Origin of the sequence: Eubacterium coprostanoligenes (genome assembly GCF_900167205.1) — a bacterium.
In the GTDB taxonomy this organism is placed as follows: domain Bacteria; phylum Bacillota; class Clostridia; order Oscillospirales; family Acutalibacteraceae; genus Eubacterium_R; species Eubacterium_R coprostanoligenes.
In genome coordinates, this window is sequence record NZ_FUWW01000004.1 from 1 (window position 1) to 115,343 (window position 115,343).

Consider the following 115,343-nt stretch of genomic DNA (forward strand, 5'->3'; position numbering starts at 1 on the left):
TTTTTTAAAAGGTGATTCCCCCGTTAATCGGGGGAAATGTCTGCAACGCAGACAAAAGGGGGCGTCTACGCAGTAAAGGTGGCAACACGAAGTGTTGACGGTGGGGTTTAAAAAATGCTGTAAGTATCGAACTTACAGCATTTTTGGCGTTTTTCGTTTTTTGCTCAGTCGAGGTATTTATATACATCTTCCTTCGCAAGAAAACGAAATTCAGAACCTTTCTCAACAGCCTACAGCGTGTTGAAAATAATTATTTAAATACACTCAAAGGGACTGATTTTAGTCCCTTTTTCTTTTTGCTATTTGCCAAATAATGTTTGAAAAATGATAAATAATTATTGACAAACGATAATTTTCGTGGTATAACAATGAAAAAGATACCAACGGAGGTAGAATTATGTATAACGATAAAACCACAATAGCGTTAAAAGTGATAATTAAGATTTGTTATTTTGCTTTGGCTGTTGCCGCAATTATTTTGTATATGCTTCAATTTTTAGGAATGCACGGAACAAAAGCCATATATGGAGTAGAGGAAAAATATTTTGTAGTACTTTACACATTTTTGCTTTCGCTTCCGCCGGGATATGTGGCACTCGCATTTATTGATAAACTTTTGACTGTCGTTAGGAAAAACGAAGTGTTTGAAATTAAAACAACAAAGTATCTCGATAAAATAAGCTATTGCTGTTTGGCGGCAAGTGTTGTCAGCCTTGCGGCAGTTGTTGCGTCAGTTGTTTTGCGTATTGACACTTATGTTGTCTTGTTCGTAATGCTTTTGCTTGCTGAACTTTTTATGGCTTTGCTGTTGAAAGTCGTCAAAAAGATTTTTGCAAAAGCGATTGAACTTAAAGAAGAAAACGATTTGACAATATAGGAGGGCAAAATGATTGTAGTTAATTTGGATGTTATGCTTGCAAAACGCAAGATGTCCTCGCTTGAACTTGCCAACCGTGTGGGCATCACGCAGGCTAATTTGTCAATTCTCAAAACAGGCAAGGCAAAGGCAATTCGCTTTTCAACGCTCGATGCAATTTGCAAAGAACTCGATTGTCAGCCTGCCGATATTCTTGAATATCAGCCTGATTAAAACTGATTGTTTGTGAGGTGTTGTTATGACTGAAAAACAATATTCGCCACTTGATAAAAAGGACAAATTTTTGTTTCCCGTGGCGCTTGCATTGTGCTTTGTGTTTGTTGATTTTGTGCTTTTTGCCAAAGCAATAGATTTGGGATTTACACTTGCGTATGTGCTTTCTTTTGCATTTTCAACGGTGTATTTGCTTGGCAAAAATCAAAAGCCGTCACTGATAGGCGTTGTTTACGGAGTTCTGGGCGTGGCGTCCTCAATTCCCGTAACTCTCTATAACGACAGCATAACGCAGTTTTTGATGCCGATTTTGGCACTTGGACTTTATGTGCTCTATTGCGTGTCGTATACAGACGAAAAGCAAAAATTCGGCTCGTATAAAATAATGAGCGCTTCGCTCAAAGCCTTAACTTGTGGAGTGTTCAGGGCAATGCCCGATGTTGTCGGCTCGGTCAAAGCAGGGGAGAAAAAAGACAAAAAGTCGCTGTCCGCACTTGTCGGAGTGCTGCTTGCAATTCCTGTTTTGTGTGCCGTTGTTCCGCTTCTTGTAAAGTCGGATGCGGCGTTTGAAGGACTTGTCAGCGGTGTGGTTTCAAAATTTGCTTCATATATGGGCGAACTTGTTGTAACTTTGATTTTGATTCCGCTTTGCTATTCTTATTTGTTTTCTTTAAGACATAAGAATTCTGCGACCGAAAAAGGCAAGCTGAAAAAGCGTAAGAGTTTGCCGTACACGGTTTTCACTTCGTTTTTGTGCGTGATTTCTGCAACTTATCTTTTGTATCTATTTTCACAGCTTGCGTATTTCTTCAGTGCGTTTTCCTATATTTTGCCGGAGGGCTACAAAAATACCGCTTCGGAATTTGCCCGCCGTGGATTTTATGAGATGTGCACGGTTTGTGCAATCAATTTAGCTATTATCGGCATAATCTTTGCTTTTGTAAAAGGCAAAAACGGCAAATTGCTAAAGGCACTTTGTACCTTTGTGTCCGTATTTTCAGCACTGCTTGTAATCGTGGCAATGCAAAAAATGGTGATGAATGTCAGTGTTTACGGACTTTCAAAAAATCGCATTTTGGTGTTTGCTTTTATGCTTATGATGCTTGTTGTGATTGTGATGCTTATTGTCCACATCTTTGCACCGAAAGTGCCGTATATGCAAACGATTATCGTTTTTTGCTCCGCTCTTTTGATAGCGATTTCTTATTCAAATGTGGATGCAAGAATTGCAGATTACAACATCAAGGCATACAATAATCACACGCTTGAAAATCTTGATGTGGGCAACATTGCCGACCTTTCCGACAGTTCCGTGCCGTATCTCATCTCCCTTGCAAAAAGCGGAAATGCAGATGCCCAAGAAGAACTTTATAGGGTCGTCGGTAATAATTATCACGATGAACTTGTGCTTAACTTAAAAACGATAAAAATCAAAAGCAACGGTGACATTAGAAGGTTCAACTACTCTCACACCCTTGCCGCAAATGCAATTTATGATTACTATTTGAACCTTGATGAAAACGGTGCAAAAATATTTGCAAATAATTCTGCGATTGCCGATTATGATAAGTATTACTACGCAGACGAAGACACATATTGCAAAATGTCTGATGATTCCTGCAACGAAACGACTTACAAACTCAACAAGGCAACCGGTTTATACGAAAAACAGTAAATTTATACAGATAATCCTGTTTAGGGTTATCTGTATTTTTATATATTTATATATAATTAATATAAAATAGTTGTTGAAGTGGCAATATAACTGTGCTATAATATTAGCGTTAATATGGATTTTTATATCTATTCAGAATTTTCCATGAAAGGAATTATATTATGGCATACAGAACACATAACTGTAACGAGCTTACATTTGATAACCTCAACCAAAGAGTTCAGCTTGCAGGTTGGGTAGACACAATACGTGACCACGGCGGTGTTGCATTCATTGACCTCAGAGATGAGTACGGTGTAACACAGGTTGTTGTAAATGATGATGACCTTATCAACCATCTTCGCAAAGAGAGCGTCATCTCTGTTGAGGGTGTTGTTGTTAAGCGTGATGAAGAAACAATCAATCCAAAAATCGCAACAGGTGAACTTGAAGTAAAGGTTGACACTCTCAAGGTGCTCAATCCTTGCACAGAGAATTTGCCTTTTGAAATCAGCGAAAGCAGAGAAACCCGTGAGGATGTTCGTCTTTCTTATCGTTTTCTTGATTTGAGAAACAAAAAGGTTCACGACAACATTATTTTCAGAAGCCAGGTTGTTTCATATCTTCGTCAGAAGATGACCTCTCTCGGCTTTACCGAAATCACAACTCCAATCTTGACTTGTTCATCACCGGAGGGTGCTCGTGACTACATCATTCCATCTCGTAAGCACGAGGGCAAGTTCTACGCTTTGCCACAAGCACCACAGCAGTTTAAGCAACTCCTTATGACTTCGGGATTTGACAGATACTTCCAGATTGCACCTTGCTTCCGTGATGAGGACGCAAGAGCCGACCGTTCGCCCGGCGAATTCTATCAGCTTGACTTTGAGATGGCTTTTGCAACTCAAGAGGATGTATTTGAGGTTGCCGATGAAGTTCTCTATGATACTTTTGAAAAGTTTGGCGGAGGAAAGAAAATTTCTCCAAAGCCATTTGTAAAAATTCCTTATGAAGAGGCTATGCTTAAGTACGGTACAGACAAGCCTGACCTCCGTAACCCTCTTGAAATTGTTGACCTTACAGAGTTCTTCTCTGACGTAGAATTCAAGGCATTCAAGGGCAGACCTGTTCGTGGTATCAATGTACCGGGTTGTGCAAAGCAGTCAAAGGGCTGGTTCGAAAAGATGCTCAAGTACGCACTTGAAATCGGTATGAAGGGTCTTGGCTATATTGAAGTTCTTGAGGACGGCTCATATAAAGGTCCTATTGATAAGTTCCTTCCTGATGATAAGAAAGAGGAGCTTCGCTCAATCTTCAACTTCAAGACAGACGACACATTGTTCTTCATTTGCGACACACCAAAGGTTGTCAATGAACTTGCAGGTATGATCAGAACAGAGCTTGCAAACCGTCTTGACCTTATTGATAAGGACAGATTTGAATTCTGCTACATCACAGACTTCCCAATGTTTGAGCGTGACGAAAACGGTCAGCTCATCTTTACACATAACCCATTCTCAATGCCACAGGGCGAGATGGACGCACTTCTCAATGAAGAGCCAACAAAAATCAAGGCTTATCAGTACGACATTGTTTGTAACGGTGTTGAACTTTCATCGGGTGCTGTTCGTAACCACAGACCTGATGTTATGGTTAAGGCTTTTGAAATGGCAGGATACAGCGAGGATACTGTTAAGGAGAAGTTCGGCGCTCTTTATAACGCATTCCACTATGGTGCACCGCCTCACGCAGGTATGGCACCGGGTGTTGACCGTATGATTATGCTTCTTAAGGATGAAGAAAATATCCGTGAAATCATTGCTTTCCCTATGAACAGCAACGCACAGGATATGCTCCTCGGTGCACCAAACTATGTAACCGAACTTCAGCTTCGTGAAACTCACATTAAGCTTCGCAGACCGGTTGAAAAGGACAAATAATTTTTGGAGGCAAATATAATGCAAATTACTCCTGATTTAATTAAATATCTTGAAAAATTGGCTCGTATCACATTGACGGAAGACGAGGAAAAGAAAGTCGGCAACGAACTTCAAGACATTCTCACCTACATTGATATGCTCAACGAGCTTGATACAGACGGCGTTGAGGCTATGAGCCACTGCTTCCCTGTAACAAATGTTATGAGAGAAGACGAGGTTCAGCCGTCAATGTCGGCAGACGAAATTGTTGCCAATGCTCCTGAAAGTCAGGATGGCTGTTTCGTTGTGCCAAAGACTGTGGACTAAGGAGGGAATAGAATGGAAATTTATGAAATGACTGCCCTTCAGGTTGCAGAAAAAATTAAGAATAAAGAAATAACATCTATGGATGCAGTGGAAAGTGTTGCAAAGGCTATTGAACAAAATGACGGCACTTATAACTGCTATGTTTCACTCGATAAAGAGTCTGCTCTACAGAAGGCAGAGCGTGTTCAAAAGAAGATTGATTCGGGCGAAGCCACATCATTGTTTGCAGGTGTTCCGATTGCAATCAAGGACAATATCTGCGAAAAAGGTAAGCTGACTTCTTGCTCATCAAAAATTCTTTCAAACTTCAAGCCTCCGTATAACGCAACCGTTATCAACAAGCTCAATGATGCTGATATGGTTCCTTTCGGTAAGGTTAATATGGACGAGTTCGCAATGGGCTCAACAACCGAAACATCATTTTACGGTCCAACAAAAAATCCGTGGGATGTAACAAAAGTTCCGGGCGGTTCATCGGGCGGTGCGGCAGCTTCTGTTGCCGCTGACGAAAGCCTTATTGCTCTCGGTTCGGATACAGGCGGTTCAATTCGTCAGCCTGCATCATTCTGCGGCGTAACAGGTCTTAAGCCGACCTATGGCGCTGTATCCCGTTACGGTCTTATTGCATACGCATCATCACTTGACCAAATCGGACCTCTTGGCAAAGATGTTCTCGATGTTGCAGGTGTGTTCAATGTAATTAAGGGCAAGGATGTCAAGGACGGCACTTCAATGGAAAGCGAAGTTTTTGACCTTGCCGATATAAAACTTGATAACCTCAAGGGTAAGAAAATCGGTATTCCGAACGATTACTTTGGCGAGGGTATCAGTGCGGAAGTTGCAGCGAGCGTAAAAGCTGCCGCACAAACTCTCAAAGATCTCGGCGCAGATGTTGAAGAGTTTGATATGCCAATCGTAAAATATGCAATCCCTACCTATTATATTATAGCTTGTGCAGAGGCTTGCTCAAACCTTTCTCGTTTTGACGGCATCAAGTACGGCTATAAGTCAAAGGACGCTTTCAATCTTACTGATGTATACTTCAAGTCCCGTTCGGAGGGCTTTGGTATGGAAGTTAAAAAGCGTATTATGCTTGGCAACTTCGTGCTTTCATCAGGCTACTTTGATGCTTATTATAAGAAAGCACTTCAGGCAAAGGGTCTTATTTGTAAGGCGTTCAATGAAGCGTTCCAAAAGTATGATTTTCTCCTCGGTCCTGTTGCTCCGACAACAGCGCTTAAGATGGGCGAGGGACTTTCTGACCCGCTTGCAATGTACCTTGGCGATATTTACACAGTAATGATTAATATTGCAGGCTTGCCGTCACTTGCACTTCCTTGCGGTTTTGATACAAATTCAATGCCAATCGGTATGCAACTTATCGGTAAACCGTTTGACGAAAAAACAATTCTTTCAGCCGGCTATGCTTATCAAAATGTAACCGAATGGCATAAAAGAAAACCAAATCTTTAATAGGAGGCAGTAAATATGGATTATATTACCGTTTGTGGTCTTGAAGTTCATACAGAGCTTGCCACTAAAACAAAGATTTTTTGCAACTGCACAACGGAATTCGGCGGTGAGCCAAACACTCATGTTTGCGAGATTTGCTCCGGTATGCCGGGAACTCTCCCTGTTGTAAACAAGAGAGTTGTTGAATTTGCGGTTCGCACAGGTCTTGCACTCAATTGCGAGATTACACAGTATAATAAGTTTGACAGAAAAAACTATTTCTATCCTGATTTGCCAAAGGCTTATCAGATTTCACAGCTTTATCTTCCAATTTGCAGAAACGGCTGGGTTGAGATTAACGATAGCGTAAACGGCGGCAAAAAGAAGGTTAGAATTCATGAAATTCATATGGAAGAGGACGCAGGAAAGCTCGTTCACGATGAGTGGACAGACAGCACCCTTGTAAACTACAACCGTTGCGGTGTGCCTCTTTTGGAAATCGTGTCAGAGCCTGATATTGCAAGTGCCGATGAGGCAGTTGAATATGTTGAAAAGCTCCGTGCAATTCTTCAGTTCTGCGGTGTTTCGGACTGTAAGATGCAGGAAGGCTCGCTCCGTGCCGATGTAAATGTGTCTGTTATGGAAAAGGGCGCAACCGAATTCGGCACAAGAACAGAGATGAAGAATATCAACTCATTCAGAGGTATTCATAACGCTATCGAGGCTGAAACCGAACGCCAAATCGAGCTTATCGAGGACGGTGGCAAGGTTGTGCAGGAAACTCGCAGATGGGACGACAGCAAGGGCGTTTCCACTTCAATGAGAAGCAAGGAAGACGCACAGGACTACAAGTACTTCCCGGAGCCTGACCTTCCTCCGATTGAACTTTCGGATGAGTATATCGAGGGCATCAGAGCATCGCTCCCTGAACTCCCTGAAGCCAAGAAAGCAAGATATATCAGCGAATATTCTCTTACGGAATACGATGCAAACATTCTTTGCTCCGATAAGGCATATGCAAAATTGTTTGATAAAACAGTTGAGATTACAAAGAATCCAAAGGATTCGGCTCACTGGATTATGGGCGACCTTATGAAACTTATGAATGATACCCAGACTCTTCCTGAAAACATTTCTTTCAGAACAGAGAGCCTCGGTGAAATTATCAATCTTGTAAATTCAAACAAGGTTTCTCGTGAATCTGCAAAAAAGGTGCTCAAGGCAGTGTTTGATGATGATGTAATTCCTGAGGAATATGTCAAGGCAAACAATATGGAAATGGTATCCGACACAGGTGCAATTCAGTCTGTTATTGAAGAAATTATTGCAAACAACGAAAAAGCTGTTGCAGAATATAAAGAGGGCAAGGACAAGTCCTTCAACTTCCTTGTCGGTCAGTCAATGAGAGCACTCAAGGGCAAAGCTCCGTCAAGTGAAGTAACAAGAATTCTTAAAGAATTGCTTGGCTGATTATAAACCAAATAGAAACAATAAAAGCGTATCGAATTTCGATACGCTTTTTGTTATGCCGTTAAGTGTTATTATTCGTTAGTTTCTGCTTCGCTTGCACGCTTTGTAACGATGTGGTCGTGCACTTGGTCGGCAAGGTCGCCGTGGAGTTTAAATTTTGCAGTGAACACAATGAGCGAAATCAAGATGAGTACAGGAGGAACAGCAAAGCAGATGATGCCGATTCCTGTTTTTGTTGTGTCATTGATTTGCTTTGTTGCAGAGGTGATTTGTTCGTTGTAGTTCATCGCTGCCAAACCGCCAAACAAAACGAGAGTTTGAATGGTGTATGCCATTTTCTGTAAAAATCCCTTCATAGAAAATGTGATTGATTCGTTTCTTTCTGCGTTTTTGAACTCGCCGTAGTCAACAATGTCTGCAAGGAATACTGTCTGTCCAACAAACATTGCAGCAATACCTGTTGACGAAATAATGTATGCAATGTCGAGTGCGATAGTCATCTTGAGAACAGGACCAAAGATGTACATCAAAACGTAACCAACGATTGTGGCAATGAGTGAAATTTGATAGATAACCTTTTTGTTGAACCATTTTGAAAGAATCGGAATAACCAAAAGACCGAGAACAGAACCGACTGCACCGATTGTCTGGAACAATGATTGTGCCTTTGGATTTCCGAGTACATCTGTAAAGTAGTAAACAGCAGTTCCCGATGTCAAATACCAGCCGGCATTTGAAAGCATAGCGAATATCATAAATACAACAAGCTGGTCGTTGCTTTTGATAACAGAAAAGATTTTTTTGAATGAGAATTTTGTCTTTTCGCCGTAAACAACATTCTTTTCTTTTGTGTTGAATACGCAGATAGCAGAGAACAATACAAGCATAATTGCAAGAATTCCTGCCCATCTTGAAAATCCTGTTGCACTGTAACCCTTGTCGGTCTTAATACCTGTTGAGAGCAAAGGCAAAATGATAGGAGAAGCAACTGTTACAATACCTTGACCTAAGCCGGAGAAAGTTCTTGCAACTGTTGAAACAAGGTTTCTGTCTTTAGGGTCAGATGTGAAACTCGGAATCATACTCCAATACGGAATATCAGCCATTGTGTTGGTCATACCCCAAAGCACATACATAATACCGATGTAAACATAAAGTGCAGTTCCGCTCAATCCGAATTTTGTGAACAATAAGAACAAAACAACTGCGTTAGACATAGCGCCTATCAAAATCCACGGTCTGTATTTGCCGTGTTTTGTGCGGGTGTTGTCAACGATTGTGCCCATCATAGGGTCGTTGATACCGTCCCAAATTCTTGCAAGTGGGGTCAGAAGCAACAAGAATCCCTCTTTAAGCCCCAAAACACTTGACAAATAGTAACTTAGGAATGAATAAAACATACCGTAGCTTAGATCAAGACCTATTGCACCTACGCCAAAGCCGATTTTTTCACCCCAGGTGGTTTTTCTTTCTTCCATACAAATCACCATAGCTTTCTTTAATAGTAGAATAAAAACATTATAACATATAAAAGATGCTTTGGCAATTTGAAATATTGTAAAAAACTATTAAATTGTAAAAAAATATCTGCAAAATTATGGTTATTTTATCAGCAGAAAATAAATTTGGATTTATAGAAAAATACTCTTGACTTAGTCGTGAGATATTATTATAATGTAAATAAAGTGGGGTGCAACCCCATAAAGTGTATTTTCAAAACACTTTTATCCCTAATTTTAAAGAATTTGTGGGGAACACAACCGATTTTTCGAGAGGAGGAAGCAAAATGGATAACTATTTGTATGGCTATCGTGTGCATAAGCTTGATGCAAAAAGCCGTATTGCTATTCCTTCTCATATGCGTTCCCGCCTCGGCGAAGAATTTGTTGCATCTCTCGGACTCGGTGATTTCATTTCGCTTTATCCGCAAGATCAGTGGGAAGAACTTTTGAACAATGTTCAAAACAGCAAACTCCCGACTGAAAAGAAGAAAAAGATTTCTATGTATCTTGTATCATCGGCAGATAAGGTGAATCTTGATTCGCAGGGCAGACTTCTCATCAGCGAACGCCTTAAGGACAAGGTTGCTCTTGCGGGTGAAAAAGAAGCGGTTGTTTTCGGTAACATCAACCATATTGAAATTTGGAACAAAGCCAAATTTGAAGATCAGGTTGCTTCTATCAGCAAGGAAGAAGTTATCGACATTATGGACGAGCTCAACGGTATAGGTATCTGATATGGAATTTGTACACAAGAGCGTTTTGTTTGACGAATCTATTGATTCGCTCAATATTGACAGCACAAAAACAATAGTTGACGGTACGGCAGGCGGTGGCGGACATTCAAAAGCCATTGCACAAAAAGCCGGCAGACTCATTGCGATTGACCAAGATCCCGATGCGATCAAGGTCCTTCACGAGCGTCTGGATGATTTGGGGAATGTCACTATTGTTCAAAACAACTTTTCTAATGTGGATCAAGTTTTGAAGGAGCTAAATGTGGCATCTATTGATGGAATGCTGCTTGATTTGGGAGTAAGCTCCTTCCAGCTTGATACAGCAGACAGAGGATTTTCGTATCACAAGGATGCACCGCTTGATATGCGTATGAGCAAATCGGGTATGAGTGCCAAGGATGTGGTGAATACCTACGGAGAGGAAGAACTTGCCAACATTCTTTTTAGATACGGAGAAGAAAAGTTCTCTCGCAGAATCGCAAAAAACATTGTCCTTTTCAGACAGGACAAGCCGATTGAAACAACGGGCGAACTTGTGGATATTATCAAAGCATCGTATCCAAAAGCAAAAATGCGTGATTCTCATCCGGCAAGAAAGACATTTCAGGCATTGAGAATTGAGGTTAATGCCGAACTTGATGTCCTCGACAAAACGCTTGACAAAGCGCTTGATTGTTTGGCTCCGGGTGGCAGAATTTCGGTTATAACATTCCATTCGCTTGAGGACAGAATAGTTAAAGAAAAATTCAACAAATGGGTGAATCCTTGTACTTGCCCAAAAGAATTTCCTGTTTGTGTTTGTGGCAATAAACCGCTCGGCAAACTTGTGTTCAAGTCAAAAGCACCGACAGAGGCAGAACTTGAAGAAAATCCAAGAGCAAGGTCGTCAAGACTTCGTTGCTTTGAAAAGTATTAATTATAATTATTAATTACATTATATATTGTGGAGGTGAATATAGTGACAAATGCAAATGATTTTCGCAGATATTCGTATCAAAATGACACAGCTTATATGATTAGCGGATTCAATCTTTCTCGTTCTTCTACTGCTCCAAAGCATAGAGAAGAGGATTATCCTGAAGAACAAAGAGGACTTCGAGTTCGTGAAAACGATAGCGTAAAAGCATCAACTCAAATCAAGCACGAACAGGCTTTGTGCACAAAAAGAGCAATTGCACTTCTTGTTGTTGCTGCTATGATAATCGGCTTTGTTGGCTTAACTATATATTCATTTGCCGTAAAAAATGAATTGACACGAGAAATATCGTCTGTTAAAACAAATATTTCAAATGCTCAAAGCGAAAATATCAGCTTGCAGAGCGAACTTGACACTATGGTTTCAATCAGTATGATTGATGATTATGCAGTTAACAAACTTCATATGACAAAGATGAAATCCAATCAAATTCAATATATGGATGTAAAACAGTTTAAACAAAACTATATTAAAGAGATAAATCAAAACAAAACTCTTGCCGAGAGGCAGTTGAGTAATAAATAAAATTATACAGCGTACTATATAAGAGAGTCGGAAATTTTCCTACTCTCTAAAATGCTTTTTTATAGGCGTGCAAAAATGCACGAATTTTGATGACAACGAGGTGATGACAATGGCAACCGATTTTAAAAAGCAAGGTTTAAAGCGAATTACAATATTGGCTGTTGTTATCGCTTTCCTTTTTTCGCTTGACGCATTCAGGGTGTTTTATATTTCAACCGTTAAAGGTGACGAGTACTCTGCAAAGGCGGAAAGTCAGCAACTTTCAGACTCCGAAATTCCGGCAAAGCGTGGCTCGATTTATGACAGCGACGGCAATGTTCTTGCTCAATCTGCAACAACTTGGGACATTTTCCTTGATTCAAAGAACATAACCAATAAAAGCAGAGATAAGGTCGTAAACGGTCTTGCAAAAATCTTGAAACTTGATGATGAGGGCAAGGCGGAACTTTTGAAAAAAAGCAAAAAAGACACCCATTATGTTATAATTGCCGAGCAAGTTGAAAATGATATAAAGGAAGAAATTACTGCTTTCAAAATCAAAAACAAGTTTTCGAATATGATAGGCACGGAGCAAAACACAAAACGCTATTATCCGTATGGCGAATTTGCTTCAAATGTTCTTGGCTTTACAGGTGAAGATAATCAGGGGCTTTATGGATTGGAGTATTATTACGAAGATGAGCTTAGAGGAACAAACGGCAGAATTATTACCGTAAAAGACGCTCAAAAGCACAATCTTCCAACGGATTACGAAACTTCAATTGACGCAGTAGACGGCAATTCTCTTGTGCTTACTCTCAACCAAAATGTTCAGTACACACTTGAAAAAAATCTTTCCGCAACAATGAATGAGTATAAGGCAAAGGGTGCTTACGGTGTTGTTATGAATTGCAAAACAGGCGGTGTGCTTGCTATGGCTTCACTTCCTGATTATGACTGCAACGAGCCGTATAAACTTACATATTCAAAAAATATCAAGGCTATTGAAAAAATCACTGATGAAGATGAAAAAATCGCCGCAAAATCAGAGGCTATTCAAAATCAGTGGAACAATTTTGTAACATCAAGTACATATGAGCCGGGTTCGGTTTTCAAAACCTTTATTGCCGCAGCGGCACTTGAGGAAAATATAGTTAATCTCAACACAACTTATACCTGCACAGGCTCAATCCGTGTAAAGGATTATGTTATGAGATGTCACTATCATCCGGGACACGGCACAGAAACTTTTACTCAAGGACTTGAAAATTCGTGTAACCCGTTCTTCATCACAGTCGGTCAAAAACTCGGTGTGCACAATTATTTCAAATATTTTGAAGCATTTGGATTCACACAAAAAACAGGAATTGACCTTCCGGGTGAAGCCGGTTCACAGTATTATAAAGAAAATCAATACGGACTTGTTGAGCTTTCATCTGCTTCATTTGGTCAGTCAAACAGCTTGACACCTATCCAGCTTTGCACAGGTCTTTGTGCAATTGCAAACGGCGGAAAACTTTTGAAGCCGTATGTTGTTGACCATGTTGTTGACGCAAACGGTAATACGGTCAAGAAAACTCAACCGACCGAAATCAGACGAGTTATCAGCGAGGACACCTCAAAAAAAGTAAGAGGTATGATGAAATCTGTTGTTGACAACGGTACGGGTAAAAACGGTTATGTTGCCGGCTTTCGTGTCGGAGGCAAAACAGGTACATCAACAAAACTTGCAGAGTCAACAAACGACAAGACAAAGTACATTGTTTCGTTTGCTGCGATTGCTCCGTCGGACGATCCGCAAGTTGCAATGATTATCATTATGGATGAGCCGAATCAGGACTTGGGCGGTGGTGCTCTTTGTGCTCCGATTGCAGCACAGGTTGTAGAAACTTGTATGCAGGAGATGAACATTGAGCCTGAATATGACGAAAAGGAAAGCAAAAACCTTTCTGTCTATACACCTAATGTAATCGGCAAATCGGTTGGCGAAGCAAAGTCTGTACTTGGTTCAAAGAACCTAAAATGCAAGGTTATCGGTGACGGTAAAAAGGTTGTTCGTCAATCACCTGCATCATCGTCAACTATTCCGACAAACGGCACGGTTGTTCTTTATACAACAAAGGAAGAAAAGAAAACCGTAACTGTTCCTGATTTCTCGGGACTTACAATTAGCGAGGCAAACGCTCTTGCAAGTGAAAATAGTTTGAATATTGAAATAAGCGGTATTAACTTGTCGGCATCAAATGTTGTTGCTTATCGTCAATCGACCGAAAAGGGCGCAACCGTTTCTGCCGGAACAGTAATAACCGTATCGTTTAAGAATACAAATTCAGTTCTCGACTGATAATATATAGGAGTGGAAAAATGAAACTTTCACAGGTTTTAAAAGATGTAAAGGTAAAAAATGAATATAAAGATGTTGAGATTAAGGACATAACAGCCGATTCTCGTCAAGTAGAGGAAGGCTACCTCTTTGTCTGCATCAAGGGTGCTTCATTTGACGGCCATTCTGTTGCAGAAGAAATGCTCCAAAAGGGTGCGGCTGCCGTTGTGTGCGAGCACGATTTGGGACTTGAAAATCAAGTTATTGTTGAAGATACCCGTATGGCATATTCACCGATTTGTGCTGCATTTTTCGGTAATCCTGCCGATAGCCTCAAACTCATTGGTCTAACAGGCACAAACGGCAAAACCACAACAACATTTTTGATTAAGCAAATTCTTGAAAATGTCGGCAAAAAATGCGGACTTATCGGCACTGTTCAAAATATGGTCGGCAGTGAAATTTATCCTGCTCATTACACCACACCTGACCCATATGAACTTCAGTCACTTTTCAGAAAAATGGTTGATGCAAGCTGTGAATTTTGCATTATGGAAGTTTCGTCACAGGCTCTTGCACAGGGCAGAGTTGAGGGAATACACTTCTATATCGGTGCATTCACCAATCTCACACAAGACCATCTTGATTATCACAAAACTTGGGAAAACTATTTTGAAGCAAAGAAGCTTTTGTTCAAGGCTTGCGATATTGCCGTAACAAATGTTGATGATGAGTACGGACTCAAAATCGTTGACGGTTGCGGTTGCAAGGTTGTAACCTATGGCGTTGACAATATGAAGGCAGACTACACTGCAAGAAATGTTCGTTTTTCATCAGAGGGCGTAAAATATGACCTCATCGGTGAAAAAATCGGCAGAGTAAACTGTCCTATTCCGGGAAGATTCAGTGTGTATAACTCACTTTGTGCAACTTCTGTGGCACTCACACTCGGAGTTGATTTTACAGATGTGCTTGAAGCAATCAGCAAATCAAACGGAGTAAAGGGCAGAATTGAGGTTGTGCCAACTCCAAATCAGGATTATACTGTTATTATTGACTATGCTCATTCTCCCGACGGACTTGAAAATATCATTTCATCCTTAAAGGAAATTGCAAAGGGCAGGGTTGTCACAGTATTTGGCTGTGGCGGTGACAGAGATAAAACAAAGCGACCAAAGATGGGCAAAATCGCAGCTGATTTGTCTGATTTCTGCGTTGTAACTTCCGATAACCCAAGAAGCGAAAATCCAAGCGACATTATCAAGGATATTCTTGAGGGAATGAAGGACAGCAAAACTCCTTATAAGGTTGTTGAAAACAGAAAAGAAGCTATTGCGTGGGCAATGAAAAATGCAAAAAAGGACGATATTATTCTCCTTGCAGGCAAAGGACACGAAACCTATCAAATTCTCCCAACGGGCACAATTCATTTTGATGAGAGAGAAGCTGTTGCAGAGGTTTTAGAGGAACTTAATAAATAATGGAAAAATTAAAATTATCAGAAATTGCACCGTATTTGGGTGCAACATATAACGAAGATGCCGAGTTTGATTCGGTTTGCATAGACACAAGAAAAATCACAAAGGGATGCTTGTTCATTTGTATTAAGGGCGAACGCTTTGACGCTCATCAATTCGCAGACGAGGCACTTTCACTCGGAGCATCTGCCGTGATGATTCATTCCGACATTGAGCCAAACGGTGCATATATCAAGGTTGACGACACTGCAAAGGCTATGCTTCGTCTTTCAGGTTATTATCGTTCAAAGTTTGACATTCCTGTAATCGGTCTGACAGGCTCGGTTGGCAAAACAACAACAAAGGAGTTCACTCATCTTGTTGTGTCGGCAAAGTATAATGCAATCAAGACTCTTGGAAATCTCAATAACGAAATCGGTGTACCTCAAATGTTGTTTCAAATCGACAACAGCACAGAGGCAGCTGTTATTGAAATGGGTATGAACCACTTTGGCGAAATTTCTCGTCTTGTCAATGAGGTTAAGCCGACAATAGGTCTTATTACAAATATCGGTGTTTCGCATATTGAAAATCTCGGTTCTCGTGAGGGAATTCTCAAGGCAAAACTTGAGCTTTGCGAGGGACTTGCAGAGGGTGCGCCACTCATTTTGAACGGCGACAATGATATGCTCCAAACCGTTAAGGATGAACACCACAAGGTTGTTTTTTACGGAATTGAAAACGGTGAATTTAAGGCAGAAAACATTGTTGAAGCTGATAATTCCACCTCATTTGATGTTGCATATTATGGCAAAAAACAGCATATAACTATCCCGACAATCGGCATACACAATGTATACAATGCTCTTGCGGCGTTTGTTGTTGGCTATTTCTTGCATATTGACCCACAGTTGTCAGCAGATGCACTTGCAGATTATGTGCCTGCCGGTATGCGTCAAAAAGTAGTTGATGTTGACGGTATCACATCAATTGAGGATTGCTACAACGCTTCGCCTGATTCAATGCGTGCCGCACTTAAAACATTAAGCGACATTAAGGGCAACAAAAAAATTGCTGTTTTGGGCGATATGCTTGAACTCGGCGATTATGCAAAAACTGCCCACACAGAAGTTGGCAATGCAGTTGCAGAAAACAAAATTGAGTATCTTCTTGCTTACGGCAATGATGCAAAGTTTTATGTTGACGGCGCAAAGCAAGGCGGAGTGAAAAACGCATTTTTGTTTGATGACAAAGAAAAATTGTCCGAAATGCTTTTGAATATTGCGTCAAAAGGTGACGCAGTTTTGTTCAAAGGCTCACGAGGTATGAAACTCGAGGATGTTATAAATACTGTATATAAAGGATGGAGAAAACAATGAGCACTACTGTTGCATATATTATAACCGCAGTTATAGCTTTTGGTATCACAGCCGGTCTCGGATTTGTAATTATTCCGTGGCTTCGTAAATTGAAATTCGGTCAAACTATTTTGGAGATCGGTCCGTCTTGGCACAAGTCAAAGCAGGGCACTCCGAATATGGGTGGCTTGATGTTCATCATTGGTATTATCGTTGCGTTTGTTATTGGCGCTGTTTCGTTCACCCTTGCAGGCGGAAAACTTGAAAGCGACTATGCTTCTGTTCTTGTCGGCAGAGATAAGGTGCTTATCATTGCAGGTCTTTGCCTTGCATTCGGCTGTGGCGTTATCGGTTTTACTGATGACTTCATCAAAATTAAGCTCAAAAGAAACGAGGGCTTAACAGCAAAGCAAAAGTCGTTCGGTCAGCTTGTTATGGCGCTTGGCTATACAGCAACCCTTTGGCTTTCACACAATACAGTTTGGTATTTGCCTTTTATCGGCAATATAAATTTTGAAAAGAATTATATCACAGGCGTTGTATTTTGGCTTGTTTCAATTTTCATCATCGTTGGTTGTGTAAACAGCGTAAACCTCACTGACGGTATTGACGGTCTTTGCTCAAGCGTAACTTTCACAGTTGCAATCACATTTATTATTGCATCTGTAATGCTCAAATTTGCAGGACTTGGCATCCTTTCATCTGCACTTTTGGGTGGCGTGTTAGGCTTTCTTTGCTGGAACTGGAATCCGGCGAAAACCTTTATGGGCGATACAGGCTCGTTATTCCTCGGCGGTCTTGTAACTGCACTTGGTTTTGCAATCAAATGTCCGCTTTTGCTTGTACTCATCGGTCTTGTTTATGTTGGCGAAACTATGAGTGACATTATCCAAATCGGATATTTCAAAATGACTCACGGCAAGCGTATTTTCAAAATGGCACCTATTCATCACCATTTTGAGATGTGCGGATGGAAAGAAAAGAAAATCTGCGTTGTATTTTCAATCGTAAACGCAGTTGGCTGTGCAATCGCACTTGTGCTTATGTATTTTGGTCAATAATTATTAAAAAATCTACGAAAGGAGTCAGTTATGGCAGGAAGAGATTTAGAGCCTCCACGCCGTTCATCAAGGCAAAGTGAAGCTTATGAAGAACAGCCAAGGCGAAAGAAATCAAAAAAGCAACCAAAAAATCCTTTTGATAAAAATTCGGGATTGTCATTTTTTGTTGCAAACGGCGGTTTTGATTTGCCGTTTTTTGCCACAACACTTGCCCTTGTAACAATCGGACTTGTAATGTTGTTTTCGGCAACTTATCCATATGCACTTCAAAACGAAGGCGACTCCTATTATTATTTCAAGCGTCAACTCATTTTCGCTGTTGCAGGCGTAATTGTGATGTTGCTTGTGTCAAAGTTGAATTATAAATTCTTGAAAGTAATCGAAAGACCGCTTTTCGTAATTTCAATATGTTTGCTGATACTTGTTTTGTTTTATCATGTTGATGTTGTAAGAAACGGCGAGGAATTCAAGCGTTGGATTCCGTTCGGTCCAATAACGGTTCAGCCGTCAGATATTGCAAAATTTGCACTTATACTTGCGCTTGCCGCATATATCAGCAAAAATTACAGAAAAATGAAAAATTTTAAAGAGGGCGTTATTTTCCCGGCTCTCTTAGTTGGAACTTGTTGTGTTCTTATTTATCTTGAAAACCACCTTTCATGCACACTCCTTGTTTTTATGATCGGTCTTGCATTGATGTTCTGCGGTGGTACTCGATGGGAATACTATGTTGCGGGATTGTGCTTCGTTGCAGTTGTTGCAATTATTGTAATAAAAAATCCGGATGTCCTTCCCGGATATCAGGGAAACCGTATCAGAGCGTGGACAGACAAAGCGTTTGAACCTCGTGGCTTGAGATGGCAAACCAACAATTCGCTGTATGCTATTGGCTCAGGCGGATTTTGGGGGGTAGGCTTGGGCAATTCAAAGCAGAAGTATCTCTATGTTTCCGAGCCACAAAACGACTTTATTTTTGCAGTTGTGTGCGAAGAACTTGGCTTCGTTGGTGCAACTTTAATTATCGGACTTTTCGGAATTCTTTTTTGGAGAGGCGTCAAAATTGCTCAGAGATGCGAAGATAGATTTTCTTCACTTGTTGTAATCGGCATTGTTGCACAGGTTGCAATTCAAACAATTTTCAATATTCTTGTTGTAACCGATACAATTCCAAACACAGGTATTGCACTGCCGTTCTTCTCGTATGGCGGTACATCACTGCTTATGCTTTGCTTCGAAATGGGCGTTGTTTTGTCGATTTCTCGCAAAGTAAATACTAAAAATTATTGAGGTAGAAATTATGAAACTTTTATTTGCAACCGGAGGCACTGCAGGTCATATCAATCCTGCACTTGCCGTTGCATCATATATTAAGGAACAACATCCCGATTACAAAATTATGTTCATCGGCACAGCCGACCATATGGAGTCAAGACTTGTGCCAAACGCAGGTTTCGAGTTTAAAACAATTGATATTAACGGCTTTAAGCGTTCATTTTCGCCAAAGGCTATTATCGAAAATGTAAAAACTGTCGGCAAACTAATGAAGTCTGAAAAAGAATCAAAGAACATCATCAAGGAGTTTCAGCCTGATGTTGTTATCGGTTTTGGCGGTTATGTTTCGGGCCCTGTTCTTGATGAGGCTGCAAAACTTCATATTCCAACTTGCATTCACGAGCAAAATGCTTATCCGGGAATTACAAACAAACAGCTTGCTAAAAAAGTGGACAAGGTTATGCTCACTGTTGAGGATGCGGCAAATCATATGGAAGCAAAGTGTGATGTTGTAATCACAGGACTTCCTGTAAGAGGCGAACTGCTCAAAAAATCAAAGTTCAGCGCAAGAATTGAACTTGGTATTGCAGATGACAAACCACTTGTTTTGTCATTTGGCGGTTCACTCGGCGCAGCACCGCTTAATGAAGCAATGTTCGATATTATCCTTGAAGACGCAGAAAAGAATGATGTTTATCACATTCATTCGGTTGGAACAAACGGCAAGGAATATCTTGAAAAGTTCGAAGCAAACGGCTTTACCAAAAGAGCCGAAAATGTATATTATAAGGGCAACGCAGAGGTTAGACTTTATATTGACAATATGGACACTTGTATGGCTGCCGCTGATTTGGTAATCGGCAGAGCAGGTGCGTCCTCTTTGTCAGAAATTGAGGCAATGGGCAAGGCTTCAATCCTTATCCCTTCTCCGTATGTTGCCGAAAATCATCAGTTCCACAATGCTATGGCACTTGTAAATCGTAATGCGGCAAGAATTTTGCGTGAAAAGGATTTAACAACCGATTCACTCAAGGCTCTTATGAATGAGCTTATCAGTGATAAAGCAGAGCTTGCGAATATTGAAAAGAATGCAAAAGAAATGGCAATCCTTGATTCTCGTGAACGAATTGCCGATATAATTCTCTCTCTTGCAAAATAATTAACACTTTTATTGTATGTTTCATAAACTGCCATAGGTGGTTTTATGAAGTATTTGCAAATTAACGGTGGCAAAAAATTAGAGGGCAGTATTCGGGTGCACGGTGCAAAAAACGGAGTGCTTCCGCTTCTTTCGGCTTGTGTGCTTGTTGACGGAATTACTGTGTTACATAATTGCCCTCGTCTTTCAGATGTTGAAGTAACCGTAAATATATTGCGCTATCTCGGTGCAAAGGTCACAAGAAATGATGACACTTTGATTGTTGATGCGTCAAATATTCATCGCAATAACATCCTTGAGGAATATATGAAAGAGTTGCGCTCGTCAATTATATTTTTGGGCGCTCTTGCTTCAAGAACAGGCGAAGCGTGTTTGTATCTTCCGGGTGGTTGCGAAATCGGACTTCGTCCAATCGACCTGCATCTTAAAGGCTTGAAAACCCTGGGTTATCGTGTTTATGCAGACGGTCACAATGTTTGCGCAGTAAAAAATAATGTTAAGGGTGCAGAGATTGTTTTGCCGTTTCCAAGTGTCGGTGCAACGGAAAACATAATTCTTGCTTCGGTTTTAGCATCGGGAGTTACAACAATTGTCAATGCAGCAAGAGAACCTGAAATTGCCGATTTGGTTTTGTTTCTCAACAAGGCAGGCGCAAAAATTTCGGGAATTTCAACTCCGACGATAGTAATTGAGGGTGTAAAGTCGCTTCACAGCACAGAACACACCGTTATTCCCGACCGAATTTTGGCAACAACTCTTATGTCTGCGTGTGCGATTACCGGTGGAAATGTGGAACTTACGGATGTGTGTATTCCTCACATTATGCCAACAATTCCGGCATTTGAAGAAATGGGTTGCAGAATTAAGGCGGAAGAAAACACGATATTTATTAAAGCTCCGCCTCGACTTAAAAGAGTTAAAAAAATAGAAACTATGGCATATCCCGGATTTCCTACCGATTGTCAAGCACCTGTTATGTCTGCACTTTCGGTTGCAAAGGGAACTTCGATTGTCAAAGAAACGATATTTGAAAACAGATATAAGCACATCGAACAATTGAATTTGTTTGGTACGGATATTTGTGTAAATGATAGAATTGCCGTTGTAAACGGTGTAAAAAATATCCATTCGGCAGATGTAAGGTGCACTGATTTGCGTGGTGGTGCCGCAGTTGTTATTGCAGGACTTAAAGCAGAGGGAACTTCAAGTGTCAGGGATATTTATCATATTGACAGAGGATACGAGAGTATCGAAAATCAGCTTTCAATGCTTGGAGCTGATGTAAAGAGGATTTATGATGAAAAAGAACAGCAAACCAAAAAATCAAAATAATGACGCAATGAAGCCACTCAATGATGAGCTTGGCTTCTTTGACCTTGAGCCTCCGAAAATTTATCGTGAGGGTCAAACCCGTTCAACTCCGTCAAGACAGCAGTCGCCACAGAGCAAGCCGTCAAAAAAACGCAAACAGGCTTCTCCGCAGCGTAGAACTGCTCAAAAGTCGGAGCAGGGTGGCAATGTGAAGAAGAAACGCAGATTAAAAAAGAAGTTTAGAATTGCATTTACTGCAATAGGTCTTGTGTTGCTTATTGCGATTGTGATAACTATTTTGAGCTTTACTGTCTTTTTCAAAATAGATACCATCAAAGTGAACGGAGCAAAGAAATATACTCCACAGCAAATCACGGCTGTTTTGCCGATTGAAAAGGAAAAAAATCTTTTCACAATAGACAAAAATGGTGCAACGGAAAAACTTGAAGAAAATCTGCCTTATATTTATAGTGTAGAAATCACACGCAAGCTACCGTCAACAATTATAGTGAATGTTACAGAGCCTGAATATGTTTATTATGTAAAGAACAGTAACAACACATATACCTATTTTGATAATAATTTTAAAATCCTTGAAGCAAATGTTAAGTCTGCACCAAAAAAGGGGATTGAAGTAAAAAAGACAGCGTTTGAAAATGCAGTTCCCGGCAAAGTTGCAGAACTGACAAACAAAGAGCTTGTTGATGACCTTCAATCAATTATGCAAACAGTCAACGATTTGAAGCTCAAAAAGATTACAGCAATATATTCAGAAAGCCTTGTAAGTAATTATATTGTATATGATAATCGTATTACAATTAAATTAGGCGAAACAAACGGTATAAAAGACAAAATCTTTACTGCTTTAACAGCCATAGAAAAGCTAAATGACAGCAATCCGGATGCCGAAGGTACTTTGACAGCCACAAATGACAAGCAAATATACTTTACAGAGAAAAAATAACAAAATTAAATAATTCCTTCTGTAAAGCAAAATTCTTACATCAACACTTACAAATTGTATAATTTATGCACTTTGCACAACAAACAGGGGTATAAATTTATAAAGGTTGGAAAAAATATTTAGATTATTTTTTAAAAAGTATTGCAAACCGGTTACAAAACTGTTACAATAGCAATTGTGAAGCACTAAAAAGTGTTGTACCGAAAAAATAAAGATAAGGAGAATAAAAAAATGGGTAGATATGAAATCGATACTGACGACAGCAAAGTTGTTTCAATAAAAGTAATTGGCGTAGGTGGCGGCGGCGGAAACGCTGTTAACCGTATGGTTAAATGTGGAGTAAAGGATGTAGAGTTCGTTGCAGTAAACTCTGATAAGCCTGCTCTTGACCAGTCATCTGCTACACATAAAATTCTTATCGGCGAAAAGGCTACAAAGGGCCGTGGCGCAGGTGCAAGACCGGAAGTTGGTCTTAAGGCTGCAGAGGAATCAAAGGAAGCATTGACAGATGTTCTTTCAGGCTGTGAAATGGTATTCGTTACAGCCGGCATGGGCGGTGGAACAGGTACAGGTGCCGCTCCTGTTGTTGCAAAACTTGCAAAAGAAATGGGCATCCTCACCGTTGGTGTTGTTACAACTCCATTCGGTTTTGAGGGCAAGCGTCGTATGCAACAAGCTCAAGAGGGTATCAATGAGCTTGCTTCAAATGTTGACTCTTTGATGGTTATTCCAAACGAAAACCTTAAGCTCGTTTCAAAGGAAAAGATTACTCTTCTTAATGCTTTTGAAATTGCCAATGATGTTCTTCGCCAAGGTGTTCAGAGTATTTCAGACCTCGTAAATGCAACAGGTCTTGTAAACTGTGACTTTGCCGATGTAACAGAAATTATGAAGGATGCCGGCTATGCTCATATGGGCGTTGGTCACGGCAAGGGCAAGGACAAGGCAGAGATGGCTGCACAGCAAGCTATTTCTTCACCACTTCTTCAGACATCTATCGATGGTGCTCGTGGCGTTCTTCTTAACATCACATGTTCAACTGATATCGGACTTGAAGAAATTGATGCGGCATCTAATGTTGTTATGGAAGCAGTTCATCCTGATTGCGAAATCATCTGGGGTGCTAACTTCGATGAGGATCTTGAGGACGAAATGATTATCACTGTTATCGCTACTCGCTTCGGTGAGGACGGTCCCGGTGCTCCAATCAAGTCAACAACAGCTTCAAAGCCTGTTGCTCCTCCAACAGAAATTCCTGCTGCTCCTGCAAGCTTCACTTCAAATGACGACGATTCATTCAACGACATCGTTTCATTCTTTAAGAAGTAATTATTGAAATTAATAAAGGACTGTTCTTCGTTGAACGGTCCTTTTTTCTTGTGTAAAGTTTTTTTCTTTTAAATTTCATTTATTGAAAAGGGGATATTACTTTTTGAACAATTTGAAAATTTGAACTGTAAAAGTTAAAACTTTACGATTTTAACACTTTCCACCCACTTTTCCACATTTAAAAGGTGCTATAAACCGTTGTTTTAACTTTATTTCCACATAATTTTCCACATTTTCGCTAATATAATAGCATTTTGTAAAGCAAATTACATTACAAAGATAATAAAATAAAAAGCCGTCAAATAATGATTTTCTTTCATTACCTGACGGCTTTACATTTGTAGTTATTTCTTTGAAACGATAATTCTGATTTGTTCGACAAACGACTTAACCTTGTTTGCCTTTTCTTGCGGAGTTTCTTTCATACCTTTATCAACCCAGCTGATGATTACTCCGCCTAATCCAAATCCAAAGAATTCTGCAATGGCTGATTGGTCATCACTGATTGGACTGAGATAATTTTTCTTGATGACTTCCTTAATGATTTTTTCAAACTGATTTATTGCGACTTTTGAAAGATATGAATAGACATCACCCATATTTATTTTTACCGCATTTTGATAGAACTTTTTGTCGTTGTACATTGTGTTGAACAGTGTCAAAAAGTTTTCTTCCATTGTTTCGTATGAAAAGTTCTCAACAAGTTTGCTGATGATTTCGTTGTATAGCAACCAGTCAAGAAGCTCATATCTGTCTTGGAAGTGATAGTAAAATGTTTGTCTGTGCATTTCACACTTGTTTGAAATGTCTGAAACAGTGATTTTTTCAAACGGTGTGGTTTGCATTAATTCTTTCAACGCAGCCGCAATCTTACGCTTGGTAATTTCACTGCATGATAATTGGTCTTTCATACCGTAAACCTCTTGTACAAATATTTTAGTATGTATATTATATCACATTTTCAATTTTATACAAGTGTATATTTAAAAATTAACATTTGTATAATTAAATTTTTGCATTATACATCAAAATTCCGCTTGGCTCAATGTCAACAATTCCGTAATTTCCGTCACGGGCAGAGCCGGGGTTCATATAATGTATAGAGTCGATTGTTTCGACATATGGAATATGAGTGTGACCGAATAAAACTATGTCAGCACTGATTGATTTTGCCTCACTGCAAAGCATTTGATATCCATATTTCACATTGTATGGATGACCGTGAGTGAAAAGTATTTTTTTGCCGCCAAATTCAATTACCTTGCTTGCAGGGAGGTCGGACATAAAATCACAGTTTCCGCTCACCCTGTCAATTTTTATATCGGGATGAAGTTGCAACGCTGTGTCAAGGTCCTTGTTGCCGTCACCTAAAAACAAAAATAAATCCGCATTGTCCTTGTGTCGTTCAATAATGTCAAGAAGTGCCGACACCATCATATGACTGTCTGACATAACTACTATTCTCATTCATATCCCACCTTAATTAATCATATCTTTAAGTAGATTATACTATGAAAGGGCGAGTGTTTCAATGAAAAATATTGATGTTGACGAATTGAAAAAAGCTGTTCAAAGCGGAAATGTTGACGGCTATATGAGCAAAAATCTGCCTCCCGATGCACAGCGAAAAATAAAACAGGTTTTGTCAGATAAAAATGCCACCGAAAAAATCCTAAACACACCCGAAGCAAAAGCACTTATGCAGAAATTTATGAAAAAATAGGTATAGAAATGGACAACATAAATGATATTATTTCCTCTCTCTCCGAAAATGATATAGAAATGCTCAAAGGTGTTGCCTCGTCAATTTTAGGCGACGGCAATGCCGATGAACAAAAATCAGCAAAAAGTGATAAAAATTCTGTTCTTGCAAACGGCTTAAATCTTTCGCAAAGCGATCTCAATATGATGCTTAAGGCAAAAACGATTTTTGACAAAATGAACAACACTTCATCAAAAGATGCGGATTTGATTATTGCGCTGAAACCGCATTTGTCGGAGGAATCTCAACTAAAAGCCGATAAAGCAATCCGTATTTTGAAATTGTTTGATATTCTTCCCTACATAAAGGAATTGTTTTAAATGAACGAATTTAATTCAAATGATATAAATGACGCAAAGCGCCGTGTTGAAGAAATGCGAAAAAAAGCAAATAATTATGTTGATTCAAAGCCTTGCAGCGATAACCAAGATAAGACGGAAAAAGAAAACAAAAATGAGTCGCCGCTTTCTTTTTTGGGGGATATAACAGGTTCTCTTTTTTCTTCATCGCTCAAGGACAGCTCAGCCGGATTGGTTCTTGCATTGATTTTAATTTTGTCAAAAGAGGGCGCTGACAACAAATTAATTTTGGCACTTTTATATATTTTGTTGTGATACTATGGAATTTTTATAAAATATGTGTTATATTATATCAGTAATAAATCTTTAGGAGGATAAAGATGTCTAATATAACACATGTATATTTTGACGGCTTGGGAATTGATTTTGACTTGCCGTCCGTTGCCTTTTCAGTGTTTGGATACGACATTCATTGGTATGGCATAATCATTGCTTTCGGCTTTTCACTTGCGGTTTTGTACGGAGGTCGTAAGGCGTACAAATGGAAAATGAGTCTTGACGGAATGACCGATGTTCTCATTTGGGGCACATTGCTTGGCATTGTTTGCGCAAGACTGTATTATGTTGCGTTTGAGTGGGAATATTATTCTCAACATCTCAATGAAATTCCTGCAATATGGAATGGCGGTATTGCAATTTATGGCGGTATCATTGGCGCTCTCATCGGTGCGGCAATTGGTTGTAAAATTGGCAAAATTGATTTTCTCAATCTTCTTGATTTAGGTTCTCTCGGTTTGTTGATTGGACAAGGTATTGGCAGATGGGGCAACTTCTTCAATCAGGAAGCGTTTGGCACTAACACCGACACGGCGCTGTTTAGAATGTGGTCGCCTAAAATTCACGACACTTTGGAAAATTCGGCGGCACTCCTTGCACAAAAGGGTATAACAGTTGATCCAAACACAGCGGTGCACCCAACTTTTTTGTACGAAAGCGTATGGTGTCTTTTGAGCTTCGTTGTGCTTCATATTGTTGTAACTTATTTCAGAAAATTCAAGGGCGAAATCTTCATGCTCTATGGTATACTTTATGGCGCAGAGCGTATGATTGTTGAGGGAATGAGAACGGATTCGCTGTATATCGGGTCAACAACCATCCGTGTTTCACAGCTTTTGTCGGCAATTATCGTGGTTGTTGCTCTTGTATTTTTCATTTATTTTATGACAAAATACAAGAAGGGCAAATTGCCAAAAGCACTTCAACTTGATGACTTGGATGCTTTAGAAGAAGCAAATAAAAAAGCAAAGGCAGAGCAAAAGGCTGAACTTGAAGAGAAGAAAAGACAAAAGGCTCTCAAAAAGCAGGAAAAGAAAGATAAGAGGAATAAAAAATGAATATTATTGACGGAAAAGCAGTGTCAAAAAAAGTAAAAGAGGATGTTAAGGCAGAGTGCGAACAACTCAAAGCAAAGGGAATTATACCGGGTCTTGCAGTAATTATTGTTGGAGACGACCCTGCTTCACAGGTTTATGTTCACAACAAAGAGGTTGCGTGCGAGGCTTGCGGATTTTACAGCGTAAAATATGCACTTCCGGCAGAAACCACACAGGACGAGCTTAATGCACTTGTTGACAAACTCAATAAGGATGACAAAATCAATGGTATTCTTTGTCAGCTTCCGTTGCCGTCACATCTTGATGATAAGGAGGTTATCAATCGTATTGACCCGCTCAAGGATGTTGATGCGTTCCACCCTGTAAATGTCGGTGCAATTATGATTGGTGATTACAATTATTTGCCTTGCACTCCTGCCGGTGTTATGGAACTTATCCATTCAACAGGGATTGATGTTTCGGGCAAAAAGGCTGTTGTAATCGGTCGTTCAAATATTGTCGGCAAGCCTATGGCAATGCTTCTTCTTCACGAAAATGCAACTGTCGAAATCACTCATTCAAGAACTCAAAATTTGGCAGATATTACCAAGGAAGCCGATATTCTTGTTGCTGCAATCGGCAAGGCAAAATTTGTCAAGGCTGATATGGTCAAGGACGGCGCAGTTGTGATTGATGTCGGTATGAACAGAGATGGAAACGGCAAACTCTGCGGTGATGTGGATTTTGAGGATGTAAAGGATAAGTGTAGCTTCATCACTCCTGTTCCTGGCGGTGTCGGTCCGATGACTATCGCTATGCTTATGAAAAACACATTGACAGCGGCAAAAATCCAAAACGGTATTGAGTAATATGACTATTGAAGAACAGGTTGTAAACAAATTAATTGACAGAGGCTTCCACATTTCCTTTGCCGAATCATGCACAGGAGGCCTTTGTTGCGGCACGCTCGTAAATGTGTCAAATGCTTCAAAGGTGCTTGATATGTCGTTTGTGACCTATGCAAACGAAGCAAAGGTTGAACTTATAAATGTAAACCCCGAGACTATCAAAAGCTACGGTGTAGTCAGCGAACAGGTTGCAGGGGAGATGTGCAAAGGTGTTGCCGAAAAAGCTCATAGCGAGGTCGGAGTAGGAATCACAGGAGTTGCCGGTCCAACGGGAGGCACCGCCAAAAAACCGGTCGGTATGGTTTGTTTTGGCTTTTATGTCCTGGGAAATGTGACAACTCGCACAATGCAGTTTGGCAATATCGGCAGAAACGAAGTTAGGGCAAAATCGGTTGATTTTGTTTTCAACACTTTGGCGGAATTGCTTGAAAAATAATTTTGAGTGTGCTATAATACACCCGTTCCAAAAAATAAAAACAAAAGGCACATCCACCAGATGTGCCCGATATGCTGATATGGCTCAGTTGGTAGAGCAGCTCATTCGTAATGAGCAGGCCGTCGGTTCGAGTCCGACTATCAGCTCCAAAAAAGGACTAATGGAATTTTTTCATTAGTCCTCAGACTGCTGATAAAGTTCAATTCGAGAGGATTGGGCTTTGTTTTTTTCTTTACAAAAGGTGAGGAAAATGGTATAATATAAGCAGAAAAGGGTGATGAAAATATTAAAGGAATCAAACGGAAATCAGTTAAAATATGAGTTTGTAACGATAGAAATTTAGTACCTGAAAATCATTTACTGAGGAAAATAGATAAGGTAATAGATTTCAGCTTTATCAATGAAATATGCAAGCCGTATTACTGTTTGAATAATGGGCGACCTGCAATAGAGACGGAAACCCTTTTCAAAATGCTTTTCATCGGATACCTATACGGAATACGAAGCGAAAGAAGATTAGTTGAAGAAGTAAAAGTCAATGTATCTTGGCTTTTGCTCGGAGAGCTATTTTATATCTTGCTTCAAAAAAGAATTCGGTAAAACTCCAAAACAATTTAGAAATCAAATATTATAGTAAAAAAGAGCGCTTCTAACTTTAAAAGAAATGGCTGTTTTTCTTTATATCAGCTTCATTAATACTTAAAATTAGACAAAAAAATCGGTAAAAATTGGTTTCTTTTCTGTCAAAATTCACATTGAATTATATAAATAATTATGATATATTTTTTTTAAATTTATTAATAGTTTTGTTATATTAATAATTAGTTTTATTTTATATATAAATGCTTTAAAGAAAGGTGTAATGAAAGTGAACATAACAAAAAGAATTTTATCTTTAATACTGTCATTTGCATTGGTTTTTTCAACATTTGGGTTGATGGAGGTAAATGCAGCTACTGACGATACAAAATATTCTGTTAAGCATATCAAAAACGGCGGATTTGAAGAAAATGTAGAAAACTATAAGTTTAAGGATAATTACACACAGCCTAATAAAACTACTGTACCATATTGGGATACCACAGCCTACGAGGGCAAGTTTGAGTTTTTTAAGGGCACAAGTGCTCATTTTACTGTAACGAAGAAAAAGTATCCGAGTAATGCAGAATATCTTAAAGTTGCAGATGGCGATGTTGCCGCAGAGCTTAATGCCGATGAGGAAAGCTCAATTTATCAAAGAATTAATACCGTTTCCGGCTCTACATACACTTGGGGACTTGACCACAGAGGCAGAGACAGAACCGATCGTATGGTGCTTATTATAGGACCTGAACAATCTGTTGACCCGTCAAAGCCATCAAAAAAAGGTCAGGACCAGTTTGTAAGAATTACTAATTGGCTAAAAACTCAGTATGGAGTTGACTATCCTGAAATCGGTTGCTCAAAGAAATATACTGTTTTTTCAAAGCCATTCGCAGCATCGGGAAAATTTGTTGACGAGTCTGCAGACGAGGATGCTAATATTTCCTTGGTAGAAACCGAGGAAATAAATCAGGAATGGAGCGTATGGGTTATCTCATCTCCATATTGTAACACAAGTGCCGAAAAAACAGTAAACGGCTGGTCAAAATACGGAACAAATGCAACAGACGACTTTAATGACATTATGAAGGGTGCGAGCTCTTCTCTCGGATATGACTGCACCTATACCGTTCCAAAGGGACAAACAAACACTTTATTTGCTTTTTGCTCATATTCATCAGGAAGAGAAACTTCTGACGATATAACATACGGAAATCTTTTAGACTCAATTAATTTTGACCTTTATCAGCCTATGTCAACATCAAGCACGGCAGGCGGTATCGGTAGTATAGTCGTAAAGGATCCCGATCTGTCAGATGTAACTATAAAAAATGATATTACAAGCGGTGACGCCCTACATTCAGTTGTTCTTGATGGACAGTATTGTACGGTTTACACCTCCGTTTATAATGATGAAGTGCTTAAGGATTGCACATTTGCAGGTGCTTATGTAACAATAAATAATCCTGACGGTACATCTGTTACACAATTCGTTGAGCTTTATAAAGGCGACTTAACAGGTCTTACCGATGATGATATAAATGAGCTTGCAAAGAAATATTTTATAGAAAAACCCGTAAGTGATCCGTCCGGAGGAAGTACACAGTGGCAGTATTTTTACAGATTTCTTGTTACTGCTCCCGTATCTATCAGCTTGATTTATACGAAGGCTCCGTACGTACTATATGATTCTAACGGAGGTCAGGAATATTATTTCTCTCCTGATAATGTTGACGGTGGTAACTTGGTAGGATTTGACAATTACTTCCAAAAGGTGTTCGATAAGGAGGTTGACGGCGTACCGACATATATTGATACATCTGCATATTATTACAATTATTCTACCACAGTTGATGAATTAGGTAATGAAATCACAATACCGGGAAAATATATTTCTCACGCCGCGTTGCCTAACGAGAATTGGGAAACAGAGGCAGACGGCACAAGTCCGCACAAATTCTGTGGCTGGAGTGTTATGGGCGGAGACGGAAAGCAGGTTATTCTTGACGGAGTTCATACCATTAAATATAATCCAAATGTCGGGGACGGAGGTATGATTTCAATTTCCGACTCCGAGAGTGTAATTGATGATTTGCTTTTAGACGCATCTCACGGTGTGACAATGACTGCTCTTTGGAAGTTCGTTCACAGAGCACAGGCTCAGACCTATAACGAGGATACGCAGGTATTTGAGAATTCTGCTGTCGGCGGAGTGGTTGAGGAAACCTTAATTGCCGATCAATTAAGAGACAGCGATGTTAAGGAATACTATCAGGACGTCAACGGCGAGAGCAGAGTTGAATGTGTTGATGCTGCCGGAAATGCCGGTGACAAAATTATGTTTAGAGCATATCCTGATTATAATAATCAGTATATGTTCTTAGGTTGGTATTACAAAGAAAAGCAGGAGAACGGAACATATAAAGAGGTCTTGAAAAGCACATCAAGCTCAATAGCAGTTACTATTGAGGAGGGAAAGCTAAATACCTATTATGCCCGTTTTCAAAAGATAACTGCACCTGTTGTTTTTAATTACTCTCCAACAGGCAATCCTGATGATTACAGCTATTATGAGTCATCAGCCGAAAACCGTTACGGAAAGTATTATCAAGAGGTTGCAGTAGGAAGAAAGGCAGTCAAGCCGACAGGCGACACAATGTCTGTTACTACATGGTACACCTCTCCGACCGAGAGAGGCGCCGAGTATGTCTTTGATTTTGATAATGACAGAATTTATGATGTAACGGAGCTTTATGCAGGACCTGCCTTTGCGTTTAATTATTTCAATAACTTTAGGTTCAAGGAACCGTGGAAAATTTATACTTATTCAACGTTGAAGTTTAACGGTAATTATATAGACTTAAAGGATAATACCGATATCAGCGATTATAATATCTATATTCTAAAGGGTACCTTGGGCGAAAGCGCTCCGACAGCTGCAAGCATAAAATCAAACAGTAAAACAATAAAGGTCGGGAAATCAGTAAATAGCTCAAACGCACTGTACAATAAAATAACTGCAACCGGTCAGGTGTTCAATAGAGTTGGCACAGTCTATGACGATTTCTATATATTTAATATGAAAACACCTATTTGGGTTGTTTTTGACTATACATATAAGGGCATAAAATACACCAGCACAGTCAAAGACAGAAGCCTATATAATTGTATAGAAACATATATGAGCAATGCAGGTAATTTATACACAACATATCCGCCAGATACTCAGGTAGCGCTTCGCAGTGCCCAGAATGAATTGTTGAACAGCATAAAGAATATGTATGCTGCCACTTCGTCATTAGGCATTACCGAGTCAACTAAGTATGCACAAGCGAGTGCTGTTGAGGGATTGACCTATAATTCTGTAAATGACGGTGTATATCAGTTTTCGACAACAACAGCCATAAGAAATATTGAGCCATGGGGACTTAAATATACATTTACGGTTGACAATAATGCTGTAACGGATTTTGTTGATTACGGCGCAGTTGTATTAACCGATAAGGACTCGGCTGTTGACGAAAGCAATGTCAGCGTTGACGATTTGCTCAATAACGAGAATTCACTAATGTACTCATATTCAAAAAATAATGTATATCTCAGCGATGAAAATGCTGTTGAAATATATTATGTCGAAAATATGATAGCGCTTGATTTTGATAAAAATACTTATGTCGCATTTTATGTAAAGGACAGTGACGGAAACGTTTATTTTTCAAATGTAGTTTCTAACAGCTATAACTCAATAGCCTCTGCCGATACATCTGAAAATGCCAATTTAAGCCAATCGATTTCAAATTATTCTAATGCTTTGATATCTTATAATTCCTTAATTGAGGAAGCAGAAAATAATAACGAATAATTTATATTTGCGAAAGGAGGATGAAATATGAAAAAAGAATATAAATCACCGGAAATTGATATTGAGACCTTCGATATTTCATCTGCTATTATTACAACAAGCGGTTTTTCTTTTGAAGAGGATGATAACACATATTAAAAAGTCAATCATCATTATCTCGACAATAATAGTATTATTCGGTGCCGTTTTGTTAGGCTGCAAAAATGATAATAACAACGGCAGTACCTCGAATAACACTACCTCACATATACCTGTCTCCGAAGAGAATACAGCTGAAGGCTATGGGCTTGAGGAGGACGAGGACGATAATAGCTATGAGTCAGACTATAATTCATCAAAAAATAATTCCGGTGATAATAAAAATAATTTAAAAAGCAGTGATTTATACAATACCGAAAACACAGATAAGGCTTTAGATACAACAAAAAAGCCACAAACTACCATATCCTACAGCTCTAATCAAAATACAACTGAAAAAAGCAATTTGCCTCCAAAGGCAAGTGAGCAATACGGCGAATGGGGAACACCTGTGAAAAATTAATGCAATAAAGCAATTACTCCTTTTCAAAATATAAATATTGGTACAGCTATATAACAAAGCAGTCATTTCTAACGATAAAAGAAATGGCTGTTTTTTGTTGGTTTGCTTCAAATTTTAATATTGTTATAATTGATTTCGGAATTTTTTGGGAGTTTTGCCAAATTCTTTTTTGAAGCATGATATAAAATAACTTTCGGAACAAAAGCCTAAATAATATGCAATGTCGGATATTGTATAATTACCTTTGAGCATTTCTTTTGAGGCTTGAAGTCGTTGGCTTCTTATGTATTTTGAAAGATTTACTCCCAAATTCTTTTTGAACAGAAAAGAAAGATAATCGTCGGATAATCCGCATTCGCTTGCAAGTGTTGAAATGTCTAATTTTTCGTGCAAATTAGTGTTGATGTAGTGCAGGCACTTTCTTATTGGCTGTGGATACACGCTGTTTTCTCTGCTTTCTGCAACCATATCAGTAAGTTTTATGCTGCTTTGAATTATAAAACTTACAATTTCATCTGTTTTTGTAAATTTGTCAATAGTCATAATACAGTTGTCGGAATAATTGTAAGCAGTCGTTTCGTCCAACCCGCCTTCAATAGCTGCTCTTGTCATCAAAGTAAATACCGCAACTGCCCAATATTGCATTTGTCTTATGTCGTCAGCAGACATCTTGCCAATGTTTATGCCGTTTTTTTCTATATCGTTTATTAAATTTTTGACATCTGTGCGACTGCCTTTTTTCACAGCGGATAAGAATTCAATTTCGGTCTTATACGGACTATGTGTTATTCCGTTTTCACGTTCTTCAAAAATATGGCTTTCGTCCAATATGTTGATTTTATATTTGCTCATTTTAATCACCGATTATACATTATCATACAATTTTTAAATATTCAAGGAATTATTATATAAATATCGGAATATTTATATTAAAGTGCTGTGACGGACGATAACATAGAGTTATACACGAGGAGGTGTTCGTATGATCAGCAGGACAAAACCTGATGTTTCGGCAGAGCAAATTCAAATAATGTTTGATAATGCTTGCTTGGGCAAAGTGAAAAGCTACAGTAAGTTGGGTGACGGTGAATATAATGCTGTTTTTGATGTTGTTACCGATATGGGAAAATATGTGTTGAAAGTTTCTCCGCTTGATAAAACAGGAATACTCACATATGAACAGGATATGATGAGAGGTGAAGTGTTTTGGTACGCACAAGTCAGAACACATACCGATGTTAAAGTTCCGTATGTTTATTACAAAGATTTTTCGCACACTGCTTTTCCGTCGGATTATTTTATAATGGAAAGAATGGACGGCGAACAGTTAAATAACGCCAAGTTGTCAGCAGAAGAACAGCGTTGGTGTAACGAAGAAATAGCGAGAATAACGGCAAAATTCCATAAGGTGTCAAATGATAAATTCGGCTATTTGCAAAATGGATTATATGATAATTGGTATCTTGCGTTGAAAAGTATGATAGAAAATTTAATTAAAGATATAGAAAGAACAGGCAGGCATACAAAGCGAGGTAAGAAGTTGTTGTTTTACGTAGAAAAATATAAGGATATATTAAAAAATGTTCCTGCGTCTATGGTGAATTTCGATTTATGGTACGGTAATATTTTATGCGTGAAAAACGAAGACAGCTTAAAGTTAATTATTATTGACCCCGAAAGAACTTTTTGGGGTGATTGTATCTTTGACTTTGCAAATTTAGAATTCGATAAAATGTTAGATAAAAAAGAAACGACTTTATCTGCCTATAATAAAATTGCAAAAAGCACGGTGAACTGTTCAAAAGAAGAAATGATTCGCTTTGCATTTGGCATTGGATATTTGGCTTTAGTGCAGGAAGCAGAAAAGTATTATAGATACACACCGCATCATTTTGGTTGGTGGAGAAATGTTTTTTCTTGCTTGTTTTTGTATAAAAATTCTTTCAAAATTTTGAACCGAGGACTAAAATGAAACAATCGTTAACATCAAAGATTGTAACAAGTGTTTTGTGCTTTGTTTGTCATTCAAAATATGAAAAAAGTGCAACACGCTCCAACACTCTTGCAAATAAAACGAATAATAAAAAATCATATTTTCATCCGATTGGGTTCAAAACAGAAAGGATAAAATGCGGAGAATGTTATCTTGAAAAAATATCACCGAATAAAAATGTGTCAAAAAAGCGATTTTTCATATTCACGGCGGTAGTTTTAAGGTGAAACTTACGGATTTTTATCGTAGATAATCCGTTTATTACAGTAGGTTATTCAATAATGCAACCGTCTATAATGTTGATTACAGAGTGTATCCCGATGTTAGATTTCCGATACCGCTTGATGATGTTTATAATTGTTATTTGAGCGTTATTAAAAATGAAAATGCAAATAATATTGTTGTAATAGGTGATAGTTGTGGCGCAAATATGGCAGTGTCGCTTTGTATGAAGTTACGGGATAATGCAAAGCCTTTGCCAGGTGCTGTTATTCTCTTTTCATTTTGGGGTGATATGTCAAACTCGGGTTCGTCATATAAAGAAAATTGCCATCGTGATCCGTTTTACGGTATTCCAAAAAGAATTTCGTATGAAGATGCGAAAGATAAGATTCATAGGATAACGCTTTATGCACAGGGCGAAGATTTATACAATCCTTATTTGTCACCTTGCTTTGGAAGTTTTGCCGATTTTCCAAAAACGATATTGGTTTGCGGTTCTGCCGATTTAGGACAAAGCGACAGCTTTACAGCATATGAAAAACTTAAATCCGAGGGCGTAGAAACTTATCTTTTGGATTACGAAAATATGTTCCATGATTTTCAAATGTTAAAATTTTTGCCCGAATCAAGAAATGTGTTCAAACGAATAAAAGATATAATTCAGCCTTGACAAATCTACTGCTTGGATTGTATGATGTAACAGTAGAATAAATAATCATTCGGAGGATAAAAATGGCAAAGCGAAAAAAATCCGCACTCCCGGCAATACTTGCAATTGCTCTTATTTTAATAATTTTGGCTACGGCTGTATTTTATTTTTACACCAAAATTACCGATGATATAAACGGCAAAAATCAAAGCAACGACACCTACACTCTTGTTATTCAAAAGTCAGATTTTGAGTATGAGGTTGGTCAAAAATTGGCAAACAACAAGATGGTTTGTTCCGATATTGTGTGGACAAATTGGATGAGCAATCATTATCCGGATTTTGAATATATCAACGGCGAGTATAATATGACAGCTTCAATGAGTTATGAGGAAATTGCCGAAAAATTGCAAAATCCCGATATTTCTCACAAGGCTGTTAAGGTTTGTATTCCGGAGGGAACAAACGCTATGCAGATTGCCGACATTCTTGAAAAGAACGGAATTTGCAAGGCTTCCGACTTCCTTGAAGTGTGCAAATCAACAGAGGGATTTGATTATGATTTCCTTAAAACCGTTCCCGATTCCGACCTGATTGCATACAAATTGGAGGGCTTTTTATTCCCCGCAACCTACGATTTTGCTATGAATAGCGAGCCGAGGGACATTGCCGAGCAAATGCTTGATGCGTTTGATTATCGCATAACCGATGATATGGAAAAGTTCTGCACGGAAAACGATATGTCCATGTTTGAACTCATCACTCTTGTATCTGTTGTGCAGGAGGAAGCACTCGGTCAAAACTCCGCAAAGAACATTGCGTCTGTCTTTATGAACAGACTCAAAAAAGGTTCAAAACTCCAATCAGATGTAACATATTTCTATGCCCGTGACTTGCGTGATGACTACGGATTTTCGCAAAAAGTATACGATGCGTATTATACCTATCGTTGCCCGGGACTCCCGGCAGGACCTATTTCAAACAGCGGTTCGGACATTGTTGATGCGGTTGTTAATTATCCGCAAACCGATTACCTTTATTTCTTCTCCGATTTGCAAAAAGAATTTCATTTTGCCAAGGACTACAACGAATTTGTTCAACTCCAAAAGAAATATCCTTGGAAATAACACTATATATTTTTGGCTATCTGCACAAAGCGGATAGCCTTTTTTTGTTGAATATTGTCCCTACAAAGAATTGAAATTTTGTGATAAAATAAATATGTATAAGTTTGTATAAAGATTGGTGATTTATATGAGAAAAAACGGAAAGAGGATATTTTCGCTGATACTTTCGGTAGTACTTTGTCTTACAACTTTTCTTTCGGTAATGCCCGTTGGCGCAAAAACCGAAAAAGAACCCGGTTCAAGATTGACTCATTCATTTGATAAATCAACAGGAGTTCTTACTATTTCAGGCACAGGCGAAATGTTTGATTTTGGCGATGGCTCTATTACAAGTAAGCAACCGCCTTGGCTGGATTATAAGCCTGATATAAAAAAAGTTGTTATTGAAAACGGCGTAACATCTGTCGGAAAATATGCTTTTTATAATTGTGAAAATCTTACTTCTGTTTCGTTGCCTGAATCAGTCACAACTATTAATGGCGGTGGTGTAACAGGCGGTGCTGCCGGAACAAACGGCTTATCATTTGGTGCGTTTCGTGATTGTAAAAAACTTACGGAAATCAATTTCCCAAGCAAATTGCAAAGCATCGGTATTGCTGCATTCCGTGGCTGTACTTCGCTTAAAAAGGTTGTTCTGCCGGACAGCGTTACCTCATTGGGGGCAGGTGCTTTTGTCGGATGTGAGGGATTAACCGAAGTTACTATCGGCGCCGGATTGACGGAACTTTCGATAGAGTGTTTTTATAATTGCACAAAACTTGCAAAAGTTGATTGGGGTCCAAGTTTAAAGAAGGTCAGCGAATGGTCTTTCTTCAATACCTATTTCAAAGAAATCTCTTTCCCGGAACAAATAACAGAAATCGGAGCTCGTGCTTTTGCAAACTGTTATTTCTTGACCAACGCATATTTCTACAACAGAAATTGTAAAATTTCAGAAGTTCTTAGTTTAGGTGTTACGGGAACTGTGGGCAATCCTTTTGATAATGCGGGAATCAAGGGCAATCAAAAGTTCACCGTTCATGGCTATCCTGGCTCAACTGCCGAAACTTTTGCCAATGAAAAGAAGTACGAGTTTGCTTCTCTTGACACTTGCAAACACGAGCATACACACATCAATGTTAAAAAGCCTGCAACTTGCACGGAAGCAGGATTGCAGGATGTGTATTGCGATGATTGCAATACTGTTATCAACCCTGATGTTGCAATTCCTGCAACGGGTCATGATTTTGAGATAATTTCAACAAGTGATGACACTGCTGTTGACGGTCATATTCGTCAGTATGAAAAGTGCAGAACCTGTAATTATGAGGATGTAAAACTCACTCATGTTGAGGCAGAGGACAGTGGAACAATCAAAAAATATATTTGGGTGGATGGAAAGTACACCTACACCAATACCGCAACCTGCACTGTTCCCGGTGTGGAAACTTATACTTGTACGGTTGACGGATGTGGCGTTGTTCAAAGAAATGCTGTTAAAAAAGCCGGTCACAAAGTTGAAAATTGGACTGTTACAAAAGAGCCAAACTGCGTAGAAGAGGGCTCAAGAACAGGACATTGCTCTGTTTGTGACAAGGATGTAACCGAAGCTATTGCAAAAACCGGTCACACATTAGATACACAAAATCCTGTAAAGGTTGAGGATAAAACCGAAACAGACGGTCATATTTATTCAACATATGCTTGCTCTGTTTGCGGTGAGCAGGTCGTTCAAACAAATCATACTGCTTGGGTTGAGGGTCAATATACACCTAATGTTTTGGCAAAACCAACTTGCACAACAGACGGTTACAGGCGTGACAAATGCGATATTTGTGGCGAAACAAGAACAATTACACTTCCTTCAAACGGCGGACACACTTGGGAAGTGACCGAACAGGTTGAACCAACTTGCACAACAAAGGGTCAAACTAACTATAAGTGTTCAGTGTGCGATGCTACAAAGAAAGATTCCGAAGTGCCTGCATTAGGTCATAGTTATGTCGTCCAAAAAGAATTAACTGTTAATCCGACATGTACCGAAGCCGGTTCGCAAACTTTCAAATGCTCTCGTTGCTCGGCATCAAAAACCGATGTTCTTCCTGCAACAGGACATTCGCCTGATATTATGAATAATGAGATTATCAAGAATGCGGATTGCGAAAATGCAGGAGCCGGACACACAACTTGCTTTGTTTGCGGTGTGGAATATGATTATGTAATAGAGCCTCTCGGTCATAAATTTGAAAATATCGAAGCACCAATTGCCGATAAGCCGGGTCATGTGCTTTCAACTCCGACTTGTACTCGTTGCGGTCAAAAACAAACTGCTTCAGTTGTTCATAAAGAATGGGTAAAAGGCTATTATAATCATCGTGTTATTTCGGAAGCTACCTGCCTTGTGGGCGAAATTTTTGTTGATACTTGCACAATTTGTAACCAAACAACAGGCAACACTCAAGGTGCTCCGTTAGGTCACGAATTTCAACTTGTTCGTTTGTATGAAGAACCTACTGAATTGGCGGTTAACGACAAATTAAAGGTTGAGCCTTTCAGTGCGATTTATTCCTGCAAGCACTGCCGTATGATGGAAGCGAAGAACGGAAAAGCGTTGTTCGAAATGTGGGATAGGGGATACTATAATACTGCTCCGTCTGAAAGAACAGCGGTTGATTATTCAACCTATCTTGATGTAAACAACGATGGAATCATCAATGCAAAAGACTATGCAATTATGTATTTCTTAAGCAAAGACTATGAGCAATACAAAGCTGAACAGGCTCAAAATCCTGAACAAACAGACCAAAACGCAGGTGATTCAACAAATAATTAAATTCAAAAGGAGCTGTTTTCACAGCTCCTTTTAGCGTGTCGAAAAAGTGCTTTCGACACGCTGTAGGCTGTTGAGAAAGGTTCTGAATTTCGTTTTCTTGCAAAGGAAGATGTACCTCGTCAAAACATATTCCGTATAGAACAAAACATAGTTTTGTAAGTATACTACATATGTTTTTCCTCTTTCCAAAAAATCCACGGATTTTTTGGAAGCCTTTTTCTTTCGACTGAGCAAAAAACGAAAAACACCAAAAGTGCCGCAAATTCGATGTTTGCGGCACTTTTACAATCCCTTCGTCAACACTTCGTGTTGCCACCGTCTCACCTGCCGGTTCGGTCGGTGCTTCTGCATTAAAATGCAGAGGTCTCCACAGGAGACCCACACTCTTTACACAAGGGAGGCAATAAGCGGTTAGTTTATTTTATTGGTGTGCTTCAGGAGCTTTATCGACAGTCTAAAAGAAGCTGTTTTTACGGCTTCTTTTTGTTGTTACAGATTTGTAATTATAAAATTTTATTTATATCTCTTTACTTTAAGAGTAATTTATATTATTATATATAAGAAAATATACAACGGAGGATTTTTTATATGGGTATAGCATATAAAAGAATTTTGTTAAAGCTCAGCGGTGAGGTTCTTGCAGGCGCCGCAGGAAAGGGTATTGATAACGATACCGTATTGAGCATTTGCAAGGCAGTAAAAAAAGTGGCAGACGAGGGAGTTGAGGTTGGCATTGTTGTCGGCGGAGGCAACTTCTGGAGAGGCAGAACAAGCGAACATATGGATCGTGCAAGAGCAGACCATATCGGAATGCTTGCAACTGCTATGAATTCACTTGCACTTTGTGATGCACTTGAACAACTCGGTGCTGATGTAAGAGTTCAAACAGCAATTGAGATGCGTCAAATCGCAGAGCCATATATTCGCAACAAGGCTATTCGTCACTTCGAAAAAGGCAGAATCGTGATTTTTGGTTGTGGCACAGGCTCACCGTTTTTCTCAACAGACACAGCCGCAGCACTTCGCAGTGTCGAAATCAACGCTGATGCTTTGCTCAAGGCAACAAATGTTGACGGTGTTTACGATAAAGACCCTAACAAGTTTGATGATGCGGTTAAGTTTGACAATATAACATTCCAAGAGGTAATCACTCGTGACCTTAAGGTTATGGATTCAACTGCATTTTCACTTTGCAAGGACAACGATATGCCAATTATCGTTTTCAATCTTAACGACCCTGACAATATTATGCGTGTTGTATCCGGTGAAAAAATCGGCACAACAGTCAGCAACAATCAATAATTATTATTCACATAAGAGAGGTATTTAACTATGGATACAATTTTTGCAAAAACAACAGAGAGAATGGAAAAATGTCTTGACTCTCTTGACAGAGATTTTTCAACAATCAGAGCAGGCAGAGCCAATCCAAATGTTCTCAATAATGTTATGGTAGATTACTATGGCACTCCGACAAAGGTTGACCAAATGGCAGCTGTTTCCGTTCCTGAACCAAGAATGCTTGTAATTCAACCATGGGACGCTTCAATGCTTAAAGAAATCGAAAAGGCAATCAATGTTGCTGAAATCGGCATCAATCCTCAAAATGACGGCAAGGTTATCCGTCTTACTTTCCCTCAGCTCACAGAGGAACACAGAAAGACTCTTGTAAAGGATGTATCAAAGCGTGGCGAGGAAGCAAAGGTTGCTATCCGTAATGTTCGCCGTGATTCAATGGACGATGTAAAGAAACTCAAGAAAGCAAACGAAATCACCGAGGATGAGCAAAAAGACGGTGAAAAGAAACTTCAGGATCTTACAGATAAGTACATCAAAAATGTTGAAGAAATGACAAAGAAGAAAGAGGAAGAAATCCTTTCTATCTAATTTTGAATTATCATTATGTGTGGGCGATGCGTTTGCTTCGCCCTATAACACTTTTTTAAGGAGACAAAAATATGGCTCTTTTTTCAAAAAAAGAAAACAGTACCACTCTTGAAAGACCGCATTTTGATGTTCTTCCCGAGCATGTCGGCATCATTATGGACGGCAACGGCAGATGGGCAAAAAAGCGTGGACTTCCTCGCACGGCAGGTCATAAAGAAGGTGCCGAAACATTCCGCACAATATCAAAGGAATGTGGCAGACTTGGTATAAAATCAGCCACTTTTTATGCTTTTTCAACAGAAAATTGGAAAAGACCTAAAGAAGAAGTAGACGCAATTATGTGCCTGTTCAAGCAGTATCTTCTTGAGGCAAAAGACGATATAACCGCTGCCGAAAATAACAGACTTCGCTTTATCGGTGTCAGAGAGGGCGTTTCTGATGAACTGCTTACTCTTATGGACGAGGCTGAAGAAGAAACAAAGAATAATACAGGCTGCGAGATTATTCTTGCCGTTAATTACGGCGGCAGAGAAGAAATTGTCAGTGCGGTTAATAAACTTATTGCAGAAGGTAAAACAAAAATTACCGAGGATGATATAAGTAATAATGTCTACACTGCACCTGATTGTGATTTGATTATTCGCCCGTCAGGTGAACAAAGACTTTCAAACTTCTTGCTTTGGCAGGCTGCATACAGCGAGTTTTGGTACAGTGATGTTTTGTGGCCTGATTTCACTGTGAACGATTTGTATAAGGCACTTACCGATTTCCAAAACAGAAATCGCAGATTCGGAGGTTAACAAAATGAAGCAAAGACTTATTACAGCAGGCGTGCTATTGGCACTTCTTGCAGTTGTTGTTTGGCAAATATATACACCGCTGTTCATTATTGTAATTGCATTTTTGTCAGCAGTTGCATCCAATGAAATTATGAAATGTGCAAAGGTTTCAAACAAATTTATTGTTATTTTTGGCACGGCAGTCGGTGCAATCATCCCGTTTACATCAAGCGACAGCATTATGTCTCCTTGGATAAGCGAGGAAAAGTGGGGCAGTTTTATTTCAACAGTCCCGTCTCTTGCGTTCATCTTTTTGATTATTATTGCGTTTTTCCTTGCAATGATTTTTGATTATGAACACACAAAGTTTGAGGATGTTGCAATCAGCATTGTTGCTTCAATTGCCGTTCCGTACGGTTTTTCGATGTTTGCTATGCTTCGTGATATGTATGGCTACAGAGCACAGCTTGGTGTTTATCTCATTTTCTACGGTCTTATTGCCGCTCTTGGAACAGATACAGGCGCACAGCTCGGCGGTATGGCATTCGGCAAGCACAAAATGGCACCTCACATCTCTCCAAAAAAGACAAAAGAGGGTGCTCTTTGCGGAATTTGCACATCGTTTGTGCTCAACATCTTTGCAATGCTTTTGTTCAATAAACTTGCTTATTCTCCGCTCAACAAAAATTTGGTTACAACACTTCTTATTGCAGAGCCGTTTGTTGCATTTTTGAGCATGATGGGCGACCTCTCGGCGTCTGTGCTTAAGCGTAACTTTGATGTTAAGGACTTTGGCAAAATCTTCCCGGGTCACGGCGGTGTAATGGATAGATTTGACTCGTCACTTTTCTCAATTCCGCTTACATATTGTGTGGTTGAGATTTTCAACAATGCCGTAAGATAAACAAATTTAGCAGGTAATTGATATGACAAAAAATATTTCACTTTTGGGTTCAACCGGTTCAATCGGTACTCAGTCACTTGATGTTGCAAGACTTCAAGGATATAACATAAAATGCCTAACAGCCAACTCTCGTGTTGATGTTATCGAACAGCAAATCAGAGAGTTTAAGCCTGAACTTGTTTGTATGATGAACGAGGACTCGGCAAAGGAACTTAAATCAAAAATCGCAGACACCGACACAAAGGTTGTTTGCGGTATGGACGGTCTTATTGAATGTGCAACATATGACGGTGCGGATACCGTGCTTAATTCCGTTGTCGGTATGGTTGGACTTCAACCGACTTTGGAGGCTATCAAGGCAAAGAAAACCATTGCTCTTGCAAATAAAGAAACACTTGTTGCCGGCGGTCATTTGGTGACAAATCTTGCAAAGAAAAACGGTGTTTCAATCCTTCCTGTTGACAGCGAGCATTCAGCGATTTTTCAGGCTATGCAAGGCTCACCGAACAAGGAGGCAATAAAAAAGATTATACTCACGGCATCGGGCGGACCGTTTTTCGGCAAGACTTTAAGCGAACTTGAAAATGTCACTCCTGCCGATGCACTCAAACACCCTAATTGGGATATGGGCGCAAAAATCACCATCGACAGTGCTACAATGATGAACAAAGGTCTTGAATTTATCGAGGCAAAGTGGCTGTTTGATATGCCAAATGACGATATAGAAATCGTTGTGCACAGAGAGTCGGTTGTTCACTCGGCTATTGTTTATCGTGACAATTCGATGATTGCACAACTCGGCGTGCCTGATATGCGTATTCCTATTCAGTACGCACTCACATATCCCGAAAGAGTGGAAAGTCCTGTTGGCGAACTTTCACTTGCGGATTATGGCAAACTCACATTCTTTGAGCCTGATTATGACACTTTCAAGTGCATCAATGTTTGCAAGGACGCAATCGAAAAGGGCGGACTTCATCCTGCTGCAGCAAACGGTGCAAACGAGGAAAGCGTAAAACTCTTCCTTGCAGGCAAAATTAAATTTACGGATATTGCATATCTTAATAATGAGGCTATGCTCCGAGCAGACAGCAAATCTGATTTTACTCTTGATGATGTGCTTGAAGCTGACCGTAAAGCAAGAGATTATGTATTGGAGTGCGTTGATTAATGTCACACATTTGGCAAACCGTTTATCCTATATTGATAGCAATTCTTTTCTTTGAACTCATCATTTTGGTGCACGAGGGAGGACATTTCTTTGCTGCCAAGATGATGAAAGTTAAGGTTAATGAGTTTTCAATCGGTATGGGTCCAAAACTTTTTCAATTTCAAAAAGGCGACACCAAGTTTACTCTCCGCCTTATTCTCTTTGGTGGCTATTGTGCCATGGAGGGCGAGGACAGCGAGAGTGATGACAAAAATTCTTTTGCCAACAAAAAGGTGATTCAGCGAGTGTTTGTTGTGGTTGCCGGTGCTGTAATGAATTTAATTTTAGGTGTGCTTATCATTTTAGGTATGGTGTGTTCGCAGGAACTTGTGGGCACTCCTGTTGTTGCCGATTTTGACAAAGACGCTGTGTCGAATGCTTATTTGGAGCAGAATGACAGAATTTTAGCCATTGACGGTATGCGTGTTTACACAACAACCGACATCACAACAGGTTTTTCAAGAAGTGCTGACGGTGAGGTTGAGTTTTTGATTAAGCGTGACGGCAAAACAAAGACCGTTAATGCAAAATTCAACACACAAAAGATTGACGGTAAAAACTATATTGATATGGATTTTTACCTTTATGGTGTTGAAAAAACAGTGCCAAATGTTTTGAGGGAAACAGGCAGACAGTTTATGTCATTTTGCAGAATGATTTTTCTCTCCCTTCATGATTTGATTACAGGAAAATACGGTTTGTCGGATATGAGCGGACCTGTCGGCACTGTGTCTGTTGTGTCGGGTGCAGTAAAAATGAGCCTGACTTCAACATTTAGGATTATGGCTTTTCTCACAATAAATATCGGACTTTTCAATCTGTTTCCGTTCCCGGCGCTTGACGGATGGAAATTATTTATCCTTCTTTATGAGGGAATATTCAAGAAAAAGCTTCCACAAAAATTTGAGTGGATGATAAACGCAGTCGGTCTTGCTGTTTTGCTTGGATTGATGTGCTTGGTTACATTTTCGGATATAACAAAATTGTTTTAGATATTAGGGAGTAGATTATGAGAACTTCTAAAAAAATAAAAGTAGGCAATACATTTCTTGGTGGCGACAGCCCTGTATTGGTGCAAAGTATGCTTAATGTTCCGTCAACAGATATTGACGGCTCTGTAAAGCAGGCAGTTGAACTTGAAAAGGCAGGATGTCAAATTATCCGCTTTGCTATTCCAAACGAGGAGGCTTTGGCACTTGTTGAGCCTATCAAAAAAGCAACTACAGTTCCGCTTGTTGCAGATATTCATTTCGATTACAGACTTGCTATCGGTGCTGCCGAAAGAGGAATAGACAAGATTCGTATCAATCCGGGAAATATCGGCTCGGAAGACAGAGTAAAGGCAGTTGCCGATATATGCAAACAAAAGGAACTTCCGATCAGAATCGGTGTAAACAGCGGTTCACTTGAAAAGCATATTCTTGAAAAATACGGCTCGCCGACTCCCGAAGCTATGGTGGAGTCTGCGCTTTATCACGCTTCACTTCTTGAAAAATTTGATTTTGATGACATTGTGATTTCAATCAAGTCATCAAATGTAAACACTATGATTAAGGCTTATGAACTTGCCGCAGAAAAATGCAATTATCCTCTCCACCTCGGCGTAACAGAGGCGGGCACAGAGCGTATGGGCATCATCAAATCAGCTGTTGGCATCGGCTCGCTTCTTACTCATGGAATAGGTGACACCATCCGTGTAAGCCTCACCGATGACCCTGTGAAAGAGGTTTATGCCGCACAGGATATATTAAAGGCAATAGGTCTTAAAACCGATTGTCCGTACCTTGTTTCTTGCCCGACCTGCGGAAGAACAAGAATTGACCTTGTAGGTCTTGCAAAGCAGGTTGAAGAGCGACTTCGTGATTGCAAAAAGCCGATTACCGTTGCTGTTATGGGCTGTATTGTTAACGGTCCGGGCGAAGCAAAAGAGGCAGACATCGGAGTTGCAGGCGGTGACGGTTGCGGACTTATTTTCAAAAAAGGCGAAATTCTCCGCAAAGTTCCCGAAAATGAATTATTAGACGAATTGATGAAAGAGATAGACAAACTATAATGGCGAAAATATACGATTACTTTTCTCAATATATTGACGGTGACGATTTGGCGATTGTCGGCAGTGGCGAAATAACTCGCTTTGCCGTTTATCGTGAAGCACGCAGGCTTGAACTCGGCGTGCTCCTTGATAAAACCGTTGATTATTCCGTTATTGAGCGTATTCAAAAATCACTTGTAAAAAATTTACAGCTTGAAAATGCTGAACTTAATATAAAATATCCGAGCAGTCTTTTCAGTACGGAAACTGTTCCTGTTGTGCTTTCAAAAATCGGTGCACTCAATCCCGTTGTCAATGGATTTTTTGATAATGCGGATGCCGAAATTGAGGATAATATTCTCACCATTTGCCTCAAAAACGGCGGAAAAGAATTGCTTGAGGCACAGGAAGTAAACAAGGACATTATTCGTGCCGTATATGATATGTTTGGTGTTGACCTTGATGATGTCTCATTTTTAGAGGTTGAAACATTTGATATGGAGTCGGCTGTTCGCAAGGCGGCAGAAGCAAAGGCGGCAGAAAAGGCAAAAGAGGAAGCCGAAAAAGAAAAATATGTTCCACATGTTCAGCTTGGAGATTTGCCGCTTTATGCCGACACACGCAAGCAGATTATGGGCAGACCGATTAAGGATTTGCCAAAACCTATTAAAGAAATCCGACCTGATGACGGCTTCGTTACCGTTTGGGGCGATATATTCAACCTTGATGTTCGTGATACAAAGCGTGGCGACTCCCGTATTTTAACTTTCTGCATCACAGACCAAACTTCTTCAGTGTCGGTTAAAATCTTTGAAAAAAGAAATATAATTGACCCGATTATCAAAAATCTTGAAGCGGCGGGAACAATTCTTATAAGCGGTCTTTACAAACTCGATACATATTTAAATGAGTATATTATTATGCCGAATCATATCGAGTCAATCAAGAAGATTGAAAAGCAGGATACTGCCGAGGAAAAAAGAGTTGAACTCCATATGCACAGCTCTATGTCTGAAATGGATGGTATGACTCCTGTTTCAAAACTCGTTGAGCGTGCGGCAAAGTGGGGTCACAGAGCCGTTGCCATCACAGACCACGGCGTTGTTCAGGCTTTGCCGGAAGCATACGCAACCGCAAAATCAAAGGGCATAAAACTTATTCTCGGTATGGAGGGATATTTGGTTGACGACACCCTTTATCCTGATTTTATGAATATGAAGTCGAGGGATTTCCAACGCCATCATATAATTCTTCTTGTCAAGGCAGACAATTCTATGCCTATGCGACTTGATGAAAATTGGCGACCTGTTATGGACGAGCCGGAGGACGGAATCATCCACCGAGGCAGAAAGAATTTGTACGAACTTATTTCAAGTTCAAATGTAAAGACCTTTAAAAATCGTCCGCTTATTCCAAAAACCATGCTTGCTAAAAAGCGAGAGGATATTTTGATTGGTTCTGCTTGTGAACAGGGCGAGATTATTCAGGCTATCCTCAGAGGAAAGTCTGATGACGAACTCTTGAAATTGGCAGAATTCTATGATTATTTGGAAATTCAGCCAAACGGTAACAATGAATTTATGCTCCACACAAGCGATCAAGAATATATCACGACAAAAAGAGGCGAGCAGAAATACAATCCTTATTGGAGGGTAAATACCGAAGAAGACCTAATAAATATAAATAAAAAAGTTGTTGAACTTGCGGACAAGCTCGGAAAACTTGTTGTTGCAACGGGAGATGTTCATTTTCTCGACCCTGAAGATTCAAAGCTTCGTGCCATTGTTATGGCATCAAAGGGATTTGATGACGCCGACAATCAAGCACCTCTTTACTTTAAAACAACTGATGAAATGCTTGAGGACTTTGCTTGGGCAGGCGACAGAGCAAAGGAATTTGTTGTTGACAATCCAAACAAGATTGCCGATATGATTCAGGACAAACTTCCGCCTATCCCACCGGGAACTTATCAGCCTTACATTGAGGGTGCTGATGACGAACTTACCGAAAAGTGCTGGGCGACTGCAAAAGAACTATACGGTGACCCTGTTCCCGAATATGTTGCATCCCGTCTTGAAAGAGAACTTAATTCGATTATTTCTCACGGATACGGCGTGCTTTATGTAATTGCCAAGCGTCTTGTTGAGGAAAGCGAAAGACGAGGTTATTTGGTTGGTTCAAGAGGTTCTGTAGGCTCTTCTCTTGCCGCTCACTTTGGCGGTATATCGGAGGTTAACCCTCTTGCGCCTCACTATTATTGCAAAAAATGTAAGCACAGCGAATTTTTCCTCAACGGTGAATACGGTTCAGGTTTTGACTTGCCTAAAAAGGATTGTCCTGTTTGTGGCGAACCGATGAAGCGGGACGGCCACGAAATTCCGTTTGAAACATTCCTTGGCTTTGACGGTGATAAAGAGCCTGATATCGACCTTAACTTCTCGGGTGAGGTACAAGGTCAAATCCATAGATTTACCGAAACTTTGTTTGGTAAGGAATATGTGTTCAAAGCAGGCACAATGTCCACTATTGCAGAAAAAACCGCATACGGATATGTTCTCAATTATTTCCGTGAGCGTGACAAATATACAGGCGAGCGTGTTGAAAAGGCAAAAGAAAATCTTGCCGAAAGCAACAGTATGCTCTCAACAATTCCAAGAGCCGAGGTTGAGCGACTTGCAACCCTCATTGACAAGGGCAAGATTACAAGAACAACAGGTCAGCACCCGGGCGGAATGGTTGTTGTGCCGGACAAGTACACGGTTGAGGACTTCACACCTATTCAGTATCCGTCAAATGATGAGAAAAAGGGTACATACACAACTCACTTCGACTTTAAGAATTCACTTCACGACACACTTTTAAAGCTTGATGAACTCGGACACGATAATCCGACACTGTATAAATACCTTGAGGACTCCACAGGCATTCCTGTTATGGATGTTGATTTGAGCGACCCAAAGTTGTATGAACTTATAACCTCTTGTGCTCCGCTTGGTGTTTCACCTGAGGATATTGATAACCCTACCGGTACGCTTGCAATTCCCGAAATGGGCACACCGTTTGTTGTTGGAATGCTCACAGAGGCACAGCCAAAAACATTTGCCGACTTGCTCCAAATTTCCGGCTTGTCACACGGCACGGATGTTTGGCTCGGCAATGCGCAGGAACTTATTGACAACGGCACTTGCACCATTTCAGAGGTTATCGGATGTCGTGACGATATTATGACTTATCTCATCCATAAACTTGAAGCGTACGAAAGAAAAACAGGCAAAAAAGCCCCTCTTACAAAAAAGGATTGCTTCAAAATTATGGAATACACCCGTAAGGGTAAAGCACCAAAGGAGCTTCCGCCTTATGAGGAGGGTATGAAAACCATCGGCGTTGAGCAGTGGTATATTGATTCCTGCTATAAAATTAAATATATGTTCCCTAAAGCTCACGCTGCAGCTTATGTTATTGCCGCACTTCGTATTGCGTGGTATAAAATTTATTATCCGGTTCAGTTTTACAGTGCGTTCTTCACCGTTCGTGGCGGTGCAATTGATGCCGTTGCGGCTGTTCAAGGCAAGGAAGCCGTTAAACGCAAGATGAACGAAATCAAGCTAAAGGGCAATGAGGCAACTGCCAAAGAAGAATCTCAATATGTCGTTTTGCAGATTGTAATTGAGATGCTTGCCCGTGGCTATGAATTCTTGCCGGTTGACCTCAATAAATCCGATTGGCGAATTTATAAAATCGAGGACGGAAAAATTCGACTTCCGTTTTCTGCTATTGACGGTATCGGCGAAACTGCGGCACAGGCTATTGCCGACGCTGTTCAACGAAATCCTGACGGATTCGTTGCGTCCGATGACCTTGCAAACGAGCCGGGTGTCGGCAAATCGGTTGTTGATGCATTGCGTGCGGCAGGTGCTCTCGGTGATTTGCCGGAAACAACACAAATTTCTTTGTTCTGATTTTTACTTGACAAGCCTGCTTTATTATGTTAGCATATTAGCGTACTAAAGTGAACTATAGGAAAGGACGGTATTTCCACGGAAATATCACACATTATTATGAAAAGATATTCAAAGATTACTCCGCAGGGCAGCAGAGATTATCTGTTTGAGGAGTGCGATGACAGAAGACGGGTTGAACACGAACTTTCTGTTTTGTTCAAGGAAAATAATTACAGAAAGGTAATCACTCCTGCTATTGAATACTTTGATGTTTTCAAAAGCGACAATGTCGGTATTGAATCGGAGATGATGTTCAAGATGTCTGATTCAAAGGGCAGAACAACCGTTCTTCGCCCCGACAACACTATGCCTATTGCCCGTATGGTTGCAACACGATTGCACGATGAGGAACTTCCTGTCAGATTGTATTACAGCCAGCCTGTATTTGTCAGGGCAAAGGATTTGGCGGGCAGACCGAGTGAGATTGCTCAAAGTGGTGTTGAACTTATTGGTGACGGCTCTTTTGATGCGGATATAGAGATTGTCAAAATGGCGGTTGAAAGCCTGAAAAAAAGCAACCTCAATTCATTTAAACTTGAACTCGGCAATGCGGCATTTTTCAATGTTGTTCTTGGAAAAATGAACATTTCGCCAAATGACAGGGCAGATGTTGTCAACTATATCGAGTCAAAGAACTATGCGGCTCTCGGTGATTTGCTCGATAAAATCGGTGACACTGCCGAAACAAGAGTAATCCGCAGATTGCCTCGTCTTTTTGGCGATGCGTCTGTTATTGATGAAGCAAAAAAACTATATTCCGATTCTGCATTTCAACAGGCTTTGTTATATCTTCAAACTGTTTACAACAGGCTTTGTGACGAGGGATTGAAAGATTATATCATTCTCGACCTCGGTCTTGTGAATCGTTCAAATTATTACACAGGAATTATATTCCACGGCTATGCCGAAGGTTCGGGCATTTCTGTTCTTTCCGGCGGTAGATATGACAATCTCCTCGGCGAATTCGGTATGCCCGCTCCGGCTATCGGCTTTGCTGTTGAGGTGACTGCTTTGTGCGAGGCTATGCACGAGGTTATCAATGTTGAACGACCTATCCGCATTGCTCTCACAAAAGGCAGATTGGAGCGAAAAACCGTTGAATTGTTCAAGACTATGGGGCTTGACACAAAGGAACTTGAAAACAAGGGAAGAAGGCTCATTCTCCCCGTTGATAAATACGAAACCGTGCTGTCAAAAGCACCCGATGTAATTACTTATGTTGAGCACGGCGTGTGCGACATCGGCATTGTCGGCAAGGACACAATCGTTGAGCACGGCTCATCTTTTTATGAGGTTATTGATTTGAACATCGGCAAATGCAAATTTGCCCTTGCTTGCCCAAAGGGAACAGATTTCTTTTCGGGTTATAAGCGAAAAACAGTTGCATCAAAATATCCAAAGGTTGCAAAGGAATTTTTTGAATCAAAGGGTATGGATGTTGAGGTTATCAAGATTGAGGGCAGTGTGGAGCTTGCTCCGCTTTTGGGGCTTGCAGACGGCATTATTGATATTGTTGAAACAGGCTCAACTTTGAAAGAAAACGGTCTTGAGGTTGTTGAGGACATCTTCCCGATTTCCGCAAGAGTGATAGTGAATATGGCTTCAATGAAACTTCGCAAGGCTGAAATAGAAGAATTTTTGAACGATTTGGAACTTGCGTCCCGTGTTTGATAGGAGGAAATGATGAAAATTACAAAGGCAAACGGCAAAGCAGAATATGCCGTTATGGAAAATCTGAAAAAAAGAATTGACGAAACTGACGAAAAAATCGTTGCTATTGTTTCAAATATTATAAATGAGGTTAAGGAAAACGGTGATGACGCTGTTCGTGAATTCACTGTTCGTTTTGACGGCGGCGTGCCTAAAAAGACTGTTATCGAAAAAGACGAACTTCAGGAATACCTCAATATGGTAGATGATGATTTCAAGTCTGCCATTATCAAAGCAAAGAATAATATCTATGATTTCCATCTCCGTCAGGCTCAACAGTCTTGGATGACCACCAAGGAAAGCGGAGTTATTATGGGACAGAGAGTTCGTGGACTTCACAGAGTCGGCATCTATGTTCCGGGTGGCACAGCAGCTTATCCGTCATCTGTTTTGATGAACGCAGTGCCTGCCAAAATCGCAGGAGTAAAGGAAATTATTATGGTAACTCCTCCTGCAACCGATGGAAATCCCGACCCTAATATTATGGCTGCCGCTGCTGTTGCAGGGGTAGACAGAGTGTTCCTTGTCGGCGGTGCACAGGCTGTTGCCGCTCTTGCATATGGAACAGAAAAAATACCAAAGGTAGACAAGATTGTCGGTCCGGGCAATATTTTTGTTGCAACTGCAAAAAAACTCCTTTACGGTGTGGTTGACATTGATATGGTAGCAGGACCGAGCGAAATTCTTATCGTTGCAGATAAAACAGCAGATCCCGCATTTTTGGCTGCCGACCTTATGTCGCAGGCAGAACACGACAAAATGGCTTCTGCAATTTTGCTCACCACTTCAATTGATTTGGCAAGAGCAACCGTGCACGAGATTGAAAAGCAGGTCAAAGACCTTGAGCGTCAGGAAATCATCCGTGAAAGCCTTGAGAATTATGGCGAAATCATTGTTTGTGATGATGTTATGCAGGCAATCGACTTTGCAAACGAACTTGCTCCCGAACATCTTGAACTTTGCGTAACCGAACCGCTTAAATATATCGGCAAGGTTGACAATGCCGGTTCGGTGTTCCTAGGCAATTTCTCACCTGAACCGCTCGGTGATTATTTTGCCGGACCAAACCATGTTTTGCCAACTTCAGGCACTGCAAGATTTTTCTCGCCTTTGGGTGTAGACAGCTTTGTAAAGAAGTCGTCATTCATCTATTACACCCCTGCCGAGCTTCACGAGGCAAAGGATGATATTATCAAATTGGCAGAAACAGAGGGCCTTGCGGCTCACGCAAATTCAATCAAAGTTCGATTTGAATAAGTAACAACTTTGTACATAAACGATTTTTCAAATAATAAAAGGATAAAATTATGCGCACAGCATCAGTAGAAAGAAACACAAAAGAAACACAGATTAAAGCGGAACTTAACCTTGACGGCGGAGAGGTTTGCATCTCAACAGGTATCGGCTTCTTTGACCATATGCTAACAGCCTTTGCTGTTCACGGCGGCTTCGGATTGAAACTCACTGTGAACGGTGACCTTGATGTAGACACTCACCACACTGTTGAGGATACGGGCATTGTGCTTGGTAATGCGTTCAAGCAGGCACTCGGCGATATGAGCGGAATTGAACGCTACGGCTCGTTCTTTATTCCTATGGACGAAAGTCTTGCACAGGTGTCGCTTGACATTTCAAACCGTCCGTTTTTGGTGTTCAATGCAGATTTCAAGCAAGAGCGTTGCGGTGATTATGAAACCTGCGTAACAGAAGAATTCTGGCGTGCTTTTGCCGTAAACGGCGGTATCACACTTCACATCAATGTGCTTTACGGCTCAAATGCTCACCACGAGATTGAAGCAATTTTCAAGGCAGTTGCTCACGCAATGAAAATCGCTGTTTCAAAAAATGTTGATGGCTCTGTTTTGTCAACAAAAGGAGTACTTTAATGATTATTTTTCCCGCTATTGATATTATAGACAGCAAGCCTGTAAGACTGTTCAAGGGTGATTTTGCAACAGCCGAGCAGGTTGCGGATGATGTGCTCGAAACTGCAAACGGCTTTGTTCAGGCAGGTGCAGAATGGGTGCATATGGTTGACCTTGACGGCTCACTTAAAAAAGAGAGAGTCAACTCTCAAACCTTTGTTGATGTTGCCGCTCAAACTCCGCTCAAGGTAGAAATCGGCGGTGGAATTCGCACAATGGCAGACATTGATTTTTATGCAAACAACGGCATTTCAAGAGTGATTTTAGGCTCTGTTGCCCTCAAAAATCCCGCTTTGGTGGAACAGGCAGTCAAGGAATTCGGCGAGCTTATCGCAGTCGGAATTGATGCAAAAAACGGCTTTGTTGCAACAGAGGGTTGGACAGAAGGCTCCGACACTCATTACATCGACCTTGCAAAGCAGATGGAAGCAATGGGCGTTAAGACCATTATTTATACCGACATTTCAAAAGACGGTACGCTCAGCGGACCGAATGTTGAACAGCTTACAGCACTCAACGAAGCTGTTTCTTGCGATATAACAGCTTCAGGCGGTGTCACAAATATTGATGACATTGTGGCTTTGAAAGATAAAAATCTCTATGGCGCGATTTGCGGAAAATCAATTTATAAAGGCACTTTGGATTTAAGACAGGCTGTGGAGGTTTGCAAATAATGGATTTGGACAAGTATTTTAAAAAGAGCGAGCTTATTCCTGCGATTGTTCAAGAACAGTCAACAGGCGAGGTGCTTATGTTGGCTTATATGAACAAGGAGTCTTTGCAAAAAACTCTTGAAACAGGCTACACTTGGTTTTGGTCAAGAAGCAGACAGGAACTTTGGAACAAGGGCGCAACTTCGGGACATTTGCAAAAAATCACCGATATAAAGGGTGATTGCGATGACGATGCTTTGCTCATCAAAGTTGTGCAAACAGGTGCTGCTTGCCACACGGGAAATCACTCGTGCTTTTTCAACAATATAGATTTTAACAAAGCGGATTGACAGGAGAAAATATGGACTATATCAGAAACGATTACGAAACAATCCTTGCAAGAAAAAATGCAAAAGAGGAAGGCTCTTACACTTGCTATCTTTTTGAACAGGGACTTGATAAGATATTGAAAAAAGTCGGCGAGGAAAGCACAGAAATGGTTATTGCCGCAAAAAACGGAGTTAAGGAAGAAACAGTCGGTGAGATTTGCGACCTTATTTATCACACACTTGTTATGATGGTGAATGAAGGTATCAGCGTTGAAGATGTTGAGGCTGTTCTCCAAAAGCGTGCAGAAAAAGCAGGCAATTTAAAGAAATTTCATAAGGTAGACAAAAATTCATAATGGCGATTAAAAGATGGGTAATAAGGCAGGCTGACAAGGAGCGTGCGTCCCAAATCAGCGAAAAATTTAATATTGACCCATTTGTTGCATTTTTGATGGTATCAAGGGGAATCGTTGACGACTTGGATGTTGTCAATTTTATGGCAGATGAATTTATGCTGTCATCTCCGTTTGATATGGTAGATATGGATGAGGCTGTTTTCACCGTGAGCGAAACGATAGAAAACGGCGACAAAATCTGTGTTTACGGCGACTACGATTGCGACGGTGTTACATCCACAACTTTGCTTGTGGATTTTCTGCGTAATAAAGGGGCAGATGTTTGCTATTATATTCCGAGCCGTGACAAAGAGGGTTACGGTCTGAATATGTCTGCAATTGACACAATCGCTTCTTGGGGCGTAAACTTGATTATAACAGTTGACAACGGCATCAGTGCATTTGACGAGGCGGAGCATATTTACGAACTCGGTATGTCGCTTGTGATAACCGACCACCATCAGCTTTCGGACGGCAGGCTTCCTGTTGCGGAGGCTGTTGTCAATCCTCACAGAGAGGAAAACACGATGGATTTCCGTGATTTTTGCGGAGTCGGTGTTGCGTTCAAACTTGCTGTTGCGATGGACGAGGATAATATTGAACAGATTGTTGAAAACTATATTGACCTTGTTGCAATCGGCACAATAGCTGATGTTATGCCTTTGAAGGAGGAGAACAGAGCGTTTGTCCGCAGAGGAATTCAAAAGCTGAACACCAATCCTCGCAAGTCGCTTGCACCGCTTATCGGCAGAAATTCAAATGCTCTCACTTCGCAGGACATAGCGTTTCAGATTTGCCCGAGAATTAACGCAATGGGCAGAATAGGCGACGCAAAAAGAGCGGTTGATTTTCTTCTTTGCGATAACGCACAGGAGGCTGTTTCTGCTTGCAATAGCCTTGATGAAGAAAATGCGAACCGACAAAAAATCGAGCAGGAAATAATTGATGATGTAAAATTGCAGATTAAAAAGAATCCTCGCCTTGTGTCATCTCCCGTTATAGTTGTGGCAGGAAAAGGCTATCATCACGGTGTAATCGGCATTGTGGCTGCTCACATTTTGGAGCAATACGGCAAGCCGACATTCATTGTCGGTATTGATGAAAACGGCGTTGCACGAGGCTCTGCAAGAAGTGTTGAGGGCTTCAATATTTTTGAGGCTTTGTCTTCTTGCAGTGATGATTTGATTCAGTTCGGCGGTCATCCTATGGCGGCAGGTATCACTCTCAATGAGGATATGATAGAAAAGTTCTCGGCTGATATAAACGAGTTTGCAATAAAAAATTATCCTGTTATGCCACAGGGCGAGCTTACTCTGGATTTCAAACTTGCACCGTCATATCTCAATGTTGACCTTGTTGATTCTCTGTCGGTGCTTGAACCATATGGAGCAGGCAATCCGCAGGCAGTTTTTGGAATATATAAATTGAAACTTTTGGGCGTCACTCCGCTCAGCGAAGGCAAACATATTCGCCTTGATTTGCAGAAGAAAGATACAAAAATCCGTGTTGTCAAGTTTTCAACACCGTATAATGAATTTCCGTACAAATCTGGTGATGAACTGAATTTGGCTGTCAAGGTGAGCAAAAATGCTTATAACGGCAAAATGTATTTGTCTGTGCAGGCGGTTGACATTCGTCTTTCGTCATTTGACGAGGAAAAGTATTTTGCCGAAAAGTCATTGTATGATTTGTACAGATACACGGGCAGGGTTGACAAATCTCTTTATCCGACAAGAGAAGAATGTGCCCTTGTCTATAAATATTTGAAGAAAAACAACGGCTACCCTTATTCGCTTGAAAGTCTGTATTTCAGGCTTCAGGACAAGTTGACTTATGGCAAACTTATGTTTGCAATCAAGGCATTTTCGCAGGGTGGTTTGATAAATTATAAAAAAGGAATAACCCTTAATATTGTTAAAGAAAAAGTAAATCTTGAAGAAACTCCGATTCTTAAGGCTTTGAAGGGAAGATTGAACATTGAGTGAAGAAGTAAAGACAACACAAGAGAAAAAAGAAGAAATAAAATTAGAGGATTATGACGATAAGTTTGATGAGTTCTTTGATGAAGTAAAAAAGAACCCGAATTATAACAGCGAGCTTATCTTAAAGGCATACAAATTGGCATATGAGGCGCATAAAAATCAGCGTCGCCGTTCGGGTGAACCGTATATTATGCACCCTGTTGCCGTTGCAAAAATTCTCTTTGATTACGGAATGGACAACGAGTGTATCATCGGTGCGCTTCTTCATGATGTTGTTGAGGATACAACATACGACCTTAATTTTATTCGTGAGCATTTCGGCGAAGAAGTTGCCGTGCTTGTTGACGGTGTAACAAAACTCGGCAAAATTCCGCTTTCAACAAAGGAGGAAGTGCAGGCAGAGAATATCCGCAAGATGTTCATTGCGATGAATCAGGATGTTCGAGTTATCATCATCAAACTTGCCGACCGACTTCATAATATGCGCACTCTTCAGCATATGCCTCCGTATAAGCAAAGAGAAAAATCACTTGAAACTCTCGAGATTTATGCTCCGATTGCTCACCGTCTCGGTATCCGTGCAGTTAAGGAAGAACTCGAGGATTTGGCAATTCGCTACCTCGACCCTTATGCTTACAAGGAAATTGAAAACTCTCTTTCTATGAAACAGAACGAGGGCAAGGAATTCCTTGAGGAAATCAAGGCTCAAATCAAGAAGAAAATTGAACCTATTATGCCGGGTGCTCAAATCACATCAAGAGTGAAATCTGTTCACGGTATTTTCCGTAAGCTATACATCAAGGGCAAAACTTTTGATGAAATTTACGACATCTATGCTGTTCGTATTATCGTTGATTCTATGATTGATTGCTATAATGCTCTCGGTATAGTTCACGATATGTTCACTCCGCTTCCGGGTAGATTTAAGGATTATATCTCCACACCGAAGCCCAATATGTATCAGTCGCTTCATACCACTGTCCTCAGCAAAAAAGGTATTCCGTTCGAAATTCAAATTCGAACTTGGGAAATGCACCGCACCGCTGAATACGGTATTGCAGCTCACTGGAAGTACAAAATCGGCAAGGGCGGAGAAGATAATTTTGACACATCACTTCAGTGGATTCATCAGATGCTCGAAAACGGCGACTCTGCCGATAATGCCGAAGATATGGTTATGTCCATCAAAGGCGACCTTTCTATTGATGAAATATATGTTTTTACCCCAAGAGGTGATGTAAAGTCGCTTCCGAAAGGCTCAACTGTCATCGACTTTGCGTATGCAATTCACTCGGCAGTCGGCAACAAAATGGTCGGCGCAAAGGTTGACGGCAGAATTGTACCGCTTGATACCAAAGTTCGCACGGGTCAAATTGTTGAGATTATTACATCAAAGCAACCGGGCAAAGGTCCGTCAAGAGATTGGCTCAAGATTGTTAAAACAGGTGAGGCACGCTCAAAAATCCGTGCTTGGTTTAAAAAAGAAAAGCGTGATGAAAACATTGTTCAGGGTAAACAGGATTTAGACCACGAATTCAAAAAGAATTATATTCGTTTTGAGGGCGACAAGTACGAGGAATTTGTTAAGAAAATTTCGGAGCGTCAGCATTTTGACAGCGTAGAGGATTTCTATGCCGCAATCGGTTACGGCGGTGTGCAGATTACCCGTCTTATGCCCGGTATTAAGGATGAATATAACCGTAATTGGAAAGAAAAAGCTCCTGCTCCTGCACAAACAACCAATACAGTATCAAAGGTTAATCGTGAGCCGAAGTCATCGGGCGGTGTAGTTGTTGAGGGAATTGACAACTGCCTTATCAATATGGCAAAGTGTTGCAATCCGCTTCCGGGTGAAGAGATTATCGGATTTATAACAAGAGGTCACGGCTTGACAATCCATTGCAGAAACTGCAAAAATGTACCTGTCGATTTGGAAAACTGTGCCGAGCCTGAACGCTGGATAAAGGCTCATTGGGACAGCAACATCAAGGTTGAGGCTCGTAGTTCTCTCAACATTTATGCCATTGACCGTGACGGTATGGTGCTTGATATTACAACCACAATAGCGAGTGCTCATGTCAAGATGAACGCAATCAATGCCCGTCCGATTAATGACGGCAATTGCCTGACTTCAATCACTATAACAGTTAACAACAAAGAGCATCTTGACGCAGTTATCAGGCTTCTTAATAAGATAGACGGTGTTTATCTTATCGAGAGAAGCGACCAGTAAAATATAATTTCGGAGAAAATTATGAAAGCAGTAATTCAACGAGTAAAATATGCAAGTGTAAAAATTGACGTAGAAATTGTCGGTGCGTGCAACCAAGGCTTTATGATTTTGTTGGGCGTACAGCAGGGCGACACAGAGGAAGATGCAGACAAACTCCTCAAAAAAGTGCCTGTGCTCCGTATTTTTGAAGATGAAAACGGCAAAATGAACAAAAGCCTCCTTGATGTAAACGGCGAGGCACTTGTTGTGTCGCAGTTCACGCTTCTTGCCGATTGTTCACACGGCAGACGCCCGTCTTTTATCAATTCCGCACCGCCTGATATTGCAAATGCTCTGTACGAATATTTTGTTCAGGGAATGAAAGATGCAGGCGTTTCAAGGGTGGAAACAGGTGAGTTTGGCGCAGATATGGCAGTTGAGCTTCTCAACGACGGACCTGTAACCATTCTTCTTGATTCAAAGGAGCTTCATTAATGAAAGTTATCAGCGAAAAATTCGGCTCAATGGATAATAATTGCAGCCTGATTATTGATGAAAAAACAAATCAAAGCGCACTTGTCGATTGCAACGAGTTCAGTCAAAAAATGATTGATATGATCGGTGATACCGACCTTAAATATATACTTTTGACCCATGGTCACTTTGACCATATAATAGGTGCAAGGGACACAAAAGCGAAGTACGGCGCAAAGGTTGTCATCAGCAGTGAAGACAAGCCTATGCTCTCATCTTCAAAACTTTCTCTTGCGGCATTTTGCAATGCTCCTCAAAATGATGTTGAGGCAGATGTTGTTGTCGCTGACGGTGACGAAATAACCCTTGGTGACACCGTAATAAAAGTTATGTCAACTCCGGGTCACACCTTGGGCAGTGTTTGCTATATTGCAGAAAACTGCATTTTTTCGGGAGACACTTTGTTTTATTGTTCTTGCGGAAGAACAGACTTTCCGTCAGGCTCGCCTGAACAAATGATGTCATCGCTCCAAAAACTAAAGGCTCTTGACGGCGACTATAAGGTGTACACAGGTCACAATAATCTCACCACACTTGATTTTGAACGAAAAAACAATCCGTATATGAAATGATTTTATGATAATTAAGAATATAAACCACGACGCATCCTATCACACAGAAAAAATCGCAGTTATGTTTTTTCCTCTGGAAAAACTGAAATTTGACGGTGACGACAATGTTGTGATAGAAACTAAAAAAGAAAATAATCTCCTTTCGGTAAGAGTAAAGGCTTATTCCCGATTGCTCGAAAAAATATATGAACTCAAAGAAAATGACGATGTAACTCATTCGTTGTCAATCCTGCTCTATGATACTTTGAGCGAACTCACAGGCTACACGCTTCCGTGGGGAATACTTTACGGAGTCCGCCCTGCAAGACTTATGCACTCAACTGTTGAAAAAATGGGAGTTGACAATGCGGTTAAAAAGTTCCTGTCTGATAAAGTGGAACAGAAAAAAATCGACCTCGCTCTGTCTGTTATGGAACGGGAAAATAAGATAATTGCACTTTCTCGTGACAATTCGTTTTCGCTTTATGTGTCAATCCCGTTTTGCCCGAGTAGATGTTCCTATTGTTCATTTGTGTCGCACAGCATTGCAAATGCAAAGGACTTAATTGCTCCTTATGTTGAACTGCTGTGCAAGGAACTTGTGCATATCGGCAAAATTGCAAACGACCTCGGATTGAGGCTTGAGTCAATTTATTTTGGTGGCGGCACTCCCACAACACTTTCTGCCGAGCAACTCGATATTCTTCTTTCAACTATTGAGGGCAATTTTGATTTGTCAACTTTGAGGGAATACACTGTTGAGGCAGGCAGACCCGATACCGTGACAGAGGCAAAACTCAATGCTCTTATGTCGTATAATGTGTCAAGAATAAGCATAAATCCGCAAACTTTTAATGATGATGTGCTCAATGCGATCGGCAGACGGCACACTTCTGCCCAAACGATTGATGCCTATGAACTTGCACGCAAGGTTGGGTTTGACAATATCAATATGGATTTTATCGCTGGGCTTAATACCGACACTCCGGAGAGCTTTAAGCAAAGCATAGACACCGCTGTGTCGCTTGCTCCCGAAAGTATCACGGTGCATAATTTGGCGCTGAAATCTGCAGCTTTCCTATGTACTGAAAATGAATTCTTCGATTTGACCGAGCGTAGCAATGCTTCAAAAATGGTGGATTATTCATATAAGGCTATGATTGAAAACGGCTATAATCCGTACTATATGTATCGTCAAAGCAAATCCCTCGGTAATCTTGAAAATGTCGGATATGCAAAAGACGGTTTTGATTGTCTCTATAATGTCTTTATGATGGACGAAACACACACGGTGCTTGCCGCCGGTGCAGGAGCAGTCACAAAACTCAAAAATCCACAGACCGCTCATATTGAAAGAATATATAATTATAAGTATCCTTATGAGTATCTCAACAATTTTGATGAGGTTTTATCACGCAAGAAAGGTATAATTGATTTCTATAGTGAATAAATTTGTATAAATACACTTATGACAGTATGTACAAATTTCACTAATAATCACATTTGGTATTGCATTAAATTACATATTGTAATATAATGATATCAAAGAGGTGTAATTATGCGAAATTTTAACGATGTATTGAATTCTGTTGACGAGGCTATCAATAACGCAAAAAAGAATGGCTCTATTGATGAAGTTATCAATAAAACCAAGGAATATGCCAAAAAGAGTGCCCAGGCAATAGAAATTTCCCGTAAAAGAATAGAACTTCTTGATACAAAAACCAAGCTTGCCAAAGCATACGAAAAATATGGCAAACTTCAGTTTAACATTTATGACGGCGGTGAGGTTAGTCAAGATGAGCTTGAAGCAACTTGTGAAGAGATCATTATGCTCAAAAGTCAGTCCGAATTTTTAGAGGCAGAAATTGAAGCATTCAAGGAAGCAGTTGCAGCTCAGGTTGATGCCAAGGTCAATCCAAAAAAGGACGAAGATGTTGTTGTTAACGACATTGATGTAGAAGTTGTTGATTCTGAGTCGGAATAATATACAAATAATTTTTTTAGACGGTGTATTTGCACCGTCTTTTTTTGTTGGTGATTTTGTGTCCTTAAAGAGTAAATATCTTTCATCTGCCTTTGTTTTGCTTGTGTCCACTGTGATTGTTAAGGTCATCGGAGCTGTGTATAAAATTCCGTTGACCGCATATATCGGCGGTGTGGGCAGGGGATATTTTGCCTATGCCTATAATCTTTGCTTGCCTGTTCATGCAATCACTATGGGGGCTTTCCCAATTGCGTTGTCAAAACTTGTCAGTACTTATAATTCAAAGGGCGACACTCAAATGGTGCTGTCGCTGAAAAAAGGCTCACTCGGATTGTTTACTGTAGTCGGTGCTGTCGGTATGTTTGTTTTGATTTGTGTTGCAAAGCCGTATTCCGATTTGATTGCCCATTCACCTAAGGCGCTTTATACTGCTCTTGTGCTTGCTCCGTCTGTGCTGTTTTCTTGTATGGGTGCGTCTTATCGAGGATATTTTGAAGGTTTTTTGAATATGATTCCGACTGCCGTCAGCCAAACTATTGATGCGCTTTTCAAAATGATTTTCGGTTTGCTGTTTGCAAAATATTCAATGGCATATCTTTTTAAGGAGTATTTGCTGTCGGGCAAGATACTTGGAGAATTTGCAATAAACGATGAAGTCGCTTTGTCGCTTATTTATCCTTATACATCGGCATTTGCAATGCTTGGTGCAACATTGGGTGCTTTTGTCAGCCTGTGTTTTTTGTGTGTTTATTCAAAAATTCACAGTACTAAAATAAATAACCCTCTTCAAACAAAAATCGCAAACAAGGAACTTTTGATGTTTTCGTTTCCGATTATGGTCAGTACGGGAGTTCAAAGTGTTTTTCAGTTTTTGGATACAGCGTCTATCCAAATCGTTCTCGGCAAAATGAATATCCTTGCCCTGAAAAATATGTTTTCTCAATCGCTAAATATAGTCAGCATTTCCGATGCTGATTTGCCGACTTATGTTTATGGCGTGTTATCTGCTTCGCTTGATTTCAAAAATTTAGTGCCCGGTGTAACTATGGCGCTTGGTGTTTCTGCTGTTCCCGCAATCAGCAGGGCCTTTGAACAGGGAAGCGGCGAACGATTGTCGGCATTGGTGAATTCAATATATAAATACACTTCGTTGTTGTCGCTTCTCGGCGGTGCTTTGCTCTATCTTTGCAGTGAGGAAATCCTCACGCTTTTCTACGGCAAGAATTCATATGATATAGTCGTGTCGTCAGTTGCTTTGGTCAAATATTTTGCGCTGACTGTTGTGCTTTATTCTCTTGCGGGTACCTCGGTTTTTGCCGTTCAGGCTATTGGCTGTGCAAAAAAATCAATCCTGCCTTATGCAGTGTCGGGTGTCATCAGAGTGATTTTAAATTTTGTGTTGGTTTCCGATGAGCATCTTGTTTTGTACGGTGCGGTCATTTCGGGTTCAGTTGGGTATGCGGTGATTACCGTTTGGAATACTGTTGTTTTATGTAAAAAGGCAAAAATAAAATTTGATTTTTTAAGGTCGATAATTTTCCCTGCGTGTTTGTTTTTGCTTGTGGTTTATTTGTGCAATTTGATTTTTAGTCAAATTTCGTTCCCGTTTTCGATAATCGGTATGATAATAATAAAATGTTCGATTTCTGTCGTTTTATTCTGTATCTTGTGCTTTTTGTGCGGTATGCTGAATTTTAGGGAGTTTTTTTGTGATCAAATATCCAAAAAAGTTCAAGTAAAACCTTGAAAAGCCCGCATAAATAGTGTATATTACAAGAAGACACATTACGAGGAAATGACTTATGGCAAAAGAATTTGTATTGAAAGATAAATATAATATAGATGACCTTGTTGCCATTATCAAAGTACTTCGTGCACCGGGCGGTTGCCCTTGGGACAGAGAGCAAACTCACGAATCTATAAAAAAGAATTTTATAGAGGAAACCTATGAGGTTGTTGAAGCAATAAATAAGCAAAGCACCGATATGCTCCGTGAAGAGCTTGGGGATGTTCTTTTGCAGATTGTGCTTCATTCCGAGATGGAAAGTGAGAATGGCAACTTCTCTTTTGATGATGTTGTAAACGATATTGTGCAAAAACTTGTCGTTCGTCATCCGCATGTTTTCGGCGAGGTTGTTGCAAACAATACTGCCGAGGCACTCAATAGTTGGGATGCTGTAAAGCTCAAAACCAAAGGACAAAAAAATCAAACAGAGTCTATGCTCAGCGTGCCTCGTGAACTTCCTGCACTTATGCGTGCACAGAAGATTCAGCACAAGGCGGCAAAGATTGGCTTTGATTGGGATAATGTTGGCGGTGCGGTCGATAAGCTCTATGAAGAGATTGATGAGTTAAAAACAGCAATGGAACAAGGCAAAAGGTTTGATATTGAGGATGAATTCGGAGATGTTCTTTTTTCCTGCGTAAATATTGCTCGATTTATTGATGTAGACAGCGAGGAGGCTTTAACCGCTTCCACAGATAAGTTTATGTCACGCTTTTCACTGGTTGAGCAAATGGCAAGTGAACAAGGGATAGATATGAAAAGTTCATCAATAGAAGAACTTGACAGGCTTTGGGACAAGGCTAAGAAAATAAAAAATTCCGAGAAATCGGTAATGGAGGATTAATTATGAATAAAACTGAATTGGTTGCAGCTGTAGCTGCAAAGGCAGAATTATCAAAGAAGGACGCAGAAGCAGCAGTAGCAGCAACATTTGATGCTATCACAGCAGCTCTTGCAGAGGGCGACAAGGTTGCACTTGTTGGCTTCGGAACATTTGCAGTTAAGGAAAGAGCAGCTCGTACAGGTCTTAACCCTCAAACAAAGGCTAAGATTGAAATCCCTGCATCAAAGGCTCCAAGCTTCAAGGCAGGCAAGGCACTTAAGGACGCTGTTAACGCTTAATTATTTGCAATAAAATTCAAGGTGTCTTTCGGGACACCTTATTTTATTTAAAGGAGTATGATATGCGACTTGATAAGTATTTAAAGGTATCTCGCATCATAAAACGCCGAACCGTTGCCAACGAGGCTTGCGACGCAGGCAGAGTTGAGGTCAACGGAAAGGTGGCAAGAGCATCGTATGATGTTAAGGTTGGCGATGTCATAAAAGTGTCGCTCGGCTCAAATGAGCGTGAGTATGAAGTGCTTGAGGTTCTTGAGCACGCATTAAAGGAAGATACCACAAAAATGTATAAATCTTTGTGATTTTTTGAGTACAGAAATTCATCTGTACTCTATTTTTTTATCAAATTTGAATATTGTTTAATGCACAGATTGTGTTATGATGTAATTGTTCGAACAAATATAATATTTTCGAGGTAATTATTATGAGCAACAGATATGAATTGAACAAGAATCTTGCACAAATGCTTAAGGGCGGTGTAATTATGGATGTTACAACACCTGAACAAGCAAAGATTGCGGAAGAAGCAGGTGCTTGTGCGGTTATGGCACTTGAGAGAATTCCTGCCGATATTCGTGCCGCAGGCGGTGTTTCAAGAATGAGCGACCCAAAGATGATTAAGGGCATTCAAGAAGCAGTGTCTATTCCTGTTATGGCAAAATGCCGTATCGGTCATATTGCAGAAGCGCAGATTTTGCAGGCGATTGAAATAGATTACATTGACGAGAGCGAGGTTTTGTCTCCTGCCGATGACCTTTATCACATTGACAAAACGGAATTTGATGTTCCTTTTGTTTGCGGTGCAAGAGATTTGGGCGAAGCACTTCGCAGAATTGCCGAGGGTGCGTCTATGATCAGAACAAAGGGCGAGCCGGGCACAGGCGATGTTGTTCAGGCTGTCAGACATATGAGAAAGATTAATGCCGAAATGCGCCGTGTTCAGTCGCTTCGCAAGGATGAACTTTTCGAGGCTGCAAAGGAATACAGAGTTCCTGTTGAGCTTATCAATTATGTTCACGAAAACGGCAAACTTCCTGTTGTAAACTTCGCTGCCGGCGGTGTTGCAACTCCTGCCGATGCCGCACTTATGATGCAACTCGGTGCAGAGGGTGTTTTTGTCGGTTCGGGTATCTTCAAATCAGGCAATCCGGCAAAGAGAGCAGCCGCAATCGTAAAGGCTGTAACCAATTATAACGACCCTCAGATTCTTGCTCAACTCAGCGAAGATTTGGGTGGAGCAATGGTTGGAATCAACGAAAACGAAATAAAAATCATTATGGAGGAAAGAGGACAGTAATCCTCTGAATAATTATGAAAATCGGAGTTCTTGCCTTGCAAGGTGCTTTTGAAGAACATATCAAAAAATTGCACGAACTCGGGGTTGAAGCATACGAAATCAGACAGCTTCGTGATCTTAATGAACGACCTGACGGTTTGATTATTCCGGGTGGCGAAAGCACGGTTATGAGCAAATTGCTCGATGACCTCGGTATGCGTAGCAAAGTCCTTGAATATACAACCGACGGTGTTCCTGTTTTCGGTACCTGTGCCGGACTTATCCTTATGTCAAAGGAAACAGGCGACCCTCGTTGCACAGGGCTTGGATTGATTGATTGCACGGCAAAACGCAATGCCTACGGCAGACAACTTGGCAGTTTTGATACCGTTGAGGAATTTGGAAATTTTGGCAAAATCCCTATGTTGTTTATCCGTGCACCGTATATCAGCAGAGCTGGTGACGGAGTTGATGTTCTTGCCACGGTGAATAAAAAAATTGTTGCTGCGCGCCAAGGAAACTTCCTTGTGACGGCTTTTCATCCCGAACTCACTGATGATTTGTCAGTCCACAAATATTTTATTGATATGATTAAGGCATAAATTAAGACCTGACTTTTAGTTAAGCCAGGTCTTCTTTTTGTTTGTTATTCACTTTTTGCCGAGTGATTAATTGCTTCTTGTTCAGCAATTCTTTCTGCACGCTTGTCTGCAAGTTCAACAATCATCTGTTGCTGAACTTTGCCGTGGATAGGATAAAGAATGAAGCATATGCCGTAAAGTCCTCTTGCAAGAGCAGGGAGGATGCAGAATACTGCCCAGATGCCGTTGAGCATTTTAGGGTCTGTCTGCGGAATAGCGTTTCCGATTGAGTCGGTGAGAGGTATGTAGTTAATCCAAGTGAGTACCATACCCGAGAGCCAGCCTGTAACCGATGTTGCAAGCTTGCCGAAGTAACCTTGAACTGTTGTAACGAGTGCTTCGTTTCTTAAACCGTGCTTCCATTCCATATAGTCAAGAGCTTCTGCTGTTACGATTTGTCCCGATACATTGAGGATTTTGTTCGGCAAACCGCAGATTGTTAAGCCAAAGATAACCCAAATCAAATTGAGTATTCTGTGGTCGGCAAAGTTTTGTCCAAAGGGATGATAGCCAATGAAGAATAATGTCATATATGCAACAAATCCGAACAAACCTGCAATGATTGAGGTTGCACGGGCACCCCATTTCTTTACCATCTTTGCGGCAAGCGGAACCATTATGTAGTTTGGAATACCGGTGAAAAGTCCGCAAATTGTTTGGTTCATAAGAGAACCGGTGTTGTTGAGCCAAAAGTATGATTCGGATGAACCGCCGACTGCTTTAAATGAGTTAAAGAAGTTTGCAAGGATAACTGCGATGAGCGGTCTGTTTGTAATAATGTTTTTGAGAGATTCAAGCACAGATGTTTCTTTCATTTCTTCACGGCTCATAAGAGGCACACGCTCTCTCATATTGAAGCAACCGAAGATTGCAAATCCTGCCGAAAGAATAAGCATAAATCTTGCAAATCCGCTGTAAACATCACGCATCGAAATGTTATTGTTGATTTTTGGCAACAAAGTAACAAGTATAGGCACAAGTGACGGAATCCAAGTGCCGAAAAGTTCAAAGAACTTTGTAACTGTAATAAGGTTGTCACGCTCGTCGGTGTTTGGAGTGATGTTGTAAATCATAAGACCCCATGCACCGAAGTAGCTCATACCGAGTCCGTAAATTACAATGGCAACTGCCGCCCAAATGACTTTTCCGTTGAAATTGATGTCGGGAGCGGTGAACATCATATATCCGCCGATAACCCATAACGGCAACGGAAGAATGAAAAATGGCTTTATTCGTCCCCAGCGGGTTCTTGTTCTGTCAATGATAAGACCCGAAATTGTGTCATCAAGTGCATCGTAAATAGATGCAAAAAGATTGATGTTTGCATAAGCGGTTGTGTTCAGCCTTAAGAATTGAATCATAAAGAATTCTTTAAATGCGTCTACAAACTGGCTTAAATTCTTTTGACCGAAGTTAACAAGAACATATGCCGCAATTTCTTTCGGAGTTAAATATCTCTTTTTTGTGTAAGCGAGCTTGTCAAGTTCTTCGTTGGTCATGGTGATGTCCTCAATGGATACTTGTTCTGCCAATATAATCCCTCGTTTCCATAACTATAGAATGTTATATAAATAGATTTTATCATAGTGAATATATAAATTCAATACTTTTTTATTTGATTTACATTTTATAAGGATTAAATTAAATATTAATGAATATCGGTTGACAATTGATATAAAAAATTATATTATATATTAGAATAAATATAAAGAATAGAGGTTACAGGTATGGCAAGTTCCTGTCCTAATTGTGGCAAAAAGCTACATTGGTACGATGTAAAAGCCGAATGTTCAAATTGCGGCGTAAGTATTCCTAACTTTAATTGGGAAGAGAGGCTTGAGGCTGATAACGAATTGGCTGAAAGAAAGTTTGCTGTTTTTTATCGCGGACTTAATCGAATAGCCTATTCTATATGGGGCACAAAACTCCGAATTGTCAGGATTATTCTTTGTGTCTTGCCCGCCATTGGTTTTATTTTGCCGTGGGCAACTATCAACAGTGACGCCGAAAGTATAGGCTTGGACCTTTTCGGTATAACTTGCAACAAATCACTTATAGATTTGCTTAAGGACTTTTTCGCAAATTCAAGCGTATACATAACTAATATGAAATACGAGGGATTTTCAGGCACGCTGAGTTTCACAATGTATTCGGTGCTGTTTATGGCACTGTCGCTCTTGCTTGCCGTGATTGCGTTTTTCCTTATTATAATACTTGCAAAACATTTCAGAACAAGTGCAATTACTGTTTTTGAATGTTTAAGCGTTCTTTCTGCCATAGGCAGTGCAGTGTGTTTCACTTTAGGAATAAAGGGCGCTCCGAATGAAATCGGAATAAACTTCGGCAGTTTCCCTGTGTATAACGCAACGGGAGGAGTTGCTTGGGGATTTTATTTTGCTCTTGCACTTTTGCTTGTTGCCGTCGGCATCAATATTGCCGTTGTCAAATCACCGGCTAAAACCGATGAGGAACTTGAAAGCGAAAGACTTGCACGCAAGGCAGCCAAAGAGCAAAAGGAATATGAAGACGCTTTGAAGAAAGAACTCGAAAGAGAAGAAGCAGAAAAGAAAGAAAAAGAAGAGCAGGCAAGAATTGTTGCCGAGGCAAAGGCAAAACTTGCCGAATCCGAAGAAAAGAAAAATAAAAAGAAGAAGTAATTTTAGAGGTAATTCAAATGGATAATCAAAAGAAAGAAAAAAAGCAAGGCAAATTAATTCCCGGTTCAAAGGTTCATGTTACAACCGTTGCAGTTATATCGGTTATTCTTGTAATCTTGCTTGCCATTTCATCATTTGGAGTTGCAGTATTCAGCGCAAAGCCTTTTGAGGAAAAAGAAGGACAGGTAAATGTCTACGAGCTTAAATCGAAGCTCTATACAAAGGCTGTTATCAAAGCATTGCCTAAAAAAATCACAGGCAATGACGCCGGCAAAAAAATTGATTTCTATATTGAAGAAAACGATAATTACGATCCTGAAATAAATGAACCTGTTGAGCAATACCGTGTATATTATTATTTAGACGGTAAAAAAGTTGAGGCTCACGGCGGTGTTTATAAGGGCGACTATGAAACTATGTATCCTCTTATAGGCTTCTTTATTAAGGGTATGGATAACCTTAAAGTACTCAAAAAAACATTTATTGCTTTGGTTGTTATAGTTTGCATCGCTATCGTGGCTTTGCTTATTTGGCTTATCGCTCTTCTTATCAAGGTTAAAGAAGAAAGAAAATACAGCGTAAGCTATCAGGAACAAAAGCTTATCAAAGAGGCTGAAAAGAAAGCAAAAAAAGATAAAGATAAAAATAAATAAAAAATGATTTTATGGGCTTGCCCTCGTCGGCAGGCCTTGTTTTAAGATAATCATAAAGGGGATTTTTATGGATTATAAGATGCTTTTCTCTCCTATGAAAATAGGCAATACTGAAATTAAAAACAGAGTTGTAATGGCACCTATGTGTATGGGATTCGGTCAGTTTGACGGCAAGGTTACCGACATTATGGCAGACCACTATGTTGAGCGTGCCAAGGGTGGTGTCGGTCTTATCATCACCGAGATTACCCGTATCAACGATGTGACCGGTGCTTCGTCATTCGGTCAAATGGCATTAACTCACGATTCACAAATTGCACCGCTCAAGAATATGGTTGACCGTATTCATTCCTACGGTGCAAAAATTTTTGTTGAGCTTCACCATCCGGGCAGACAAAACCTCGGTCTTATGATGGGTACAGTTCCGCTTTCTGTTGCTTGCGACAAAATTATGGGCAAGGCGTATGCAAAGCTCCTTACCGGTGCAATTATTCCCCCGGGAAAGAAACTTCAGGATAAGGACATTGTTCCTCGAACTGTTGCTCCGTCAAAATGTGAAAAGTCAAAAATGGCTGACAGCGTAAACAGAGGACTTACAAAAACAGGCATCAAAAAACTTGTTCGCCAGTTTGTTCAAGGTGCTGTAAGAGCACAAAAGGCAGGCTGTGACGGTGTTGAACTCCACGCAGCTCACGGATATCTTATTCAGCAATTTTTGTCACCTAACACCAATCACAGAAATGATGAATACGGTGGCTCACTTGAAAACAGAATGAGATTTCTCAACGAAATTATTGATGGAATAAGACTTGCTTGCGGCAACGATTTTCCTCTTGTTGTTCGTCTTTCGGTTGATGAGATGTATGCAAAAATCGGTCAACCGGGCAAAGGCTACGATTTGCAGGAAGGACTCAAGATTGCCAAGGCACTTAACGATAAGGGCATTGACGCTATTGATGTTTCATCAGCAGCTTATGATACATTCAACTATTGGCTCGAGCCAACTACATTCCCTCTCGGCTGGAGAAAGTATCTTGCCGAGGAAGTTAAAAAGGTTGTTGACATTCCTGTTATCGCAGCAAACCTCATCCGTTCTCCTGAACAAGCAGAACAGCAATTAGAGGATGGTATTCAGGATTTCATTTCCCTTGGAAGACCGCTTCTTGCAGACCCTCATTGGGTTAATAAGGTTAAAGAGGGCAAGGAAGATACAATCAAGCGTTGCATATGCTGTCTGTACTGCTTCGAAAGTATGGAAAACAACGCATATGAATATACACACGGCAGATGTTCGGTCAATCCGTTCATCGGCAGAGATTCTCTTGAACTTGAAAAGAACGGCAATGGCAGAAAGGTTGCAGTTGTCGGCTCCGGTGTTGCAGGTCTTACTGCTGCCGAGCTTCTTTCAAGACGAGGCTTTGATGTCACCGTGTACGAAAAAGAAAGTGCTGTCGGCGGTCAAATTAATCTTGCCGATAAGCCTCCACACAAGGAAAAACTCCATTGGTGCATTGATGATTTGTACACCAATGCAAAAAACAATGGCGTAAAATTTGAGTTTAATACAACTGTTACAAAAGAGTTGCTTGACGATGCTTCACCTGATTTTGTTATCAATGCAACAGGTGCAAATGCAGTCTTTCCAAAGGCTTTTGCAGGCGATAATGTCAGCACCGTTACAGAAATTCTTAATGGCTCAATTAAACTTGAAAACAAAAAAGTTGCAGTTATCGGCTCCGGTATGACCGGACTTGAAACTTCCGAGCTTTTGTGTGAAATGGGCAATAAGGTTACCATTCTTGAAATGGCAGACACCATTGCTCCGGGCGCATATTTTCAACAGCTTGATGATGCTTTGCCAAAACTTAAAGAGGCAGGCACAGTGTTTATGCCGTCAACCAAATTGCTCGAAATCACAGCAGACGGATTGACTGCAGAGAGCACAAAGAACGGCGACAAGATTAAACTTGATGTTGATTTTGTTGTTCTTTCTATGGGTTGCCGTCCTGACAATGCACTTTATGAGCAAATCAAGGACAGCACAAAATACAAAGTTATTAATATCGGCGACAGCGTAAAGGTTGGCAGAATTGCAAATGCTACCGAATCCGCTTTCCAAGCTGTTATGTCAATAAAATAATAAAAAACAAAGAGTATAAAAGGGGTATTTATGGGAAAGAAATTTGTTTGGGAAGACCCGAAAACGGTCTATATAAATAAGGAAAAAGGGCATGCCATTGCAATGCCTTTTGATACTGTTGATGACGCACTTTCGGGCGAACAATCAAAGTATAAGCAAAGCCTCAACGGCAAGTGGAAATTCCACTGGCAGAGAGGTCTTGAAAATCAGCCTGACGGTTTTGAAAAGCCAAGCTATGATGTATCTGCTTGGGATGAAATCTCTGTTCCGTCAGTTTGGCAGTGCGAGGGATATAGCGTGCCTTATTACTACGCAAGCACATTCCCAAGAGCATTTAGCCGTTCAAGAAGCCGTATTCCGTCAATTGACCATACTATGCAGGAAATCGGTTTTTATCGCAGAAGCTTCAACATCAGCAATGATTGGGATGGCAGAGATGTATTCCTTCATTTCGGTGCGTGCAAGGCTGCTCTTGAAGTTTGGGTAAACGGCGAGTATGTTGGCTATTCAACAGGCTCAATGACTCCTCACGAGTTCGAAATCACAAAGTATCTCAAGGACGGCGAAAATACTGTCGCTGCCAAGGTTTATCGTTATGCTGCTTCAACTTATCTTGAAGATCAGGATATGTGGTGGCTTTGCGGTATTTACCGTGAGGTATATCTTTTTGCAGAACCAAAGGTTAGACTTTTCGACTTCTATGCAAAGACTGACCTTGATGAAGAATATAAGGATTCAACTCTTTCAATTGATTTTTATGTAAATAACCGTCTTGCAAAGGACACATCCGTTACTGTTAAGTCTTATCTCATCAGCGATACAGACAAGATTATTGAACTTGATGATGTTTCTGCAAAGATTGCCGGCAAAAATGATGTTGTTTTGAGCATTAAAAATGAGATTAAGAATCCTAAAAAGTGGTCTGCCGAAGCACCAAATCTCTATCGTCTTGTTATGCAAATTCTTGACGAAAACGGAAATGTTATAACCGTTAAGACATATGAAATCGGTTTCAAGAAGGTTGAAATCGTTGGTGAAAAGATTTTGTTCAACGGTATGCCTTTGATGATTAGAGGTGTAAACCGTCACGATTTCGATATGGACAACGGTTGGAATGTTCCAAAGGAAAGATACATTCAGGACCTTGACCTTATGAAGATGGCAAATGTAAACGCTATTCGTACATCTCACTATCCTGATGACCCGTATTTCTACGAACTTTGCAACAGATACGGTTTTTATGTTATGGACGAGTGCGACTTGGAATCTCACGGTGTTCGCCGTAAGGGTGTTCCGGGTTCAAATCCGCTTTGGACAGATATGGCTGTTGACAAGATGGAAAGAATGGTTCTCCGTGACAGAAACAATCCGTGTATCTTTATGTGGTCACTTGGTAATGAAGCAGGCGATGGCGACAACTTTATGAAGATGAAGCAAGCTGCTTTGGCTCTTGACGATACTCGTCAGTTCCACTATGAGGGCGACTTTGACCTTACAAAGAGTGATGTAATTTCTCGTATGTATCCTGATGAGGCTACTATGAAGAAACTCGGCAACAGAGAGCCTATTACAATTTCTCTTTATGATAATATTGCAAATCAGCTTGCTGCCGATTCAAAGCCGATTCCGGCTGAAAAGTACACAAAGCCTGTTCTTCTTTGCGAATATGCTCATAGTATGGAAAACTCAATGGGTAACTTCCAAGAATATATGGACGATTTTGAAAAGTACGACAATATGTGCGGTGGCTTCATTTGGGACTGGGTTGACCAAACTCTCCATGTTGTTGACGAAAACGGTAAGGATAACTATCTCTACGGCACAGACTTTGAAAAGGACGAGCCTCGCCATTGGTACAGCGGAATCAACACAACCGCAATGACAGGTTCAAATACATATTTCTGTGCAAACGGCGTTATTTCTGCACTTCGTGAGCCACATCCACAGTACTTTGAGGTTGCTCATGTTTATCAGCCAATCGTAACAACTGCTTATGACCTTTCAAAGGGCAGATTTAATGTTCGTTCAAGATTCTTGTTCACCGATGTTTCTGCTTACAAGTGCAAGTGGAAAATTGAGTGCGAGGGTGATGAAATTCAGTCAGGCGAAATGGATAAGTTCTCTGTTGCTCCTCTTCAGGAAAACTTCATCGACATTCCATATGACTACGCTTCACTTCCACAGGATAAGGAATGTGTGCTCACAATTTCATTCCATTCAAAGAAAAAGACTCCGGGCATCAAGTCAAATGCAGAAATTGCTTTTGACCAATTTATTCTTAACACACCTTCAAAGCCTGTAATTTCAAAGGAAGGCAAAGCACCTTCAGCAGAAAAGAAGGGCAACAATGTTGTTGTATCGGGTGATAACTTCACAGTTAAGGTTGACAACGGCGCAGTAACATCATATGTTGTTGACGGCGAGGAACTCCTCAGAGCACCTATGGCTCCAAACTATTTCAGAGCACTTACAGATAACGATATTGACTTTCTTAACTTCGTTTCTCCATTCATCTTTGTTCATCCTTATTATAAGTGGAAGCGTGCCACAAAGGCTGTCAGAGCACTTAAGACTACTATCGAGGAAAAGAACAATACGGTTAAGGTTAAGGTTGCTCTTGATGTTCAGTTTATGAAGAATGCTTATGTATCTTATACTGTATATCCTGACGGCAAACTTGCTGTATATCACAGTGCAGTTCCAAAGGCAGCACTTCTTCGTTTTGGCTTCCAGTGGAATGTTGACAAGTCGTTGACTCAAATTTCTTGGTACGGCAGAGGAGAAGCTCCGTCTTATCCTGACAGAAAGACAGGCTACAAGATTGGCAAGTATTCATTGCCTATTGACAAGTTTGAATATACATATATGCGTCCGCAGGAATCTTCAACTCGTGCAGATGTAAGATACTTTACATTGACCGACAAGAAGGGTAACGGTATCAAGGTAACTGCATATTATGACAAGCCGGTATTGTTCTGTGCACTTCCTTACACACCGTTTATGCTTGATAAGTATGAGCATGTAACCGATATTGACAGAACTCACGACATCACCGTAAATGTTGATTCATCACAGTACGGTATCGGTGGTGATATGCCGGGTCAGGCTTTCGTTCGTGACAAGTATCAGGTTAAGGCAGGCGAAAAGCAGGCACTTTCATTCCTTGTTGAGCCTTACAAAAAATAATTAAATCATGAAAAGAGTATTCACCTGCATAGGGTTTTCTATGGCAACAACGCTGTTTGCGCTTTGCTTTATAAAATACGAATACATATTTCTTTTGACAGTAGGACTTGCGGTTATTTTTATCGCAAGTCTTATTATGCCAAATTTCAGACAGGCTGTTGTCGTGCCGTTGTCCCTTGCGTCAGCGGTGTTTGCCTGTCTTTTATTTGTTGCCACAACGCAAACCACCGTCGAACCTGTTAGGTCGCTTGAAAATCAAACTGCCGAATGTGAGTTTTATGTTATAGATAACGGCACAGTTGGCGACCGTTCAAAAACATATTCGGCAAAGATAGTCAAAATGGACGGCAAAGATGTAAACTTCAAATCTGCCTTGTATTTGGATAAAAAGGTGAATTTGCGTCCGTATACTATTGCAAAAGGTAAATTGAAGTTTTATTCAGTTGGTAAAGACGGCTTTTCAAGTTATGGCAAATACGCTGACGGTATTTATATTTCTGCCAAATGCAATTTGACGGAATGTTTTGGTGAACGGGTCAATTCACCTATGAGATATGTTGTTGCGCTCCGTCAAAACATAAGAGATAAGCTTTCGTATCTTATGTCGGGCAAAGAGGGCGGATTGTCTGTTGCACTCATAACAGGCGACAAATCGTATCTTGACAGAGATGTAAAAACTGCCTTTATGTATTCGGGAACATCGCATATTATGGCTGTTTCGGGTTTGCATTTGAGCGTCATAATCGGCGCACTTCTGTTCATTTTTAAAAAGCTGAAAATCAGCCATAAGATTTCAAGTCTTATTTGTATTGCGTCAGTCATTTTGTATATGGGTTTGGCAGGCTTTTCAGGTTCTGTTACAAGGGCAGGAATTATGCTTGTTGTAATGCTGTCGGCAGGACTGTTTTCAATGAGGGGCGACAGCCTTAATTCTCTCGGTGTAGCGGTCACGATTATGTGCATAGCAAATCCGTATTGCGTAACCGATGTCGGAACTGATTTAAGCGTGCTGTCGGTGTTGTCACTTGTCACTGTTTATCCGTTTTTCGCTTCAAAACTTCAAACTCATTATGTTGACCCGATTGATAAAACTTCAAAGGAAAAGTTGACAGACGGCATTCATTCCGTATTCGCAATTTTTTACACATCGGTTTGCGTGTTTGTCTTTACAATCCCTGTTTTGTATATCTTTTTCGGTTATGCAAGTATTGCCGGTATGGTTTCAAATTTGCTTGCCGTACCGCTTGGCGGTCTGTGCGTTGTTATGTCATTTTTGACCTATTTTGTGTCGCTCTTCGGCATAATTCCTTTGACCGCTTTTGCAGTGCTTCTTGCAACAAAATGCGATGCGTTGCTGATAGATTTTTGTATGCTGTTCAGAGGGCTAAACAACGCTGTTCTCGGCTTTGATTATGTGTTCGGTTTGTGCCTTGCTGTTGTTCTTGTGCTGTTTGGGATTGCTTTTGTTTTCAGCAACAAACATCTTTTTAAAAAGATGGCAGCAATTTCTCTTGTGTTTGTTGCAGTGTTTATGAGCGTGGCAACTGCCTGTAATTATAACTCTCTCACGCTTCGGGTTTTTCCGCACGGTGCAACTGTTTGTAGCTATAAAGGTGTAACTGTTGTGTATGGCGTGAACACTTCCGATGATTTTTATTCTGTCAGCAGATATTTGCAAAACAATGCAATTTCGGTTGATTACCTTGTTATTCAAAGATCGTATTCGTATCCGGCAAAATTGAGCAATTACACAGGCGTTAATGTTCTGCTTTGTGACGGATTCAGCGATTCAATCCTTGTCGGTGGCAGATATAATAATTTAGAGGTGCAAAATACTTATAATGTTTCACTTGATGATGGCTTTGGTTTTTGCTATAATCAAGGAGATATAGCTTTTTATTTTAACGATGTCACAATCGGTTCAACAGATGACTGCGATATAAAAATATCTTCGTCAAAAATCATTGACCCCAAAGGTCTTGTTGAATTCAAAGGCGACACCGTTGTTTATAAAATAAAAGACAAAAATTCTTTTGAGGTGAGGAGGCTCAATCAATGGCAAAAGTAGGGGAAGCAGAGCTTAAAAACCAAATAAAAGCAGGCGACTTTTCAAATGTCTATATGATTTACGGCGAAGAAGATTACCTAAAAGAATTTTATGTAAACAAGCTGAAAAACAAACTTGTTGAGCCTGCGTTTGCCGATTTCAATTTTCATCAGTATGACGGCAAAAAAACACCTATTTCAGAGATTTTGAATGATGCCGATATGATGCCGATGATGGCTGAATATTCGCTTCTGCTTGTCAATGATTATCCGTTTGACAAAAGCAAGGAAGATATTGAAAAGGTAAAGAATTACCTAAAAGATATTAATCCGAGTGCCGTTGTTGTGTTCTTATTCACTCAAATTGAAGTCAATGCAAAGTTCAAAACTCTTGAAAATGCAATTGCAAAAGCAGGTACGGTTGTAAATCTTGAAAAAAGAACCGAGGGCGAGCTTGCAAAATTAATTATTTCATCCGCAAAAAAAAGAGGCTGTTCAATAGACACAGCCAACGCAAAATATATGATTTCGCTTGTCGGAAACGATATAAAAACCATTTTTAACGAGCTTGAAAAGATGTGCTCTTTTGTCGGAGAGGGCGAGATAACACGCAAAATCATTGACGATTTGGCTGTCAAATGCCTTCAGGCAAGAGTGTTTGATTTGTCAAAATTTATACTTGCAGGCAACAGCGACGGCGCTTACGAGGTGCTTCGTGTTCTTTTTGCACAAAAGGAAGAGCCTATTGCCGTGCTGTCGGTCATTTCCTCTTGTTATATTGATATGTATAGGGTGAAGTGCGCCATTGCCTCCGGAGAGGGCGAAAATTCGATTGCAGGCTATTTTAACTATAAGGGCAGGGAATGGCTTATCAGAAACGCTGTTCGTGACAGCAAAAAACTCAGCCTTGAAAATTTGCGTTCTGCAATTGATGCGCTGTCAAAAACCGATGAACTTTTGAAGTCCACATCTATTGATAAAAACTTGCTTCTTGAAGAAACTGTTATGAAACTTTTGATGTTGAGGAATGGCTGATGGAAGAAAAAATCAAACTTACCGAGGCGGTTATTGTTGAGGGGAAATACGACAAAATGAAGCTGTCAAACATCCTCGATGCGTTTATAATTGAAACAAACGGATTCGCTATTTTTAAAGATAAATCCAAGTTGTCATTTATCAAAAAACTTGCCAAGGAGAGGGGAATAATCATCCTCACCGACTCCGACCACGCAGGCTTTATGATAAGAAATTATATTTCGTCCGGCGTGCCAAAAGAACAGATAAAAAATGTCTATATTCCCGATGTTTTCGGCAAGGAAAAACGCAAGGATACACCGTCAAAAGAGGGCAAATTGGGCGTTGAGGGAATGACCAAGGAAGTGATACTTGCATCTCTTGAAAAAGCAGGTGTTTCGTCAACTTCTTCCGTATGTGACAATCCTATTACTACTGTTGATTTTTATGATTTAGGTCTGACCGGAGGAGCGAATTCAAAGGCAAAACGCAAGGCTGTTTGTAAGGCTCTTGACTTGCCTGAATTTCTTTCAACTTCGTCACTCATTTCTTGCATAAATAATTTTATGACAAAGGAAGAATTTTTTGATTTGTGTCAAAATTTGGACTGAATATATAAATGATAAAAGCACCGAAGTCGTCAAAATTTCGGTGCTTTTTGCTATTTTATTATTTCGATTTTTGCTCTTTGTTCTTCTCCGCAAGGCTTAATGTTTGTGTATCCCAAATTGTAAATATCCGTAAATTTACATTCTAAATCAAACAGTTGTTTTACTTCGCTCGACTCTATGTTGCCGTATTTTGTGATTATTGGCAGGGTGGCGGTCTTTTTCATTTGTGCAAGTATTTCTCTGCCTCTGTCGTTGAAAGCTAAAATGTGCAGATATTTTGGCTCTTTCGGCATATCTTTAGTGATTCCGAGATATGCACGCAAAATAATTCGTCTGATTCGAGAATGTGTGTATCTCTTCGTCTTGATGTTGTCGTACAATTCTTCAAGCGTCAATGAGTCTGCAACAGCTCGTACAATCCTGTTTTCAAGTCCTTCGCCGACATCTTCGATTTGCAAAAAATCCTCTGCCGTCATTGTGCGGAGTTTGTATAAAATAGCCTTTTCGCAGTTCTTCATTGATGAAATTTCGTCAGCGTTTAGGTGCTTCCTAATCTCGCTTGCAGAGTATTCGTCATCGTCTGTGTCGTGACCTTTGCCGATTCTTTTTATTGCCATTGCTTCAAGTTTTGTGTATGTCAAATATTCAATTGCAAGGATGTTATTTGGAGTGTCAAGCAACGGAGAATTAACGGCATTTTTGCGTGCGGTAGGGTAGGAAACTCCTTTTTTAAGTTCCTCTTTAATAATACTATCTTTGTTCTGTATTTCTTTTGCAACTGCCTTTAATTCGTCAACATTGTCGCATTCCGCACCGAATGCAAGACAATCGCATATCCCTGTTGCCTCCAAAATTTCAACACCGGCTTTTGCGTATCCCTGTGCGGATTGAATTGTGCATAATGCAGGGATTTCTATCACAAGGTCGGCACCGTTTTCAATAGCTGTTCTTGCACGGGTGTATTTGTCGTATACAGCAAATTCTCCTCGCTGAACAAAGTTACCGCTGAGTGCACATATAACGGTTGAATTTTCACTTTTGCAGTTGTCAAACAGATATTTGTGCCCTTTGTGCAGGGGGTTAAGCTCGCAAATTATACCGAAATTCATTTTTTTACCCTTTTTCTCTTGATTTCTCTTGACATTCTTAATTTATAATATTATTATTACTTATATACTATTCTATATTATTATAAAGAAAATTTCAAGTGCGGAGGAAACATAGATGAAAATTCTTGTAATTAACTGTGGTAGTTCTTCTTTGAAGTATCAACTTATTGATATGAAAGACGAGTCTGTACTCTGTAAGGGTGCTGTTGAGCGTATCGGCTTAAAGATTGCAGGCGGAGAAGAAAATGTTATCATAAAGATTAATGACCAAAAATATACTTACGATAAGGAACTGCCAACTCATACAGATGCGTTTAATGAAGTTAAGTATATCTTGTGTGAAGGTGAACATAAGGTTGTTGACAGCTTTGACGAAATTGACGCTATCGGTCACAGAATCGTACAGGGTGGCGACAGATATACACAATCTGTTATCGTTACACCAAAGGTTTGCGATGAGGTAGAAGAACTTGCTCCTCTTGCACCGCTTCACACTCACGCTAACATTGCAGGCTACAAGGCTTGCCTTAATGTTGTAGGTCCTGAAGTTCCACAGGTATTCGTATTCGACACAGCGTTCCATTCAACAATGCCTCCAAAGGCATATATGTATGCTTTGCCATATGAGTATTATGAAAAGTACAGTGTTCGCCGTTACGGCTTCCACGGTACATCTCACAAGTTTGTATCTCACAGAGCAGCAGACAGAATCGGCAAGAACATCAAGGATCTCAAAATCATCACTTGTCACCTCGGCAACGGCTCATCAATCGCTGCTGTTGACCACGGCAAAGTTGTTGACACATCAATGGGCTTCACTCCACTTGACGGCTTTATGATGGGTACTCGTTCGGGCGGTGTTGACCCTTCAGCAGTTACCTTTATTATGAAGAACGAAAATCTTTCTCCTGATGAGATGGATGCAATCCTCAACAAGCAGTCAGGTGTTCAGGCTATTTCAGGTATCTCATCTGATGACCGTGACATCTGCAAGGCACAGGAGAAGGGCGATGAAAGAGCTATCCTCGCTCACGAAATGCAGGCTTACGAAATTGCAAAGTTCATCGGTTCATATGTTGCCGCAATGAACGGTGTTGACGCAATCGTATTCACAGGCGGTATCGGTGAAAACGGCGTATGGCTTCGTTCAAAGGTTTGCTCATATCTCGGCTACCTCGGTGTACACATCAATGAGGCTGTTAACTCAAAGACTCAAAAGGGTGCAGAGGCAGAACTTACAGAGCCAACGGACAATGTCAGAGTATTCATTCTTGCAACTGACGAAGAGCTTATGATTGCAAGAGATACAGAAGAGCTTGTAAAATCATTGTAAATTATTATTTATCGCATAAGTATTACGAAAGGAGAATAGCAAATGCCAGAAATTAAGTACGAAATCACAGAACACCTTGGTGTAATTTCCGAAACCTCTCGTGGTTGGACAAGAGAAGTTAATATGATTTCTTGGAACGGCAGAGAACCAAAGGTTGATGTAAGAGATTGGTCACCTGACCACTCAAAGATGAGCAAAGGTCTTACCTTCACAAAGGAAGAACTTCTTGAACTCACAAAGATTGCTGAAAAAATGTAATGTCAATAGGCGGAACTTTTGTTCCGCCTTGATGTTGTTTTAGCACAGATTAAATAAATTATAATTTGGCAACTTTTGTTGCCCGATTTGGAGAATATAACTATGGAATGGACATCATTAAATGATATAAGAGAAAAGTATTTGTCATTTTTTGAAAGCAAGGGACACCTTCGTTTGCCGAGCTTTTCATTAGTGCCAAATAACGATAAGAGCCTTCTTCTTATTAATTCGGGTATGGCTCCTATGAAAAAGTATTTTACCGGTGAGGTTACCCCTCCGAGAAGCCGAGTTACAACTTGCCAAAAATGTATCAGAACTCCTGATATTGAGCAGGTAGGTAAAACTGCCCGTCACGGCACATTCTTTGAAATGCTTGGCAACTTCTCATTCGGCGATTACTTCAAAAAAGAAGCAACTGCTTGGGCTTGGGAATTCTGTACCAAAGTTCTCGAAATGCCTGTTGATAAGCTTTATGTCACAATTTATGAAAATGACGATGAAGCATTTGAGATTTGGACAAAGCAAAACGGCGTAGACCCGTCACACATTGTTCGTCTTGGCAAAGAGGATAACTTCTGGGAGCACGGTTCAGGCCCTTGCGGCCCTTGTTCCGAGATTTATTTTGACCGTGGCGAAAAGTACGGTTGTGGCTCTCCTGATTGCGGTCCGGGCTGTGAGTGCGACAGATTTACCGAATTTTGGAACAATGTATTCAGTCAGTTTAATAATGACGGCAACGGCAATTACACCGAGCTTGCACAGAAGAATATCGACACAGGTATGGGTCTTGAAAGACTTGCTTGCATTATGCAAGGTGTTGACAATATCTTTGAAGTTGACACTGTTCAAAACACAATGAAGAAGATTTCGGAGATTTCAGGTGTTAAATATCACGATGATGCAAAGAATGATGTTTCGCTTCGTGTAATTACCGACCATGTTCGTTCATCAACATTTATGATTGGCGATGGTGTAATCCCATCAAATAACGGCAGAGGCTATGTTCTTCGCCGTCTTATCCGTAGAGCTTGCCGTCACGGCAGACTCTTGGGTGTTAATGAGCCTTTCCTCTATAAGGTTTGCGAAACTGTACTTGAAGATAATAAGGTTGCTTATCCTGAACTTCAGGACAAGGCTGAACTCATCAAAAAGGTTATTTTGTCAGAGGAAGAATCTTTTGGCAAAACAATCGATGCAGGTCTTGCTCGTCTTGATGAATATATTGAAAACACCGAGGGTACTGTGTTCTCCGGTGAAGATGCGTTCAAACTTAACGATACTTTCGGCTTCCCGCTCGACCTCACAAAGGATGTCCTTGAGGAGCGTGGTATGACCGTTGATGAGGAAAAGTTCAACGAACTTCTTGCAAATCAAAAGGCTACTGCCCGTGCTGCTCGTAAGGATGCAGGCGCAGACGCTTGGAAGAATACAAGCGTTAAGATTGACGCTGAAAAGACTGTTTTCACAGGCTATACCGATTTTACTGCCGAGGCAAAGGTTCTTGCTCTTGTCAATGCAGACGGTGAACTTGTTGATATGCTCGGTGCAGGCGAAAAAGGTTCTGTTGTTCTTGACAAAACTCCGTTTTATGCAACATCCGGCGGTCAGGTTGCCGATACAGGTGTTATTACTGCCGATGGTGTTGAGTTTGATGTTGAAGACACTTCAAAGAATGCAGACGGCATCTATATTCATAGCGGTACGGTTAAAGAGGGTGTTGTTTCAGTCGGCAACACTGTAAATGCTCAAATTGACGCAGACAGAAGAAAGTCTATTATGCGTAATCATACAGCGGCTCACTTGCTTCAAGCCGCACTCCGTGAAGTTCTCGGCACTCATGTTGAACAGGCAGGTCAGCTTGTAAACGACAAAGAGGTTCGTTTCGATTTCACTCACTTCAATCCTCTCACAACTGAAGAACTCAGTAGGGTTGAAGCAATTGTAAACAAAGAAATTCTTGCTTGTGCTCCTGTTTCTATGCAGGAAATGCCTATTGAAGAAGCAAAGAAAATGGGCGCTATGATGCTCTTTGGCGAAAAGTACGGCAATATCGTGCGTGTTGTAAAAGCCGGTGATGCTTCAACAGAATTCTGTGGTGGTACTCATGTTGCTTCAACAGGCGAACTCGGTCTTTTCAAGATTGTGTCCGAAGCATCTGTTGCCGCAGGTGTTCGCAGAATTGTTGCTCTCACAGGTACAGGCGTTCTCAATTATCTCAACGAGTGTGAGGACACCGTTAAGTTTGCTTCTGCAACATTCAAGTCTGCCGACAATGAAGTTAAGGATAGAATTACCGCTATCGTTGCCGAAAATAAGGCAAAGGATAAGGAAATACAAAATCTTAACGCAGAAATGACAAAACTCAAGAGCGCTGATATGTTCTCATCAGCTGTTGATGTTGACGGTCTTGAACTTTACACTGCAAAGGTAGAGGGCACAACTCCTGACGCACTTCGTTCTATGGGCGATGATGTCAAGACAAAGGGCGACAATGTTGTTGCCGTTCTTGCAGGTGTAAACGGCGATAAGGCAAACTTTGTTGCTGTTTGCGGCAAGGTTGCTATTGCCAAGGGTGTAAAGGCAGGCGACCTAGTTAAGGAAGTCGCAAAGATTGCAAACGGTGGCGGTGGCGGCCGTCCTGATTCTGCAATGGCAGGTGCAAAGGATATTACAAAGATTGACGAAGCACTTTCAAAGGCAGAAGAAATTGTAAAGTCATTAATAAAGTAAACAACATCACCCTCAATTGCAGTTTTTGTGATTGAGGGGATAAAAAATTTCGAATTGTAAAAGAATTTTCGGAGGCAAAATATGTGTGTTTTTTGCGAGATAATCAACGGCAATATACCGTCAACAAAGGTGTATGAGGATGATATGATGGTTGCTTTCAAGGATCTCAATCCTGTTGCACCTGTTCATTTTCTCTGTGTTCCAAAGGAGCATATCGAAAGTGCAAATGCACTCAATGAGGAAAATGCAAAATATGTCAGCCATATATTTGCAAAAATTCCCGAGATTGCAAAGTCGCAGGGAATTGAGTCATACAGAATTATTAATAACTGCGGTTCTGATGCCGGTCAAACTGTTATGCACTTGCATTTTCATGTAATCGGCGGAACAGAGTTAGGGGAGAAGTTAATATGAAAGACACTTATACATTAAAAATCGGCGGAATTGAAAGAGAACTTCAAAAGTTCCCTGTGTCGGATAAAATGGACATCGCCGCATTCATCCTTTTCGGTGATGTTGAGCTTACAGAAGTTTGTGCAAGAGAACTTCTCAAGAAAGTTCCGGACTTTGATTACATAGTAACTCCAGAGGCAAAATCAATTCCTCTTGCATACGAAATGAGCCGTATGAGCGGCAAAAAATACATTGTTGTTCGTAAGGGCGTAAAGGTTTATATGGACCGCCCTGAAAAGGTTGTTGATGTTTCTCTCACCACTCAAAAAGAACAGGCTCTTTATCTCGGTCACGAGGATGGTGATTTGCTCGACGGCAAGCGTGTTCTCATTGTTGATGATGTTGTTTCAACAGGCGGAAGCTTAAAGGCTGTTAAGGAACTTCTTGCAAAGTTCAATGCAAATGTTGTTGCTTCCTGCTTCCCACTTGCAGAGGGCGATGCGGCAGACAGAGATGACATCATTTATCTTGAAAAATTGCCTCTTTTCTTTAAATAAAATATCCAAGGCTGTGATTGCAAATTTGCTTTCACAGTCTTTTAATTTTAACAAAAAACATCTGCCTTTTAAAATTGTTGTCATATGTCAAGATTGTATATAATGTAGAAAAAAGCAGCTTTTATAAAGGAATTGAAGTCTATGAAAAGAAGATTAACTGCAATGTTTTTGTCTATCTGTATTGTGTTTTCGCTTATTCCTGTTTCGGCTCAAGCGGACTTAAAACCTAATATTCAGATAGGCGATTATGTCAAAATGGGCACATATAACGGCAACTCGATTTTGTGGCGTTGTGTTGATTTTGACGATAACGGTTTACTGATGCTTGCAGACAAAATTGTTGACACTCTTGCATACGATGCAAAAAGAAACGACAACAGCAATTCAAAATCACACAGCAGAAGCTATAAGCGTGATGATTACGGTTCTAACTATTGGAGGGACAGTAATATGCGTTCCTGGCTTAATTCAACAGCAACGGCTCGCAAAGCAATCCTTATGTCGGCTCTGCTCCAAGTAAGCAAGAGGATGACTACACAATTTCGGAACCTGCCGAGGATGCAAATCCGGATTGGAATGTAAGCACCGAGCAAAGCATTCAGCTCACCCTCGGCCCGTGGTATTCAAATGACGGAAAATACTCTAACCCTACCATCCCTGTTTATACTATTCAAAAGACACGAAGCGACCTTGAAAATATGGTTGTTGTCGTTTGCGGCGAGGGATACACAAAAAGTCAGCAGGGCAAATTCATCAATGATGTCAAACGACTTTGACAGTACGCTATGAAATATGAACCGTATCGCAGTTATGCCGATAGGTTCAATGTTTACGCTCTTTGAACAGCTTCCGAATCAACTTTTGACAATGGCGGAAGCACCTTCTTTGATGTTATAATTGACAAATATAATTCGCCTGTTATTTCTAATAACCTCCACGGAAGTCAGTGGAAAAATCATATTTTTGAGAGGTGTATCGGTCCTGAATTTATCGAGAAAATTCACGATGCTCATATCAAAAAAACAACCGATCCAAATACAATTCTGTCCGGTTCGGAATATGAGCCTTATTATGTTCACGATTACATTGCGCAGTTTGCTATGGCTGTAAACACAAAATCAGATTTCGGCGGTGCATATAACAACCGTGAAAGTGGATTACATTATTTTATTTCGCCATCAGACAGTTACCGTGCGTCAAAAACTTTTGCTCACGAGTTCAGACATGGTTTGCTCGGTCTCGGTGATGAATACAGCAACGGATTTTTGCTTGAGGATAAGGAGCTTAAATCGCTCAATCTTTCTAATGAGCGTAAAGAAATACTCATATCAAATGCTTGATTTGTTCAGCTCTGATGAAAATTACGCATCGTTCCGTATAATTATTGTTGATTTGCTCAATTATGGCGCTGCATCACAAGTTTATGCTGGCTATCAAACCGATAATCTTGTGAATTCTGAATTGACTGATGTTCAAAAAAGTTGGGCAAGTGTTGATAATGAGGAATTCAAAAACATTAAGAATTACGATTACAAAACAATAGCTAATCCGACTGCTCGTTGGAGAACATCGGCGCTTGTACTTGATAATTCTGTAATGCTCCGAGCAAAGTTTTCAGCAGATAATATCGAAAACAAAACTGTAGAAATCATATGTAATGGCAGAACATTCACATATACCAAGAATGATTTTGTTGATAACGGAAATGGCACATATTATGTTTGCTGTGACGAATTATATGCAGATGAGATGAGCGATGATATTTTCCTAACTGTTTATGAAAACGGAGTTCCTTGCAGTAATACAATGCGCTTCAGCATCGAGTCATATGCTCGAATTATACGAGATAATTACCAAGGCAGTGACCTTGATAAATTAACCACCGCAATGATGCTTTACGGCAAAAGCGCAAGAGCGTATAGAGGCTAATATAGCACCGTTAACTAATTAAATATTTTTTAAAGTACATTCTGATTTTTTTGGAATGTACTTTTTTAATATTATAAAAATTGTATAATTTCACAATATGTTACCTTTGATAAATTTCAAGGTATCACCCAGGTAACATATTGCATTTTTTATATTCTGTGTTAAAATGTTTACAGCATTTTATTTGGAGGTAAAATAATGAAATTTGGTAAAAGATTAATCAGCTTGTTTTTGGCTGTACTTATGGCAACTAGTGTTGTCACCGCTGTGGATTTTTCTGCGTTTGCGGATTCTAATAGCGGAACAAATGTGGATATTAACGCAATAGCAAAGGACAATTCTTCAATTGCTATCGGAGATTACATTACACTTGGAACATATTATGGCGAACCGATATTATGGCGTTGTGTGGATATAGACGAGAACGGACCGTTGATGCTTAGTGATAAAATTTTATGTTTAAAAGCTTTCGATGCTGCCGGTGAAAGTGATGAATACCATAGTGATGGTTGGGGATATATTAGAAAAAGGTATGGTTCGAATTGTTGGTATGATTCGTCTATAAGACAATGGTTAAATACTTCCGGATCAGTTTCGTATTCGCATTGTCCACCAAGTAAGCAAAATGTTTATAATGGTTCTAATCCGTATGATGAAGAAAATGGATTTTTATCAGGGTTTTCATTAAATGATTTAAGAGAAATAAAGGAAGTAACACACCGAGTCTATTTGAATAGTTATGATCAAACAAGAAAAGGCTACTGTGATGGTGGAAGTAAAGAATTAAATTATCTTATAAACTCTTCAAGTAGTCCGATTGATTATTCAAAGTATTATTATCAAAATGTAACTGATAATTTATTCCTTTTGGGTCCGGAACAAATTGATGAGGCTTGTAATAATTTGGGGAAAAACTATATTTTATATCCCTATCCAACTGCTTCCGCAGTTAAAAACAGTACGTTTAAAAATTCAAGTTTAGACCCTTCAAAAACCTGGGAGACATTTTTTGGTGTTCCCAGAAATGAGGGAGCATCATATGAAAATGTAACTTTGTCATGTACTTTAGATGGTACAAATTCAACTCGTGTTATAGCGGCATATAATGGAGAAATTGGAATTCGTCCGGCTTTTTATTTAAACACAGAAATATACACTCAACATACAGAATACAATAAAGCAATTGAAAACATGCTCGGGGATATAAATTTGGGACCTTATGCATTAAATGGTGCTACTATTGATATTGCCGGTCACAAAATACCGCTCGTCAAATTGGAAGCCGGTATCAAAATGAGCATCGGCGATTTCAAAATTATTGACGATCAAAAAAATAATACCGTTCAAGTCCTTTTGGGATATGATCAAAAGGCATCCGCAAATATAGACGGGTCGATGAACAGCGGTTATTGGTCGGACTCGTATCGCGAAGTAAAAAGCATGTATCAAGATCTGACCGGCAAAAAGGTTGACACAACGCGATTGTGGAACAAATATTCCGCCATGCGAGGAAAACTCAAAAAGGTCGGATGCAATCTTGTTGTCGGAGTCGATGCCACATTTACAGGCTTTCTCGAGTTTAAAAAAGTAAACGGCGGTCTTGAATATTCCGACGGCGGCATGATGGCAGAGTTTAATGCCTCCGGCTCATTTCGTCATTATACCGGACCTGCTTATGCAACACTCGGCATAGGTCTCGGAGCAAAGGGCAAACTTTATTTTAAAAACGAAAACAACAAAATCAATCCTGCAATAAGCGTTGACCCGTCAATTGCATTGAGTGTGGGCGGCGGCATCGGCACACGAAATACATATGCCGAAATTGTCGGTTACGGCACGCTCGGCGCAAATATTTCCACTGCCGCAGAAACTCCGTTCAAGGCTTATCTCGACCTCGGCGTTAAATGGGGCGGCTATGTTTTGGGCAAAAAGATTGAAAAAATTTCAGGTGAGCGCTCCTTTGCCAAGGTGGAACTTTATCCGAATTTCGGCGCAGATGCATCTGCTCGTGCCAAATCTTTTGCCCTTACCAAAGGTGTCACGGTGCTCAATAAAAGCGGATATGACAGCCTGATTGATTCGGCTGAATATATCAACAGAGATTATCTTAAAAAATCCGATTCGTCAGCCAGAAAATCAAGGTCGAAAATCGCCGCTCAATCGGCTGATAACGGCTCACTGTCCAAATTTGAAAAAACAAATGCCTATCCGCTGAGTCAGCCCTCACTTGTCAGCTTTAATGATGATACGGCTCTTTTGGTTTGGATAGATGACAACGGCGAAAAGAGCGATGCCAATAAAGCCTCGCTGTATTATTCATATTACAACGGCACATCATGGTCGACACCTCAAACACTTTTTGAGGACAGAACAAACAACGATATGCCGAGTGTTTATTCAGATGGCGAAAGAGCATATATAGTTTGGCAAAGGGCGTCAAAGGTGTTTGATGACGCTGCCGATATGTCGGAAATGATAAAATACTATAATTTATACGAAACAACATTCACCGCTTCAAGCGGCGAGTTCAGCGACCCGATTCGCATTAATTCAAGCGACAATACTGCCTTTGAGTTTAATCCTGTTGTTTACGGCAGTGACGGCGCATTTTCAGTTTCGTGGATGGAAAATTCGGACAACAATGTTTATCAGGAAAGCGGAAATAACACTTTATATTTGGCAAAATATGATTCTGCCGGTGCACAAACCGAGCTTAACTCTGTTGTTTCAACTACCGACATTATCACAAAATTTGATGTGGCAGGCACATGCTTGTACTATTCCGTCCAAAGTGATGAAGCAAATTCGCTATATTATTATTCCTCGGGCAGTTCAACAAAGCTCGTTGATTCCGTAATTGATTTTTCTGGTTTTGACAATAGGGTTTATTACATAGACAATGACAGTGTGTTGAAAGATAAACATAAGCTTCAATATCCTTCAACATGGTGCTCTACAACATATTCTGAAATCTCCGGTTTACAAGATATTAAAATTGCTTATGACAGTCAAAAAAGTAATATTTATCTTTTTACAACCGCTGTAAATGAGGATTATACAAAGGATTTGTATTACTGCAAGATCGAATCGGAAACGTGCACTCCTCTTGAAAAATATTCTCAAAGTCATGCATTTATCAGGAATTATTCGCCTGTAGTATTATCTGACGGCACACCGTATGTTGCGTATAACAATATTGATTTGTCATCATCAACAGATTATGAGCAGTCAACACTCCTTGTCGACGGAAAAACCGAGTCTGTAGACACGCAGTTAAACTATGTCGATTTTGACAATTCGCAGTTAAATTCCGAGTCGATTGATTTAAAATGCGAAATTCAAAATAACAGCTCCGTAAATGTCAATAAATTCAACTTCACTGTGTCCAACAGCAAGGGCGATATTTTATCGTCGGGTGAGCTTAATTGCTTGGTCAACGCTTTTGCCTCATCGGTTGCGACAATCAATATCCCAACACCGCAGGACAAAAAGGATAAAATCACAGTTATGGTTTTACCCTCCGGTTATGATGATCATAACAAAGAAAACAACACGGTCACCACAACGCTTGAATGTGCTCACTCCTATGACGAAACGGTTGTTTTGCCTACCTGCGACGCCCCGGGCAAAATAACATATGTATGCAAATACTGCTCCGATGAATCCGAAACCGCTTTGGCACAACTTGACGGTTCTGCACTTCAATCGGCACTTGTAAAAGCAAAAAATATGATTGACTCCAAGGCTCAATATTCGTCAATGATTGAGGATGTCGAAACGCTTTACAACACATATTCCTCCGCTTATCACGATTATCATTATCAAGATGATATTGACAATGCTGCTACGAAGCTTCTTTCGGCTATCTCACTTACAGAAAATTTTGTGATTAAAACCGTTTCACTTTCGCTTGAGAGTAGCATAACAATGAACTTCAAGGTGTTCAAAAACAGTCTTTCGTCTTTTGATGACTTCTATATGACCTTTGAATGTGGCGGAAAAGAAGAAAAAGTTACGAATTATAAGCAGGACGGAAACTATTATGTGTTCTCGTACAAAGGCATAAATCCTCAGCTTATGAACGATAAGGTGACTGCTGTTTTGCACGCTAAAAACAGCAATGGTGAATACACAAGCCCTGAAAAGGTGATGAGTGTCAGAGAGTATGCCTATACAATGCTTGACCGATACAGTTCCGATGATCACTCAAAACTTCGTACTTTGCTTGTGGACTTGCTCAATTACGGTTCTGCGACACAAAAATATGTCGGTTATCAAACAGATAATCTTGCAAATTCAGACCTGACTGCCACTCAAAAAAGTTGGGCAAGCAAGGACACAAAAGAATTCAAGAACATCAGAAACTTTAATTACAAAACCATAAGTAACCCAACCGTACAGTGGAATTCTTGCGGTTTGGTGCTTGGCAATGCAATTATGTTTAAGGTGAAGTTCACCGCAAATAATGTTGAAAACAAAACCGTTGAAATCACCTTAAGAAACGCAAAGTTCACCTATGATAAAAATGATTTTAAAGATAACGGTGACGGCACATATTATGTGTATTGCAACGAACTTTTTGCACATGAAGTTAGTGACGAGGTGCTTCTTACGGTTTATGAAAACGGTGTTCCTTGCAGTAACACAATGCGTTTCAGCATTGAATCCTATGCCCGATTGGTAAGGGATAATTACAAGGGCACACCTCTTGACGAAATGATAACAACAATGATGCTGTACGGAAACAGCGCAAAAGAATATAAAAATGTATAAGGAGGTTAAAATGAAAAAGTATACAAAACCACAGGCTGAATTGCAGGAATTTAAAATCTGTGATGTTATTACAACAAGCGCCAATGATAATAGAGAACCTGTTGAAACACCTGATTTATAAAAACATAAGTTTTAAGAGCGGTCATTATGATCGCTCTTTTTATATAATATATAAATTAATAATTGTGTTGAAAAAATCGGCATAAAATGTTAAAATATAATGTAATGCTTTGTGCATAATAGTAAAGAGGTGCTGTTATGTGCAAAGAAAACGAAGATTTTAACGAAAACAACAATAACGGTGAGCAAGGCTCAACCTTTGAAACAGGCTCGATAACGGTCAAAAAAGATGGGCATTTCATTCATTGCCTGACTGTTATCGGTCAAATTGAGGGGCATTATATTTTGCCGAGCCAAAACAAAACCACCAAATATGAGCATGTCATTCCACAGCTTGTTGCGATTGAGGAAAGCAAGGAGATTGACGGATTGTTGATTATACTCAATACCGTTGGCGGAGATGTTGAAGCAGGGCTTGCCATTGCAGAGCTTCTTTCAACTATGAAAACTCCCACCGCTTCGCTTGTCCTTGGCGGAGGTCACAGTATCGGCGTTCCGCTTGCTGTCAGCTGTAAGCGTAGCTTCATTGTGCCGACTGCAACAATGACCGTGCACCCTGTTCGTATGAACGGAACGGTTCTCGGTGTTCCGCAAACCCTTTCGTATTTTGAAAAAATGCAGGATAGGATTGCAAGGTTTGTTGAGAATAATTCGCAGATTACAGCCGATGAATTCAGAGCATTGATGATGAAAACAGGCGAGCTGATTATGGATGTGGGTACTGTGCTTGACGGCGAAGAAGCTGTCAAATGCGGACTTGTTGATGAACTCGGTGGTTTATCGGATGCACTTGACTATCTTGAATCGGTAATTGAGGAGGAAAACTGATGCTTTATACTGTTGTTGATGTTAATGAAGTTTTTTATAAAAACGAAATGATTATTTCCAAGCCTCGTTCTACCAATCCTTATGATTATATCAGGACAGGCTATTATCTTGATAACGCTCAATTTTTCGGAGGAAAAAACAATGTCGATTTTAACTGCAATATTTCAGGCACTATTCCAAGCGGTGTGCCGAATTTTTCCAATAAGTGAAACTGCTCATTCTTCTGTTTTCCACGATTTTGCCGGCAGATTTTCAGGTGAGTGCTCGTCCCTCACCGGTATTGTACATATAGGTATCGCCGTGGGCATTGTAATTGCTTCTTATAAGCTGTTTTTGAAAATGTCTTATGAGCTGTTTTCCACTGTCGGCGATGTGTTCAAAAAACGACTAAAGGGAAGCAAACCAAGCGGTGCAAGGCATTATATGTATATGACTCTTATGAGCTTTTGCCCAATGCTTTTGTGGCTCATTCCTTGCGGTAAATACGGACTTCTTTATAATGTTCTTCGCACTACACAGTTCAACAAAACACTCCTTGATGACGGTCTGTTCCTTGCAATTACAGGCGTGCTTCTCATTCTTGCATCGGTTCAACTTGCAAAATCAAGCATACCAAAGCCGGTTGCGGAACTTCCTGCAATCATTGTCGGAGCATTGAGCGTATTTTTGATTCCTGTATCGGGTTTTTCGTTTATCGGTGTTGTGCTTGCCGTTCTTGTTCTTTTTGGTGTGAGCAAAAGACACGCAATCAATTATGCGTTGCTGATGAGCGTTCCTGTGCTTGTTGTCAGCGGTATTGTTGAGATTTGCATCAGCGTTACTCATGTCGGTGTTGCTTCGATTATTATCGGTCTTGTGATTTCAATCGTTGCTTCGTTTTTAAGCACCGTATTTCTCAAATACTTTGTCAGCAAAGGCTATTTGAAGTATTTTGGTTATTATGATGTCGCAGTCGGTATTATAATACTTGTTATCGGTATTTTTGAATTGATATTAAGAAAATAAAGTAGGTAAATTATGGCTAACAGTAAAAATTTTAAACAAAAACAGAATAAAAAGCCGACCCCTAAAAAGCCTGTTACTCATTCAAAAAAGGCTCTTGCAGAGTTTGAGGAGCAACAGAGAATTATGGATCTTGAAGCGCAGGCAAACAAAAACAGAATTGTCAGCATAATTATTTTTGCATTTTCGGTTTTGTTTTTCTTTGTTGCGGTTATTCCGGGCGAGAATTTTTGGAATGATGTTCACAATGTTTACATAGGTCTTTTCGGTTGGATGGCATCAATTGTTTTCCCGCTTTTGAGTCTTGCTTATTCGTTTCTTGTTCAAAAAACAAAGTCGAGTAAAAAGATGATTGCAGAGCCGATTTGTATTATTCTTATTGTGCTTTTTATCTCTGCATTTATTTATATCATAAAAGCAAAAAGCGGTGTCCCGTTCCTTGACACTTGCAAGAACGAGTTCGCAGATGCTCCGTTTAATTTTAACGGCGGATTTTTTGGCGCTGTTTTGGGATGGCTCTTTATGACAATGGGCAAAGCACCTGCGATTGTTATTGATTTGCTTTTTATAATCGTTGTGATTATGCTTCTTTCAAAGGTGACGGTCAATCAATTTTTCAAAAACACAACAAAGCCTGTTCGTGCTGTTGTTGAAAAGGCAACACCTTATATTGAGGAACGCCGTGAAAGACGCAGAATGAACAATGTTGATATTCCTCTTGACGATGAGCCTCCTGTTCAGGAAGAAAAGCCGAAGAAAAAGGCAAAGACAAAGGCTGAAAAAACACAGGATGTTGAGGAAGCAGAAGAACCTGCCGATGATTATTCCAAACTCATTGCCGAGATTAATCAGGCAACAAGCAAAAATAAGCAGAGCAGACAGGAAACAAAGAAAAAAACTATTGATGACATTGTTAAAACCGCAAGCGAGGATAAGACAGAAAAGCCTGATGAAGAAAAATCAGAGCCTATCCCAGAGTTTGTGGTTACAGAGGAGGATATGCAAAAGGAAGTTAAGGAATATAAACTTCCAAGCGTTGATATTCTCAAAACCGTTAAGCATAAATCTGCAAAAGATGTGTCTGCCGAACTTAAAAATAACGCAGAACTTTTGGTTGATACTCTTGCTTCGTTTGGTGTTCAGGCAGAAATCACCGATATTTCAAGAGGTCCGACGGTTACAAGATATGAATTAAAACCTGCTTCGGGTGTTCGTATCAGTAAGATTACAAATCTTTCGGATGATATTGCGCTTAACCTTGCAGCTGTAAATGTTCGTATTGAAGCTCCTATTCCGGGCAAAGCTGCTGTCGGAATAGAAATTCCGAATACCGTTAAAAACAGCGTTTCTATGCGTGAGGTTATTGATTCTGCCGATTTCAATGCTCAAAAGTCACTCCTGTCGGCAGGACTTGGCAAGGATATTGCAGGCAAAACCGTATTTTGTGATATTGCAAAAATGCCTCACTTGCTTATTGCGGGCACAACAGGTTCAGGTAAATCTGTTTGTATGAACTCAATTATTGTATCTATTCTTTATAGGGCAAATCCCGAAGAAGTAAAATTCCTTATGATTGACCCTAAAAAGGTAGAGTTTTCAAAATATGAGAACATTCCGCACCTTCTTGTTCCGGTTGTTACCGACCCACGCAAGGCTTCGGGTGCACTCGGCTGGGCAGTGTCGGAAATGCTTGAGCGTTATCAAAAGTTCAGCGACACAGGCGTGCGTGACATCGAAGGCTACAATCGTTATGTTGAAAAGCATGAGGATATGAAGCCAATGCCGAAGATTGTTATTTGCATTGATGAGCTTGCCGATCTTATGATGGCTGCTCCAAAAGAGGTTGAAGACAGTATTTGTCGTCTTGCTCAAATGGCTCGTGCCGCAGGTATGCACCTTGTTATCGCAACCCAAAGACCGTCTGTTGATGTCATCACGGGTCTTATTAAGGCTAATATTTCATCTCGTATCGCACTTACGGTTTCTTCCGCAATCGACTCTCGTACAATTCTTGATTCCAGCGGTGCAGAAAAACTTCTTGGTATGGGTGATATGCTGTATTCTCCTATCGGTTCAAACAAGCCACTCCGTGTTCAGGGTTGTTATATCAGCGATGACGAAGTCGAAGCACTTTGCGAATTCATCAAAAATCAGGGCGAAAGCGAGTACAGCGAAGAAATCCAAAAGGAAATCGAGAGTAAAGCCGTTCAGGACAAAACTTCAAACAAGTTTACCGATGGTGGTGATTCGGCTGAAAATCTTGACCCTCTGTTTGATGATGCGGTTGATGTCGTTCTTGAAAACGGCAAGGCTTCAACCTCGTTCTTACAGCGTAAGCTCGGAGTCGGTTATTCAAGAGGCTCAAAGATTATGGACCAAATGGAGGATAAGCACATTATCGGTCCTGCCGAGGGTGCAAAGCCGAGAAAGATATTAATCAATAAACAGCAATGGATTCAGATTAAGGCACAGGGTCCGGCACCTGAATTCACGGCTGATAACACAGAGCAGTTGGAATTTGGTTCTGATGAAGTAATAGATAATCAAGATTTGAACGAGGACAGCTATGAATAATTTTCTCCCCGTAAATCAAAAGGATATGTATGAAAGAGGATGGGAACAGCCGGATTTTGTGTATATTTCCGGTGACGCTTATGTTGACCATCCTTCTTTCGGTGCGTCAATAATCACTCGTGTGCTTGAAGCAAAGGGCTACAAGGTTGCTGTTTTGTCACAACCTGATTGGCACGGTACAAAGGATTTTGAGCAGTTCGGCAAGCCACGCTTGGGCTATTTCATTTCAAGCGGTAATATTGATTCAATGGTTGCTCATTACACCGTTGCCAAAAAGCCTCGTTCGGTTGATGCCTACACAGCAGGCGGTCAAATGGGCAAGCGACCTGACAGAGCAGTTATTGTTTATTCAAATATTGTAAAACAACTTTATCCCGATGTACCTGTAATTATCGGCGGACTTGAAGCATCACTTCGCCGTTTTGCACATTATGATTATTGGGATGATGCTGTTCGTCCGTCAATTCTACTTGACTCAAAGGCTGATTTGCTCATTTTCGGTATGGGAGAAAATCAAACTATTGAGATTGCCGAACGACTTAATAACGGCGAAAGCGTCGACACAATGCACGACATTCTCGGCACGGTTTATGCTGTTGACACAAAGGACACTCCATATGTCGGTGTTGAGTGTCCGTCATTTGAGAATGTTTGCTCATCAAAAAAGGAATATTCCAAGGCGGCTCGTATCGAACAGGACGAGCAGGATCATATCAGAGGTAAGGTTATCAAGCAGAAGCACGGCAAAAAAATGGTTGTTCAAAATCAGCCGATGCCGCCGCTAACAACAAAGGAACTCGATTGGGTTTATTCACTTCCGTATATGCGTGCTTATCATCCGATGTATGAGGCGCAAGGCGGTGTTCCGGGAATTCAAGAGGTTGAGTTTTCAATCACTCACAACCGTGGTTGCTTCGGTGCTTGCAATTTCTGTTCAATTGCTTTTCATCAGGGCAGATACATAACTACAAGAAGTAAAAAAAGCATTATGATTGAGGCTGAAAAGCTCACTCATATGCCTAATTTTAAAGGATATATTCACGATATAGGCGGTCCTACGGCTAATTTCCGTCAGCCGTCTTGTATGCTTCAAGAGGAACACGGACTGTGTAAAGGCAAAAAATGTCTTGCTCCAAAGCCGTGTAAAAACCTCGTTGCAAATCACGAGGAATATCTTGATATACTCCGCAGTGTCCGTCAACTTCCGGGCATCAAGAAAGTGTTTATTCGTTCGGGCATAAGATACGATTACCTTTTGCAGGATAAGGACGACAGCTTTTTCAGAGAACTTGTAAAATACCATGTATCGGGTCAGCTCAAGGTTGCTCCCGAACATTGTTCTGCCGCTGTTCTTGACAAAATGGGCAAGCCGCATATTGAGGCTTATATTGAATTTTCAAAGCGTTATTTTCAGTATACGGGCGAGATAGATAAGGAGCAGTATTTGGTGCCTTATCTTATGTCGAGTCACCCGGGTTCAACCCTTAACGACGCTATTGATTTGGCTTTGTTTTTAAAGAAAAATCATATTCGCCCTGAGCAGGTTCAGGATTTCTATCCTACTCCGGGCACAATTTCCACAACAATGTTTTATACAGGGCTTGACCCTTATACTATGGAAGAAGTTTATTCGGCTAAAAATCCGCACGATAAGGCACTTCAAAGGGCACTTTTGCAGTATTATAACCCAAAGAACTTTGCTCTTGTTGAGGAAGCACTTAAAAAAGCAAAGCGTTTTGATTTAATCGGTACAGACCCAAAATGTCTTGTCCGTCCGCAAAATTCAGCTCATCAAAAGCAGGGTACAGGCAGAAACAACGGTAAAAATAATAACAGAAATAATAAGAATAGGCAAAATTTTGCTCCCAAAAAGCAAAATAAATACGGTAGAAAAAAGAAAAGCAGATGAACGCAAAACAACAAGCAATGTTTATGATTGGCGTTGCACTTTTTGTTATGGCAGGAATTTTAATTTATGTGTCGCAGTCATCACCCGGAGTTTATACGGAAACTGCAACAGTTCAGCAAGAGGTCGCATCGCAAAAAGCATCCGAGTCCGTCAATTCAAAAACTGTAGCTTCCGATGAAGAAACTACATCTGCACCAAAGACCGAAAAGACTGTGACCTATCCCATAAACCTCAACACCGCAACTGTTGACGAGTTGGTTACTATTAGAGGAATTGGCGAAAGCAGGGCAAGTGCAATAATTGAATATCGTGAGTATCTCGGCGGATATACAAGCGTTGAGCAGATTAAGGAAATCAGGGGAATCGGTGAAAGTACATATTCCAAACTTGCACCTTATTTGACGGTGTAGTTATGATTAAAGATTTGTTTAAGACTTTTTCGTGGTTCGTGTTCACTCGCCGTTGTGATATTTGCGGTGAGGTTGTACCGCTTGGGCAGGGGAGATGTGACGATTGTCTAAATGCTCCCAAAATCAAAGGTGAAATATGCAAAACCTGTGGTGCAATAAAGCAAGATTGCAGGTGCAAGGATTCGCATCATAAACCTGAATACGAGGAATTTGTTGCTCCGTTTTATTATGACGGCAATATTAAAAAAGCTGTTCACAGATTAAAGTTTGCGGGATATTCCGAATTGTCAAAGGGAATGGCTGATGAAATCGCCAAAACGATAAAAAGGGAGTTTAAGCACATTAATTTTGATGCTATAACATATGTTCCACTTTCTCGAAAGAGGGAAAAGGCACGAGGCTATAATCAAGCAAAACTCATAGCTGAGGAACTGTCAAAGATTTTAGATATTCCGCTTGAAGATACTTTTTATAAGGCGTATGAAAATCTCTCTCAACGAAATCAATCTGCACGGCAAAGGCGAGCAAATGTGTTCGGTGCGTTTGATGTAAATGAGAACATTGATCCGGCAAACAAAACTTATCTTGTTGTGGATGATGTAAAAACGACAGGCGCAACACTTTCGGAATGTGCCGCTGTTCTTGATTGCTACGGTGCAACGGCAACCTATGCAACAGCCTTTGCAATGCGAAAACCAAAAAGTAAAAATAAGGATAAAGATAAAACGCAGTAGATTTTCGTCCACTGCGTTTTAGTCTGTCGATAAAGCTCCTGAAACACGCCAAAATAATATCAACCGAATTATGCCTCCACTTTTTTTAAAAGAGGAGGTGGCAACACATAGTGTTGACGGTGGGGTTAAAAAAGCTGTAAGTATTGAACTTACAGCTTTTTTGGTGTTTTTCGTTTTTTGCGAACAAGCAAATATAAGGCTTCTAAAAAATCTACGGATTTTTTGGAAAGAGGAAAAACATATGTAGTATACTTACAAAACTATGTTTTATTCTATACGGAATATGTTTTGACGAGGTACAGCAATGTTCGCAAAAAAACAAAATTCAGAACCTTTCTCAACAGCCTCTCCGTATTAAATACTATGAATCAAGCAACTTCTTCTGCTCTTGCCATAGCTTCCTTGAAGTCGTGCTGTTCTGTGAATACATCCTGCTTGTAAGGGTTGATGTGCTTTTGCTTTGACTTCTTGATGATTGCCATAATGCAGATTACATTTGCAACGATGGCAAGTACAGAGATGATGCCCTGTGCCTTTGGGTCTGCATCAGCCTGTGTGAGTGCAAGATTTGCATCCATAACACCGTTTTGGATCGTTGTTCTGATTTCTTCGCCTCTTGCACCGTATACTGTCGGAAGCACGGTGAAGATACTCTGATTGAGGAATGTAGGGCAAACTTGTGCAAACATACACCAAAGTGCAAGTGTGTTTGCTCTGTTTTGAATCCAACCGCCCTTGTTCCAGAATGCGTTTGCAAATGTCGGTGCAAGAAGAAGCGCAACACCGCAATACCAAGTGTGAAGCGGAAGATTGTTGTATGTGTATGCAAAATTCCAAATGTCGTATGCAATGATAAAGCACCATGTCATATCAGGCCAAAGCATATCTTTTTGGTCCTTTGATGAATAGATGCCCCACCAGCTTGTCATACAGAAAATGTTGATGATACCGGCAATACCGTTAAGGATGTTCCACCATCCGCCGTAGAGCCAAACGCCTTCGTTTGAGTACCACCAGCCACCTGCGATTGAGCCTGCTTGGAAGCCTTTTACAGCTGATTCAAAGTCAGAAGCAACTGCAATAAGGATGTTGATTGCAACGATTACAAACGGAAAAACTTTGAACCAATCTTTTTTGCCAATGCCCCATTTGTATTTGATGAACATAAAACCGATACATCCGATCGTTGCGGCATACAGCTTGGCGTAATGGAACCATCCGCCCATTTGCACAACCGTTTGGTTGTTGACTGCCCAATCGGCACCTTTTGCGTTACCTATTGCAAGAGCAATGAAGTAAACTGTGAGCACAGCCGGAACAACCAAGAAACAGAAAATTCCGCCTGCTTTTGAACGCCTTGCAACTTCGTTGAGAAGCACAAGTGCAGCGAATACCATCACCCAACCGAGAAGTTGGTATATAGAGGTATCACCATAAATTTGGAAAAACACGAGTAATTCCTCCTTTGAATAATAATATATTTACGGTTCAAGGAAGTGAGCCGTTAAGCTTTCAAAATTATTTGTTTTTTGATGCTTTCTTGATTTTGATTTGACGCTTAATCATATATGGCAAAATCTTCTTCATCTTGTCCTCCGCCTTAACCATATTTGAGCAGTTAGGGCGTTCTCTGACAATCTTAATAGCATCAAATTCACACTTTGTTGTGCAAATACCGCAACCAACGCATCTGTTTTTGTCAACGATTGTTGCACCACAGCCGAGGCAACGGGCAGTTTCAGTCTTGACTTGTTCTTCTGTGAGGAACTTGTCGTCATCTCTGAATCCAAGCTCTTTAACCTGCTTTGTGGCTTGTGGAATTTGACGGGAAGAATTATCGTAGCTTTCAAGCACAATGTCATCCTTGTCAAGCTCAACATAGTATCTTGGATTCCTGCCGATTGTAAGTGATGAATGTGGCTGAACAAATCTGTGGATAGAAATTGCAGCTTCCTTGCCTGTTGCAATAGCGTCAATTGCAAAGCGTGGACCTGTGTATGCGTCACCGCCGACAAAAATATCTTCTTGTGCTGTTTGAAGTGTCTTTTCATCAGCCTGAAGTGTACCGTTTTTGTTGATTATAGTTGCGGCACCGTCAAGCAAATTGCCCCAAACAATGCTTTGACCTATACTCAAAATAACATTGTCGCATTCAACAGTGATTGTGTCGTCCTCGTCATATACAGGAGCAAATCTGCCTTGTTCGTCCTTAACCTGAACACACTTTTTGAATACAATTGCCTTAACTTTGTCTTTTTTCTTGATGATTTCCTTTGGACCCCAAGAGCAATTAATCTTTACTCCGTCCTCTTCGGCTTCCTCAATTTCATAGTCAGCCGCCGGCATTTCGTTTCTTGCTTCAAGGCAGAACATCTGAACATTCTGGCCACCGCATCTTCTTGCAACTCTCGCTGCGTCAATTGCAACATTACCGCCACCGACAACTACAACATCTTTGCCGAGGTCAAATTTTTCTGTTGCGGCACATTCGTGGAGGAATTCAACAGCAGTGAACACACCCTCTGCGTCTTCACCCTCAATGCCTGCTTTTCTGCCGCCTTGTGCACCTACGGCAATGTAGAATGCTTTGTAACCCTGCTTGCGAAGTTCGTCAAGTGTGATGTCCTTGCCAACCTCTACACCGCATTTGATTTCAACACCAAGCTCCTTGATGATGTCAATTTCGGCAGAAATAACATCCTTTTCAAGTTTATAGTTTGGAATACCGTAGCGGAGCATACCGCCGGCTTCTTCGTTCTTTTCAAATACGGTTACATTTACATAGCCTTTTTCTGCAAGATAATATGCACACGAAAGACCTGACGGACCTGCACCGATGATGGCAATCTTTTCATCAAATTGACCTCTGACACTCGGCACAACCTTTTTTGGAACATATCTTGTTTCGGCGTCCAAATCCTTTTGTGCAATGAATTTTTTTATGTCGTCAATAGCAACAGCTCTGTCAACAGTGCCTCTTGTGCAGGCATCTTCGCATCTCTTGTTGCAGATTCGTCCGCAAACGGCAGGGAACGGATTTTCTTTTTTGATGAGTGCAAGAGCATCTGTGTATCTGCCTTGAGCAGCCATCTTTATGTATCCCTGAACCGCAATGTGTGCAGGACAAGCTGTTTTGCAAGGAGCAGTGCCTGATTCGTGAGTGTTGATACGGTTTTTATCTCTGTATTCTTCTTCCCACTTTTCAGGTCCCCACTTTGTTTCGTCAGGAAGTTCCTGCTTTGGATATTCAACTTCACCGTGCGATGTGCATAGTTTTTGACCGAGTTTGAGTGCACCGGCAGGGCAGTGCTCAACACATCTTCCGCAAGCAACGCAGTTGTCCTTATTTACATCGGCAACATATGCACTTCTTGAAAGGTTAGGTGTGTTGAAAAGCTGTGATGTACGCAGTGCGTAGCAAACATTTACATTGCAATTGCAAATGGCAAAAATCTTGTTTTCGCCGTCAATGTTTGTGATTTGGTGCACAAAGCCGTTGTCCTCTGCTTTTTGGAGAATTTCGAGTGCTTCTTCCTTGGTGATGTATCTGCCACCTTTGTTGGTTTCAACAACATAGTCTGCCATATCACCCACAGCAATGCACCAATCGTTTGTGTCGTCTGCACAGCCCTCGTCATATGTTTTTCTCGAACGGCGACAGCTACAAGGGGAAGCCGCATATTTTCCATCATATTTGTCAAGCCAGTATGAAATATGTTCAATGTCAAGTGATTGATTTTGCGTGTCAATAGCCTTTTCAACAGGAATAACATGCATACCGATTCCTGCACCGCCTTCAGGAACCATTGGAGTAACCTTTTCAAGCGGAATACGGCTCATTCTTTCAAAAAATCTGCCCATTTCAGGATGCTCAGCAAGCACACTTTCGCTCATATTTGTGAATTCGGCACTTCCCGGAACATACATAGGAAGCACCCATTGCTTTTCGTGCTGTGGATTTTCCCAGTTGTATTCAAGGATACCGACTTCGCTCAAGTCGTGAAGCAACTGCTCGAGTTTTTCGTCTGTCATATTAGGCATTTTTTGAGACAGTTTTTTCATATCTGCCCAGGTTCTCGGCTTTCTTTTGCCCATAAGAATAGCAAGTTCTGCCATCTCGTCTGTACATATAGGAGCAAGTCCCCAGTATTCAGGCGATTCCTTTGTGATTTTTTCCTTGCCGATTTTAACAGGCAATCTGTCTGTTATGAGCTTTCCAAGTCTTACGATAGGCTCACGGATAGGCTCGTCATTGTTCATTGTGTCAGGAACAAATCCTGCAAGTTTGTCTGCCATAGTCCACCTCGTTAATATATATTACATTATTATATTGTGGTTTATAACCTCTGTTTGCCCTTATTTTATTACAGGTGTATAAAAAAGTCAATATATAAATTTATACTATTTTTATTTGACAAAAAAAGTTTTAATAATTATAATAGAATATGGTGTGTCAAAGTGCCGCTTTTTTTCGCTTTGTCAAACTCAATACCTGCCCGTAGCACAGCTGGATAATGCCTCCGACTCCGACTCGGAAGATCACGAGTTCGAATCTCGTCGGGCAGGCCATTTTTTAGTCTTATTTTAAGATTTTAGTAAAATAAATGTAAAATTTTCTTGACTTTTATTATATATTATAAGATAATTTATATGCATATTATATAAAAGACATAGACTAATTTTGTGTAAGAGGAAAATATATGGGTATATCTAACATCATCAGCCTTCTTGGCGGTCTTGGTTTGTTTTTGTTCGGAATGAAATATATGTCCGATGGCTTAAATCAGGTCGCAGGTAACAAGATGAGATTGCTTCTTGAAAAGCTAACTCGTAACAGATTCAAGGGATTTTTGCTCGGTGTTTTGGTAACAGCTGTTATTCAGTCATCATCTGCCACAACCGTTATGCTTATGGGCTTTTTGAACGCCGGCATTATGGATTTGGCACAGGCAACAGGGGTTATTATCGGTGCAAATATCGGTACCACAATCACCGCTGTTCTTATTGCTATTGATGTTTCTGCCATTGCACCGTTTTGCATTTTTATAGGAACGGTTATGGCTTTGTTCAGCAAAAAACAAACACAAAAGTTTATCGGGCAAATTATTCTCGGCTTTGGTGTTTTGTTCTTTGGTTTAAAGTATATGAGCGGTCCCGAAGCTATGGGAGTGCTTAAAACAAGTGCGGCATTTCAGACATTTATTACAAAAGCCAATAATCCGTTTCTCGGCCTTTTGATTGGCTTTATTATGTGTTCCGTGCTTCAAAGCTCAAGTGCGTCAATCGGTGTTTTGCAGGCTCTTGCAATGACAAGTGCAAGCCTTATGCCGATGAAGTTTGCAATTTATCTTATTATCGGTATCAATGTAGGCTCTGCAATGCCGCTTTTCCTTTCTGCTCTCGGTGCAAAAACAAATGCAAAGCGTGCCGCAGTTATTTACTTTATTTTCGATTTTGTGGGTATGCTGATATTCACACCTATTGCACTCATATTCCCACAGTATGCCGAGTGGATAACAACCTTGTCGGATAACGGCTCGGTGCAGGTCGCTATTGCACATATCATTTTCAAGGTAGTTACTGCCTTTGTTATGTTGCCGTTCATAAAATGGGTTGTTAAACTCAGTGAAGTTATTATCAAACCTAAAGAGCACGACACTCGACTTCGCTTTGAGTTTATTGACAAGAAAATCAGCGAAAACCCTATTTCAACCGCACTTCAAATCGGTAGTGAGGTTGAGCGTATGGCAAGACTTGTCAGACATAATTTTGTCATTGCCTGCGAGGGATTCCTTGTTATGGACAATAGCAAACATCGTGAGCTTGAAGAAAATGAAGAACTTATAAATTGGCTTAATCATAATATTTCCGACTTTATGATAACCGTTACTTCAAAGGAAATTACCGGTGATGTGTCGGAATATATTGGTAAACTTTTCCATGTAATTACCGACCTTGAAAGAATCGGTGACCATGCAGAAAATATTATGAGAAGAGTGACCACTGCAAAAGAAGAAAATTACGAGTTTTCGGATATAGGTATTGCAGAATTTAAGGAAATATATGAGGTTGACCTTGAACTTCTCGACCGTGCACTCGGTGCTTTCACAAACAAGCATTTGACCGATGCAGAGGAACATCAGCTTCATTATCTTGAAGATACAATTGATTATCTCACATTGCAGGCACAGGACAATCATGTTCAACGACTTCGTGAAAAGAAGTGCCACACTTCGTCGGGTGTTATATTCACAAAGGCACTTCAAGACCTTGAAAGAGTCGGTGACCATTCATATAATATTGCTTGGGCTGCAAGGATTGATAAGGATTTGATTAGACAAATTTAGTGATTATTAAAAAATAATATATTTAAAATATATTATGGAGGAGATATAACAATGGCAAATATCAGAGAGGTTATTGATATTTTTAATTTTAAAGGCGATTTTGTTGATGTTGAGGAGTTTGGCTCAGGTCATATCAACAAAACATATCTTGTAAAATTTAATAATGAAGGCTCGGAGCAAAGATACATTCTTCAACAGCTTAATGACAATGTTTTTAAGAATATCGAACAGCTTATGAAAAATGTTTTTGCCGTAACGTCATATCTTCGTTCTGTTATTAAGAAAAACGGCGGTGACCCTGACAGAGAAACATTGCACTATATCCACACTAAGGACGGCAATGAATTCTATAAGTCACCGGAGGATAATACATATTACAGAGCATATATCTTTGTTCGTGATTCTGTCAGCTTCAACACTGCTGAAAATGCAGAAATGTTCAAATCGAGTGGTGAGGCTTTCGGCAAGTTCCAAAGACTTTTGTCTGATTTTAATGCGGAAGAACTTACAGAAACAATTCCGCACTTCCACGATACTTTGTGGAGATACAACAACGAGTTTGTTCCTGCTCTTGAGAAGAATGCTTCGGGTAGACTTGACACTTGCAAGGCAGAGGTTGATTTTGTGAATAAGTATGCCGATGAAATGGGCAAACTCACCGCAATGACCGAGAAGGGCGAACTTCCGCTCCGTGTAACTCACAACGACACAAAGCTCAATAATGTTATGTTTGATAAGGATACAAACAAGTGCGTTTGCGTTATCGACCTTGACACCGTTATGCCGGGTCTTGCTCTTTATGATTTTGGTGATTCAATCCGCTTTGGTGCATCAACCGCTGCCGAGGACGAAACCGATCTTGATAAGGTAGAAATGGATTTGGATTACTTCAAGGCTTATGCAGAGGGCTTTTTGGGCGAAGCAGGTGAGTACTTCAATCAAGCAGAAATTGACAACCTTGCATTTGCCTCAAAGCTTATGACTCTCGAATGCGGTATGCGTTTCTTGACCGACTACATCAACGGCGATGTTTATTTCAGAACAGAATATCCTGAACATAACCTTGACCGTGCACGCAATCAGTTCAAACTTGTTGCTGATATGGACAGCAAGATGGACAAGATGGAAGAAATTATTAAAAATATACAGAAGGCATAAGGGTGGTTATATACTGCCCTTAACTTAATTTATGAGTATTAAGAAAAACGATGATATAACATTAAAAATTGAAGATATGACAAACGAAGGCTCGTCAGTCGGTCACTATGACGGTATGGCGGTTTTTGTTCGTGGCGCAGTAACGGGTGATGAAATTATCGCTCATATTATCAAAGCCAAAAAGAACTATGCAATCGGCATTGTAAAAGAAATTCTCAATCCGTCACCATGCAGAATTGAGTCCGTTTGTCCTGTGTCTGACAAGTGCGGAGGCTGTTCGTTTAGAAATATGACTTATGATGCCGAGCTTCAATATAAGCAGGGCAGAGTAGCAGACGCCGTTAAAAGAATAGGTCATATTGATGCTACGATCAAGCCGATTATCGGTGCCGATACGGTTGATAATTATCGCAATAAGGCACAATATCCTGTTTGCATCACAAACGGCGAACTTCAGGCAGGCTTTTATGCTTACAAAAGTCATAGGATTATTCCGTGTGCAGATTGCCGACTTCAGCATAGTAGCTTCAAAGATATTCTCGACATAATCGCAAAATGGGTGCGTGCAAATAATGTTACATCTTATGATGAACAAACTGGCAGGGGACTGCTCCGCCATATTTATATTCGCAGAGCACCGATGACGGCAGAAACAATGGTCTGCCTTGTCATCAACGGCAAGAGTGTGCCGAATGAAATCGACCTTGTTGCTTCGCTTAAGCAGCATGACGGAGTAAAGTCAATTTGCTTAAATATTAATCGAGAAAACACAAATGTAATTCTCGGTAACGAAACAAAACTGATTTACGGCGAACCGACTGTTACAGATGTTTTGCTTGGCAAAAAGTTTGTGATTTCGCCAGAGTCATTTTATCAAATCAACCACGACCAATGCGAAAAATTGTACACTAAAGCTGCCGAATATGCAGGTTTGACAGGCAACGAAACCGTTGTTGACCTCTACTGCGGTGTCGGTACAATCGGATTGACAATGGCAGATAATGCAAAGCAGATTTTCGGTATTGAGATTATCCCGCAGGCTATTGAAAATGCAAAAATCAACGCCAGACAAAACGGAATAACAAATGCAGAATTTTTCTGCGGTGATGCCTATGACGGTGCAAAGGAACTTGAAAAAAGAGGAATAACTCCCGATGTCGTTATCCTCGACCCACCTCGCAAGGGCTGTCAAAAAGAACTGTTTGATGTTGTTGAAAAAATGAACCCAAAGAGAATAGTTTATGTTTCGTGCGACAGCGCCACCCTCGCCCGAGATTTGGAAATTCTACAAACAAAAGGCTACCAAACCCTCGAAGTCACCCCGGTTGATATGTTCCCCCGCACTCCGCACACAGAAGCAGTGGCACTTATTGAAAGAAATTAATAGATGCATAAATTTTGGAGGTATGATTATGTCCGATATGTTAGATGTTATGAAATCAAGAAGAAGTATTAAGAAATACAAGTCCGCTCCTGTGGCTGACGAACTTCTTGACAAAATTGTTGAAGCCGGTCTTTATGCCGCAAACGGCAGAGGTAACCAAAATTCAATTATTATCAAGGTGACAGACAAAAAAGTTCGTGATGAACTGTCTGCACTTAATTGCAAAATCGGAGGCTGGAAGCCTGATTTTGACCCGTTTTATAACGCTCCTGCCGTTCTTGTTGTTCTTGATAAAAAGGACAGCTCAACCTGTGTTTATGATGGCAGTCTTGTAATGGGCAATATGATGCTCGAAGCGCACGCTTTGGGTCTTGGCAGTTGCTGGATTCACCGTGCCAAGGAAGAATTCGAAACCGAGCAAGGCAAACAACTCCTTGAAAAACTGGGCATCACGGAGGAATATGTCGGCGTGGGTCATTGCATAGTCGGTTATCCTGACGGCGAAGCACCAAAAACACCAGACAGAAAGCCTAACAGAGTTTACAGTATTTGATAATAAAAACTTTACAATTTATGTAAAACTCCTTGATTTATAAAATCGGGGAGTTTTTGTTGTATATGGCGGTTTCATATTGTATAATAAAATTGTAAAGATTGATTGTAAAGAAAAATTTGCAATTTTACTTAGATTTTACAAACCTTGTGTTTTTGATTTTACTTTTTCTTTGTAATATTAAAGTAAAGAAAGGCGGAATAATTATGATTTACTGTATAGAAGATGACAACGGCATCAGAGATTTGATTGTATACACTCTTACCGCCTCCGGATTTGAAGCGAAAGGTTTTGCGGATTCAACCGAATTTTGGTCTGCCGTTAAGGAAGAAACTCCAAATTTGATTTTGCTTGATATTATGCTTCCGAATGAGGACGGTATCAGCATCCTTAAAAAAATCCGTTCCGACAACAGAACGGCTGATATTCCCGTTATTATGGAAACGGCAAAGGAAACCGAGTACGACAAGGTTGTTGCTCTCGATTTGGGTGCTGACGATTATCTCACAAAACCATTTGGTATGATGGAAATGGTGTCAAGAGTAAGAGCGGTTCTTCGCCGTTCTTTAAAAGAAGATAAAAAGCAAGATTTGAAACTTAACGATTTGAAAATAGACACAGCTAAACATATTGTTTATGCCAATGGCGAGGAAATCAATTTGACCTTGAAGGAATATGATTTGCTCAAACTGTTTATGGAAAATATCGGCAGAGCATTTACTCGTGATCAGCTTTTAAGCTGTGTTTGGGGCACAGAATATGTTGGCGAAACAAGAACGGTTGATGTGCATATCGGCACGCTTCGTACCAAACTCGGGAAATGCGGAGATTATATAAAAACCGTTCGTGGTGTCGGTTACAGAATGGAGGATAAATTATGACAAAAAAGATTTTTCGCTCTATTTGTTCCGTTGCAGTTTGTATCACTCTTGCTGTGCTTGCCATAATTTTGGGCGTGCTTTATAATTACTATTCCGATATTCAAAGGCAACGCCTTGACACGCAGGCAGAATATGTTGCAAGTGCGGTTGAACTTGACGGTATGAATTATCTCAATAAAATTGATGACAAAACCTATCGTATGACTTGGATTGATAAGAACGGCAAGGTGCTTTTTGATAATGAAGCAAATACCGATGAAATGGGCAATCACCTTGAGCGTTCGGAAGTCAAACAAGCAATAATGACAGGCAAGGGAAGCGCAGACAGATATTCGGAAACCCTTACGGAACATCTTTATTATACCGCCGTTCGCTTGGATGACGGTAGCGTAATGCGACTTTCCGTCAACGAACTTTCGTGGTGGGCACTTCTTCTTGCAATGCTTCAGCCGATTATAATTGTGTTCTTGGTTGCGGTGCTTGTTTCACTATATTTTGCATATAGACTTTCAAAGAAAATCGTTGAACCTCTTAATCAAATTAATCTTGACAAGCCTGATGACGCAAAAGTATATGAGGAACTTACACCGCTCCTTGAAAAAGTCAGAATTCAGAAAAAACAGATAAAAAATCAACAGCTTGAACTTGAAAAGAAACGAAACGAATTTGAAGCGGCAACCGAAAATATGTCAGAGGGAATTATTCTTCTTAATTCCGACGGCGTGATTATCAGTATAAACAAAACCGCTTCACGACTTCTCGGCATAAGCAGTTATTGTGTAGGAAAAGATTTACTTCTTTTCAGCAGTGGCGTTGAGGTTCAGGAGCTTCTCCGCAAGGCAGAAAACGGCAAGCATAGCGAAATCATCCTTGATATTGATGATGTAAGCTATCATTTCAGCGCAACTCCGATTATGTCGGGCGACAAGGTAACAGGTGTTGCACTTATTATCTTCGACTTTACGGAAATGGAAAAGGCAGAGGAAGTTCGCAGAGAGTTCACGGCAAATGTTTCACACGAGCTTCGCACTCCGCTTCAAACAATCGCAGGCAGTGCCGAACTTCTTTCAAACGGTATGGTTGCCGAAAAAGATGTTCCGCAGTTTTCACAGAAGATTTACAAAGAAGCAAAGCGACTTATCACTCTTGTTGAGGATATTATCAAACTTTCTCATCTTGACGAAGAAAGTTCGGATATAATTTCCGAAAAAGTTGACCTTTATGATGTGTCAAAAATGACGGTTACCAACCTTACTCCTGTTGCAGAAAAGGCAGGTGTTGAGCTTGCTGTAAAGGGTGAGCCGTCAATCATCACCGGCAAATCACAGCTTCTTACAAGTATTGTATTTAACCTTTGCGATAATGCCATCAAATACAATCGTCCGGGTGGCAGAGTTGAGGTTGAGGTTAAGAATTGTGTCGATTGTGTAAAGCTTTCTGTAAGCGATACGGGTATAGGTATTCCTCTTGACCAGCAGTCAAGAATATTTGAGAGGTTTTATCGTGTAGATAAAAGCCGTTCAAAAGAGGTTGGCGGAACAGGTCTTGGTTTGTCAATCGTAAAGCACGCCGCCAAACTTCACAATGCCGAAATCGAACTTAGAAGCGTGGTAGGCAAGGGAACAACAATTATTCTCACTTTTCCAAAATAATTAAACAATCAAGGCTCTCTTTGATTTACTTTCAAGGGGAGTCTTTTCTGTTTTTTAAACATATAAAAGCTTTACACTTTACATTGATTTTACATAACCTTGATAATAGATTTGATGTAAATTTGATATTCTCAAACCGTAAAATAATAATTTTAAAAATCAAGGAGTAATTATGAGTATATTTGACGCATTGAAAATGGTGGGAGGACTTTGTCTGTTCCTGTTCGGTATGAATACTATGGGTGAGGCTCTCGAACGCAGAGCCGGTAATAAACTTCGTGGCATTCTTGCAAAAATGACAACCAACAAGTTTGCGGGATTTCTCACGGGTTGTGCCGTAACTGCGGTTATTCAAAGTTCTTCGGCAACTACTGTTATGGTGGTGGGTTTTGTTAATTCGGGACTTATGAATCTCCGTCAGGCTATCAATGTAATTATGGGTGCAAATGTCGGAACAACAGTCACAAGCTGGATTTTGTCGTTGTCGGGCATCAGCAGTGAAAATGTGTGGGTGAGCCTTTTGAAGCCGTCATCATTCACTCCTGTTCTTGCACTTGTGGGCATAATTCTTTATATGTTCTCAAAGAAAAGTGAAAAGAAGGACAGTGGTATTGTACTCCTCAGTTTTGCAACTCTTATGTTTGGCATGGAGACAATGTCGGGTTCAGTCAGCGGTCTTTCCGAGGTTCCTGAATTTCAGCAAATGTTCGTTATGTTTAAAAATCCGTTTTTGGGCGTTTTAGTCGGTGCTGTTCTCACAGGCATTATTCAGTCAAGTTCTGCATCGGTCGGCATTTTGCAGGCTCTCGCTGTCACCGGTCAGGTTTCCCTCGGTGCGGCAATTCCAATCATTATGGGTCAAAACATCGGCACTTGCGTAACTGCTCTTATCTCATCAGTCGGTGCAAATAAAAACGCAAAGCGTACCGCCTTTGTTCACCTTATGTTCAATGTTATCGGTTCAATATTTATGCTCGTGCTGTTCTCGATTTGGAAGTATGGCTTTGAACCTGCGGTTCTCGACACTCCTGCAACCGCTTTCAGCATTGCCGTGGTTCACACAATATTTAATGTTTTGTGTGTTGCACTTCTTATGCCAAATGCAAAACTTCTCGAAAAACTTGCACTTAAATTCATCAAAGATGATGAAGAACCTGAAGAGGTTGAAATCCTCGATTCTCGTCTTCTTGCAACTCCAACTCTTGCACTTCAGCAGTGCTACAGCGTTGCAATAAAAATGGCAAATTGCTCCGAGCGTGCAATTGAAAAAAGTATAACTTGCATAACAAATTATACCGATGCCGATGCCGAACGCATAAGAAAAGATGAGGCAAAGTGCGACAGATACGAAGATGTAATCGGCACTTATCTTGTTAATTTGAGCTCACAAAAAATGGGCGATGAGGAAAGCGAGCAGGCAGCTGCACTTCTTAAAATGATAGGCGACCTTGAACGAATTTCGGACCATGCGGTTAATGTTCTCAATTCCACTGAGGAACTTCGTCAAAAAGGATACACTCTCACTGAAGACGCTATCAAGGAACTTGACATCCTCACAGGTGCAACAAAGGAGATTCTCGATATAACATTTAAGGCGTTGAAAGACACTGATACCGAGATTGCAAAGAGGGTTCAGCCTCTTGAACAGGTCATTGATATAATCAAGGAAAAAATGCGTACTCATCATATTCGCCGTATGCAACAAGGCTTGTGCACAATCGAGGCAGGCTTTGTGTGGTCAGATTTGCTCACTGATTTGGAGCGTGTGTCCGACCATTGTTCAAATATTGCAGGCTGTTTGATTGATGCATCAATAATGCACAATCTCTCAATCCACGAAACACAGCGTATCGCCGAGGATTCATCAAGCGACTATGGCAAATTGTTCAAGGATTACAGCAAAAAATATAGCTTCTCAAATATTTAGACTCTGTTTGGGGGATGCCGTTATATGCGGTGTCCCTCTTCTTTTATTGTCCGTTTTTCGGTACTGTACATTTGAGCTTCGTTGACATAAACATCCTTTGGTAGTATTATTAGTACAAACAATAAGCCAAG

General features: G+C 40.4%; 95 protein-coding genes, 2 tRNA genes and 3 pseudogenes. 92 read left to right on the top strand and 8 right to left on the bottom strand.

Annotated features, from left to right (window positions below; all coding sequences use genetic code 11):
* Positions 1–397 precede the first annotated feature (397 nt).
* The 7 genes from B5D29_RS02295 (at position 398) to gatB (ending at position 7,912) form a co-directional block, all read left to right on the top strand.
* The gene (locus tag B5D29_RS02295) at positions 398–877 is read left to right on the top strand and encodes a DUF2975 domain-containing protein (RefSeq protein ID WP_078767964.1); all 480 of its coding nucleotides are present in this window, start codon (positions 398–400) and stop codon (positions 875–877) included.
* 9 nt (positions 878–886) lie between these two features.
* Positions 887–1,090 carry a helix-turn-helix domain-containing protein gene (locus B5D29_RS02300; RefSeq protein ID WP_078767965.1) on the top strand — a complete coding sequence of 68 codons (204 nt, stop codon included), beginning with the start codon at positions 887–889 and terminating at the stop codon, positions 1,088–1,090.
* 25 nt (positions 1,091–1,115) lie between these two features.
* Positions 1,116–2,765, top strand: a complete 1,650-nt coding sequence (locus B5D29_RS02305; RefSeq protein WP_078767966.1) for a DUF4153 domain-containing protein — start codon at positions 1,116–1,118, stop codon at positions 2,763–2,765.
* A 161-nt stretch (positions 2,766–2,926) separates the two neighbouring features.
* Positions 2,927–4,684 (top strand): aspartate--tRNA ligase, encoded by a 1,758-nt coding sequence (gene aspS, locus B5D29_RS02310; protein WP_078767967.1) that lies wholly within the window; start codon positions 2,927–2,929, stop codon positions 4,682–4,684.
* Between the two features lie 18 nt (positions 4,685–4,702).
* Positions 4,703–4,990, top strand: a complete 288-nt coding sequence (gatC, locus tag B5D29_RS02315; protein WP_078767968.1) for an Asp-tRNA(Asn)/Glu-tRNA(Gln) amidotransferase subunit GatC — start codon at positions 4,703–4,705, stop codon at positions 4,988–4,990.
* A gap of 12 nt (positions 4,991–5,002) precedes the next feature.
* Positions 5,003–6,463 (top strand): Asp-tRNA(Asn)/Glu-tRNA(Gln) amidotransferase subunit GatA, encoded by a 1,461-nt coding sequence (gene gatA / locus B5D29_RS02320; RefSeq protein ID WP_078767969.1) that lies wholly within the window; start codon positions 5,003–5,005, stop codon positions 6,461–6,463.
* A gap of 15 nt (positions 6,464–6,478) precedes the next feature.
* Positions 6,479–7,912, top strand: coding sequence for an Asp-tRNA(Asn)/Glu-tRNA(Gln) amidotransferase subunit GatB (gatB, locus tag B5D29_RS02325; RefSeq protein ID WP_078767970.1), 1,434 nt, complete (start codon positions 6,479–6,481; stop codon positions 7,910–7,912).
* Positions 7,913–7,983: 71 nt separating this feature from the next.
* Here gatB and B5D29_RS02330 read toward each other — a convergent pair whose 3' ends face one another.
* Positions 7,984–9,390: a glycoside-pentoside-hexuronide (GPH):cation symporter gene (locus tag B5D29_RS02330; protein WP_159443376.1), complete on the bottom strand. Its 1,407-nt coding sequence runs from the start codon at positions 9,388–9,390 to the stop codon at positions 7,984–7,986.
* A gap of 308 nt (positions 9,391–9,698) precedes the next feature.
* Between B5D29_RS02330 and B5D29_RS02335 the strand changes: the two genes are divergently transcribed.
* The 12 genes from B5D29_RS02335 (at position 9,699) to ftsZ (ending at position 23,862) form a co-directional block, all read left to right on the top strand.
* The gene (locus B5D29_RS02335; RefSeq protein ID WP_078767972.1) at positions 9,699–10,148 is read left to right on the top strand and encodes a division/cell wall cluster transcriptional repressor MraZ; all 450 of its coding nucleotides are present in this window, start codon (positions 9,699–9,701) and stop codon (positions 10,146–10,148) included.
* Between the two features lies 1 nt (position 10,149).
* Positions 10,150–11,064, top strand: a complete 915-nt coding sequence (rsmH, locus tag B5D29_RS02340) for a 16S rRNA (cytosine(1402)-N(4))-methyltransferase RsmH (RefSeq protein WP_078767973.1) — start codon at positions 10,150–10,152, stop codon at positions 11,062–11,064.
* 42 nt (positions 11,065–11,106) lie between these two features.
* Positions 11,107–11,649, top strand: coding sequence for a hypothetical protein (locus B5D29_RS02345; protein WP_078767974.1), 543 nt, complete (start codon positions 11,107–11,109; stop codon positions 11,647–11,649).
* A 109-nt stretch (positions 11,650–11,758) separates the two neighbouring features.
* Positions 11,759–13,972: a penicillin-binding transpeptidase domain-containing protein gene (locus tag B5D29_RS02350; RefSeq protein WP_159443377.1), complete on the top strand. Its 2,214-nt coding sequence runs from the start codon at positions 11,759–11,761 to the stop codon at positions 13,970–13,972.
* A 20-nt stretch (positions 13,973–13,992) separates the two neighbouring features.
* On the top strand, positions 13,993–15,432 hold the full coding sequence (locus tag B5D29_RS02355; RefSeq protein WP_078767976.1) for a UDP-N-acetylmuramoyl-L-alanyl-D-glutamate--2,6-diaminopimelate ligase: 1,440 nt from the start codon (positions 13,993–13,995) through the stop codon (positions 15,430–15,432).
* Complete coding sequence (locus B5D29_RS02360) at positions 15,432–16,787, top strand: UDP-N-acetylmuramoyl-tripeptide--D-alanyl-D-alanine ligase (RefSeq protein ID WP_078767977.1); 1,356 nt, start codon at positions 15,432–15,434, stop codon at positions 16,785–16,787. The genes B5D29_RS02355 and B5D29_RS02360 overlap by 1 nt, the downstream gene beginning before the upstream one ends.
* Positions 16,784–17,827 carry a phospho-N-acetylmuramoyl-pentapeptide-transferase gene (gene mraY / locus B5D29_RS02365; protein ID WP_242941724.1) on the top strand — a complete coding sequence of 348 codons (1,044 nt, stop codon included), beginning with the start codon at positions 16,784–16,786 and terminating at the stop codon, positions 17,825–17,827. Before B5D29_RS02360 ends, mraY begins: the two co-directional genes overlap by 4 nt.
* A gap of 30 nt (positions 17,828–17,857) precedes the next feature.
* A complete protein-coding gene (gene ftsW / locus B5D29_RS02370) occupies positions 17,858–19,114 on the top strand; it encodes a putative lipid II flippase FtsW (protein WP_078767979.1) in 1,257 nt (418 codons plus the stop codon).
* 10 nt (positions 19,115–19,124) lie between these two features.
* Positions 19,125–20,258 (top strand): undecaprenyldiphospho-muramoylpentapeptide beta-N-acetylglucosaminyltransferase, encoded by a 1,134-nt coding sequence (gene murG / locus B5D29_RS02375; RefSeq protein WP_078767980.1) that lies wholly within the window; start codon positions 19,125–19,127, stop codon positions 20,256–20,258.
* 45 nt (positions 20,259–20,303) lie between these two features.
* Positions 20,304–21,590 (top strand): UDP-N-acetylglucosamine 1-carboxyvinyltransferase, encoded by a 1,287-nt coding sequence (gene murA, locus B5D29_RS02380; protein ID WP_078767981.1) that lies wholly within the window; start codon positions 20,304–20,306, stop codon positions 21,588–21,590.
* Positions 21,553–22,533 (top strand): cell division protein FtsQ/DivIB, encoded by a 981-nt coding sequence (locus B5D29_RS02385; protein ID WP_078767982.1) that lies wholly within the window; start codon positions 21,553–21,555, stop codon positions 22,531–22,533. Before murA ends, B5D29_RS02385 begins: the two co-directional genes overlap by 38 nt.
* A 231-nt stretch (positions 22,534–22,764) precedes the next feature.
* A complete protein-coding gene (gene ftsZ / locus B5D29_RS02390; protein WP_078767983.1) occupies positions 22,765–23,862 on the top strand; it encodes a cell division protein FtsZ in 1,098 nt (365 codons plus the stop codon).
* Positions 23,863–24,206: 344 nt separating this feature from the next.
* Here the strand turns inward: ftsZ and dhaS are convergent, their stop codons facing one another.
* Positions 24,207–24,773, bottom strand: coding sequence for a dihydroxyacetone kinase transcriptional activator DhaS (gene dhaS / locus B5D29_RS02395; RefSeq protein WP_078767984.1), 567 nt, complete (start codon positions 24,771–24,773; stop codon positions 24,207–24,209).
* Positions 24,774–24,867: 94 nt separating this feature from the next.
* Positions 24,868–25,329 carry a metallophosphoesterase family protein gene (locus B5D29_RS02400; protein WP_078767985.1) on the bottom strand — a complete coding sequence of 154 codons (462 nt, stop codon included), beginning with the start codon at positions 25,327–25,329 and terminating at the stop codon, positions 24,868–24,870.
* 64 nt (positions 25,330–25,393) lie between these two features.
* On the opposite strand from B5D29_RS02400, the gene B5D29_RS02405 reads away from it, so the two are divergent.
* The 11 genes and pseudogenes from B5D29_RS02405 (at position 25,394) to B5D29_RS02455 (ending at position 33,625) form a co-directional block, all read left to right on the top strand.
* On the top strand, positions 25,394–25,585 hold the full coding sequence (locus tag B5D29_RS02405) for a hypothetical protein (RefSeq protein WP_078767986.1): 192 nt from the start codon (positions 25,394–25,396) through the stop codon (positions 25,583–25,585).
* An 8-nt stretch (positions 25,586–25,593) separates the two neighbouring features.
* Positions 25,594–25,944: a hypothetical protein gene (locus B5D29_RS02410; RefSeq protein ID WP_078767987.1), complete on the top strand. Its 351-nt coding sequence runs from the start codon at positions 25,594–25,596 to the stop codon at positions 25,942–25,944.
* On the top strand, positions 25,945–26,238 hold the full coding sequence (locus tag B5D29_RS02415; protein ID WP_078767988.1) for a hypothetical protein: 294 nt from the start codon (positions 25,945–25,947) through the stop codon (positions 26,236–26,238).
* A gap of 65 nt (positions 26,239–26,303) precedes the next feature.
* Positions 26,304–27,317: a prolipoprotein diacylglyceryl transferase gene (gene lgt / locus B5D29_RS02420; RefSeq protein ID WP_078767989.1), complete on the top strand. Its 1,014-nt coding sequence runs from the start codon at positions 26,304–26,306 to the stop codon at positions 27,315–27,317.
* Entirely contained in the window at positions 27,314–28,165 is an 852-nt protein-coding gene (gene folD / locus B5D29_RS02425) for a bifunctional methylenetetrahydrofolate dehydrogenase/methenyltetrahydrofolate cyclohydrolase FolD (RefSeq protein ID WP_078767990.1), read from the top strand. The genes lgt and folD overlap by 4 nt, the downstream gene beginning before the upstream one ends.
* A gap of 1 nt (position 28,166) precedes the next feature.
* Positions 28,167–28,640 carry a CinA family protein gene (locus B5D29_RS02430; protein WP_078767991.1) on the top strand — a complete coding sequence of 158 codons (474 nt, stop codon included), beginning with the start codon at positions 28,167–28,169 and terminating at the stop codon, positions 28,638–28,640.
* A gap of 73 nt (positions 28,641–28,713) precedes the next feature.
* Positions 28,714–28,789, top strand: a tRNA-Thr gene (locus B5D29_RS02435).
* A 187-nt stretch (positions 28,790–28,976) separates the two neighbouring features.
* A pseudogene (locus B5D29_RS08770) lies at positions 28,977–29,189 on the top strand (transposase); the annotation flags it as partial.
* Positions 29,179–29,274 (top strand): helix-turn-helix domain-containing protein, encoded by a 96-nt coding sequence (locus B5D29_RS08890; RefSeq protein ID WP_078767993.1) that lies wholly within the window; start codon positions 29,179–29,181, stop codon positions 29,272–29,274. The pseudogene B5D29_RS08770 and the gene B5D29_RS08890, both read left to right, overlap by 11 nt.
* Before the next feature lie 234 nt (positions 29,275–29,508).
* The gene (locus tag B5D29_RS02450) at positions 29,509–33,084 is read left to right on the top strand and encodes a hypothetical protein (protein WP_078767994.1); all 3,576 of its coding nucleotides are present in this window, start codon (positions 29,509–29,511) and stop codon (positions 33,082–33,084) included.
* 112 nt (positions 33,085–33,196) lie between these two features.
* Positions 33,197–33,625 carry a hypothetical protein gene (locus tag B5D29_RS02455; RefSeq protein ID WP_143406715.1) on the top strand — a complete coding sequence of 143 codons (429 nt, stop codon included), beginning with the start codon at positions 33,197–33,199 and terminating at the stop codon, positions 33,623–33,625.
* A 123-nt stretch (positions 33,626–33,748) separates the two neighbouring features.
* On the opposite strand, the gene B5D29_RS02460 is transcribed toward B5D29_RS02455, so the two are convergent.
* Entirely contained in the window at positions 33,749–34,477 is a 729-nt protein-coding gene (locus tag B5D29_RS02460) for an AraC family transcriptional regulator (protein WP_078767996.1), read from the bottom strand.
* Between the two features lie 130 nt (positions 34,478–34,607).
* On the opposite strand from B5D29_RS02460, the gene B5D29_RS02465 reads away from it, so the two are divergent.
* From B5D29_RS02465 to pdxT, 31 genes and pseudogenes are all read left to right on the top strand, one after another.
* Positions 34,608–35,597, top strand: coding sequence for a phosphotransferase family protein (locus B5D29_RS02465; protein WP_078767997.1), 990 nt, complete (start codon positions 34,608–34,610; stop codon positions 35,595–35,597).
* A 313-nt stretch (positions 35,598–35,910) separates the two neighbouring features.
* Positions 35,911–36,510: pseudogene (locus B5D29_RS02475) on the top strand (alpha/beta hydrolase fold domain-containing protein); the annotation flags it as partial.
* Between the two features lie 62 nt (positions 36,511–36,572).
* Positions 36,573–37,616, top strand: coding sequence for an endolytic transglycosylase MltG (gene mltG, locus B5D29_RS02480; protein ID WP_078768000.1), 1,044 nt, complete (start codon positions 36,573–36,575; stop codon positions 37,614–37,616).
* Positions 37,617–37,743: 127 nt separating this feature from the next.
* Entirely contained in the window at positions 37,744–40,428 is a 2,685-nt protein-coding gene (locus B5D29_RS02485; protein WP_078768001.1) for a leucine-rich repeat domain-containing protein, read from the top strand.
* Positions 40,429–41,016: 588 nt separating this feature from the next.
* Positions 41,017–41,730 (top strand): UMP kinase, encoded by a 714-nt coding sequence (pyrH, locus tag B5D29_RS02490; RefSeq protein ID WP_078768002.1) that lies wholly within the window; start codon positions 41,017–41,019, stop codon positions 41,728–41,730.
* Between the two features lie 30 nt (positions 41,731–41,760).
* On the top strand, positions 41,761–42,315 hold the full coding sequence (gene frr / locus B5D29_RS02495; protein ID WP_078768003.1) for a ribosome recycling factor: 555 nt from the start codon (positions 41,761–41,763) through the stop codon (positions 42,313–42,315).
* Between the two features lie 71 nt (positions 42,316–42,386).
* The gene (gene uppS / locus B5D29_RS02500; RefSeq protein ID WP_078768004.1) at positions 42,387–43,115 is read left to right on the top strand and encodes a polyprenyl diphosphate synthase; all 729 of its coding nucleotides are present in this window, start codon (positions 42,387–42,389) and stop codon (positions 43,113–43,115) included.
* A 4-nt stretch (positions 43,116–43,119) separates the two neighbouring features.
* Positions 43,120–43,998, top strand: a complete 879-nt coding sequence (locus B5D29_RS02505) for a phosphatidate cytidylyltransferase (RefSeq protein WP_078768005.1) — start codon at positions 43,120–43,122, stop codon at positions 43,996–43,998.
* A 22-nt stretch (positions 43,999–44,020) separates the two neighbouring features.
* Complete coding sequence (locus B5D29_RS02510; protein ID WP_078768006.1) at positions 44,021–45,169, top strand: 1-deoxy-D-xylulose-5-phosphate reductoisomerase; 1,149 nt, start codon at positions 44,021–44,023, stop codon at positions 45,167–45,169.
* Positions 45,169–46,200, top strand: coding sequence for a M50 family metallopeptidase (locus B5D29_RS02515; protein ID WP_078768007.1), 1,032 nt, complete (start codon positions 45,169–45,171; stop codon positions 46,198–46,200). The genes B5D29_RS02510 and B5D29_RS02515 overlap by 1 nt, the downstream gene beginning before the upstream one ends.
* Before the next feature lie 17 nt (positions 46,201–46,217).
* Positions 46,218–47,261 carry a flavodoxin-dependent (E)-4-hydroxy-3-methylbut-2-enyl-diphosphate synthase gene (ispG, locus tag B5D29_RS02520; RefSeq protein WP_078768008.1) on the top strand — a complete coding sequence of 348 codons (1,044 nt, stop codon included), beginning with the start codon at positions 46,218–46,220 and terminating at the stop codon, positions 47,259–47,261.
* A complete protein-coding gene (locus B5D29_RS02525; RefSeq protein WP_078768009.1) occupies positions 47,261–51,199 on the top strand; it encodes a PolC-type DNA polymerase III in 3,939 nt (1,312 codons plus the stop codon). The genes ispG and B5D29_RS02525 overlap by 1 nt, the downstream gene beginning before the upstream one ends.
* Positions 51,200–51,298: 99 nt before the next feature.
* Positions 51,299–52,258 (top strand): annotated as a pseudogene (gene hisZ / locus B5D29_RS08775) (ATP phosphoribosyltransferase regulatory subunit); the annotation flags it as partial.
* Between the two features lie 6 nt (positions 52,259–52,264).
* The gene (gene hisG, locus B5D29_RS08780) at positions 52,265–52,912 is read left to right on the top strand and encodes an ATP phosphoribosyltransferase (RefSeq protein WP_242941729.1); all 648 of its coding nucleotides are present in this window, start codon (positions 52,265–52,267) and stop codon (positions 52,910–52,912) included.
* 9 nt (positions 52,913–52,921) lie between these two features.
* Positions 52,922–54,208, top strand: coding sequence for a histidinol dehydrogenase (gene hisD, locus B5D29_RS02535; RefSeq protein ID WP_078768011.1), 1,287 nt, complete (start codon positions 52,922–52,924; stop codon positions 54,206–54,208).
* A gap of 50 nt (positions 54,209–54,258) precedes the next feature.
* Positions 54,259–54,837 (top strand): imidazoleglycerol-phosphate dehydratase HisB, encoded by a 579-nt coding sequence (gene hisB, locus B5D29_RS02540; protein WP_078768012.1) that lies wholly within the window; start codon positions 54,259–54,261, stop codon positions 54,835–54,837.
* Positions 54,837–55,550 (top strand): 1-(5-phosphoribosyl)-5-[(5-phosphoribosylamino)methylideneamino]imidazole-4-carboxamide isomerase, encoded by a 714-nt coding sequence (hisA, locus tag B5D29_RS02545; RefSeq protein ID WP_078768013.1) that lies wholly within the window; start codon positions 54,837–54,839, stop codon positions 55,548–55,550. The genes hisB and hisA overlap by 1 nt, the downstream gene beginning before the upstream one ends.
* Entirely contained in the window at positions 55,550–55,879 is a 330-nt protein-coding gene (gene hisI / locus B5D29_RS02550) for a phosphoribosyl-AMP cyclohydrolase (protein ID WP_078768014.1), read from the top strand. Before hisA ends, hisI begins: the two co-directional genes overlap by 1 nt.
* 11 nt (positions 55,880–55,890) lie before the next feature.
* A complete protein-coding gene (gene hisE, locus B5D29_RS02555; protein WP_078768015.1) occupies positions 55,891–56,214 on the top strand; it encodes a phosphoribosyl-ATP diphosphatase in 324 nt (107 codons plus the stop codon).
* On the top strand, positions 56,214–58,238 hold the full coding sequence (gene recJ, locus B5D29_RS02560) for a single-stranded-DNA-specific exonuclease RecJ (protein WP_078768016.1): 2,025 nt from the start codon (positions 56,214–56,216) through the stop codon (positions 58,236–58,238). Before hisE ends, recJ begins: the two co-directional genes overlap by 1 nt.
* Entirely contained in the window at positions 58,231–60,468 is a 2,238-nt protein-coding gene (locus tag B5D29_RS02565; RefSeq protein WP_242941725.1) for a RelA/SpoT family protein, read from the top strand. The genes recJ and B5D29_RS02565 overlap by 8 nt, the downstream gene beginning before the upstream one ends.
* Positions 60,469–60,489: 21 nt before the next feature.
* On the top strand, positions 60,490–60,942 hold the full coding sequence (gene dtd, locus B5D29_RS02570; protein WP_078768017.1) for a D-aminoacyl-tRNA deacylase: 453 nt from the start codon (positions 60,490–60,492) through the stop codon (positions 60,940–60,942).
* The gene (locus B5D29_RS02575) at positions 60,942–61,553 is read left to right on the top strand and encodes an MBL fold metallo-hydrolase (protein WP_078768018.1); all 612 of its coding nucleotides are present in this window, start codon (positions 60,942–60,944) and stop codon (positions 61,551–61,553) included. Before dtd ends, B5D29_RS02575 begins: the two co-directional genes overlap by 1 nt.
* Positions 61,554–61,557: 4 nt before the next feature.
* Positions 61,558–62,982 (top strand): coproporphyrinogen dehydrogenase HemZ, encoded by a 1,425-nt coding sequence (hemZ, locus tag B5D29_RS02580; RefSeq protein WP_078768019.1) that lies wholly within the window; start codon positions 61,558–61,560, stop codon positions 62,980–62,982.
* 108 nt (positions 62,983–63,090) lie between these two features.
* Positions 63,091–63,519 carry a hypothetical protein gene (locus tag B5D29_RS02585; RefSeq protein WP_078768020.1) on the top strand — a complete coding sequence of 143 codons (429 nt, stop codon included), beginning with the start codon at positions 63,091–63,093 and terminating at the stop codon, positions 63,517–63,519.
* Positions 63,520–63,577: 58 nt separating this feature from the next.
* Positions 63,578–65,266: an oligosaccharide flippase family protein gene (locus B5D29_RS02590; protein ID WP_159443378.1), complete on the top strand. Its 1,689-nt coding sequence runs from the start codon at positions 63,578–63,580 to the stop codon at positions 65,264–65,266.
* A gap of 55 nt (positions 65,267–65,321) precedes the next feature.
* Positions 65,322–66,149, top strand: coding sequence for a nucleoside triphosphate pyrophosphohydrolase (mazG, locus tag B5D29_RS02595; protein WP_078768022.1), 828 nt, complete (start codon positions 65,322–65,324; stop codon positions 66,147–66,149).
* A 2-nt stretch (positions 66,150–66,151) separates the two neighbouring features.
* Positions 66,152–66,427 carry an HU family DNA-binding protein gene (locus tag B5D29_RS02600; RefSeq protein ID WP_078768023.1) on the top strand — a complete coding sequence of 92 codons (276 nt, stop codon included), beginning with the start codon at positions 66,152–66,154 and terminating at the stop codon, positions 66,425–66,427.
* A gap of 62 nt (positions 66,428–66,489) precedes the next feature.
* Entirely contained in the window at positions 66,490–66,729 is a 240-nt protein-coding gene (locus B5D29_RS02605; protein ID WP_078768024.1) for an RNA-binding S4 domain-containing protein, read from the top strand.
* Positions 66,730–66,848: 119 nt separating this feature from the next.
* The gene (pdxS, locus tag B5D29_RS02610; protein WP_337955329.1) at positions 66,849–67,724 is read left to right on the top strand and encodes a pyridoxal 5'-phosphate synthase lyase subunit PdxS; all 876 of its coding nucleotides are present in this window, start codon (positions 66,849–66,851) and stop codon (positions 67,722–67,724) included.
* Between the two features lie 14 nt (positions 67,725–67,738).
* Positions 67,739–68,305 carry a pyridoxal 5'-phosphate synthase glutaminase subunit PdxT gene (pdxT, locus tag B5D29_RS02615; RefSeq protein WP_078768026.1) on the top strand — a complete coding sequence of 189 codons (567 nt, stop codon included), beginning with the start codon at positions 67,739–67,741 and terminating at the stop codon, positions 68,303–68,305.
* Between the two features lie 44 nt (positions 68,306–68,349).
* On the opposite strand, the gene B5D29_RS02620 is transcribed toward pdxT, so the two are convergent.
* Positions 68,350–69,876, bottom strand: a complete 1,527-nt coding sequence (locus B5D29_RS02620) for an MFS transporter (protein WP_143406716.1) — start codon at positions 69,874–69,876, stop codon at positions 68,350–68,352.
* Positions 69,877–70,071: 195 nt separating this feature from the next.
* Between B5D29_RS02620 and B5D29_RS02625 the strand changes: the two genes are divergently transcribed.
* From B5D29_RS02625 to B5D29_RS02655, 7 genes are all read left to right on the top strand, one after another.
* Complete coding sequence (locus tag B5D29_RS02625) at positions 70,072–71,001, top strand: hypothetical protein (RefSeq protein WP_078768028.1); 930 nt, start codon at positions 70,072–70,074, stop codon at positions 70,999–71,001.
* Between the two features lie 17 nt (positions 71,002–71,018).
* The gene (locus B5D29_RS02630) at positions 71,019–71,654 is read left to right on the top strand and encodes a hypothetical protein (RefSeq protein WP_078768029.1); all 636 of its coding nucleotides are present in this window, start codon (positions 71,019–71,021) and stop codon (positions 71,652–71,654) included.
* A gap of 67 nt (positions 71,655–71,721) precedes the next feature.
* Complete coding sequence (locus B5D29_RS02635) at positions 71,722–73,794, top strand: NAD(P)/FAD-dependent oxidoreductase (RefSeq protein WP_078768030.1); 2,073 nt, start codon at positions 71,722–71,724, stop codon at positions 73,792–73,794.
* Positions 73,795–73,824: 30 nt separating this feature from the next.
* On the top strand, positions 73,825–76,980 hold the full coding sequence (locus B5D29_RS02640; protein WP_078768031.1) for a glycoside hydrolase family 2 TIM barrel-domain containing protein: 3,156 nt from the start codon (positions 73,825–73,827) through the stop codon (positions 76,978–76,980).
* A gap of 7 nt (positions 76,981–76,987) precedes the next feature.
* A complete protein-coding gene (locus B5D29_RS02645; protein ID WP_078768032.1) occupies positions 76,988–79,048 on the top strand; it encodes a ComEC/Rec2 family competence protein in 2,061 nt (686 codons plus the stop codon).
* The gene (holA, locus tag B5D29_RS02650; protein WP_078768033.1) at positions 79,036–80,061 is read left to right on the top strand and encodes a DNA polymerase III subunit delta; all 1,026 of its coding nucleotides are present in this window, start codon (positions 79,036–79,038) and stop codon (positions 80,059–80,061) included. Before B5D29_RS02645 ends, holA begins: the two co-directional genes overlap by 13 nt.
* Entirely contained in the window at positions 80,061–80,651 is a 591-nt protein-coding gene (locus B5D29_RS02655) for a ribonuclease M5 (RefSeq protein ID WP_078768034.1), read from the top strand. The genes holA and B5D29_RS02655 overlap by 1 nt, the downstream gene beginning before the upstream one ends.
* 50 nt (positions 80,652–80,701) lie before the next feature.
* Here the strand turns inward: B5D29_RS02655 and B5D29_RS02660 are convergent, their stop codons facing one another.
* Positions 80,702–81,760 (bottom strand): tRNA(Met) cytidine acetate ligase, encoded by a 1,059-nt coding sequence (locus B5D29_RS02660; protein ID WP_078768035.1) that lies wholly within the window; start codon positions 81,758–81,760, stop codon positions 80,702–80,704.
* A 115-nt stretch (positions 81,761–81,875) separates the two neighbouring features.
* Between B5D29_RS02660 and B5D29_RS02665 the strand changes: the two genes are divergently transcribed.
* From B5D29_RS02665 to B5D29_RS02730, 16 genes are all read left to right on the top strand, one after another.
* The gene (locus B5D29_RS02665) at positions 81,876–83,093 is read left to right on the top strand and encodes an acetate/propionate family kinase (protein WP_078768036.1); all 1,218 of its coding nucleotides are present in this window, start codon (positions 81,876–81,878) and stop codon (positions 83,091–83,093) included.
* A 42-nt stretch (positions 83,094–83,135) separates the two neighbouring features.
* Positions 83,136–83,351 (top strand): YdbC family protein, encoded by a 216-nt coding sequence (locus tag B5D29_RS02670; RefSeq protein ID WP_078768037.1) that lies wholly within the window; start codon positions 83,136–83,138, stop codon positions 83,349–83,351.
* A 102-nt stretch (positions 83,352–83,453) separates the two neighbouring features.
* Complete coding sequence (alaS, locus tag B5D29_RS02675; protein WP_078768038.1) at positions 83,454–86,081, top strand: alanine--tRNA ligase; 2,628 nt, start codon at positions 83,454–83,456, stop codon at positions 86,079–86,081.
* An 81-nt stretch (positions 86,082–86,162) separates the two neighbouring features.
* A complete protein-coding gene (locus B5D29_RS02680; RefSeq protein WP_078768039.1) occupies positions 86,163–86,495 on the top strand; it encodes a histidine triad nucleotide-binding protein in 333 nt (110 codons plus the stop codon).
* Positions 86,492–87,031, top strand: coding sequence for a phosphoribosyltransferase family protein (locus B5D29_RS02685; RefSeq protein ID WP_078768040.1), 540 nt, complete (start codon positions 86,492–86,494; stop codon positions 87,029–87,031). The genes B5D29_RS02680 and B5D29_RS02685 overlap by 4 nt, the downstream gene beginning before the upstream one ends.
* Positions 87,032–87,172: 141 nt before the next feature.
* Positions 87,173–87,613: a hypothetical protein gene (locus tag B5D29_RS08785; protein ID WP_242941726.1), complete on the top strand. Its 441-nt coding sequence runs from the start codon at positions 87,173–87,175 to the stop codon at positions 87,611–87,613.
* Positions 87,614–88,131: 518 nt separating this feature from the next.
* Positions 88,132–88,371 carry a M64 family metallopeptidase gene (locus tag B5D29_RS08790; RefSeq protein ID WP_242941727.1) on the top strand — a complete coding sequence of 80 codons (240 nt, stop codon included), beginning with the start codon at positions 88,132–88,134 and terminating at the stop codon, positions 88,369–88,371.
* Positions 88,337–88,960, top strand: coding sequence for a hypothetical protein (locus B5D29_RS02695; RefSeq protein ID WP_078768041.1), 624 nt, complete (start codon positions 88,337–88,339; stop codon positions 88,958–88,960). Before B5D29_RS08790 ends, B5D29_RS02695 begins: the two co-directional genes overlap by 35 nt.
* Positions 88,961–89,158: 198 nt before the next feature.
* Positions 89,159–93,733: a DUF6273 domain-containing protein gene (locus tag B5D29_RS02700; protein WP_078768042.1), complete on the top strand. Its 4,575-nt coding sequence runs from the start codon at positions 89,159–89,161 to the stop codon at positions 93,731–93,733.
* Between the two features lie 258 nt (positions 93,734–93,991).
* Complete coding sequence (locus B5D29_RS02705) at positions 93,992–94,681, top strand: ClpP family protease (protein ID WP_078768043.1); 690 nt, start codon at positions 93,992–93,994, stop codon at positions 94,679–94,681.
* Positions 94,681–94,890 (top strand): hypothetical protein, encoded by a 210-nt coding sequence (locus tag B5D29_RS08665; protein WP_159443379.1) that lies wholly within the window; start codon positions 94,681–94,683, stop codon positions 94,888–94,890. Before B5D29_RS02705 ends, B5D29_RS08665 begins: the two co-directional genes overlap by 1 nt.
* Positions 94,823–95,686: an undecaprenyl-diphosphate phosphatase gene (locus B5D29_RS02710; protein ID WP_159443380.1), complete on the top strand. Its 864-nt coding sequence runs from the start codon at positions 94,823–94,825 to the stop codon at positions 95,684–95,686. Before B5D29_RS08665 ends, B5D29_RS02710 begins: the two co-directional genes overlap by 68 nt.
* 12 nt (positions 95,687–95,698) lie before the next feature.
* Positions 95,699–98,257 carry a DNA translocase FtsK gene (locus tag B5D29_RS02715; RefSeq protein WP_078768045.1) on the top strand — a complete coding sequence of 853 codons (2,559 nt, stop codon included), beginning with the start codon at positions 95,699–95,701 and terminating at the stop codon, positions 98,255–98,257.
* The gene (locus tag B5D29_RS02720; RefSeq protein ID WP_078768046.1) at positions 98,250–100,166 is read left to right on the top strand and encodes a YgiQ family radical SAM protein; all 1,917 of its coding nucleotides are present in this window, start codon (positions 98,250–98,252) and stop codon (positions 100,164–100,166) included. The genes B5D29_RS02715 and B5D29_RS02720 overlap by 8 nt, the downstream gene beginning before the upstream one ends.
* Positions 100,163–100,576 carry a ComEA family DNA-binding protein gene (locus B5D29_RS02725; RefSeq protein WP_078768047.1) on the top strand — a complete coding sequence of 138 codons (414 nt, stop codon included), beginning with the start codon at positions 100,163–100,165 and terminating at the stop codon, positions 100,574–100,576. Before B5D29_RS02720 ends, B5D29_RS02725 begins: the two co-directional genes overlap by 4 nt.
* A gap of 2 nt (positions 100,577–100,578) precedes the next feature.
* Positions 100,579–101,310, top strand: coding sequence for a ComF family protein (locus B5D29_RS02730; RefSeq protein ID WP_078768048.1), 732 nt, complete (start codon positions 100,579–100,581; stop codon positions 101,308–101,310).
* A gap of 368 nt (positions 101,311–101,678) precedes the next feature.
* Here the strand turns inward: B5D29_RS02730 and B5D29_RS02735 are convergent, their stop codons facing one another.
* Together B5D29_RS02735 and B5D29_RS02740 are read right to left on the bottom strand one after the other, a co-directional pair.
* Positions 101,679–102,761 carry a DUF5692 family protein gene (locus B5D29_RS02735; protein WP_078768049.1) on the bottom strand — a complete coding sequence of 361 codons (1,083 nt, stop codon included), beginning with the start codon at positions 102,759–102,761 and terminating at the stop codon, positions 101,679–101,681.
* A 67-nt stretch (positions 102,762–102,828) separates the two neighbouring features.
* Positions 102,829–105,606 carry an FAD-dependent oxidoreductase gene (locus B5D29_RS02740; protein ID WP_078768050.1) on the bottom strand — a complete coding sequence of 926 codons (2,778 nt, stop codon included), beginning with the start codon at positions 105,604–105,606 and terminating at the stop codon, positions 102,829–102,831.
* A gap of 196 nt (positions 105,607–105,802) precedes the next feature.
* Between B5D29_RS02740 and B5D29_RS02745 the strand changes: the two genes are divergently transcribed.
* The 8 genes from B5D29_RS02745 (at position 105,803) to B5D29_RS02780 (ending at position 115,212) form a co-directional block, all read left to right on the top strand.
* Positions 105,803–105,879 (top strand) — tRNA-Arg (locus tag B5D29_RS02745).
* A gap of 131 nt (positions 105,880–106,010) precedes the next feature.
* The gene (locus B5D29_RS02750) at positions 106,011–107,657 is read left to right on the top strand and encodes a Na/Pi cotransporter family protein (protein ID WP_078768051.1); all 1,647 of its coding nucleotides are present in this window, start codon (positions 106,011–106,013) and stop codon (positions 107,655–107,657) included.
* A 51-nt stretch (positions 107,658–107,708) separates the two neighbouring features.
* A complete protein-coding gene (locus B5D29_RS02755) occupies positions 107,709–108,815 on the top strand; it encodes a phosphotransferase enzyme family protein (protein ID WP_078768052.1) in 1,107 nt (368 codons plus the stop codon).
* A gap of 31 nt (positions 108,816–108,846) precedes the next feature.
* Complete coding sequence (gene rlmD / locus B5D29_RS02760; RefSeq protein ID WP_078768053.1) at positions 108,847–110,199, top strand: 23S rRNA (uracil(1939)-C(5))-methyltransferase RlmD; 1,353 nt, start codon at positions 108,847–108,849, stop codon at positions 110,197–110,199.
* A gap of 28 nt (positions 110,200–110,227) precedes the next feature.
* Positions 110,228–110,752, top strand: coding sequence for a nitroreductase (locus B5D29_RS02765; RefSeq protein ID WP_078768054.1), 525 nt, complete (start codon positions 110,228–110,230; stop codon positions 110,750–110,752).
* Between the two features lie 206 nt (positions 110,753–110,958).
* On the top strand, positions 110,959–111,633 hold the full coding sequence (locus tag B5D29_RS02770) for a winged helix-turn-helix domain-containing protein (protein WP_078768055.1): 675 nt from the start codon (positions 110,959–110,961) through the stop codon (positions 111,631–111,633).
* On the top strand, positions 111,630–113,285 hold the full coding sequence (locus tag B5D29_RS02775; protein WP_078768056.1) for a sensor histidine kinase: 1,656 nt from the start codon (positions 111,630–111,632) through the stop codon (positions 113,283–113,285). The genes B5D29_RS02770 and B5D29_RS02775 overlap by 4 nt, the downstream gene beginning before the upstream one ends.
* A 172-nt stretch (positions 113,286–113,457) precedes the next feature.
* Positions 113,458–115,212, top strand: a complete 1,755-nt coding sequence (locus tag B5D29_RS02780; protein WP_078768057.1) for a Na/Pi cotransporter family protein — start codon at positions 113,458–113,460, stop codon at positions 115,210–115,212.
* The last annotated feature ends 131 nt before the right edge of the window (positions 115,213–115,343 follow it).

Coding starts and splice junctions, on each gene's coding strand:
- B5D29_RS02295 (WP_078767964.1), top strand. CDS start 398: ATGTATAACGATAAAACCACAATAGCGTTAAAAGTGATAATTAAGATT.
- B5D29_RS02300 (WP_078767965.1), top strand. CDS start 887: ATGATTGTAGTTAATTTGGATGTTATGCTTGCAAAACGCAAGATGTCC.
- B5D29_RS02305 (WP_078767966.1), top strand. CDS start 1,116: ATGACTGAAAAACAATATTCGCCACTTGATAAAAAGGACAAATTTTTG.
- aspS (WP_078767967.1), top strand. CDS start 2,927: ATGGCATACAGAACACATAACTGTAACGAGCTTACATTTGATAACCTC.
- gatC (WP_078767968.1), top strand. CDS start 4,703: ATGCAAATTACTCCTGATTTAATTAAATATCTTGAAAAATTGGCTCGT.
- gatA (WP_078767969.1), top strand. CDS start 5,003: ATGGAAATTTATGAAATGACTGCCCTTCAGGTTGCAGAAAAAATTAAG.
- gatB (WP_078767970.1), top strand. CDS start 6,479: ATGGATTATATTACCGTTTGTGGTCTTGAAGTTCATACAGAGCTTGCC.
- B5D29_RS02330 (WP_159443376.1), bottom strand. CDS start 9,390: ATGGAAGAAAGAAAAACCACCTGGGGTGAAAAAATCGGCTTTGGCGTA.
- B5D29_RS02335 (WP_078767972.1), top strand. CDS start 9,699: ATGGATAACTATTTGTATGGCTATCGTGTGCATAAGCTTGATGCAAAA.
- rsmH (WP_078767973.1), top strand. CDS start 10,150: ATGGAATTTGTACACAAGAGCGTTTTGTTTGACGAATCTATTGATTCG.
- B5D29_RS02350 (WP_159443377.1), top strand. CDS start 11,759: ATGGCAACCGATTTTAAAAAGCAAGGTTTAAAGCGAATTACAATATTG.
- B5D29_RS02355 (WP_078767976.1), top strand. CDS start 13,993: ATGAAACTTTCACAGGTTTTAAAAGATGTAAAGGTAAAAAATGAATAT.
- B5D29_RS02360 (WP_078767977.1), top strand. CDS start 15,432: ATGGAAAAATTAAAATTATCAGAAATTGCACCGTATTTGGGTGCAACA.
- mraY (WP_242941724.1), top strand. CDS start 16,784: ATGAGCACTACTGTTGCATATATTATAACCGCAGTTATAGCTTTTGGT.
- ftsW (WP_078767979.1), top strand. CDS start 17,858: ATGGCAGGAAGAGATTTAGAGCCTCCACGCCGTTCATCAAGGCAAAGT.
- murG (WP_078767980.1), top strand. CDS start 19,125: ATGAAACTTTTATTTGCAACCGGAGGCACTGCAGGTCATATCAATCCT.
- murA (WP_078767981.1), top strand. CDS start 20,304: ATGAAGTATTTGCAAATTAACGGTGGCAAAAAATTAGAGGGCAGTATT.
- B5D29_RS02385 (WP_078767982.1), top strand. CDS start 21,553: ATGATGAAAAAGAACAGCAAACCAAAAAATCAAAATAATGACGCAATG.
- ftsZ (WP_078767983.1), top strand. CDS start 22,765: ATGGGTAGATATGAAATCGATACTGACGACAGCAAAGTTGTTTCAATA.
- dhaS (WP_078767984.1), bottom strand. CDS start 24,773: ATGAAAGACCAATTATCATGCAGTGAAATTACCAAGCGTAAGATTGCG.
- B5D29_RS02400 (WP_078767985.1), bottom strand. CDS start 25,329: ATGAGAATAGTAGTTATGTCAGACAGTCATATGATGGTGTCGGCACTT.
- B5D29_RS02405 (WP_078767986.1), top strand. CDS start 25,394: ATGAAAAATATTGATGTTGACGAATTGAAAAAAGCTGTTCAAAGCGGA.
- B5D29_RS02410 (WP_078767987.1), top strand. CDS start 25,594: ATGGACAACATAAATGATATTATTTCCTCTCTCTCCGAAAATGATATA.
- B5D29_RS02415 (WP_078767988.1), top strand. CDS start 25,945: ATGAACGAATTTAATTCAAATGATATAAATGACGCAAAGCGCCGTGTT.
- lgt (WP_078767989.1), top strand. CDS start 26,304: ATGTCTAATATAACACATGTATATTTTGACGGCTTGGGAATTGATTTT.
- folD (WP_078767990.1), top strand. CDS start 27,314: ATGAATATTATTGACGGAAAAGCAGTGTCAAAAAAAGTAAAAGAGGAT.
- B5D29_RS02430 (WP_078767991.1), top strand. CDS start 28,167: ATGACTATTGAAGAACAGGTTGTAAACAAATTAATTGACAGAGGCTTC.
- B5D29_RS08890 (WP_078767993.1), top strand. CDS start 29,179: ATGTATCTTGGCTTTTGCTCGGAGAGCTATTTTATATCTTGCTTCAAA.
- B5D29_RS02460 (WP_078767996.1), bottom strand. CDS start 34,477: ATGAGCAAATATAAAATCAACATATTGGACGAAAGCCATATTTTTGAA.
- B5D29_RS02465 (WP_078767997.1), top strand. CDS start 34,608: ATGATCAGCAGGACAAAACCTGATGTTTCGGCAGAGCAAATTCAAATA.
- mltG (WP_078768000.1), top strand. CDS start 36,573: ATGGCAAAGCGAAAAAAATCCGCACTCCCGGCAATACTTGCAATTGCT.
- B5D29_RS02485 (WP_078768001.1), top strand. CDS start 37,744: ATGAGAAAAAACGGAAAGAGGATATTTTCGCTGATACTTTCGGTAGTA.
- pyrH (WP_078768002.1), top strand. CDS start 41,017: ATGGGTATAGCATATAAAAGAATTTTGTTAAAGCTCAGCGGTGAGGTT.
- frr (WP_078768003.1), top strand. CDS start 41,761: ATGGATACAATTTTTGCAAAAACAACAGAGAGAATGGAAAAATGTCTT.
- uppS (WP_078768004.1), top strand. CDS start 42,387: ATGGCTCTTTTTTCAAAAAAAGAAAACAGTACCACTCTTGAAAGACCG.
- B5D29_RS02505 (WP_078768005.1), top strand. CDS start 43,120: ATGAAGCAAAGACTTATTACAGCAGGCGTGCTATTGGCACTTCTTGCA.
- B5D29_RS02510 (WP_078768006.1), top strand. CDS start 44,021: ATGACAAAAAATATTTCACTTTTGGGTTCAACCGGTTCAATCGGTACT.
- B5D29_RS02515 (WP_078768007.1), top strand. CDS start 45,169: ATGTCACACATTTGGCAAACCGTTTATCCTATATTGATAGCAATTCTT.
- ispG (WP_078768008.1), top strand. CDS start 46,218: ATGAGAACTTCTAAAAAAATAAAAGTAGGCAATACATTTCTTGGTGGC.
- B5D29_RS02525 (WP_078768009.1), top strand. CDS start 47,261: ATGGCGAAAATATACGATTACTTTTCTCAATATATTGACGGTGACGAT.
- hisG (WP_242941729.1), top strand. CDS start 52,265: ATGCACGAGGTTATCAATGTTGAACGACCTATCCGCATTGCTCTCACA.
- hisD (WP_078768011.1), top strand. CDS start 52,922: ATGATGAAAATTACAAAGGCAAACGGCAAAGCAGAATATGCCGTTATG.
- hisB (WP_078768012.1), top strand. CDS start 54,259: ATGCGCACAGCATCAGTAGAAAGAAACACAAAAGAAACACAGATTAAA.
- hisA (WP_078768013.1), top strand. CDS start 54,837: ATGATTATTTTTCCCGCTATTGATATTATAGACAGCAAGCCTGTAAGA.
- hisI (WP_078768014.1), top strand. CDS start 55,550: ATGGATTTGGACAAGTATTTTAAAAAGAGCGAGCTTATTCCTGCGATT.
- hisE (WP_078768015.1), top strand. CDS start 55,891: ATGGACTATATCAGAAACGATTACGAAACAATCCTTGCAAGAAAAAAT.
- recJ (WP_078768016.1), top strand. CDS start 56,214: ATGGCGATTAAAAGATGGGTAATAAGGCAGGCTGACAAGGAGCGTGCG.
- dtd (WP_078768017.1), top strand. CDS start 60,490: ATGAAAGCAGTAATTCAACGAGTAAAATATGCAAGTGTAAAAATTGAC.
- B5D29_RS02575 (WP_078768018.1), top strand. CDS start 60,942: ATGAAAGTTATCAGCGAAAAATTCGGCTCAATGGATAATAATTGCAGC.
- hemZ (WP_078768019.1), top strand. CDS start 61,558: ATGATAATTAAGAATATAAACCACGACGCATCCTATCACACAGAAAAA.
- B5D29_RS02585 (WP_078768020.1), top strand. CDS start 63,091: ATGCGAAATTTTAACGATGTATTGAATTCTGTTGACGAGGCTATCAAT.
- mazG (WP_078768022.1), top strand. CDS start 65,322: ATGGCAAAAGAATTTGTATTGAAAGATAAATATAATATAGATGACCTT.
- B5D29_RS02600 (WP_078768023.1), top strand. CDS start 66,152: ATGAATAAAACTGAATTGGTTGCAGCTGTAGCTGCAAAGGCAGAATTA.
- B5D29_RS02605 (WP_078768024.1), top strand. CDS start 66,490: ATGCGACTTGATAAGTATTTAAAGGTATCTCGCATCATAAAACGCCGA.
- pdxT (WP_078768026.1), top strand. CDS start 67,739: ATGAAAATCGGAGTTCTTGCCTTGCAAGGTGCTTTTGAAGAACATATC.
- B5D29_RS02625 (WP_078768028.1), top strand. CDS start 70,072: ATGGCAAGTTCCTGTCCTAATTGTGGCAAAAAGCTACATTGGTACGAT.
- B5D29_RS02630 (WP_078768029.1), top strand. CDS start 71,019: ATGGATAATCAAAAGAAAGAAAAAAAGCAAGGCAAATTAATTCCCGGT.
- B5D29_RS02635 (WP_078768030.1), top strand. CDS start 71,722: ATGGATTATAAGATGCTTTTCTCTCCTATGAAAATAGGCAATACTGAA.
- B5D29_RS02640 (WP_078768031.1), top strand. CDS start 73,825: ATGGGAAAGAAATTTGTTTGGGAAGACCCGAAAACGGTCTATATAAAT.
- B5D29_RS02645 (WP_078768032.1), top strand. CDS start 76,988: ATGAAAAGAGTATTCACCTGCATAGGGTTTTCTATGGCAACAACGCTG.
- holA (WP_078768033.1), top strand. CDS start 79,036: ATGGCAAAAGTAGGGGAAGCAGAGCTTAAAAACCAAATAAAAGCAGGC.
- B5D29_RS02655 (WP_078768034.1), top strand. CDS start 80,061: ATGGAAGAAAAAATCAAACTTACCGAGGCGGTTATTGTTGAGGGGAAA.
- B5D29_RS02660 (WP_078768035.1), bottom strand. CDS start 81,760: ATGAATTTCGGTATAATTTGCGAGCTTAACCCCCTGCACAAAGGGCAC.
- B5D29_RS02665 (WP_078768036.1), top strand. CDS start 81,876: ATGAAAATTCTTGTAATTAACTGTGGTAGTTCTTCTTTGAAGTATCAA.
- B5D29_RS02670 (WP_078768037.1), top strand. CDS start 83,136: ATGCCAGAAATTAAGTACGAAATCACAGAACACCTTGGTGTAATTTCC.
- alaS (WP_078768038.1), top strand. CDS start 83,454: ATGGAATGGACATCATTAAATGATATAAGAGAAAAGTATTTGTCATTT.
- B5D29_RS02680 (WP_078768039.1), top strand. CDS start 86,163: ATGTGTGTTTTTTGCGAGATAATCAACGGCAATATACCGTCAACAAAG.
- B5D29_RS02685 (WP_078768040.1), top strand. CDS start 86,492: ATGAAAGACACTTATACATTAAAAATCGGCGGAATTGAAAGAGAACTT.
- B5D29_RS08785 (WP_242941726.1), top strand. CDS start 87,173: ATGAAAAGAAGATTAACTGCAATGTTTTTGTCTATCTGTATTGTGTTT.
- B5D29_RS08790 (WP_242941727.1), top strand. CDS start 88,132: ATGGCTGTAAACACAAAATCAGATTTCGGCGGTGCATATAACAACCGT.
- B5D29_RS02695 (WP_078768041.1), top strand. CDS start 88,337: ATGAGCGTAAAGAAATACTCATATCAAATGCTTGATTTGTTCAGCTCT.
- B5D29_RS02700 (WP_078768042.1), top strand. CDS start 89,159: ATGAAATTTGGTAAAAGATTAATCAGCTTGTTTTTGGCTGTACTTATG.
- B5D29_RS02705 (WP_078768043.1), top strand. CDS start 93,992: ATGTGCAAAGAAAACGAAGATTTTAACGAAAACAACAATAACGGTGAG.
- B5D29_RS08665 (WP_159443379.1), top strand. CDS start 94,681: ATGCTTTATACTGTTGTTGATGTTAATGAAGTTTTTTATAAAAACGAA.
- B5D29_RS02710 (WP_159443380.1), top strand. CDS start 94,823: ATGTCGATTTTAACTGCAATATTTCAGGCACTATTCCAAGCGGTGTGC.
- B5D29_RS02715 (WP_078768045.1), top strand. CDS start 95,699: ATGGCTAACAGTAAAAATTTTAAACAAAAACAGAATAAAAAGCCGACC.
- B5D29_RS02720 (WP_078768046.1), top strand. CDS start 98,250: ATGAATAATTTTCTCCCCGTAAATCAAAAGGATATGTATGAAAGAGGA.
- B5D29_RS02725 (WP_078768047.1), top strand. CDS start 100,163: ATGAACGCAAAACAACAAGCAATGTTTATGATTGGCGTTGCACTTTTT.
- B5D29_RS02730 (WP_078768048.1), top strand. CDS start 100,579: ATGATTAAAGATTTGTTTAAGACTTTTTCGTGGTTCGTGTTCACTCGC.
- B5D29_RS02740 (WP_078768050.1), bottom strand. CDS start 105,606: ATGGCAGACAAACTTGCAGGATTTGTTCCTGACACAATGAACAATGAC.
- B5D29_RS02750 (WP_078768051.1), top strand. CDS start 106,011: ATGGGTATATCTAACATCATCAGCCTTCTTGGCGGTCTTGGTTTGTTT.
- B5D29_RS02755 (WP_078768052.1), top strand. CDS start 107,709: ATGGCAAATATCAGAGAGGTTATTGATATTTTTAATTTTAAAGGCGAT.
- rlmD (WP_078768053.1), top strand. CDS start 108,847: ATGAGTATTAAGAAAAACGATGATATAACATTAAAAATTGAAGATATG.
- B5D29_RS02765 (WP_078768054.1), top strand. CDS start 110,228: ATGTCCGATATGTTAGATGTTATGAAATCAAGAAGAAGTATTAAGAAA.
- B5D29_RS02770 (WP_078768055.1), top strand. CDS start 110,959: ATGATTTACTGTATAGAAGATGACAACGGCATCAGAGATTTGATTGTA.
- B5D29_RS02775 (WP_078768056.1), top strand. CDS start 111,630: ATGACAAAAAAGATTTTTCGCTCTATTTGTTCCGTTGCAGTTTGTATC.
- B5D29_RS02780 (WP_078768057.1), top strand. CDS start 113,458: ATGAGTATATTTGACGCATTGAAAATGGTGGGAGGACTTTGTCTGTTC.